Source organism: Clostridium sp. LS3, from assembly GCF_055330225.1.
In genome coordinates this window covers 867,572-982,914 of record NZ_CM143921.1, presented here as the reverse complement: position 1 = coordinate 982,914, position 115,343 = coordinate 867,572, and the positions used below count along the sequence as shown (strand labels likewise).

Here is a 115,343-nt window from a genome sequence, read left to right as displayed (position 1 = left end):
CAGATCTTACAATAACATCTAGCCTCTCTGAATTATCTACAGTATAAATAGTTGATACTGATGCATTGTTAGTTGTATCTACAGCTATTTTTGGTAAATCTTCATTAGATTTTAACTTCATTGTATAATTATATCTATCTGAAGCAAAGCTTTCTAAATCTTTTCCATTAATCTTTATGCTATTTGCAACGAAATCTGGATTTTGCACTACTCTCTGTTCAAAGGATTGCATCTCTCTTATTGCTAAACCTTTACCAGTCTTCGCTTTCATCTTTATTCTTAAAGCCTTTGTCTTTACCGTTTCAAAAGTATAATAATTTTTATCTGTTGGTGATGTAATTTCAGGGTTAGAAACTAAATTAGATACTGTTACCCAATTACTATCATCATTAAATGGGTTTTCTGGCTCCATTAATACCTGTCCTGGTTTATTTGGTAGAACAACCTTATCTCCAACATAATATTGTATTTCAAAGCTTTCTGGAAGGCTGCATCCATGATCTTCAAAGAAATTAATTTCTAGATTATTTATATATTTATCTTCTGGTACATCTGTTCCGAAGATAACGCCAACCCAATCATCACTTCTTCTTGAAGGCTCTGCCCAGTTAGTCCATCTCTTACCATCTAACATTTCATCATTTACAGATTTAATGCTATCAAATGGTTCATGTGTATATGAAGCTATTGCCATTGCCAAATCGAAACCTACTCTTGTTCCTGCAAAGTTAATACCTTTTACAGTTACATCAGTTACTCTGATACTTGCATTTACAATTTTATCTGTTCCTTCTACTGTTCCATTTACAACAAAAGTTCCAACTTTACTTAATAACTCTTTATCATAATCTTTCCAAGTAACAGGAAGATCAACTATTGTTCCATCTGTATAGTAAGCCTTTACCGTTTGCGGAAGCTTTGGTTCCACCTTTACATTAGTTGCAAGTGAAACATTTTGTACTGCTGATAATCCCTTAACAACCACTTTAGCCTTAGCTTTTAATGCTTGTCCTTCAACAGTTCCTTCTACTTCAAATACCCCGTACTTATTATAAAAATCTTCCTTTATATTGTCCCAAGTAACCTTTACCTCTCTAGGTAACCCAATATCATATATTGCTTTTACCTTTTCTGGTAATATTGGTGCAACTCCCTTATTTGTTTCTACATTTACTTTTTCATATGAAATAATAGTCTTTTTAGCTGGATTCTTTCCAATATTTATTTCTATATCTTCAGTACTAACAGTCTTACCTTTATAAGTTATTTCAGCATTTAGAATTACTGTTCCTTCTGTATAAGCATATAACTTACCATTGTCTATTTTCGCTTCCCCAGAATCCTTAGAAGATATATTATATTTAGCTTGTATTTGATCTTTTCCAATTGAAGAATCATCTTCTAATGTTCCCTCTATTATAATATCAACAATATCATCCTCAATTATATTCTTCTTAGATAATTCTATTGTTGCTGAAGTTAATTGTGGATCACCTTCTGAAAAATTAACTATATAATTATTAGTTCTTCCATCTTCTGCTGTAACCATAACAGTAGCGTTGCTATAAACATTTAATGCTGGAACTACAAATATACTTGCAGTATCCTTAGCAGTAGCTGTAACTACTGGTACCTTTGAAGCATATGGTAGATTAATTGCATACTGGTTGGTGTTCTCATTAAACCCTTCAATACTAGCATCATTTACTTTAATATCACTTAATAACGCTGTAGCATTACTCTCTACTACATTAGAGTAAATGTAAAATTCAGTAATACCGACTGCCTTATTAGCTAAAGTATCCTCTTTTAATAAAGTTCTTATTTTAGTTGTATCTACTTCATCAAAAGTAATTTCTTCTGTGCCTTCTGATGAAAATCCTGTTGTCTTACTTTGATTAGAAACTCCAAGCCATTCATTACCATTCCAATATTCAACTAAAATCTCACTTGGAATAGCAACTCCACCATCAGTATATAATGAAATTCCTATTTTACTTATAGAGTATTCTTTATCAAACTCTATACCAACATATTCATCATAATTTTGTCCAGGTTTTCCCCAGTTTGTCCATCTATTTTTAGGGTCACTAACCTTAGAAACTATACCATCATTTATATTATTAACACTATCATATAGACTAAATCCATCAAATGCTCTTGGATATGCCTTACCTTCATTTAATGCTATATTTACTTCTTTAAAATTATCAGATACAACTACAATAGCTTTAGCCTTTAAACTTTCTACTCCTGTAACTGTACCTTCTATTGTAACAGTTTTAGCTGAATCAACATCCTCTGCTGTTAACTCGCTCTCCCAAGTTACTGGATATTTCTCTATACTTCCATCATTACTTACCACTGACACTTCTGTTGGAAGTTTATCTTGCTTTCCAACAGGTAATAACATTCTAGAATCTAATATACCAATAATATCTTTAACTATTACTTTAATACTTACTGGAATATTACTATCTACTACAGTTCCATTAACTTTAAATATTCCATGAGCTTTTAAAGCATCCTCTGGAACTGGATCCCACATAACATCTACTTCTTTTTTGCTTCCATCTGAATAAATTCCTGTTACTTTCTCTGGAAGTTTTAGTTCCCCATTAATAGGTACTGTAACATCACTTACATTATATCCAAGAATCTTATTTTCACTTAATTCTTCTTTTGGTACAGTGTATACTGTTGTGTTATCAGAAGAAATTCCCGGACTTGTTGCTGTTAATGTAAATGAACCAGCATTTTTTGTTGATTGAACAATAACTAAAGCCTTACCATTAAAGGCTTTTCTCTTATTATCTTTATATCTCTCAGCAGTTGCAGCATTACCATTGTCAACACCAACAATTTTACCATTACCTTTAACGTCAAAATTTATTAAGTTATCGGCATTTGGAACTAAAGTTCCATTTTCATCAACTACATCAACTGTAATAAATGATAAATCATATCCATCTGCGGTTATAACTTGTCTATCTGCGCTTAAATCAATCTTTTTAGCATCATTAGCAGTCTTAACTACATCTCTTGCAATTTCTTTACCATTTTCATCCTTTGCAACAGCAGTTAACTTACCTGGTTTATAAGAAACTCTAAATTCTAAGTAAAGCTTACCATCCTTAGTCTCTTTATAAGTTCCATTGTAACCTGCATTAGTAACTTCATATTCCTCAGAATCTACTAACGTTCCTAACTCATTACTAGTTACATCTTCATTAAGGTATAAATCAACAGAATTAGCATTAGTATATGCATGTACTAATATCTTATCTCCATCAACCTTTATACTATCATCATTCTCCCAATTCCAGTGTGGTAATAAATGAACCATTGGCTTATCTGTCCATTGACTTTGGTAGAAATAGAATATATCTTTCTCAAATCCAGCTGTATCTATAGCACCAAAGTATGAAGATTTCGATGGGAATTTATTGTAATAAGGAGTTGGTTCTCCTATATAATCGAATCCTGTCCATATATATTCTCCTAATATATATTCTCTATCTCTATTCATCTTCCATGATTCTTGTGCTCTTCTACCCCAAGCAACACGATCATTATCATAAGAAGATTGTTGTAAATCTGGATGATTATCACCTATACCAACCGTTTCTGGATGTGCATATATTCCTCTACTTCTTATAGCTGAAGAAGTCTCTGATCCATACATTATCCAGTCTTCGTATTTTTCTTTATATTTATCATAATTATGTTCAGAATAATTAAAGCCTACAACATCTATAATATCAGCTACATTTTCATGAGGTCCTCCATCCCCCATAAATGCAATTTCTCCCATAGTTGTAGGTCTTGTAGTATCAATTTCCTTAACCCACTTCTGAAGATTTTTTGCTACTTCCAGCCCCTTTGCTTCACTTGTTTCCCATATCTCATTTCCTAATGACCACATCATTATACTTGGAGCATTCTTTCCTCTGTTAATCATTTGTTTAATATCATGCTCTGCCCAAGTCATATCTCCATAGATTGATTTTTGCTCGAAAAACCTTGCATAATCATATGGATTCTTTCCGCCATACCAAGTATCAAAAGCTTCTTCTATAAGAAGAATTCCCTCTTCATTACAAATATCTATTAAATGTTGTGAAGCAGGATTATGAGTAACTCTTATAGAATTTACTCCCATCTCTTTTAACTTTTTAACCTGTCTTCTTATTGATGTCTTATTATCAACAGCTCCTAAAGAACCTTGGTCATGGTGCATACATACACCTTCGAGCTTCATTTGCTCCCCATTTAAGAAAAAACCATCATTAGATGTCGTATCAAACCATCTCATACCAAAATCTGTTTCATACTCATCTACTGTTTGATTGTCAATAATTACAGTAGTGGCTACCTTATATAAATATGGATTTTCAGTTCCCCAAAGTATTGGATTATCAACAGTTACATCTGCATTGAATTTCTTAGTAGCACCTGCACTAACTACTTCAGTAGTTACATTTTCCGCTACGTTATTTCCTTCAGCATCTACTATAACTGATTTAACGCTTACTTCTTTGTCTGTAGATTCCTCATTCATAATATCTGTTTTAATATTAACTTTAGCTTCATCTTTTTTGTATTCGTTTTCTAAATCTGGTGTAGTTACATAAGTACCATATTCTGCAACATGAATATTTTCAGTAACTATAAGATTAACATCTCTATATATACCACTACCAGAATACCATCTACTACTTGGCTGCTGATTCGTTGCTTTTACAGATATAACGTTTTCAGTAACGCCATCACATATTAAATCATCTGTTATGTCAAATGTAAATGGAGTATATCCATAAGGATTATTCCCTATTTGTTTACCGTTTACATAAACATAACTATCCATGTATACTCCACCAAAGTTAATGCTTATTTTCTTTCCTTCCATTTCTTTAGGAAGCACAAAGCTCTTTCTATACCAACCAATTCCACCATCTAAAAATCCACCATTATAACGTCCTGGAGAATCTTTATTAAAATCTAACTCAATACTCCAATCATGAGGCAACGTTAAATTTCTCCACTGACTATCGTCAAAATCTTTTTCTTTAGCTCCTGCTATATCACCTAAATTAAATTTCCAATCATCATTAAATAATATAGTTCTTTGTGATTCATTATTTATAGTCCTAACTATTGCACTATTATCCCTCGCTATAGTATCTGCCAATGCTGTTATTCCTGAAGAAGTCGTAATTACTACTGTAGCTATAACTAAGCTTAATATCTTTTTAAACTTCATACTTTATCTCCCCTCATCATTTTAACCATCTTTTGTCAATACCCTTTAACTAAACGTTTTATTCTTACCTCCTTAAATCTTCTATAAGATATTTTACATATTAAACTTTAAACTATCTTACAAAATATCATCATAATTGACTTAGCTTACATATTTAATTGTAGAACCTTAATAAATTGACTTCTATACGAAAAACTTAACAAATGTATGAAAATTCTTAACTTTAATGTAAAAATCTAAATTTATATTAGAAAATTATCCTTATTAATTTATCAGTTTAAAAACTTTTTTCTCTTTGCTTAAGCTAAAAAAAGCCATCTATTTAGTACAAAAGTACTTTAGATGACTTTTTAAGGCTATAATAATATTAAATTTAATAACATTTGTTAGTGCGACAGCCCTATATTTAAATTTATTTTTTCATTTTAAACATTATTCTCTTTTTCAATTCTTTTCAGATCCCCATATATTACTGTCTTTATAATAATTTATCCCCTTATTTTTCATTCTCTCTCCTTGTTTCTCTAATCTAGTCTTATATTCATTCCAATCTCTAGATTCTTTAGGTGTCCAACCTATTTCAGAATAACCTAATAACCTTGGATATATCATATAATCCATAGCTTTTGTATCAGAAATTGTTTCTGTCCATAATGGTGCTTCTATACCTAAAACTAATTCCTTAGGAGCATAATCAGTAGGATCCCATTTATATGCAGTTTCTACTGGAATATAACCTGCCCATGTTTCTCCATATGGTGTGCTCTCGTTATATTTCATATCTAAATAAGCTTTGTGTGCAATTGAAATAATCATTTTCATGTTTTTTGCTCTAGCTGCCTCATTTGAATCTTTCCAATTTTGTAATACTACACTTGAATCTATTTCTGGAGATGTATCAATTGGGTCCCAACCTATTGGAGTCTTTCCATATTTCTGAACTATTTTAGATACTCTCCCTACAAAATAATCATAATCTTCTTTTTTAGTACTATCTGCTTCGTCCCCTCCTATATGAAAATATTTTGAAGGTGATATCTCAGAAATTTCCCTAATTACATCATCAATAAATTCATATGTCTTTTCATCATGAGTCATGAAAGAACTAAATCCTACGCTTGTGCCTGTATATAAAGGTTTCTTTTTACCATCTGGATTTAAAAATCCATAAGAAGCCAGTGCTGCATTAGTATGCCCTGGCATATCAATTTCAGGGATTATTTCTACATATCGTTCAGCTGCATATTTAACTAAATCTTTAAACTCTTCTTGTGTATAATATCCTCCAGGTCCACCACCTACTTGTGTACTTCCACCTATAGCAGTTAAGTCTGGCCATTTTTTTATTTCTATACGCCACCCTTGATCATCAGTAAGATGTAAATGAACCCTATTTATTTTGTATTGAGCAGCAAGATCTATTTGACGTTTAATTTCATCTACAGTAAAAAAGTGCCTAGCTACATCAATCATTAATCCTCTATGCTCATATTCAGGTTTATCATCTATTATTGAAACTGGAACACTCCATTCTATATTAGTTACTTTAGTTTCTTTATCAATTTCTGGCGGAAATAACTGTCTTAATGTTTGAACTCCTCTTGAAATCCCTTCTGGCTTGTATGCAATAATCTTAACCATTTCTGGAGTAGTTACAATTTTATAACCCTCATTTCCATCTTCTTCTTCTCCTCCTATAGTAGTTAAATAAATACTACCAGGTGTAGGATTATCACCTTTAATAATATTTAACTGAAATCCTGTTGAAGCTTTTAATTTTCCTTTTATAAACTCTGCAATTTTAACAATTTCTTCTGTTTCCTCTTCAGTATTTCCTTTCACATAAATTGAAGAATCTTTTTTAAGTATAAATTTCCCTTCTCCACTTTCATAGCTTATAGGTTTAGGAATAATAATATTATTATTCCTACTTTCTCCTAAAAAAGTTGGTTCTGCTTGACTAGTCTCCTTAGACATAGCTTTGAAAGAAACTACTCCTAGTACTAGAAATACCATCATTATAGATATGATAGATATGAATTTCCAATATGTATTAGATTTACTTTTCATTAATTAATCCTCCTTACATATATAAAATATTTATTTTATTAAATACTTTATATGGTAACTGCTTTGAAGCATTCATTATTATTTTATAACCTAAATCCGATAGCATATACTATAAATTGTTGATAAAATTAAAATACTTATAAATATAGAAATATACTAATAAATAAAGGTTTATCTAAAAGATAAACCTTTATTTATTATTTCATATTAAATTTTATCTTATACCTCAATTATAGATTTTGTCGGGGAATGCTCTGAATCCTTTCTATTTTATATCACTTCGCAAAAATTTCTTCTCCTCTTCTAATAAATCTAAACCAAGTGTTCCGCCTGGATTCATAATATTATCAGGGTCAAAATGATTTTTTAAAGCACGGAAAATGCTATACTCCTTTCTACCTAATGAGCCCTCTAACCAAGGCCCAAACATTTTACCAATACCATGATGATGGCTCATTGAAGCTCCTGCTTTTTGAATTGCATCAAGAATACCTGCATGATATGCTTTATATTCTTGTGGGTCACTCATCTTTGCTATAAAGATAAAGTATAAATTTGCTCCCTGAGGATAAACATGAGACATATGTGTCATACATATTGTATTAGGTCTACTCTTACAGTAAGCTCTTACATCACGATGAACTTGAGACATATTACTCCAATTTACGCTACACTCCATAGTATCAGTAACAATTCCAAAATCCTGCATAGTATCACGCATATATGGATCATTAAAACGTCCCTTTTCCCATGATTTTGTAACTATCCCTGTTAGATTCATCCCTTCATATTTCTTTGCAACCTTCTTTGCAATCCTCGCACAATTTTTGCTAAATCCCTTTTCACCATTGGTAAATCCAAGGAATAAACACATTTCCCCTTCTTTGAAGCCTTTAATATTAAATAATCGTCTTAATGGACTTTCATCTACTCCATACAACCTTAGCATAATCTTAGTCTCTTCTGGATCAGATAAACGAAATACTGATGGAAATCCAGCTTCACTTTGCATTATTTCTCTTGCAGCTTTTTGTGCTGTTTCCCAATCTTTAAACATAAATGAAAATCTCTTAATTGTCTCTGGAGTATGACGAAATACTTTTAGTGTTACATGAGTTAAAACTCCAAAAGCCCCTTCTCCACCCATCATAATTTGTCCAATATCAGGTCCAGTAGCCTTTCTTGGATAGGAATCTGTTTTAATATTGCCTATTGGCGTTGCATATTCTTGACCCATTACAATATCACTTATACATCCATAATAGGTACTGTTTTGTCCAGCTCCTCTAGTGACAACCCATCCTCCTACAGATGAATATTCAAAACTTTGTGGGAAATGACCACAAGTATAAGCTCTTTCTGCTTTAAAAAGCTTAACAGCATTATTTAATGTTTCTTCTAATTTTGGGCCACTCATCCCTGCTTCAACCGTAATTGTTTGATCTATCTCATTAAATGATATAACCTTATTAAATCTTAATCTCATATCAAGAGAAATTCCACCTCTTGTACATTCAACTCCTCTTGTAACACTTGAGCCACCACCATAAACATAAACAGGTATTTTTTCCTCTGTACAATAAGCAACAATCTTTTCAATTTGCTCTTTTGTATCAGGATAAATAACTACCTCTGGAATATTCTCTATAATCTTATTACGAAGACGTAAAATATCATACATAGTTTTTCCATAAGCTACTGATAGCCTAGAATAATCATCTGTACGTACAAAGTCTTCACCTACTATGTCTTTAAATCTATCAATTTGTACCTTACTTAATTTACAAGGAATATCATATTTAACTTCATCAAAGCCCAAATCTTCTTTGTATTCCTTAAAGAATTCATCATCTAATCCAAAGGTTTCTTTAATCATCTTATATAAGCTCTCTTTTGGGGCTTTAATCTGTGATGGTTCCCCCCACTTGAAAATAGAACGGTAAGATTTTTTACTAAATTTTTCATTAACCCACTTTGGTTCAAAATCTTTATATGGATGTGACATAATTTTCCTCCTCTTATTAAGTAGTAATAATTAATTTTCTTTATATCTTTTCATATTTACTAGCTACTTAAACTAAATATTTATTTAAGTAATATTCTTTTTATATAAAGGTAAAAGCTTTGGAAATATCTTTTTATAAACTTCATTAAATAATTTTTCATATAATTTGTGCTCTTTCATATCAGGTATAAATTCATCTTTAATATGAACCATAGCTTCTACTGCTTCATCTATATTTGAGAAAACACCTTTTGAAATAAAAGCAACTATAGAACTTCCAAGTCCACTCGCTTCATGAGTTTGAATGCGACAAACAGGAATCCCAAACATATTAGCTGTTATTTGACATATTTTATCACTTCTAGATCCTCCTCCAGCAACAAAAACCTTATCAACTTTAAGCTTTCCTCTTCTTTCAATAGTTCTCATTCCATCTAATAATGCAAAGTTTATCCCTTCAATTATAGCCCTGTATATATGTGTTCTTGTATGAATATCAGAAAAACCTATAATTGCTCCTCTTGCCTTTGGCATTACCACGCCTGGAGTAAAATATGGCTGGAATATAAGACCATTACAACCTGGCGGAATTTCTTTTAACCTTTCGTTTAACAACTCTTCAGGATCAATACCTTTTTCTTTTGCTTGCTCTACCTCTTTTGCTGCAAACTCTTTTTTAAACCAAGATATAAGCCAATATCCACGATAAATCTGCACTTCTGGATTATAGTGATTTTTTAGCACTGCAGGATAAGCAGGAATAAAAGGTAACGGCTCCATATATCTATCAGTAGTAAGTTGTATAGTTGCAGTAGTTCCAAAGCTAATAGCTGCTTTATTAGGTGTTGAGCATGAAAGTCCAAGTGTTTCGCATCCTTTATCTGACCCTGTAGCTATTAAAGAAAGATGTGTTCCAATTCCAGTCATTTCACTAGCCTCTAAAGAAATTTCACCAATAATTTCTCCTGGTTCAACTAAGTCGCATAGCTTTTCCTTCTCTACATCAAATATACATCTCTTAATATTATTTGCTCCCATCCATCCTCTTGATTTGCTATCAAAAGGTATATGGCCAATCATATTAGCGCAGGAATCAATAAATTTCCCTGTAAGCTTATAATTTAAATATCCCGATAATAATAAGTATTTATATGTTTTATCCCATATTTCTGGTTCATAAGTTTTTATCCAGTTACAAGCAGATACTTTCCTTTGTAGCTCAACAGCTTCCCCCATTCCAATTAAATTGAATAAAAGTTTTGTTGTCATCTTTATTGGTTCCATATCTACTGTTTCTCTTTTATCTAACCACAAAATTAAATCTCTTAAAGATTCTCCATCTTTATCTACACAAATATAACTCCCTCTAATTGTTGTACATGTTACTGCAATTATATCCTCCCATAGTTCACCACATTGATTTTTCAACTCTAAACTTACCTCACAAAGAGATTCCCAATAGAAATTTGCACTTTGTTCTGCCCAGCCTGGTTCTTTTGCATAATAGGGCTGTGCATATTTCTTTTGTGACTTCATAACAATATTCCCATTGGCGTCTACCAGCATAGCTCTTGCACTTTGAGTCCCCATATCAAAGGTTAATACCAAAGGTGTAGACATAATATTACTCCCTTCATTTATTAATACTATTTGTTGCAATTACATTACAGCCACTCTCTAAAATGTTTTCAAGAATAACATCTCCACAGTTAACTTCATAATCTATAACTATTTTATTTAATACTTTCATAGCATCAAATACTTTTTCCTTTGGAATTTCTCCATCAGTGCGTACTGGTAAAAGTGGCATTTCCTTAAAAATAGTTTTTACTGTAGTTGTCAAGGTACGTACTGGGTTTATTATTTCACTTTTTGCAAACTCTTCCCCACGTTTGCAATTATTTCCCGTTACACTTATATTTTCTCCTTGCATTTCTACGGAGAGCTTACAGCCCATTGGACAAACAATACATATCATATCCATTTATTTATGCACCTCTCTTAATGAAAGCTGAATATTACTATTTTCATGTATTTCGACTTTATTAAAATTTACTACTATACGTTCCATCTCAGGAGGACGTAAACTTCTATATTTCTTACTAAAAATCTCTTTATTATCAACTGTTAGAGTTAAAATAGTTTCACCTCTCTCTTTATTTGAACGAAAAAATATAACTGTCTTATCAGAAACTTTATTAATATCAATTCTTTGTGGTATGGTATATAAAAAGCTATTATCTGAATTAATTTTAGCCATAACACGATTACTTTTAGAATAATTTGCTGCAGCCTTTCCTGCCGATTCTCCACTTTCTGATACATAATCTACAAGGTCATTTACATGCATAGCGTTACCACAGATAAAAATCCCATCTTCCATTGTCATATAGTTTTGATCAGCTATAGGTCCTTTTGTTCTTGTATCTAAAGAAATATTTAATCCCTCAGCTAGCTCATTTTCTGGAATAAGTCCAACTGACAAAATTAAGCTATCACATTCTACTATTTTTTCAGTTCCTTTTATAGGATTCATGTTTTCATCTACCTTTGCAATTTCCACAGAGGTTAATCTTTCTTCCCCAAATACCCTTGTTACTGTATGACTTGTATAAAGTGGAATATTAAAATCATCTAAACACTGTGAAATATTACGCATAAGTCCGCTTGGTGTAGGTTTAGCTTCATATACGCCTAGAACCTCTGCCCCCTCAAGAGTTAATCTACGAGCCATAATCAGTCCAATATCACCGCTTCCAAGAATAATACAACGTTCAGTAGGTAACTGTCCTAAAATATTTGTGTAATACTGTGCAGTTCCTGCTGTAAAAATACCAGAAGGCCTTGTACCATGAATTCCAATCTGTTTTGCTGTACGTTCACGACAACCAGTGCTTAATACAAGACTTTTTGCTATAATCTTACGAACTCCACTTCTGCTTACTAAAGTAAGATGAATTAAATCCTTCTCTTTCTTAATATTAATTACAAAGGTTAATAATTCCACTTGTACATTACTTTTTTTAACTTTTTCTATAAATTTTTGTGCATACTCAGGTCCAGCCATTTTCTTCTTAAACTTTACGAGTCCAAATCCATCATGAATACATTGTTTTAATATTCCACCAAAGCGACTTTCACGTTCTATTAATATTACCTTTGCACCTTCACTCTCTGCTGAAAGTGCAGCTGCAAGTCCTGCTGGTCCTCCACCAATAACTGCAACATCAAATCTTTCAACATCATTCATTTTCTATCTCCTCCTTTGTGCTACGATAAACAATATTACTTTCTTGGCCATTTTTAAAAACATCTTTTAATTCTACTCCCTTTTCTTCAGCAATAACTTGTACTACTAATGGACTACAAAAACCACCTTGACAACGTCCCATCCCTGGTCTTACACGTCTCTTTACTCCATCTAAAGTGTCACAAGGCACAGACCTACGTAATGACTCTATTATTTCTCCCTTACTTATTTCTTCACAGCGACAAATAATCACGCCATAATCAGGATTATCATTTATTAGCTTATTTCGTTCATCTATATCAAGTTCGGAGGTTCTTACTATCCTCTTACGATAAGGATTAAAATTCTTATTTTTTTCAATATTATTATTCTTTGAAAGTAAATCAACTGTCATTTTGGCTACATCTACAGCAATTGCAGGTGCTGCAGTTAAACCAGGCGATTGTATCCCTGCGGCATGTACAATATTTTTAGTAAAGTGTCCTTTTTCTATTATGAAATCCTCTTCATATGTAGCCGCTCTAACACCAGTAAAATAGGTTATGATATCAGATCTACTTAATAATGGAGAAATTTCCTTTTGCCTTTCAAATACTCTTTTAATACTTTCTAAATCAGTTGAAAAATCTTCTTTATTATGAGTTTCTATAGCATCTGGTCCCACTAATAAATTACCATCTATGGTGCTTACTACTCCTCCACCTTTAGATTTTGCTTTCTGTGTATCTACTGTTCCCATTAAAGAAGCAATAGTATTTACTTGAAAAGCTACTTTTTTATCTAAGATAGAATTTGTCCCCTTTCTAGGATGTATTGAAAAAAAGTGGTCCACTGCCATTTTTGCAATATCCTCGCTAAATACACCTGCTGCATTTATTACAATCTTAGGATAAACTGTGCCACGATTTGTAGTTATACTTTTTATAACTCCATCCTCGACCTTCATATTAAGTACAGCAGTATCAAGGCTTAATTTCACTCCATTATCAACTGCATTTTCAGCATAAGCAATAGTCAACCCATAAGGACAAACAATTCCTGCACTTTTAAAGAAAAGTCCACAACTGATATTCTTATTTAAATTAGGCTCTCTTTTTATTAATTCCTCTTTACTCACATAACTACAAGACACATCCATTCTCCTCCAGTGCCTTGGAGCTAAAGGTAATATATATTTCATAAACTTACTTGTAAACCCTAAATATTGTCCAGTTCTTTTAAAAGGTACATCTAACTCTTTACAGATTTCGTCGTACATTTTATTTCCCCATGCATTATACTTCTGTTTTACTTGTCCAATTTTCAAATCTATCCCTGGGTGTATCATTCCATCATTTCTACTTGAAGCATGAAGTGCAACATCATGCTCTTTATCAACTAATAAAATACTTAAATTCCATTTACTTAATTCTCTAGCAATAGCACACCCAACAATTCCAGCTCCAATTATAATAGCATCAAATTTTTTTCCTTCAAGAACATTATCCTTTAATAAAGGGATTTTCATAGGCATAGCCTTAATATTACTACAAGTAATATTGTTAACAACATGCCTTCCACTTTTTCTATCAGCACATATACGACCTGCATTTACAACATCATCCCAGCTATTTAAATTGCCACTTAATGTTATAATATTATCTTTTTCTGTTACGCTAATACTATTCCCAAACTGCTTGTATAATTTTTTCTTAAGCTTGTTTAGTGACTGCATTATCTCATCTCCTTTGTCAGTCAACCGACTGACTTAATTCATTAATCTAAATATATTCATTTATTTTTGGAAATATGTTACAATTATATATAATTCTTAATATAAAGTTAGTTAGGAGATATTTTATGGCTTCACCACTTAATTCGAATATTAAAGAAAAAATTGTTAAAAATACAATTTTACTTTTACACAATACGTCCTTTGATGATATTACTCTTGCTAAAATTGCAAAGGAATCAAATATAAGCAAAGGAACTTTGTATTATTACTACAATAATAAAGAAGACATACTATTTGATATTATTGATAGATACGTTTCTAAACTTGCTGATGATTTACTAGTTTGGGTTGAAAATGAAGAAAAAGATACTAGTGCTCCAAGACTTTTTAAATATGTTTTAGAAAGAGGCGCTGAAAAAGAATATGGAAATTTAAGACTTTATTTAATTGGGGCCTGCGTTTCTGAAAATACATCTTTACGAGAAAAATATGTTGAAAGATATCTTTATTTTAAAAGAAATCTAACTAAAAAGATTAATGAAAGACTCCCTAACTTTGATGGAGAATATTTAGCTTGGCTATTACTTACTACTATGGATGGGATATTAATACAAAATCAACTTAATAATCCTGAGTTTAATAGTGAGGAGTTTATAAAAAAGACTGTTTCATTTATGCTTAAATAAAATATAAATACTTACATCTAGAAATGATAGGTATCCTAAAGAACTTCTTTTAGCTAAAAATGAATTTTTTAATGAGTTTATATCTATAAAATTAAAAGCCCACGATTTAAAAATCGTGGGCTTTTTATGGTGGAGATGACGGGTGTCGAACCCGTGTCCGAAAGCAGACCAGCTTGACTTTCTACGAGCGTAGTTTGTGACTAAAATTTCGGTCCTTAGTTCGCTCACAAACAAACTCCTAATTCCCTAGCTTCATAAATACCCCTTTAGCTCAAAGCTTTGCTAAACTTCGTTTCCCACTTTATGACACCAGCGACCCGAGACGTGGGCATCCCGGACTGATGAGCGGCTATATTAAGCTGCTAATGCAAAATTGTCTTCTGCGTTTATCTTTAATGCATACTTTATTATCGAGGTGACATGCTTGCCTCGGCTCGCTTATCAAACCCATCTTACCCCCGTCGAAGCCAAAACATCCCCAGGTTAAAATTAGTTTAACGCGAATATTCAATTTTCATTCCGTGTAGTAATTATATATTATAAAAAATTTTCTGTCAACCGAGCTGGATTATGTAGTTTCTCCATTAATTAGCTATATTTTCTACAGCTTGAATTTTTAATTTTTAGATGAAATTTTTATAAAAATTTAAATGAGACTGAATCAAATTGAATTATTAAATTCAACCTTCATACAGTCTCAATATTATGCTAATTATTATTTTTTGAAGGCTTTTTATCTTCTGATTTATTTTTATTTTCATTAGATTTATTGTTGTTTACTTCTGGCTTATTTTCTTTACCTTGCTCTTTATTTTCATTATTAGCATTTTGATTTATCTTTTCATTTGAATTAGAAGAATTTTCATTTGTTTTATTTTCTTCTTTCTTTTCTATAGCTTTTTCTTTTGCTTCATTACTATTTTCTTTTACATCTTGAGAATTATCTTCTTTTTTCTTTTCTTCTTTTTCTTGAGAATTATTTTCTTCATTATTCATGACTCTTTGCTCTTTTATTTTCTTCATTATATCTTTAACAGGAGCATTAGCATATTCATCTAAAGTTACATCTGGAGATACTGCTTGAAGCTTTTGAATTAAGTTTACTTTTCCTGGGGATATGCCTAATCTTTCTGCTTCTTCAAATCTCTCTTTGTTTATGTTTTCTTTTATTACCTCAGTATTTTCTATTTCTTCTTCTTTTAATCCTTCTTCTACTCCAGCTTCTGCTTTATCTAGTACTTCATCACTTGTTGATGCAAGCATAACAGAATTCTCATCATCCTTACCTATATATCCATTTTGAGTTGCCGATTCTACTAATAGTTTTATAGCATCTTTAACATTTTTATTTTTAACTTTTAAATCTTTACTAATAGCTTCTCCATCTGAATTTAGTGACTCTACATCTAAAACTTTGTTATATCTGTTTGTAGTAATTTTTATACTAGGATTAATATCAAGAGTTAGATAATCTGTTGGAGTAGCATAAGAATATCCAAATCCACCCATACCTAATAATAAAGCTAATGATGTTGCAAATACAATTCCCTTTTTCATACTTATTCCTTTACCTTTTTCATATTCATCTCCAATTTTGAGATTCATTTTATTCTTAATTTTTTTAAATTTTCCTTTATTATCAAGAGTAACAATATAGTTATCACTTGCTTCTACTACTAAAGCTTTCCTCACTTTACACCTCCAAAGTTATGTATTCTTTTATATAGTGATAATCACCTAAAAGAATTATTATCACTGCTATTATATACTTTCGCGATCTTTCTATAGTTTTTCGGGGTACCCCTACATTTTCTTCAATTATTACTATTGGAAGTTTCTTATTTTTTATTATTTCCTCTATAACTTTTTCACTCTTCATTATGTAATTAAGTATTTTGTTGTATTTAATACGAGTAGATTTCCACTTTGGAGAAGCTTTAACTAAATCTTTAAATGTTATATTATATTTTATTAATTCTTTAGTAAAATCTTCAATTTCAAGTTTTCTTAAATAGCTTATATCCTCTAATTGATGATTTTCTATAGATCTACTATTTATAAACTTGTCCCTATTATCTCCTTCATATTTTATTACTTTTTCTCTTAATATTTTTTTATTTTTTCTATAATAATCAATTAATCTAACCTTAATAACTCTCTGTGAATATGATAAAAAATTTCCCTTATCTATGTTATATCCTTTTATTGCTTCATAAAATGCCATCAGTGCAATACTGTACTCATCATCATTAGTTGTATCAATATATCTTTTTAGGGACTTGTTGCAATAAGCTATAATAAAAGGCTTATACTCCTCAATAAAATCATTTATTTTCTTTTCGTCATTTTTTAGTTCCATTACCTTTTCATTAATATCACTTAGCATAACTCACCTCTCTACAATACTATTCGTAAGAGCGAATATAAAATTTAAGGTACTATAACAAATATTTTCTATAATTTTATCATTATAGATAAGCTTTTTATAATGGTAAGTAAAGGATAGGAAATTTTATAATATAAAAGAAAAAAGGAGTAAATAAATTTTAAAAATTCACTTACTCCTTTATAAATTTTTAGATTTTTCTTTAATAGCTATACTAGTAGATTTGTTAAAAGTCTCAAATCAATTTAAGCATAATTCACTATCATACATTTTATTTTTTTATGTGAATATTATCTATCTTCGTCAGCTGGATACTCAATTCCTATTTGCTTTCTAGCTTCTTCTATAACTTCAATAACATCTTTAGAAACCTTTAATGAATTAATCTTTGACTCTTTCTCATTATTTCTAATTAAATTTGCAAACTCCTCTACCTCGTAGCACATATTAGCTTCTTTATGTTCTAACGATAAATTTTCTTCTCTACCATCTCTATAAACTATTTTTATATTTTCAAAACTGTTTATCTTATCTATTATAATGCTTCCCTCTTCCCCTTGGATTTCTGACGGAAGATATGAATTGCTTATCTTTGAATATATAACTACTCCTTCCATGTCATCATACCCGAAGACTATACTTCCTTCTCCATCTACTCCTGTTTTAAGCATTATTCCATTTGCTTTTATTGCTTTTGGCTTACCAAAAAGATTTACCATTGGAGCTATGCAATATACACCTATATCCATAAGAGCGCCATTTGATAATTCTCTTTTAAAGGCATTTAAAATTTCACCTGCTTTATACTTATCATATCTTGATGAATATTGACAAAAGCTTGCAAAATATTTTCTAACCTTACCTATTTTATGTAAGTTATCTTTTATAACTCTAAAATTAGGAAGTAATGTTGTTTTCATAGCTTCCATTAAAACAACATCATTTTCTTTTGCTGCATTTATCATTTCATTTACCTCTTTAGTATTTGACGCAAATGCCTTTTCACATAATACATGCTTTTTATTATTTAAAAATAGTATTGCTTGTTTTGCATGCATTGCATTAGGTGAAGCTATATAAACTGCATCTAATAAATCACTCTTAGCCATTTCCTCTAAGTTTGTAAATACATTTTCTATATTGAATTTTTCTGCAAACTCCTTTGCTTTTTCCTCTGTTCTTGAGTAAACTGCTGATATTTTTACACCTTCGACTTCTCTGGCTCCAGCTATAAGCCATTCAGTTATAAAGTTTGTTCCTATAACTCCAATATTAATCATAATTATCCCTCCAACTCATTTGCTCCATTTTAATTTTATATTTTAATTATATCCTATATATTTATCATTTTCTATTAAAGAAAATTTGTATTTATTAACTTTATTAAGACTTTTATATAAATTAATTTTCTTATTTATATAAACTAATAATATTTATATTTTTAATGCACATACTACTATTATTAAATTTTTGTTTTTATAAAAATATAAGAAGAAATATTGTATTTTGAATACCATAAATTTCTTCAGGAGGTTTTTTCATGAAAAATATCTTTAAGGATTTAGAGAGAAAAAAAATATTATTAGTAGGAAGTTATTTTTTAATTCCCACTCTTCTTATATCTAATTTTATCTTTTTTATTTCTAAAACTTCAAACTCATATTTTGTTCCTTCATGTTTATTTAGCGAAGGATATGAAACTGAGCCAATTGCAAATGTTGGTACTTTTATAACTGATATTGATAAAAATGTAGAAGCATCTATTATCTTATTTTTAAACAATTTATATAACACTCGTAATGAATCTTTTGCTACTGGTAATGTTGAAGAACTTTATAAATTTTATGATACTTCTCAAACCTTTAGTAGTTACTCTTTAAAGCATGAGTTTAAAAGAATTGCTTATTTAAGAGATTGGGCAAATGAAAGAAATATTAGCTTTAAAAGTATTGAGTCTATTCCTCAAATTAAAAATTTAAAAATAAAAGATAATACATATAAGTTAACTTCAAGCGAAGAATATAAATTTGATTATGTATATAATGCCACACCAGAAAAAATTAATAACTTCGGAATTTCTTTAATTCACACATTAGAATTACAAAGTTTTGGAAACTCCTATATAATAACTAAAGATTATTATCAAGATTGCTTTGAAGGTGGCTTAGAAAATTATGATTTTAATTTAACTGAAAAGATTATTCCTTTAACTAAGTTTAAATCATACAACTTGAATTTTAATATTGATAATAGTACAAAAGGAAGTGACCTTTATAATAGAGAAGCTGCTGTAAATTATGCTAATAAGTATTCTGGCATTTCTTTTTTAACTAATTTAAATAATAAATATAACTCAAATTACTATACTTACGAAGCTGGATGTGGTAACTGTACTAATTTTGTATCTCAATGTTTAGGTGATTATGATGAAGGTGGTAAAATGCCTCAGGATAAAAACTGGTCTTATAAATATAATAACTCAAAGGGTGTACTGGCAAGCAAATCTTGGGTTAATGCTGAGAAGCTTTTAGATCATCTTTTATCTACTAATAAAGCATTTGTATCTTTTTCTGGTTCCTTTGAGAATGTATTAAACACTATGAATAATTCCAATAATAGAATTAAACTTGGTGACTTAGTAATATATAAAAATGGTGATTATATTGAACATAGTGCTATAATAACAGGCTTTGATAATTCTGGTTATCCTTTAATAAATTCTAATTCAATTGACAAGTATAAAGTTCCTTTTGATTTAGGCTGGAGCAACAAAAATTCTAAATTTTATATAATATCTTTAAAATAATAAATTTATATATAAGAAATTATAGGTAAAACAAAATAGGTTATATCCAAATTTTTAATTAAGATATAACCTATTTTATTTGTTTTCTAATGAATAACTTAGATTTACTTAAGTAAATCTTGTAAAGTATATCTTGAAAATTCATTAAGGAATGCTTTTAAAGATTCGTTCATTATTCCCTTTAGTTTGCATCCAGAGTCCATGAATGGGCAACAGTCTTCTTTATTAAAACAATTAGCAATATTTAGATTATCCTCAGTAATATGTACAACCTCTCCTAAATTTATATCTTCCGGATCTAACCCTAGCTTTAACCCACCAGCTCTTCCCTTAATAGATATTATTAAATCTGTTTTAGCGAGTTTATGTATTATTTTCTTTAAGTGATGTTCTGAAATCTCTAATTTTTTTGCTAACTCTTCTACAGTACAAAGTTTATCTCTATTTTCTGCTAAGTATACCAAGGCTCTGAATGAGTAATCAGTAAATTTTGATAAGTACATGGAAATCACTCTCTTTCGTTTAATAATTCTCGTTAATCTTTAAATTTATTGATAACTTTTTGACAAATTATATTAAATAATTACTAACTATATAAAAATTCATTAATTAAATTATACTATAATTTTATACTAAATTTATAAAAAAAATATTAAATATTAACGTTTTTTTTAATAAATTCGATAATTTTTTAATACTTAATCATTAAATTGCAGGAAAATATATGAAAAAGAGTTATTTCTAACGAATTAAGCTTACGCTTAATGAATTGCATGTTAGAAATAACTCCCTTAATCACTATTTTTTACTTAAGTATTCATCTATGGCTTCAGAAGCTTTTTTACCAGCTCCCATAGCTAAAATAACAGTTGCTGCTCCTGTAACAGCATCTCCTCCTGCATAAACACCTTCTTTTGTTGTAAGCCCATTTTCGTCTGCTACTATACATTTCCACTTATTAGTTTCAAGTCCCTTTGTAGTTGATGAAATAAGTGGATTAGGAGAGGTTCCAAGAGACATTATAACTGTATCAACATCCATAACATATTCTGAACCTTCTTTAACTACAGGCTTTCTTCTTCCTGATTCGTCAGGTTCTCCAAGTTCCATTTCAACACATTTCATGCCCTTTACCCAGCCATTTTCATCTACTAAAATTTCTGTTGGATTGGTTAAAACATCGAAAATAACTCCTTCTTCTTTAGCATGATGTACTTCCTCGGCTCTTGCTGGAAGCTCAGATTCACTTCTCCTATAAACAATATGACTTTCAGAACCTAACCTTAAAGCAGTTCTTGCGGCATCCATAGCAACATTTCCTCCACCTACTACAGCAACTCTTTTTCCTATTTTAACAGGTGTATGATATTCTTCTTTAAATGCCTTCATTAAATTTACTCTTGTTAAGAATTCATTTGCAGATAAAACTCCATTTGCATTTTCTCCTGGTATTCCCATAAACTTAGGAAGTCCTGCTCCTGATCCTATAAATACTGCATCAAACTTCTCATCTTCCATTAATTCATCTATAGTTATAGTTCTACCTATTATAACGTTAGTTTCTATCTTTACTCCTAATTTTTTTATGTTTTCAATTTCAGCTTTAACCACATCTTCCTTAGGTAATCTAAACTCTGGAATTCCATAAACTAAAACTCCACCTGGCTCATGTAAAGCTTCAAAGATAGTCACATCATAACCCCTTTTAGCTAGATCTCCTGCACAAGTTAACCCTGCAGGACCGCTTCCTATAACTGCTACTTTCTTATCTTTTAAAGGTTCCGTTACTGCTAATTCTACATTATGCTTTCTTGACCAGTCTGCAATAAATCTTTCTAATTTACCTATTGAAACTGGTTCACCTTTAATTCCTAATACGCACTTTCCTTCGCATTGACTTTCTTGCGGACATACTCTACCACAAACTGCTGGTAATGCACTATATTTTGCTACTTCTTTAGCAGCTAATTCAAATTTTCCATCCTTCATATACGCTATAAATCCTGGAATATCAATAGATACTGGACATCCATCTACACACTTTGGGTTTTTACAAGTTAAACATCTATTTGCTTCTTTTACAGCTTCTTCATCTAGATATCCTAAACAAACTTCTTCAAAGTTTTTTGCTCTTATATCTGGAGCTTGTTCTGAAACAGGTACTCTTTTCATTCTATCTTGCATATTCATAACTATTCTACCTTGCATCCACAACCGCCGTGATTATGAGTGTCCCCTTCTTCTATTTTCAACTGAGATCTACCTTCTTCAGTTTTGTACATAGCCTGTCTTCTCATTGATTCATCAAAATCAACTAAATGTCCATCAAATTCAGGTCCATCTACACAAGCAAATTTTACTTTTCCACCTACTGTAACTCTACATGCCCCGCACATCCCTGTTCCATCAACCATTATTGGATTTAAGCTTACTGTAGTTGGGATATTTAGTTCTTTAGTAAGCATAGCCATAAACTTCATCATTATCATAGGTCCTATTACTATTGCATGATCATATTTATTACCTTTTTCTTCAACTAAATATTTTAAGCAATCTGTTACTCTACCATTAAAACCATATGTTCCATCGTCTGTTGCTATATATAAATTACCTGCAACACTTTTCATTTCATCTTCTAATATTAATAAATCCTTAGTTCTACTTCCGACTATTACATCACAAGCTATACCATTTTCATGCATCCATTTAACTTGTGGATATACTGGAGCTGCCCCTACGCCTCCTGCTATAAATATTATTTTCTTATTTTTAAGCTCTTCTAAATCCTCATGTATAAATTCACTAGGCTGTCCTAAAGGTCCAACAAAATCTAAAACATAATCTCCTTCTTTAAAATTAGCTAATTCCTTTGTTCCTCTTCCTACAGCTTGAAATACTATAGTAACAGTCCCCTCACTCTTATTATAGTCTGCTATAGTTAGTGGTATTCTTTCACCCTTATCATCATTTTTTATAATTATAAATTGACCTGGCTTAGCTGATTTGGCAACTCTTGGCGCTTCTATATCCATAAGGTATATATTGTCTGTAAGTTCTCTTTTTTTGACTATCTTATACATACTTGTCCCCCCAACTATTTTCTATGTAATTTAATCTTACCATTTTTTAAATATTCATACAATTCTTAACTTTAATTTTGTTTTATCTTTGCATTTTTAGGTTAATCCCAAAACAAGGTTATCTTAAAAAGAAAATGAATTCAGTTCAAGATAACCTTAAAATCAATCTATTAATTTTAAAATTTAAAGCATTTTAGAAATTAACTTTAGTTCCATAATATGTGCATTCAAATAGTTTTTCCATTGTTGCATCATCAATTTCTCTTGGATTAGATCCTGTACATGCATCTAAAACTGCATTGTGAGAAATAAATTTAAGATTCGCTTTAAAGTCTTCTTCTGTTACTCCATATTCTTTAACTGTGTGCGGAATATTTAATTCTGTATTTAAATCATTTATCATTTCTATTAATGAATCTGTTAATTCTGTATTAGTTTCACCCTTTAATTTTAATGCTCTAGCTATATCTGCATATCTATCTTCACAGTTAACTCTATTGTATTGAATTACATATGGTAAGAATATAGCATTTGCACATCCATGAGGAATATGGAATACAGCTCCTGTTTTATGGGCCATAGAGTGAACTATTCCAAGTAAAGCATTTGAGAATGCCATTCCTGCTAAACATTGTGCTTCATGCATTAAGTTTCTAGCTTCTTTATCTCCATTATATGATTTAAATAAATTTTCTTTAACCATCTCAATAGCTTTCATAGCTAATGGGTCTGAGAAGTTTGATCTTAATGATGCAGTGTATGCTTCTATAGCATGAGTTAATGCATCCATTCCAGTATGTGCTACAAGCTTAGGTGGCATAGTTTGTGCAAGTTCTGGGTCTACTATAGCAATATCTGGAGTTATATTAAAATCTGCTAGAGGATATTTAATTTTTGCTTTATAGTCTGTTATTACTGAAAATGCTGTTACTTCTGTAGCTGTACCACTTGTTGATGGAATTGCTACAAATTTAGCTTTTTGTCTAAGTTCTGGTAATCCAAATGGAACAACTGCTTGTTCAAATGTAAAGTCTGGATATTCGTAGAAAATCCACATTGCTTTTGCTGCATCTATTGGTGATCCACCACCCATTGCAACTATCCAATCAGGCTCAAATCTTCTCATAGCCTCTGCACCACTCATAACAGTTTCAACAGATGGATCTGGTTCTACTCCTTCAAAAAGTTCAACTTCCATTCCTGCTTCTTTTAAATAGCTTTCTACCTTATCTAAGAATCCAAAACGTTTCATTGACCCTCCGCCAACTACAACCATTGCTTTCTTACCTTTTAATGTTTTTAATACTTCTAATGATCCTTCTCCATGATATAAGTCTCTTGGTAATGTGAAACGAGCCATAATAAAACCTCCTAAAGTTTATATATAATTTATTTCTTACTAAGTTACATTAATTTAAATAGCAAGACTCATGCCAATTGGTTATTTCTTTAACAACATTGTTAAATTATTGACTTTACCGCATTTTATATAATTCCAAAAATAAATATGTCCTAAAATAAAACAGTTTAATGAAAATTATTGTTTTATTTTAGGACACTGTCTTATTATGTTACAATTAAGTTAATCTATATCTAGATTGTATTTTTTTATCTTAAGGTACAAAGTATTTCTGCTTATTCCTAAAGCCTTTGCTGTCTTTGTCATATTATATTTATTATGCTCTATAGCATTTCTTATTGCTATCTTTTCAATTTCTTCTAAGTTAAAGCATTCTTCTTTAGCTTCTTCTATAATTATGTCTTTATTTTTTATATTTAAAATTTCATTTCTCTTTTCTTCACATTCATCTATTATATCTGCAGATAATTCTCCATTTAAGTTTACTATATTTTCTATACAATTTTCTAATTGTCTTATATTCCCTGGCCAATTATATGCTAATAGCCTATTAAATAAATCCTTGCTTATATCTGGTATATCTTTTTCTAATTTTATTGATTTCATACTAAAAAAATATTCTATAAGCTTTCTTATATCACCTTTTCGTTCTCTAAGTGGAGGTAATTTTATAGGAATAACACATAATCTATAATATAAATCTTCTCTAAATGTTCCTTTTTTAACTTCCCTTTTTAAGTCCTTATTTGTTGCAGCTATTACTCTCATATCTACTGGAATTTCTCTGCTTCCTCCAAGCCTAGTTACTCTCCCCTCTTGAAGGACTCTTAATAATTTAACTTGCATATCAAGTGGCATTTCTCCTATTTCATCTAAAAATAGTGTTCCACCATTAGCAATTTCAATTTTTCCTATTCGGCCTCCCTTTTTACCTCCAGTAAAGGTCCCATCCTCATATCCAAAAAGCTCACTCTCAATAATATTAGCTGGTATAGCACCGCAGTTTATTGCTATAAACTTATTATTTTTTCTTAAGCTATAATTATGAATTGATTGCGCTAGGACTTCCTTACCTGTTCCACTTTCTCCTTGTATCAATACTGTAGAAGGGCTATTCGCTATGATCTTACAGTTAGTTATAACATTTTTAATAGCATCACTTTCTCCTATAATATCGTTAAATGTAAAAAAAGCACCTGTAAAATTATTTTCTTTATTTTTTTCTTTAACTTTTGTTAAAGTAACTACAATCCCTATTATCTTTTCATTATGTTTAATGCCTTTAAGTATAACTTCTGTTTTATATCTACTTGCATGACTTAATTTTATTTCTTTAGTTATTATTTCATTATTATTTGATATTCTGTCTACTATGTTTTGAAAGTTTGGTATAATGTAATTTATATCTTCATTTATTAAATTATGGTTTTTTTTATCTAAAATACTAAGGCCTAATTCATTTATATTTATAATTTTCCCATATATATCAACAATCATTATTCCTTTATCAACATTTTCTATAACAGTTTTCATATAATTGTAGGTTTGGTTTAATATATAGTTAGTTTTTATTCTGTATAATTCATTTTCTATAGCTTTAACTCCAAAAATAACTAACCCTAAAGTATGAGGATGCTTCATGTTGCTTTTTCCTGTTAAATTTAAAGTTCCTATTATTTCTCCTTTACTATTATGAATAGGTGCTGCAGAACAAGTTAAGCTTTGAAATATTGTTATATAATGCTCTTTTGCAGTTATTTGAAGGCATGTATTTTCCTTTATAGCTGTTCCCATTGCATTTGTTCCTATATTTTTTTCATCCATATAGGCACCAACTTTTAAATTTAACTTTTCTAATTCCCCTTTTATTTCATTAGCTCCTCTTATATAAAGAATACATCCATTATTATCTGTTAATATTATTATAAAATCCTTATCCTCTACAGATTCAACCACCATATCTATATACGGCTTAGATATTTCTATTAGTTCTTTATTTAAATCTAATACCTTTGTAAGTTCTTCTCCATATAATATAGTTTTAGAGTGATTGCTATTTTTTTCAACTCCATAGATTTCACTTCTTTTATGAGATTTCTTAATTAATAAATTTTTATTATACATGACCACTTACCTCTTAATACTTTTTCATACTAATATTTTTCTGTATAATATAAGTTTACTATTAGATTGATAATTTTTCTACAAAATACTAAGACTATAATCTTAAATTATTAAAAAATTAAGATTATAGTCCCTTTTAAACTTTATTTCTTTATTAATATCTTGTAGAGTTTTTTAACTGTCTTTCTATATCTCTCTTATGAGCCTTTTCAAGCATTGAATCTCTCTTATCATAATTCTTTTTACCTCTGCATAAACCAAGGGCAACCTTTACCTTACCCTCTTTCAAATATAATGATAAAGGTATTAAAGTGAATCCTTGCTGTGATACAAGACCTGCAAATCTTGATATTTGTTCTTTATGAAGTAAAAGCTTTCTTTCTCTTAAAGGATCAACATTAAATATATTTCCTTGCTCATAAGGACTTATATGCATACCTTTTATAGTAATTTCACCATTTTCTACATCTGCATAAGACTCTTTTAAATTACATTTTCCCGCTCTTATTGATTTAACTTCTGTACCAACCAAAGCTATTCCAGCTTCTATAGCTTCTTCTACAAAATAATCATGTCTAGCTTTTCTATTTTCAGCTAATGTATTACTATTTTTCTTCCTTACCATTTCTAACTCACCACACGTTTCTATCCTTCTATTACTATCTATAGTATAACATAGTAATTACACTATATACCACAATTAAAAATATCTTTTATTATTGTTATTTGATTTTTATTACGGAACTTAAATTTGTATTTTCAAAATAACCTTTAAGTTATAACTTTTTTATAGGTACACATATTTCACAATATCCTTTATTAACCATATCATTAGAATATCTCTCAATAGTTGGCTTGTTATCAATTTTATATCCTGCATTTTCTAAATTAATGAATATTTCTTTCCATGCTTTTTTAATATCTTTTTCTGTATGTTTAATTTTATAAACTGCATATTCTCCAGCATTAAGTTCAGCTTCATTAATTGAATCATCTATTTGATAATCATTAGAAATAACTATACATGCATCATAGCGACAATCTTTTGGAGCTGTTATTTGGGGATTATCTTGAGGAATACCATATATTATTGCTTCTTCATCAAATAAATTTTTTTCTTCTGCCCATTTTTTTAAATTCGCCATTACTTGAATGTTAGAAGCTCCATAGGGACCAACTCCCCTTACATATGCAACCCTACATTTTTTTATTTTTTCAATTCTAATATCCATATATTTCTCTCCTTTTACATTGATATCTATAACAACTCAAAAATATCATATTATAAAAAAATAATCACTATCTTTTTTAAAATATTATAAATCAATCAAATTATATATTAATTTATAAATTATTTTTAAAATTTCGATCAATTTATTAAATACAATTTAGTATTTCAGAGCCTAAAAAAAGTCGCCAAGGCGAGCTTGCCGAGCCGTCGATTTTTTTTAGCGCATGTGCATTTCTGAAGCTTGCCTGAGGAAAATCTTGCACGCGCAATTTATTCTATTTTTTTTACTCTATAGTGCTAACTTTAATAACTTATATACTATAAACAATTTATCCACAAATTTTAAAAATATAATTTAATATAGAGTAAAAAAATGCTATTTGAGTTTACTCAAATAGCATTTTATCATTATAAGTCATATAAGTTATTTTCTTCATTTTCTATACTATCATCATTTTCTTGAGATAATTCATTTCTTATTTCATCTTTAGCTTCTTGAATTTTTTCACTAAGTTTTTCACTTGGAACAATTTCTTCTTTAGTTTGTTCTTCTTCAATTAAGTCAAAATAAACTTCCCTGTTATCTATATCAACTCTAGTACATTTAACTTTAACTTCATCACCTAATCTATATACCTTTTTAGTTCTTTCACCAATTAAGCATAGATGTGCTTCATCATAAATGTAGTAATCATCATCTAACGCTGTTATATGAATTAATCCTTCTATTGTATTTGGTAGTTCTGCAAATAATCCAAAGGATGTAACTGAAGATATTATAGCTGTAAACTCTTCTCCAATTCTTTCTTGCATATACTCTGCTTTCTTTAAATCATCAACTTCTCTTTCTGCTTCTTGTGCTAATCTTTCCATTTCTGATGATTGCTTTGATGCTACTTCTACTATATTTGTAAGTCTTCCTGTTCTCTTTTCATCTATTTTTCCATTTAATTGTTCTTTTATAATTCTATGAATTTGAAGGTCTGGGTATCTTCTTATTGGTGATGTAAAGTGACAATAGTATTTTGCTGCAAGTCCAAAGTGTCCTACACATTCTGGAGAATATTTAGCTTGCATCATTGAACGTAACAATAAAGTACTTACTACTGTTTCTTCTTTTTTTCCTTCTACCTTTTCTAATATATCTTGAAGAGCTCTTGGATGAGCTTCTTGTCCCCATCTTACAACATACCCCAGATTATGAACAAATTCCTTAAACTTCTCTAGCTTTTCTTCATCTGGCTCTTCATGTATTCTATATACAAATGGTAAATTAGTCCAGAACATATGCTCAGCTATTGTTTCATTACATACAAGCATAAACTCTTCTATTATTCTATTTGCAATAGCTCTTTCATAAGGTTTAATATCAATTGGTTTTCCTAAATCATTTAATATTATTTTTGATTCTTCAAAATTAAAGTCTATTGCTCCTCTTTTCATTCTCTTTTCACGAAGAATACTACATAGTTCTTCCATAGCCTTAAAATCATCTACTAAATAATCATATCTTTTTATAAGCTCTTCATTATTATTTTCCAATATTTTAGTTACATCTGTATATGTCATTCTTTCACTAGTTTTTATAACTGTTTCTTCTATTTCATGTTGAATTACTTTTCCGCTTTTATCTATAACCATAAAGCAGCTTAAAGCTAATCTATCTACTTTGGGATTTAAAGAACAAATACCATTAGATAACTTTTTAGGTAACATTGGTATAACTCTATCTATTAAATATACTGATGTAGCTCTTTTTAAAGCTTCTTTGTCTAAAGGATTCTTCTCTCTTACATAATGCGATACGTCTGCAATATGAACTCCTAATCTAAATTTACCATTGTCTAATCTTTCTATTGAAACTGCATCATCTAAATCTTTAGCATCTTCACCATCTATTGTTACCATTCTTAAATTTCTAAGATCTTTTCTTCTTGCATATTCTTTTTCTTCTATTTCCTCTTCTATATTTTCAGCATAATTTAGAACCTTCTCTGGAAACTCCTCTGGTAATCCATATTTTTTGATTATTGTAAGTATGTCTAATCCCTTATCTCCTTTTCTACCTAATACCTCTTTGACTACACCCTCTGGACTTCTTCTTTTGTCTGCCCATTTAACTATTTCACAAATTACTACATCTCCATCGTTAGCTCCATTTCTATCTTTCTTAGATATAAATATATCTTGATTTAATCTAGTATCCTCTGGAACTACAAAGCCGAAGTTTCTGCTATCTTCATATACTCCTATAACCTTGGTATTAGATCTTTCTAAAACTTCTCTAACTTCCCCTTCTCTTTTTTTACCATTTAAATCTTCTCTTGTTATTTGAACTAAAACCTTATCTCCGTTCATTGCTCCATTCATAGATGAGCTAGGAATAAATACATCCTTTTCTCCTTCTGTTTCAGGAAGTAAAAATCCAAATCCTTTTTGGTGAACTTGCAACTTACCAGTAATTAACCCAAGTCTTTCAGGTACACCAAACTTATCCTTTTTAGTTCTAACAATCAAGCCTTCTCTTTCCATTGATTTTAAAACCTTTTTAAAAGACTTATATTCGTCAGGATTTATATCAAATACAGATACTAGCTCTTGTATATCCATTGGTCTGTATGCTTCTTCTCTCATAAAGCTTAATAATGTTTGTTTAATTCCCATATATAAATTTTCCTCCATATATTCTATATTTCATTCTATTTTATTTTATCCAATTTACCTTTATATTACACCAATAACAGTATAAAATTATAAGTTTGAATCAGTAATGGGCAATTAACAATGGACAGCTTAGGATAGAAATGATTCTTTCCTTAATTGTGCATTTTCATTGTCAATTGCCCATTATTATAAATTTCTTTAAAAATTTTATTATAATTTTCAATTTTTTATTATAAATTGTTATTATTTAAGACAGTAATCTGCAAGTAAAGCTTGTAATTCGTAAATATTTAAACTACTATTAAATTGTTTTTCTATTGGAAGAGCTGTTCCAGAAATCCATATTTTTAATTCAGCATCTAAATCAAAATGTCCAGCTGTTTCTATACTAAAATGTGTTATTGATTTATAAGGAATAGAATGATATTCTGTTTTCTTTCCTGTCATTCCTTGTTTGTCAACTAAAATTAATCTCTTATTAGTAAAAATGAATAGGTCTCTTACTAATTTGTAAGCCTTTTCTATTTTTTCTGATGGGGATAATATTTTTCCATATTCTTTAGCCAATTCATCTACGTTTACTTCTGAAGCGTTGCCCATTAAAGAGTTAAAAATGCCCATAAATTCACTCTCCTATTTATAATATAAAAGAGCTACCATAATAAAAGCAGCTCTCTTTATAACATTATATTAAATTTAATGCTATTGTATTCACAACAAATAAAGTCATAGCTATAATTGTTACCTTTAACAACATAGCTTCTTTAGTTCTTGCTTTGTTCTTTGAAAAGAAAGTTTCTGTCTTACTTCCTTGGATTAATCCACTTAATGCATCTGTTTTACTTGGTTGTAATAATACTGATATTATAATTACTAGTCCTAATATTAATTCTAACACTAATAAAAAGTTGTTCATTGCTATACCTCCCATGATATCTGAAACCGGTCGTATTTATATAAATTTATATTAACATATTGAATACTATATTACAAGTATGTAGCTACAAAATAATACCATTACATAAAAAAGTGGACATATGTAAGTTTACTTATTCCGTCGCTGTGCTCCAAGTCAACGTAAACTTACATATGCCCACTTACAAACTGAAGATAAGGAAAGTATAAAACAAATCTACTTTTTTTACATTGAATTAATAAAAACCTTATATAATCACATTTTAAAAACTTTAAAATTTTATACTTTCCTGAATATTAAAAATAAGGATAAGATTTATAACCTTATCCTTATTTAATTCAAACTATTTTTTAACGTTAAAGAATGCTTTTCTTCCTCTGTATTCAGCTACATCATCTAATTCTTCTTCAATTCTTATTAATTGGTTGTACTTAGCAACTCTTTCTGATCTTGCTGGAGCACCAGTCTTGATTTGACCAGCATTTACAGCAACAACTAAATCAGCAATTGTAGTGTCTTCTGTTTCTCCTGATCTATGTGAAATAACCGCTGTATAACCTGCTCTATTAGCCATTTCTATAGCATTTAAAGTTTCAGTTAAAGTACCAATTTGGTTTAACTTGATTAGGATTGAGTTACCAACTCCCATGTCAATTCCTCTTTCTAATCTTTCAGTGTTAGTAACAAATAAGTCATCACCAACTAATTGAACTTTCTTTCCTAATCTTTCAGTTATTAGTTTCCAACCTTCCCAGTCTTCTTCAGCCATACCATCTTCAATTGATATAATTGGATATTTATTTACCCAGTTTTCTAAGAAGTCAACCATTTCAGCTGCAGTTAATGTCTTTCCTTCATGTTCTAATACATACTTTCCATCTTTGTAGTACTCTGATGAAGCAGCATCTATTGCTATGAACATATCTTCTCCAGCTTTGTATCCAGCGTTAGTTATAGCTTCTATAATAACTTCGATAGCTTCTTCATTTGACTTAAGGTTTGGAGCAAATCCGCCTTCATCACCGATTGCAGTTGAATACCCTTTATCATGTAATGTTTTCTTTAATGTATGATAAACTTCAGCACACATTTGTAATGCGTCGCTAAATGTTTTTGCTCCAACTGGCATAACCATGAATTCTTGTAAATCAACTGAGTTATCAGCATGTGATCCACCATTAATTATATTCATCATAGGAACTGGTAAAACTTTCGCATTTACTCCACCTACATATTGATATAATGGTAACTCTAATGATTTAGCAGCTGCATTAGCAACAGCAAGTGAAACACCTAATATAGCGTTAGCACCTAATTTTGCTTTGTTTGGAGTTCCATCTAATTCAATAAGTAATTTATCTATATATGGTTGATCATATACGTTGCATCCAATTAATTCTTCTGCAATTGTATCATTTACATTTTGAACTGCTTTTAAAACACCTTTTCCTAAATACTTGCTCTTATCTCCATCTCTTAATTCAACTGCTTCATACATACCAGTTGATGCTCCTGATGGAACAGCTGCTCTACCTACAGTACCATCTTCTAAATATACTTCAACTTCTACTGTTGGGAAACATCTTGAATCAAGGATTTGTCTAGCTACAACGTCTACTATTTCACAATAATTTTTCATTATTTTTCCTCCTTTATTTGAATGTAATTTGCTCTCTTTTCTATATCTGTACCTTTATTATTATTTCATTCAGAAATAATATTATTCATTAAAGTACTGTATTATAGAGTTTAACGAAACAAATAACATTTTTTACTAAATAATAATTATTATTATATTTATATTATCATTATACCACTTTCACCATATTTTTCAATATATTTTTCCTTATATGTACTCATAATTAATTTTTTTCAAGTCAAACATATCAAGAAAAAATATAATGTATCAATTTTTTATATTCATGTATTGATATAACAAATTAATTCTTGACACTCTATTTAATATAATATAATATGAAGTTAACTTCACATGAAGTAAACTTCATATCATACTGTTAGGAGTGATTTGTTTGAAAAATAAATTTACAGAACTTTACTTATTCTCATTACTTATTCTTACGATGGGTTTTTTTGAGATAATTTTTAATTATTCTAAAACTAATAATATGAAAGAATTTTATTTTGGTATTATAAAATTATTAATAGGAGTAGGTTTTTTAGTTTTTTCTATAACTTCTCACATTAAATTTAATACTAATAAAAAACAGTTGGAAAGAGAGATGTCAAAAGAGTACGATGAGAGAGATGATTTAATAGACGGAAAGGCTTCACACTTTACTATGAAAATTTTAATGATTGTGATTATCCTTATGATGTTTCTTTCAAAGTGGATTATACTTTCAATGAATACTGCTTTATTTATAATTATAATATTTTGCATGATTACTAACATATTAGCTAAAAAATATTATAATTACTTCCTTTAATTAGGAGAAGGTTATGAAAAATAGAATAAAAGAATTACGTTTAGAACATGGGATAACACAACAAGAATTAGCTAATAAAGTATGTGTATCTTCAAGAACAATTATCTCTTTAGAAAAGCAACAATATAATCCATCTGTTTTACTAGCATATAAAATAGCTTCAGTGTTTAACCTAACAATTGAAGAAACTTTTATATTTGAAGATGATGACTAATTATAAAATAGTAAAATGTAAATAATAAAATAATATAACAATAAATGGAGGAAAATATTATGGAAATTGGAAAAATACTATTTATACTTTTTGGAGTAGTCTTGACATTATGGGGTATATATAGAATGAAAAATGATGATGCATTCATAGGAAAAACTCAAACGAAAAAGAACATTTTTAATTTTTTCTTATTAGGGGAAGCTTCTGGAATAGGGCAATTGTTAGGTGGTATTATATGCATAATCTTAGTAATTGTATCCTTTATAATTAAATAATTCTTAAAATAAAAGGAGTTAACTGTATCTTAAAGTTTAACTCCTTTTATTTATAAATTTTACTAAATTTCTAATTCACTATTTTGAGAATATTGATCAAATTTCTTTTCCCATTCTTCTGCCTTTTCAGAATCTATTTGTCTTATATCCTCCATAAAACTTTCTAATACACCTATTTTATAAAGACCTTTCATAAGATGTCTTGGGTAGTTAACTTTTCTTTTATAACATTGTTTTGGATCTATAACCATTACTTTATTATCATCTGTTATATATATATCTCTACACCTAGCATCTATTTTAGTAAATTTAAGTCTTTTAAATTCTTCTATCAAATTATATAAACCTTCTGCAATTTCATAATTAAAGCCTTTTTTCTTTATATAATGGTCTAATCTATGTCCTTCTACCTTATCTCTAACTATATAAAAATTTCCTGTACTATAAACTCTAGGAAAATATTTCGATCTACTTACTTTCTTCAGTATATCGCCTTCTTCTTTGCAGCACTTCACCTCTTGAAATATCTTTATAGCCTTATTACCAGGTAATTCATAAACTATACCATTATGACCTTCTCCAAGAAAAACAGCTCCTTTAAAAAGCTCTTCTGTTTCAGCATCAAAATCTGCTGAATAAGCATAAGTCCTAGCCATAATAACCCCTCTCTTATAATCCTATATTATTATAGTATTATAAAGAGTTTTTTATTAGAACTAATATAATATGTAATCAGATTATATTAATCTGCTTTAAGATTAGTTGATTCAGCCCAATTTATACTACACTTAAAAATTTCAGATTCTTGTATTTGATCGCTTTCTTCTATCATTTCAATTAATAACTTAGTAGCGTATTTACCTTCTTCGTAGGTTGGCTGATATATAGTTGTTACTGAAGGTGTAGCATATAAAGTCCAGTCCCAATCGTCAAAACCCATTATCCCAACTTTATTTGGAACATCCCAGCCTTTAATATTAATAGCTCTGAAAACTTTTTGTAAGGTTTTCCCATTCGTTGCAAAAACCAAAGTTTTTTTATTGTTATCAACTTTGCTTGATAATATATCTGCTATCGCTTCACATGTTGTATCTTCCTCAATAACTTCTATATGATTTTTTCTTTTTAGTTTATCTACAGCATCTTTGAAACCATTTTTTCTTTCTAGTCTTGCGATAAGTAAGTTTGGATCTTCTGTTACTAAAATAAAATCATCATATCCCTTTTGAGCTAGACTAATTATTGCCTCATAAGTTATATCATAATTATTAGTTTTTACCCACTTCCCTTTATAATCTGACTTTACACTATCTAGAAAAACAAGATTTTTCCCTTTTTCTCCAATTAATTTTGATAATTCATCAAAATTAACACTAGGTTGAACTATAAAACCATCTACTCCCATATCTAACATTCTTTTTATATATTTCTCTTCATGAGAATACCTTAAACTACTACTACCAACAATAATTTGATAACCTTTTTTTCTAGCAACATCATCAATCCCCTTAACTATATTATTACTAAATGGATTAGTGATATCCGCAACAACAACACCTATTAAATTAGATTTTTTTGATTTTAAACTTCTAGCCATAATATTAGGGCTATAGTTTGTTTCTTCTATAACTTGTTCAATTCTCCTTCTCGTATCAGGAGACATCTTTTCAAATTTTCCATTTAAATAAAATGATATTGTAGTCTTAGATGTGTTAGCTTTTTTAGCAATATCGTTTATTGTTAGTTTGCCGTTTTTATTCCCCACCTATATTCCTCCTTAAAAATTTTCATAATTCAACTTTATTTATCCCTTTAGAAAAATTGTTTTATGTCTACCATTTATCTTATGAATAACTACTCCCTTCCCATACACAGGAATATCTTCATAAAAATAAACTTTTCCTCCCTTATAAGTTTCTTTATTAAATATAATAACTATATAGCTTTCATTATATCCCACTTCTATTTCTTTAACTATTGCTACATCATCACTAATCTTATTTTTATTATTAAATTGTCTTATCTCTGCATCCTTTACTACTATTTCTCTATTATTTTCTTCTCCTACAATGACATCATAATTAATCAATTTATCTATAAAATTAGTTTCAGTAACTAACTTATTACTATTATTAATTTCATTATATTTTTTAGAAATTATGCTTTTCTTAATACTGTACTTATCAATATTATAATTATATACATTAATAATTGTATCATCATTTTTACATTTAATATAGCTATCTTTCTCTTGAATAATAACATTATTATCAAAATTATAATAATTTTTACATACATGGTTTCCCTTGCATCTTATATCATTTACTATAACCCATATATTTTTTGATATAATCATAACTTTCCTTATCACAGTATAAGGTGTACCATCTTTTAATTCAGCTAAATAAGGTAATTCAGCATATGCCACTTCTTCTTTTTCTCTAAAGTAATTTTTTAGTACATCAGCATATAAATCATATCCCCATGATTTATTAGGAATAGCAAAAGGCATATCATCTATAACAGAAACATTATGTGCTTTAGCTGATTTTAAATACTCTCTAATTGGATCTTCTTCTACATAAGTGTACCTTCCTGCATCTATCATAAAAGGCTTGCCCTTATAATAAATTGAAAAATGGCCTAAGTCTGAATGACCATGTCCGCTCCCTAATGTTCCATTTTGAATATAAGTAAAGCTAGCATCATTTTCAAAACTACTTCTTATATAAATATTACCTGAATCTTCAAAGGATTTATTTAAATTAGTAATTCCTTTCTCTGCTAAATTTAAATATTTTCTATTATAATCATATCCTAAAAGAAAAATACTACTTAAATCCATTTTTTCAAAGGCATTTTTCTTTAGCTCCCCATCATTAAATATAGTAGCTGCTTTTACTAATACATCTCTAATATTAGTTCTATCACTATCCCCTTGAGCTTCTTGATGGCTATTAGGACCTCCACAATACATTAAATACTTTGCCATAGAATGTACTTTATTTTTAAATTCTTCCTTTAAGTCAAATTTGAATACTTCACTCATATAAATTACTTTAATACAACAATTAAGTACTTCTACATGATACATAACTGATTGCTCCCAGTGTGAACCATCATCAAATACTTGAATATCAATTTGCTTATATAACTCATCTAGTGCCCAATCAAATAAATCATTGCTAATAAAATTATCAAGACAGAAATATGAAATTACTATAGAAGTAGTTTGAAGCACTCCCCAATTGCTTAGTATATATTTATCTATATAAGAATCTTTTAAATAATTAAGTTGTTCCACAATACTTAAAACTATTTTTAGTATTTCATCATCATTTATTTTATCTTCGTTTATTAAATGTATTAATGTGTACATCCAACTTAAACACCTTATACCTGTATCTATTGTTCTTGTAGTTTTTCCTTCTTTAATCTCATTATTATCTATCCAATTCATAATTAGATCTTTACATTTGTTTATGTATATATCATTATTTTCAACATAATAGGCAACTATTAATTTATGAATGTATTCATGTCTATTTAACATAAATGTCCATTCTTCATCTCCATTAGGAGTATAATTCCAATCCAGTTTTCTATTTACATATGGTGTTTTACATTGCTCCATATCCCAAGCTTCATCAAAGATAAAGGAATTATTCAGTAATAAATTAGCGCCTTTTAAGGTTTCCTTGTAACTATCTTTACATTGATTTTTTATATAATTAACTACATTTTCCTTTTCATATAATACCATATATTTTTTTACTTTTATTTTTAATTTTTCTACATTATTACTATCCATTTCAATCTATTCCCCCTTACATAATAATAGAAAATAAGGATTTGAGCATAACCCAAATCCCTATTCTACTTTTTTGATCCTATAGATCATGCTTTTTATTTTATTTTATTTAAAATTTAATTTGGAGTTCAAATTAAATTTTATAGCTTATCTATTTACACTACCTAAGTTCTTATTATTCATAAGATCTAGTACTTCACTTTCAGTTGAAATACCTACATCCCCAATTTGAGTTTGTTTTAATACAGCTGTAGCCACACCAAACTCTATTACTTCATTAAGATCTGCGCATTTATCACTACACATTTTCTTGATTATTCCTGCAGCGAAGGCATCTCCACCACCAATTCTTGATATCATACTAAAATCATATTTTGATGATCTATATAAATTTTCTCCATCAAACAACATTCCCATTAATGTGTGATAATTATACGGAGTTCCTGTGCGTAATGTAGTTACTACGTTCTTTACTCCTAGTTCATCCGTCATATACTTAAAGTTTTCAATGAAAATTTCATCTGAAATCTCTTCACTCGCAGCATCAAAAACACTATAACTACTTGTATCTTTATTTAACCATCCAAAACATAAGTAACTATCCTTTACTATAGGCTTTACAATATCTACAAACTCTTTATAGCTTTTAAATAATGTAGCTCTATAATTTAAGTCTATACTAATCTTAATATCTCTCTTTTTAGCTTCATCTATTAATTTAGTAACAGCATTAATAACTTTATCACCTAACGTAAAAGTTATTCCTGAAATATGTATAACTTCTACATCTTTTAAAACACTATCAACATCTATGTCTTCATATTCTAATTCTGTAATAGCAGAATTCTTTCTATCATAAATAACTTTTGCTCTTCTTGCAGAGCATCCTTCTTCATAATAATATAGACCTAATCTATTACCTTTTGTAACAATATGATTGCAATCTACATCATTAGCTTTAAGAAAAGCTTTTGCAGCATTTCCAATTTCATTTCCAGGTAAAGCTGTTAATATTCTGGTTTTTACTCCTAGGTTACTTAGTCCAACAGCTACGTTAGCTTCTGCACCACCAAAATATAAATTAAAGCTATTAGTTTGAATTATTTTCAAATTATTAGGAGGCGTTAATCTTAATAATACTTCACCTAATACTAAAATATTTTTCATTTTTTCCTCCACTAATTTTTTATTTCATCAATACGCTCTATATATTTTCTTGTTTCCTTTTCAATAATTACTGGATCCTTTAAATTTACTATAGAACTTCCTATACTAATTATATCGCATCCATTAGAAACCCATTCAGACATATTATCATAGCTTATTCCACCTGAAACCATAATTCCAATTCCTTTTATAGGTGCTTTTATATCCTTTATTATTGAAGGTTTAAAAGCTGATCCTGGGAATAGCTTAACTATATCTGAACCATATTCTCTTGCCTCAACCACTTCTCTAACACTAAAGCATCCTGGTATATATGGTATCCCATATCTATTACATATTATAGATGTTTCTCTATTAAAGCTTGGACTTACTATAAATTTAGCTCCAGCAAGGATTGCTATTCTTGCTGTTTCTGAATCTAATACTGTTCCAGCACCTATGATTGCATCCTCTTTATTATTCTTAGATAATTCTGCAATTACCTCATTTGCATTTGGGATTGTAAATGTTACTTCTACAACATTACATCCACCTTTTATTGCTGCATTAGCAATAGATACTCCTTCTTCTTTTGTATCAGTTCTAAGCACTAATACAAATGCATCTTTTATTAATCCATTTAAAATTTTAACTTTATTTATCATCTTACTAACCATCCACCATCAACAGCCAAGACATGTCCATTGACATAGTCTGAAGCCTTACTTGCTAAAAATACTACTGTTCCCATTAAGTCAGAAACTTCTCCCCATCTATTTGCTGGGATTCTATCTAAAATTTCTTTATTTCTATTTTCATCAGCCCTAATCGGTGCTGTATTAGCCGTCTTAATATATCCTGGTGCTATAGCATTTATTTGAACGTTATGTTCTGCTAACTCATTAGCAAATGCTTTAGTTATTCCTGCTACTCCATGTTTACTTGCAGTATAAGGTGGTACGAATTTTCCACCTTGGAAGGATAACATTGATGCGATATTTATTATTTTACCACTCTTTTGCTCTACCATTACTTTGGCTACTTTTTGTGATAGATAATAAACAGCATTTAAATTAATATTCATAACTGCATCCCAATCTTCTGACTTATACTCTAATAGAGGTGATCTTCTTATTGTTCCTGCATTATTTACTAAAATATCGATTTTACCATATTCTTTTAAACAAGATTCTACAACCTCATTTCTAAACTCACCATTTGTTAAGTCGCCTTTTATAAATACTATCTTTCTTCCTAAAGCTTCAACATTCTTTTTAACTTCTTGAATATTATCATCAAATGTAGTTACAAATAAATTTGCTCCAGCAGTAGCTAAAGCTTCTGCATAAGCCATACCTATACCAGTATTTCCACCTGTTACAATAGCTACCTTTCCATCTAAATCAAAAAAATCTAACGAAAAGTTATTGCTTAGACTCATATTGCCCAACTCCTTACTATTTTAAAGTTCCCATTATGCTTGCTTTATCTATTTCAATCTCTACATTATTATCTACTTCTAATTTTACTATGTTACCATGGATACCTTTTATAGTCCCATAAATTCCTGATATAGTAACTACTTTATCTTTTACTTTTATGGTATTAAGATATTCGTCTCTTAAAGTTTCTTGCTTTTTTATTTTCTTCTTATTTATTATTGGTGTAATTAAGGAAATCATAACTGGATAAGCTGCAAAAAAAACTATCAACGCTAATAATTTATCGCTCATTATTAATCCATTAAATCCTTTCTACACATAACAGATGCCATATCGCTAACCCCTGAAACAGCTGCATCAATTATTTTTCTAGTATCATCTCCTGATGGAATAACTATAGTATTCATTACTATTTCAAGAATACAAGCTACTGAAACTCCACCTACTACATATTGATTTTCTGAAGCTTCATTTAATAATATTTCTCTAGACGTTATTTGGAATGGAGCCCCACCTGTTATATCTGCAAAAATTATTAAATCATTATTTTTTTCTACATAGTCTTTTATCATAATTTTAAAATCTTCATGATTTAATTCTTCATTTAAATTTATTGCATCAACGCCTTCATCTACACCTGTTAAAAGCTTAATTGCAGATTTAATTCCTGTTGCATATTCTCCGTGTCCTACTACTAAAATTTTCATTACTCATCCTCCTGTTGTGATTCCTACTAATTCTAAAAATAATGATCCAAGTATTCTAGGAATAATGGATCATCATTTTTATAATTCTAAACTTTATTACGCTAATACTTTAAGTACAGATCCTAAAACACCTATAACTATTGTTAAACCAACTAATTGATAAGTTGTCCATTTACGTTTCTTTATTAAGTAAAATACAAGTATTGTATATAAAGCTGGTAATAATGCTGGCGCTATCTTATCTAACATTTCTTGAATAGATACTACTTTTTCTTTACCATCTGGCATTGCAGCTACATATTTGTAAGCAATGTTTATCTTTGTAAATGATACAGCAAGTCCTGATATAACTGTTACACCTATCATACTAGCAACAGATGATATTTGAGCCATTTTCTCACTTAATGTATCTATAATGCTTGTACCTAATTTGTATCCATAGTAACCTGTTAATAACTTAATAGTTAATAGTATTGCATTCATTGCAACAAAGAATAGTATTGGTCCTGCAATCATTCCATCCTGTGCTAAACCAGCTGCAATTGTTGAGAATAAAGGTGCTAAACAGAATTGTGAAAGTGAATCTCCAATTCCTGCTAAAGGTCCCATTAGAGCAAGCTTTATAGATCTAGCTTCTTTTGGAGTTCTTCCTGAATCAAGCATTACTAAATGCAGACTTGTTATAAATGGTAAGAAGTGTGGATTAGAGTTGAAGAATTCAACGTTTTCACTTAAAGCTTCCTTTAATCCTTCTTCATTATTTTTATATATTTTCTTTAAAGCTGGATATAAAACATTTGCATATCCTAAACCTTGGTAATTTCCGTAGTTAAATCCATTTTGTAAGTAAAAAGCTCTTAGAGAAGCTCTCATATAATCGCTTTGTTTTAAAACTCTTTTAGATTCCATCTTCAAATACTACCTCCTCATCGTCGTTGTTGCCAGAACCATTACTGTGTCCTTTTCTGAAGTATTCAAGAAGTGCAACTGTAGCACCTGCGAAAGCTACTCCCATAACTGGTAAGTTTAAGTATCCTATACATACGTATCCTAATAATACAAACGGTATTAATTCAACCTTAGCCATAACTGATAATATCATTGCAAATCCTATTGCTGGTAACATCTTACCTGCTACTGATAAACCATTTATTAACCAAGCTGGTATCATTTCTACAACAGCTTGTAATCCTGATGTACTAAATGCTCCTGCAAATCCAATGATAAATCCTACTATTGCAAGTATCCAAATTGTAGCATTAGCAGAAAATCTAAATTTCTTAAAGTTTCCTTGTTCTATTCCTTTGTTAGCAAATTGAGTTAATCCTGTTGCGAAAGTATAAGTTGCTGTTATTAAAAATTGGAATGCAACTGCGAATGGGAATGATAGAGCAAGTGCTGTACCTGGATCCATTCCTTGATCTTTCATTGTTATTGCCATTAATGTACCTATTATTCCTGGTCCCATTGGGTTTGGTGGCACTGTTCCACCTGCACCAACACCAAATCCCATGAAAGCTATTTCTGATACTGCTCCCATAGCTAATGCTGTTGGAATATCTCCTAAAATAATTCCTACTCCGAAAGATAAAATAATACAACGATTTGAATAAATTCCAAGTAACATACCTGATAGACAGAATGCAGTCCAAAGTCCAATCAAAGTACATTGAAGTAATGTAATTTCCATATTTATACCTCCATTTTTATTTATTTATTTATATACTTTACTAGAGTAAAGCATAGTTCACTTTGAAAATATTAGTCTAAGAATTTTGTAATATCTACTTGTAGTGCACCATCGTCACCTCTTGGTGTTGTCTTAGTGTTGAATTTTATACCATGTTTAACTGATAATTCTTTTAGTGCAGCCTTATCTTCTTTTCCTAAGAATATTGAACGAGTTACTTGTTGTTTACCTTCACAGTTGTGAATATTTCCAATGTTTATTTCTTTAACTGGCACTCCACCTGCGATAAGTTTTAATGCATCTGCTGGTGTCTTACATATTATAAATATTTTTTGTTGTGGTGATGCTTTATGAATAACGTCACATGTTTTTTGCACTGAGAAAAATCTCATAGCAATTGATTTTGATACTACTGTCTTCATTAAAGTTTGTTGAATTTTATCTTCGCTAGCTTCATCATTAGCAACTATTACAGTATTAACGCCTAATGCATTTAACCACATTTGTCCTTGTCCGTGTACTAGTCTTTCATCAATTCTCATCATTTCAATATTTACGCTCATTTTAATTTCTCCTTCTCTTACCAATATAAATTCCAGTCTTTATAAAATCTTATTAACGCTTCTAAGTAGTAGTAATCTCCCCATATGTTTCCTTCATCTACACCTTTTCCTGAATGCCATGAGTAAACTCCATGTAGTAATACTGATTTTCCTTCTTGAACATCAGAATTAGTATAGTTTTCTATTAGTGATCTTAAAATATTATGCATTGCATATTTATATACTTCTTTATCACTATCTACTTCTGGAAGATATTTTCCCATTTCGTGCATTCCACAAACAGCTATTGCTGCTGCTGAAGAATCTTTTGAATGATTGTCTCCATCTCCAAATATTAAATCCCAATAACAAACGTTATCATTTGGTAATCTATTTAAGAAGTAGTTTGTCATTCCCTTATATAAATTGAAGCTGTGTGGGTTTTTAGCATTTCTATAGTTTAGTGGAATACCATATATTCCCCACGCTTGTCCTCTAGCCCAAGCTGAATCATTGCTATATCCTTGTCTTGTAACTCCTTTAACCGGTTTACCATCCTCCGGATTCATATAGAATGTATGGAATGCTGATGCATCATCTCTTATAACATTATTACAAGAAGTTACAAAATGTTTATCTGCCATTTCTCTGTACTTATTATCACCTGTTGTTTCAGATGCCCAGTAAAGTAAAGGTATATTTAATAAACAGTCTATTATGAATCTATAGTGGTCTTTACTTCCAAGGTCTCCCCAAGCTTGAATAAACTCACCTTTTTCTTGGTATCTTGAGATTAACTTATCTGCTGCCTTTATAGATGCTTCTTTAGCTACTTCTGATCCAGTTAATTTATATCCACTAACTGTTGAAAGTGAATAAAGAAATCCTAAATCGTGGTGATCTATTTCTATATTATTATCAACTCTATTTTTAAATGATAATACATTTTTCTCTGCTAATTTTCTATATTTGTCTTCACCAGTATGTTCATAAGCTAACCATAGTAAACCTGTCCAAAAACCATCTGTCCACTCTATATTTTCTATAATTCCATATTTATTATCTTTAGTTGCTGATGATGGAAATTTTTCTTTAAAGTATTCCATGTTCGCATCAATTTGTTTTATAACATTTTCTATTGCTTTTTCTACTTCTACTTTTGTTAGAAGCTTTGTATTAAGAAACTCTTCTCTCTTCTTAATTTCTTCAACATTTATTTTTTTTATCATGACTTCCCCCGTAATAATTATCTTAGTTTGAATATCACTATTTTATACCTATAACTGAAAGTTAAACCTACATTTAGTAAACCGGTTTTATATAGTCGAAAATTATCCCCTTCTTATAGCTATCAACAAATCTAATCTCATAATTCCAACTTTTTTCTTCAACTAAACAGTATTTTATTTCATATCTTTTGGAATTAATCGGATGATTAACATTTTTGTTATTAATAATCTCCTCCTTAAATCAAACTATTTAACGAATTTAGTAAACTGGTTTACTTGCTTTATATTTTTATTATACATACTAATGAAAAGGTTGTCAACATTTTTTTCTGAATATTTTTTTAGATTTTCTAAGTATTTTTTATAGTTAATTTTCTTATTTATATGTTTAAAGAGACTCTTCTTGCAGAATAGTCTCTTTAAAACAATTTATATTATTTTTTAAATTATATTAAAGAATAATATAAATTTAAAAGCTTAATTCGTACCAAAAATAACTGTTTCCGGTTTTACAGTATCCCCATAAGCCGGTACTAAAGTTTTATCAAATGCTTCTTTAAAGAATCCTTCTTTAATAAGGTTATCTACCTCATTGTTAATCCATTGTAATAACTCTTCATTTCCCTTTTTAACAGCCGGTGCAATTGTATCTTCTTCTCCTAGAGTTGAAATATACGTTGTAAACCCATTATTTTCTCTAGCCCAAGCAAATAATAAAGTATTGTCATGTGCTAAAGCAGCTCCTCTTCCGTCTTTTAATGCCGCAAAAGCCTCAGTATTGTGTTCAAATTTAACTAATTCAATATCAGGATAATTCTTTGTAAAGTAATTTTCTGCTGTTGTTCCTTTATTTACTATTAGTTTCTTACCATTTAAATCATCTACTGATTTTATTGGACTTCCATCAGATGAAACCACACCTAAAGCAACTTTCATATAAGGACTCGCAAAATCTACTTTTTCTTTTCTTTCAGGTGTTACAGTAAAATTAGCTAGTATTATATCCACCTTATTTGACTGTAAATATTCTACTCTATTTGCCGCTTCAACTAATACAAATTCAACTTTACTTTCATCTCCTAATAAATCCTTAGCTATCCTTTTTCCTAAATAAACATCATATCCTTGATTTACTCCTTTTTCATCAACGAATCCAAATGGTGGTTTATCACTAAATACCCCAATTCTTACTTTACCAGCTTTCTTAATTTCATCTATTGCTGATTTACTTTCACCTTTTTTTGATCCACATCCAACTAATGCTCCTACTGCTATTACTAGTATTAAAATCAATGACAATATTTTTTTCATTTTATTTACCCCTTCCTTTTTATTATTTAGCACCGTTATACATTTTCATCTAAAACAGCTATTATTTATACAAATCAAATGAAGCTAAAAAACTTTTTGCTCTTTCTGTTTTTGGATTTGAAAAAAATTCTTCTGGAGAAGATATTTCTATGATATTACCTTCCTCCATAAAAACAATCTTATCTGCTATATTTTTTGCAAATTCTAATTCATGAGTAACTATAACCATAGTCATTCCATTTTGTGCCAATTCTAGTAAAACCCTCAAAACTTCTCTAACCATTTCCGGGTCTAACGCAGCTGTAACTTCATCAAAAAGCATTATTTCTGGATTCATACACAATGCTCTTACAATTGCTATCCTTTGTTTTTGACCACCTGATAACTCTCTAGGATAAGCATACTTTCTGTTAAATAGTCCAACTCTATTTAACAGCTCATCTGCTTGTTTAATTACTTCTTCTTTCTCTCTTTTTTGAGCTTTAGTCGGTCCAAGTAAAATATTATTTATAACATTCATATGAGGAAATAATTCATAACTTTGAAAGACCATTCCTATAGTTCCTCTTACCTTTTCAAATTCTACCTCCTTCCCTAAAACTCCATAATTCTTTAAAATTATTTCTCCTTCATCTATATTTTCTAAGCCATTTAAACATCTTAAAAATGTGCTTTTACCACAACCTGAAGGTCCTAGAATAACTACTACTTCCCCCTTTTTAATTTCTAAGTCAACTCCCTTTAGAGCATTAATTTCTCCGTAGTTCTTCTTTATATTATTAACTTTAAGTAATATTTCTTCACTCATAAAATCCCTCCTAGTTTAACTTTTTCTCTAATGCCTTTGCTCCTAAGGAGATTGGGAAACATATTAGAAAATAAATTATAAGCATTAATCCATAAATCCAAAATGAAGCTAATGGCTCTGTTAAAACTGTTCTTTCTATGATTTGCTGGCCAACTTTAACTAAATCTACCGCTCCAATCAAAGTCATTAAAGTAGTAGTTTTTATCATTCTTGTACTTAAATTTATAATCCCAGGAAGAACTCGTCTTATACTTATTGGAATTATAATATATCTGTAAGTCTTTATTTTATTTAAAGACAAAGCCATTGCTGATTCATAATATATTTTAGGAATAGATGTAATTGCACCTCTTACCAAATCACCTATTTCTGCTGTACCCCATAATGTAAAAACTATATATCCAACATATATTGAATCTAAATGAATATTTAAAAGAGTTGGTACTCCAAAGTAAAATATGAAAAGCCATACCATTAAGGGTATTATCCTTATACTTTCAAGATATATGGTTGAAATAATTTTTACTACTTTTCTTTTACTAATCATAACTATTCCAAATATAATTCCTAATATAGTAGATAAAATAACTGATACAAAAGCAACATTTAATGTTACAAGTAATCCTTCTAAAAGCCTATTCATGTTATCCCAGTTAAAAATTAAATTACTGACCAAACTCTCCATATCTTAACCTCCTCTCTAAAACTCTACTAATTATTGAAATAGGAAGTAATATTATAAGATAGAATATTACAACTAATAATAAAGCCTCATTTGTTTTATAATACATTCCTATAACATCCTTTGTAACAAACATAAGCTCTGCAACTGCTATTGATCCAATAATAGATGTTTCTTTAATTAAGAATATACAATTAGCAGCTATAGATGGAATTGATACAGAAAAACTTATAGGGAAAATAATATGCCTTAATATTTGTTTTTTACTTAATCCTATTGCTTGACCACTTTCTATTTGAGCTTTTGATACTGCATCTACTCCACCTCTAAATGATTCTGCCATATAAGCTCCGCCTAAGAATGATAGACCTATAACTCCACAAGTAAAACCACTTATCTTTATTCCAAATTTAGTTAATCCATAATAAAGAAAAAATACTTGTATCAATAGTGGTGTATTTCTTGAAAATTCTATATATATCTTAGATACAACATTTATAAATTTTAAATTAAAATATCTTGCTACTTCTATTAATAATCCAATTAAAATAGATAATATAATAGATATAATAGCTAGTTCGAATGTTATAAATGCAGCTTCTAAAAAATTAGGTAAGCTACTAATGATAAAGTTTAAATCAAGCTCCATAAAATCCCTCCAATTCTGAAAGTAATTAATTTTAAGTAATAAAAAAACTCCCTCTCTTAACTTAAATAAGAGACGAAGTTATCCTCCGCGGTTCCACTCTAATTGAACATAGTTCCACCTTAATAAATTACGCTATAAACGGCGTTCCGTTAAAATGCTACTATATATTTCACATTTTATACTCCGAAGTGCACTTCATATAATATAACGCTAAAGGCTTTCACCATTTCCTTCTCTCTGCAAACACTATTATTATACTACTCTCTTCATCATTGCATTTATTCCTACTATTCCGATATGTTTATTTCAATTATACTCTTTAGTTTTTACTTGTCAATACTTTATTCAATTTACTTTTTATACATAATTATACATTAAACTATTCCAAATGCTTTAAATATGTGAGTCTTATACGATGAAAATTTTATAAAAAAATAAAAGCTGTGATAAACATAGCTTTTATTTTTTAATATTATTATCTCTTATCTCCTTTAAATACCAATGCTAAAGTTCCCGGACCTCCATGAGTTCCAATTACTGCTCCTATAGAATTAATTAATATATCCTTAACCTTAACTTCTTCAAGTATCATTTTTTTTACATCTTCAGCTTCACTTAAGCAATCTGCATGACATATAAAAATAACTTGTTCTTCTGGATTTATTGCTTTTTCTTTTAATTCTTGAACTAAATACTTTAATGCTTTTTTTCTTCCCTTTATTTTATCTCCTGGAATAACCTTTCCTTCATCATCTATTTTAAGGGTTGGTTTTATTCCAAGTAAAGTTCCCACAGTCGCTACCGTTCCTGAGATACGCCCACCTCTTTTTAAGTGATTTAAATCATCTACTACTATAGCATGGATAATTCTTCTCTTATTTTCTTCAACAAAGTTTACTATTTCTTCTATACTAGAACCATTTTTAATCATCTCACATGCATGATAAACTAATGAGCCCTCTCCTACTGATACACTTAAAGAATCAATAACATGTATAATTGCATTTGGATTTTCTTCCAATATCATTTGTCTTGCTATTGTTGAACTATTATAAGTCCCACTTAAACTAGAAGATAATCCTATATATATTATAGCGTCCTCTTGATCTACACACTTTTTAAACACCTCTAAAAAATCTCCAACATTCACCTGTGCTGTAGATGGCACTGCTCCTTCTTTAATCATTTTATAAAAATCTTCATGTTTTAACGTCTGTCCTAAATCATCTGGTATAAATTCTCCATTTATATTAACCGTTAATGGTACTACCTCTATGTCGTTTTTCTTTATATAATTTATAGATAAATCACATGCCGAATCTGTAATTAACTTTATACTCATACATTCAACTCCTATAAGTTCTTAATTTGTAATCATATTATACATATGTTTATTTCACTTGTCAAAACTCTTGACTATCAAACTAAATTAATATAAATATAATATTGCTATCTACAAGTCTTAACAATATTATATCTCATAATTATTAAAATGCATCTAATTATTCAATTCCATCCCACTCTTAGTCATAAAGTTTGTAGCATGTTGTCTCAAATTATCACTAAACATTAAATTCTGCTTTTCTATTTCAGTGTAAGGAACCCTAAATGGATGCTTATAATGCATATAATCTGCTATATTAGTTCCCGCTATATCACCTTGTTGAATATTTATTTTATAAAAAATATATCCTCTTTGATCTTTAGAGTTAGAAGGATAATTTATAGCCCCTGTTATTTTATAATCATGCCTTTCTTGTGCAAAAATATCAGTGCTTTCAACTATGCCTCCACTTAACCTAGGTATTGAAGATGAGTAGTTTTCACCTTTACTTTCATACAATAATCTCCCATTTATAAGTTCTAAAGGCCGTGAGTTACTAATTGCAATACCATCCTGCCAATAAGGTCCGTCTTCCCCAAAATTAAAATATTCAATTGCATATATTTCATTATCCTTAAGTTCTATAAAAATACTTGTTACCTTTAAATTATTTTCTAAATTAGAGTTAAACTCTAATTTATCATTAAAAATTTGAATATTTACTACATTCTTAAGCATAATAATATCCTTATCTAATATATCCTTAACAATTTTCATTGGAACCTCTTCATCTATTAGCATATTTCTCGTTCCAAATTCCTTAACAGGAGCTACTTCAGCAGAGTCTAGTCTAATATGATTAGAAAGTACACAACTAATTCCAACTATAAATATACAACTTATCATATATATGAAAATTAAATTTCTCTTGTTAAGTCTTATATTTTTATCTGAATTCATGCAATTAACATTTTCAATATCATAGCTTAATTTATATAATGATCTAAATATATAAAAATAATAAATAATTATTGGAATAGATATAAACCAAATTTGTCCTAATCCTGTTAAGGCAGAAATCATAACTATACCCTTCCAAATAATTAACCCTAAAATAGGGTCTTTTTTAGGTTGTAAATCTGCTTTATGAAAAACCTTCTGTATACCTTTTCTAAAGATAATAAGAAAAGTAATTTGAAAAACTGTTAATATAAATGCTAGTATAAAAGTATTTTTAGAATTAGCATTTAAAGGTGTACTTATATATATCAGATTTAATACATTAATTATCATATTTATTATAGAAAAAATCCAGGCTGCATTAAGAGCCTTATTTTCTTTTCTTAAGTTACGAAAACCAATATATAAAAGTATTGCTGCTAATGTTGGCAAAATATACTGTAACCATAAAAAATTAAAGGTCACTACAGTAAACATAAAGCCAATAGTAATATTTTTCATAGATTCATGCCAAAAGCTCTTTAAATACTTTTCATCTAAAATTATCGATTTATCATTGAACTGATTCTCATGAAATTTACTCATCCATATCCCCTTTACCATTAACATCAAACTATTCTATATTAACATCAATAGAATTTTAAATAATAAGCTATATATTAATTCATACTTACTTTAGTAAATTATATCATATTTTCCAATAAATTATTATTTTATCTGTAAATTATAAAATAAAAAGCGCAGCCTTTAGCTACGCATTTATTATGATTATTTATTTATTATTAATGATTTTCCAGTCATTTCTGTTGGTACATCAAGTCCCATTACATTTAGCATAGTTGGAGCTATATCAGCAAGCTTTCCTTCTTGTAAAGTTCTTCCTTCTGTATGATTTGATATCCATACAAATGGAACTGGATCTGTTGTATGTGCTGTAAATGGATTTCCTGTTGAGAAATCTATCATAGTTTCAGCATTACCGTGGTCAGCAGTTATAAATAAAGTTCCGTCCTTTTCTAAAACTTTATTTGCAATCTTTCCTAAACACTCATCTACAACTTCTATTGCTTTAACAGCTGCATCCATTACTCCTGTATGTCCAACCATATCTGGGTTAGCATAGTTTAATATAACCATGTCATACTTATCTTGATCTAATCTATTAATTAACTCTTCTGTTACTTCGTAAGCACTCATTTCAGGTTTTAAATCATAAGTTGCAACCTTAGGTGATGCTATAAGAGCTCTATCTTCACCTGGATTTTCTTTTTCTACTCCACCATTAAAGAAGAATGTAACGTGAGCATACTTTTCAGTTTCTGCAATTCTTAATTGGTTTAATCCCTTGCTTGATACATACTCTCCTAAAGTATTATTTATACCTTCTGCTCTATATGCAACATTAACACCTTCTAAAGTCTTGTCGTATTGAGTCATAGTTACAAACGTTAAGTTTAAAGTTTCTCTCTTGAATCCATTAAATTCTTTATCATTTATAGCTCTAGTTATTTCTCTAGCTCTATCTGGTCTAAAGTTAAAGAATATTACTGAGTCCTTATTCTTAATCATTCCATTTGAATCTATAACTGCTGGTAATACAAACTCATCTGTTTTATTATCATGGTATGATCTTTCAATAGCTTCTACAGCTGATGAGGCTACTTCCCCTCTTCCTAATACCATTGCATTATAAGCAAGTTCAACTCTCTCCCATCTGTTATCTCTATCCATTGCATAATATCTACCTGCAATAGTAGCTATCTTACCTACACCAATTTCTTTCATGTAGCTTTCAAGCTCTACTATAAATTCTTTTCCTGATGATGGTGGAACATCTCTTCCATCCATAAAGCAGTGAACATATACATTTTGTAACTCAGCCTCTTTAGCTAATTGTAATAATCCCTTTAAGTGATCTATGTGTGAATGAACTCCACCATCTGATAATAATCCCATTAAATGAAGTGCTGAATTATTTTCTTTTGCATTTTTAATTGCAAGATTTAACGCTTCATTTGTAAAGAATCCACCTTCATTAATCTCTTTAGTTATTCTTGTTAATTCTTGATATATAATTCTTCCTGCACCTATATTTAAATGACCAACTTCAGAGTTTCCCATTTGTCCATCAGGTAATCCAACATGTAATCCACTAGCTTGTAATTGAGTGTGTGGATATTTTTCTATTAGTCCATCAAAATTTGCTTTCTTTGCTGTTTCAACAGCATTTCCATCTGATTTTGGAGCAATTCCAAATCCATCTAATATCATTAACATTACAGGTTTCTTCGCCATAATTCCCTCCAAATTTTTATTAAAATCTATATTTGACAATATTCTAATATTATCTTTCTTTAAATCTAACTTTATTATACTATATTTGTACTTTATAAACAATAAAACACCTATTTCAGTAAACCTTTGCAAGAAAATAATTTCAATAAATTTTCAAACAATTCATAAAAAAGGAGAATTCAATACGAATTCTCCTTTTTTGTTAATCAGTATCAGAAGTTATTTTGATACTGATTCTTTATAGATATTTATTAAATATTTCTCTTTACAAAGTGTCCTTCTTTCATTATTATTTCCATTTTGTCAGCATCTACCTCATGTATATCTTCCAAAGGATTTCCTTGAAGAACAATTATATCCGCATACTTTCCTTCCTCAATAGTTCCTGTAACCTTATCTATTCTAAGCATTTCTGCTCCATTTTTTGTAGCAGCTAAAAGAACTTCTTCTTCAGTTAACCCAGCCTTATTTAATGCATACATTTCAGTAATTGCATATTTACCATATGGAGTTAATGAACTACAGAAAGAATCTGAGCCAACTGTAATACGAATACCTTTCTTATTAGCATTTAATAAATTACTTGTTATTCTATTTAATTCTTTTTCCGCCACTGTATTTCCTGGGAAATTATCATGTATTGGTCTATATGGTGGCTCGTACACAGTAAACCATTCAGTAAAGAATTGATATGTTGGACAAAATGTAATATCTTTTTCTTTCATTATATCTAAACATTCTTCATTTAACTCTTGTCCATGTATTATTGCACTTACTCCAGCCCTACAGGAATCTAATGCTCCTTGATAACCTTCAGCATGAGACCATACTGGTAGGCCAACCATATTACATTCATCAACTACAGCTTGTATTTCTTCCATTGAATAATGAGAATCTGCTTTTGCATCTAATCTCCATATTCCACCACCAGTTGACCATATTTTAATTGCATCTGGATTTTCTCTAATTCTATGACGAATAGCCTTTCTTAAATCCCAAGGTCCATCAACACGCTCTGCCCATGGATGTGAATCGTTATTATATTCCCATGGAAGATTGTGAGAATCTCCATGTCCTGCAGTTCTACAGAAACCTAGTCCAGTTGTTACAACACGTGGTCCTGGAATTATTCCCTTTTCTATCATATTACGAATGTGTATCCCTGATCTTGAAATTTCTCCTACAGAAGTTAATCCATGCTCTAAAGCCTCTTTCGCTTGAGCCACAGCTACTACTGTTTTTTGAATAGGATGCTCTAAAACCCATTCATTATCATTGTCTGATAAATTACCACTAAAATGAAGGTGCGAATCTATTAATCCTGGCATTATTGTTTTTCCACTAATATCCACCACTTCATATGAATCATCAAACTCTATTTTTTCCCCTGCATATTTTATTTTTTTATCTTCTACTAATATCAAAGAATCTTTAACTGGTTCTGCTCCTGTACAATCTATTAATAATCCTCCTAAAAAAGCTACTTTACTCATAAAAACCTCCACCCATCTATTATTCAATTATTTATTTCTTAAAACTCTTCTTTCTTACCAACATAAACGTTCTTCTTTCTTACAGCCATAAAAATCATTCCTACCAAAAGCCATATAATAACTATGCTCCATTCAACTAGATTTAAAGATGCTGGACTCATTGGAAGCACTAATAATGCAATTATTATTAGCGCAGCTAAACAAGCTGCATAAATACCAACCTTACCCCCTGGAACCTTATATGGTCTTTTCAAATTTGGTTCTGTCTTTCTCATTCTCAAGCATGCTACACTTGCCATAAAACAAGCAAAAATAAATGCTAATGAACTGACATTAGTTAATGGAACTAACATATTTTTACCTAAAAAAGGACCTATTATTGTTAAAATTGCCATTAATACGTTAGCTACTTTAGGTGTTCCAGTTTTCTCATCTATCTTTGCAAACTTACTTGGTAATTGTTCCTTTCTACCCATGGCAAGTAGTATTCTACTTGAAGCTGCAAAAAAAGAATTCATTGGTCCTAATGGCCCCATTACTGCAATAACCATCATTATCTTATAAAATACTCCCAGACCTATTACTGATAGTATTGTTAATGCTGGTATATTGTGAGTTATAAAATCCTGCCACTTTACAATGGATCCAAAGGAATAGATACAAATAACATAAAATACACCTGCTGCTAATAATGCTAAAGATATTACCTTACCAAATTTATTCCAATCTAATCCCTCAGAAGCCTCCTCTGCTTGTTGTGGTATTGTATCAAATCCGGCATAAAAAAATGGTGTCATTACAAGGACTGGTAATATCCCCATCCATATACTAGATCCTTCCCCAGCCCCTGATATTGTTCCATCATATATTGGTAAAATGTTTGATGGACCTCCTTTAAATAAGGAAATTCCCATAGCAATAAGCATTCCACCTAATAACAACTTTGCTAAAAATCCTTGTAGCTTAGCTGCTGATGAAGCACCTTTAAAATTAAGGTAAATAACATACCCTGCAAAAATTAATGAGATTAATAGTGGTGGAAGATATACTGTTGCCCCCATAATCTCATATAATGGAATAACATTTAATGATGGTATAAACTCTCCTATTAATGTTGAAATTGCAATAGCTTCCCAAGGACATAATATTGCATTTCCTAACACTAAAAACCATCCTGTAAAGTAAGATAATTTATCACCACAGGTTCTTGATACATATTCAACTATCCCACCTGAAATTGGTATAGCTGATGTTAATTCACCAAAAACAGCTCCTATAGGCAATAAAAAAATAGCTCCAATCATAAAAGCTATCATCGCTGGTACAGGACCACCACCTATTTTCATCCAATCACCAACAAGTAATACCCAGCCAGTTCCTATAATTGCTCCAAACCCTATAGTAAAAAAATTCCATAAGGATAAGGATTTTTTCATTCCAACATTCTCTCCCATTTGTTCCCCCAAAATTCTGTAATACATTTAATAATCTTAATACACAATTTCTTTTAGGAAGTATTATAAATACTAAGATTAATCATAAACACACCTTCTTTACTGTTATAAAGTTATGTCGTATTTATCATACAAGTACATTATACTCTTACTGAAATCGTTTTACAAATATTTTCCTTTTTCATTTTTTATCTATTTTTCCCTATATTTATCTATTTTCCCCTATAATAGATAAAATAATATATAAATTATCCTTATTCCAAATATTTCCCCTAAGTGAATATTTTCTCGTCAATTCTTATCATTTATAAACATTTTTTTCTTCATTTTCTCTAAAATATGCTATTTGAATTATTATTATCTTTCTTATTATTAAAAGTAAAATAGAAAAGTCGACAATGTGAGCTTGCTGAGCTGTCGACTTTTTTCGCGAATGTGCATTTAAATGACACTACAAATTTTATATTTGGTTAATGGAAGTTGCACTTTTCAGTGCCCGAAGCTTGCCTGATGAAAATTTTGCACGCGTACTTTATTCTGTTTTTTACTCTATAGGACTAACTTTAATAACTTATATTCTATAAATAATTTATACACAGATTTTAAGAATATAATTTCCTATAAAGTAAAAATAACCTTATAGGAAATTTATTATTTCCTACAAGGTTATTTATAAATTTTTCTTAGAAATTAACTATTTGTGAAAAATCAGATGCAACTAAGCTAGCTCCACCAACTAAAGCACCATCTATGTCTGACATAGCCATTTGGTCTTTAATTGTATTTGGCTTAACTGATCCACCGTATTGGATTCTTACTTTATCAGCAACTTCTTTTCCGAACATTTCTACAACAACATTTCTTATTGCCATTATTGTTTCATTAGCTTGTTCATTAGTAGCTGTTTTACCAGTTCCTATTGCCCAGATTGGTTCGTAAGCAATAACTACTTTTTCTGCTAATTCCTTTGATAATCCTTCTAAATCAGCTTTAATTTGAGCTCCAACAACTTCATTAGTTGTTCCATTTTCTCTTTGCTCTAAAGTTTCTCCACAGCAAAGTATTGGAGTTAAATTGTGTGCAAATGCAGCCTTAACTTTTTTGTTTAAAGCTTCATCAGTTTCATTAAAGTATTCTCTTCTTTCACTGTGTCCTAAAACAACATAGCTAACTCCCATAGCTTCTAGCATTCCTGGAGCAACTTCTCCTGTGAAAGCACCCTTTTCTTCAAAGTGCATGTTTTGAGCTGCAACTTTGATGTTTGATCCTTCTACTGCTTTTAATACAGCATCTAAACAAACAAAAGTTGGGCATACTACTACATCACATGTAGCATTCTTTACTAATGGTTTTAATTCTTCTATAACTTTTACAGCCTCTGCTGGAGTATAATGCATTTTCCAGTTTCCAGCTATTATTGCTTTTCTCATTTAAAATCACCTCATATAATTTGATATAAAATTGCAATATATATTGCAGATTTATTGTTTATAAATTTTTAAGAAACTCCTATTAACATAAGTTCATAGGAGTACTAAAAAAAATAAGTTTTAATATTTAAATCAAAAATTCAAATTCTTTAAAGCTTATTTGTTGTTTAAAGCTTCTATTCCTGGTAATGCTTTACCTTCTAAGAATTCTAGAGAAGCTCCACCACCTGTTGAGATATGAGTCATTTTATCTCCAAATCCTAAGATATTAACAGCAGCAGCTGAGTCTCCTCCACCAATAACTGTTGTAGCATCTGCATCTGCCATAGCTTTAGCAACTGCAATTGTTCCTTTGTTGAAGTTTTCGAATTCGAATACTCCCATTGGTCCGTTCCATATAACTGTTTTAGCATCTTTAATTGCATCAGCGTATATAGTTTCTGTTTTAGGTCCGATATCTAATCCCATACTTCCTGCTGGAATGTTTTGATCTTCTGTTATTACAGGTTCAACATCTTTGAATTCTGTAGCAACTCTGTGGTCAACTGGTAATAAGAACTTAACTCCTTTAGAAGCTGCCTTTTCTATCATTTCTTTAGCATATTCAATTCTATCAGCTTCTACTAATGATGACCCTACTTCATATCCTTGAGCTTTTAAGAATGTGTAAGCCATTCCTCCACCAATTATTAGTGTATCAACTTTTTCTAATAAGTTGTTTATAACAGCTATTTTATCTGAAACCTTAGCTCCACCTAATATAGCAACAAATGGTCTAACAGGATTATTTACAGCTTCTCCTAAGAATTTTAATTCTTTTTGAATTAAGTATCCACATACAGCTGTATCTAAGAATTCAGTAACTCCAACTGTTGAGCAGTGTGCTCTGTGAGCTGTACCAAAAGCATCATTTACAAATATATCAGCTAATGAAGCTAATTCTTTTGAGAATTCTTCGATATTCTTAGTTTCTTCTTTTCTGCATCTTGTATTTTCTAATAATACAACATCTCCATCTTTCATGTTTGCAACAGCATCTCTAGCATTTTCTCCTACAACTTCTTCATCTCTTGCAAATACAACTTCTTGATTTAGCATTTCGCTTAATCTTTTAGCAACTGGAGCTAATGATTTTGATGCATCTTTTCCTAAGTGTGAGCAAAGTATAACTCTTGCACCATTATCTATTAAATATTTAATTGTTGGTAATGCACCATTTAATCTATTTTCATCTGTTATAACACCATCTTTTAATGGCACATTGAAGTCACATCTTACTAAAACCTTTTTACCTTTAACAGCTATATCTTCTATAGTTTTCTTATTAAAGCTCATTGATTTCACCTCTTAAATTTATTTTTAATGAAACTCTTGTTCATTTCATTCATAATAGTAAGCATTAATAGTAAAAATCAAAGATTTTCAACCTCTGCTTAATTTAAAATTGGTCTGGCCTCATAGATTTTACTATAAAACCAGACCAACAATATGTTCTTTATAAGTATAAACTTAACTATTTAATTATCTAGTTACGAAGTACTTTAAAGTTCTGATTAATTGGTTAGTGTATGACATTTCATTGTCGTACCAAGAAGCAACTTTAACTAATTGTTCTCCGTTAACTTCCATAACCTTTGTTTGAGTAGCATCAAATAATGAACCAAAGCTGATTCCGATGATATCTCCTGATACTAATTCTTCTTCAGTATAACCGAATGATTCATTTGCAGCAGCTTTCATAGCTTCATTGATTTCTTGAGCTGTTACTTTCTTTTCTAAAGTACATACTAATTCAGTTAATGAACCAGTTATAACAGGAACTCTTTGAGCGCCTCCATCTAATTTTCCTTTTAATTCAGGAATAACTAATCCAATTGCTTTAGCAGCTCCAGTTGAGTTTGGAACTATGTTAGCAGCAGCAGCTCTAGCTCTTCTTAAATCACCCTTAGCATGAGGACCATCTAAAGTGTTTTGGTCATTAGTGTAAGCGTGAATAGTTGTCATAAATCCTTTTTGGATTACGAACTTGTCATTTAATACTTTAGCCATTGGAGCTAAACAGTTTGTAGTACATGAAGCACCTGAAATAACTGTTTCAGTACCATCTAATATTTCTTGGTTAGTGTTGAATACAACTGTTTTAATATCACCAGTTGCAGGAGCTGATATAACTACTTTCTTAGCTCCAGCTTGTAAGTGTAATCCAGCCTTTTCTTGAGAAGTGAAGAATCCAGTACATTCTAAAACTACATCAACATTTAATGCTGCCCATGGTAGGTCAGCTGGATTTCTTTCAGCTGTTACTTTTATTTCTTTTCCATTAACTACGAAAGCACCTTCTTTAACTTCGATTTCTCCGTTAAATCTACCTTGTGCTGAGTCATACTTGAATAAGTGAGCTAAAGTTTTAGCATCTGTTAAGTCATTGATTGCTACCACGTTGAATTCTGGGTTTTCAATCATTAATCTTAATGCTAATCTTCCTATTCTTCCAAAACCATTAATTGCTACATTTACCATTTGCAATTACCTCCTAAAAATAGTTATATTTAAAATTTTTAAAATTTTAAGCTTATTTAGTTTGTTCCTTGATAAATTCTACGATTTTTCTACCAGCTGCTTCATCCGTTACTAACACTGCATTATTGTTTCTCATCATAGTTGCAATAATAGCGTCAACTTTATTTTCCCCAGCTGCTACTGCAATATGTGTGTTAATTTTTCTTGCTTCATTAATATTTATTCCAATTGAAGTATTTTCTGAAACCACCTTAGAATCTTTGTTAAAGTAACATCCAAATGCCTCTCCTACAGCTCCAAGAAATTTAAGTTTATAAAGTTCTTCCTCTAAAACATCTCTCTTCTCAGCCATAACTAAAGCATCCCCTATTCCATATATTAAAATATCTGCTTTATGAATATTATCTATTACTTCTTTTATTTCTTTTTCCTTTAGTAAAGTATCTAAAAGTTCTAAACTAAGGTTTTCTGGAATATGAAGCAACTTATAAGCGCCATTTAGCTTTTGTGCTAAGGATGCTGCTAATGTACTTGCTTGTATTTCAACTTTTCTTCCCATACCTCCTCTTGCTGGAACTACGAGAATATTTGAAATATTATTTATCTTAGGTAATGCTTCTACAAACTCTTTAATAGTGTTGCCCCCGGTTATAGCTATTATATTATTATCTTTAATAATTGATTTTAGATAATTCGCTGTAGCTTTACCAAGTTCTTTTAAAATTATAGGGTTCATTTCTACATCACCAGGAACAATTATTACATCTCTTAAGCCAAGGAAGGCCTTTATGTTTTCTTCAATATCAGATAATCCTTTAATTTCATGTATAAAATCTTTAAGTTTATCTACTACCTCTTGTCCCTCTTCAGTTACTGTCATTCCTGGAGTGTTTATTTCTATTAGATTTTGTGATTTTAAAAAACTTATTTCAGTTCTTACTATTCTTTCTCCAAGATCTAACTGATTGGCTAAAACACGTCTTCCGATAGGCTGATTGTAATATATAGTCCTAAGTATGTTATATCTTTTCTCTAGGACTTCTACAAGTTCAGGAACTATTTTTTTCTGTAAAGACAATATTTCCTGCACTTCCAACCCTCCTTTGGTCTAAAAAAGTCCCACATATAATATATATGTCCCACATTTATTATTATAAAACACTTCTTTGAAATTTAAAAGTACTTTCTTTAAACTTTTCTAAAAGTTTTACAAATTTTTAGCATTCTGTATTCATATGTTCCATTAAAGTTCTTATTTTACACAAATGGTTCATAAGAGAGAGGCTGACCTTTAAATTCAACTTATTATAATATATAGCCAACCTCTCTATTACTATTTTTTCTTTATAATTTAATATTTATTCTATTCTTTTTCTTTTGCTTGATGATTTTATTTCCATCTCTTCTCTATATTTTGCCACCGTTCTTCTTGAGATATTCAAATTTCTTTTATTAAGTTCGTCACATATTATTTGATCTGATAAAGGTTTCTTTTTATTTTCAATATCTATCATTTCTTTTATTTGCTTTTTAATGTTAACTACAGCGACATCCTCACCGTCACCTTCTGACTTACTTAATCCTGTAGTAAATAAATCTTTAATTTTCACAGTACCAAGACTTGTTAATATATATTTATCTTTTATAGCTCTACTTACAGTAGATTCATGTATACCTAACTCTTCTGCCATTTCCTTAAGTGTCATTGGTTTTAAATATTTTTGACCTTTATCAAAATAATCTCTTTGCTTTTCTACTATCTTTTCTAATATTTTAAGCAAAGTACTTTTTCTTTGTTCTATGCTCTTTATTAAAAACATAGCACTACTTAACTTTTCTTTTACATAATTTTCTGTATTTTTATCTTCTTTATTATTTATAATATTTTTATATAAATTACTTATAGATAATCTTGGTATAACTCCATCATTCATTATAACAAAGTATTGTCCATCTATTTTTCTAATAGCTGCATCAGGAATTATAAATTTAACTTCATCTCCTGTGTAGAATCCTCTGGAAGGCTTAGGTTCAAGTCCCTTTATTATGTCTCCTAAATCTTGAGCTTCTTTTGGAGTTATTTTCAAATTCTTGGCTATAATATTAAATTTATTATCTGCAATTAAATCTAAATACTCATCTATTATAATTTCTAAATTATCATCTAAAATTCCCATCTTAATTAGCTGTATTTTTAAGCATTCTTTTAAATCTCTAGCTCCTATTCCATCTGGTTCCAAATCCTGAAGTATTTCTAATGATTCTTCTCCTAAAACAATTGAAATATTTAACTCCTTACATATGGATTCTAAGGACATGTCCAAATATCCTCTACTATCTATATTTTCTATCATATAAGATACTATGGCCTTTTTATATTCGTCTTCATCACTTTCTAACAACTGCTCGTGCAAATATTCTGTAAGAGATTCCTTTTCACATATGAAATTAAAAGGCGATACATCATCTTCTTTATTATATTCTCCATAACTTTGAGATCCATAATTATCAAATTCTAAGTATTTTATCATTTCTTTGTAATTAATTTTGTCCTGATACTCCTTGTCTTCTTGGACAAAATCAAAATCACCTTCTAGTATTGGATTTTCTACAAATTCATTTTCTATATACTCTCTTAAATCATAAGTTGACATTTGTAAGAGTTTTATAGATAACTGCATTTGCTGAGTCATTATTAACTTTTGTTCTTGCGTGAGATTCAAATTAAAATCTAATTTCATACAGTACACCTTCATTCAAAAAAACTATAACTTTTACTTAATATACTAGTATTAAAGATAAATCTTTAATACTAGTATAAACCTTAAGTAAACGTTATATCAAGTCATTATTGAACTTTAAATTCAAGCACCTCTTCTTTTATCTTAGGAATCTCTATCTTTTCTTTAATTACTTGACTTTTATATGTATTTATTAAATCTATGGTTTTTATGTCAATTAAAGCATCATTTATTATAACTTCTAAAGTATTTTCCTTTAAGCCTTCATTTATTTTATTAACTTTACCGCTCTTAAATAATCCCTTCTTTACATCTGATACACTTTCATATAGCACCTTATCAAAATTTACCTTTAATGAGCCTAATATATTTTCTCTATAATCACTATATACTTCTCTTGCATCCATTCCAATATTAATAACATACTTACCTTTTTCCTTTGCTGCTTTAAAAACACCTTCAGAAGCTCTACCAGCATCTGTTAGTATTACTTCACAACCATTACCATAAAGTTTTAAAGCTTCATTATATGCTATATTTATTTTAGTGCAATCTTCAACATACTTAACATTTTCACTTGATAATAGCTTGGATAATGCAGATGGGTTAGTTATTTTAACTCCTGCCATATATCCTGATAACAATTGTTTATTTGGTTCACTGTCTTTTATTGCAATATAACCTACTTCTTTATTTGTGCTCTTTCTCCCTGCCAATACTCCTGCTAAAAATCCACCTTCTTCATACCTAAAGCTTATATTTTGAACATTACTTTCTCTAATTCTATTTGATGTTGCTATAAACTTCTTATCTCTATAGTTAGTTGCAGCTTCATTTACTACATTATTAAAATCATCTCCAACTACAATTATTAAATCATTGCTCTTTGTAGCTTTTATAAATTCTTTTTGAAAGTTTTGTTCATTACTCTCATCTATTTCTATAGTAGTTATCTTAACTCCAAGTTCTGTAGCAGCCTTGTTTACGCCTTCTAGCCCCAATTCATTTAATCCCTTATCTTCTAAACATCCTTTATTTATAACATAAGCAACTTTAACTTTTTCCAAATTTATTATTGAGCTATTAAGAGCCTGACATCCTGACATTGAAAATATAATATATATAGTAAATGATAGTAATAATATCTTTTTCTTATACACTGTAACCACCTTCCTTTTTATTTTAGCTTACCCCAATAAATATATAAAAATTCGGGTTGTCTTTCTTTAAAACAAAAAAGATAAGGAATTTTTCCTTATCTTTATATAAACATTATTTTAAAATAATTTATTATTGCACTAATTAAAATTTTATTCGAATTAAAACTTTAAGCATTACTTTTAAAATACTAGTTATTTTAAATATTACTTACTTAAAAAGAATAATCCACTTACTCTTGTACCTGAGTGTATTCCAACAGCACATCCAGGTTTTGTTTCTATATATTTTATATTATTTTCTTCTAAATATTTTTTCAGCTCACTTTTCATTTCTGGACTTTCTATTTCTATTAAAATTACAGGTTCGCTTTTATCTGGATTGCTTGTTTCATAATCAGAAATTATCTTTTTTAAAGCTTTTTTATTTCCTCTTACTTTATCTTTTGATGTCATCATTCCATCTTCGAATCCAATTATCACTTTTAACCCTAAAGCAGTTCCTATTGCACCTGCTGTCTTTGAAATCCTTCCACCTCTAACTAGATTTTCAAGAGATTCAAAACATAATGAAGCATTCATTTTAGGTATTATTTTTAAAAGTTCTTCTTTTATTTCTTCTGCTTTTAAACCTTTATCTCTAAGCTCACAAGCCTTTAATACAAAAAATCCTTGAGCAGATGTTATAACTTGTGTATCAACTATTACTATATCTTCTGTTTCTAACATGTCTCTTGCAATACAAGCCGAATTATATGTTCCACTCATGTTAGATGACATAAGTATTGCTAACACTTTATATCCTTCATCTAAGCTTTTTTTAAAGTATTCTTCAAACCTGATTGGAGTTATTTGTGCTGTTGTTGGAAAAACTTTATCTTTTTGTATTTTTTCTTGCATTTCTTCTAAGTTAATTTCTTCTCTATCAATGTAGCTTTCTTCGCCAAAATTAATTAAAACAGGTATTACTTCTATATTATTTTCTTTTATTAATTCTTCTGGAAGATCTAAACAGCTATCTGTTAATATTTTTATTTTTTCCACTTTTATTCCCCCTAAAGTTACTTCATTCCAGGAAAACCAATTTGTCTTAATGCTTCATAAGCTATGATAGCAACTGTATTTGAAAGATTTAAACTTCTAGTGCTAGTTTTAATCATAGGAACCCTTATTCCTTCATGATTATTATGTACTCTTTCTGGTACGCCTGAGGATTCTCTTCCAAACATTATAAAATCTCCTTCTTTAAAAGAAGCTTCATCATAATGTACCCCTCCATGCGTTGTAGCTAAAAATATTCTCTCATTTCCGTATTTTTTCATAAAGTCTTCATAACTCTCATGAATTTCAAGCTTTAACTCGCTCCAATAATCTAATCCAGCACGCTTTACTTGCTTATCATCTATTGTAAATCCCATTGGTTTGATTAAATGCAATGTTGAATTTGTTAAAACACAAGTTCTTGCAATATTCCCTGTATTTTGTGGTATTTCTGGTTGGTATAAAACTATATTTAAATTCAATTTTTCTTACCTCCGATTAAAAAAGTAAGATGCATTCATCTTACTTTAGTAAAACTATATAAAAAATGATACTATAGGAAACTACATTAGTCAAAGTTATTTAGTATTTATTAACAAAATATTTTCTTATCTAAAGTTCAAAAAATTTATTTATAGCTTTTGCAACTCCATTTTCTAAATTTGTATCAGTTATGTACTCAGCTATTTTTTTTACAGGTTCTATAGCATTTCCCATAGCTATGCCAACACCTGCATATTCAATCATAGATAAGTCATTTTCGTTATCACCAATACATATAATTTCTTCTCTTTTAAATCCATAATAATCAGCTAAAACTTTTACTGCATTTCCTTTTGAAACCCCTTTATTATTTATCTCTACACTTCTTCTTCCTGCTCCAAAATACACTATATAATCAAATTCATTTAGGCTATTTTTAAGTTTGCTAATTTTTTCTGGGTTTAATGAAAATGCTATACATTTTGTAATCTTGCCATTATTCTCTCTAAAAAAACTCTTCCATTTCTCTATATTATTTATAACGTAATAATTTATTTTTAAGCTATCATCACCTACTTGTTTTGTCATATATAACTTAGTTGCTAATTGAGTTAAATTATTACTGCAATATATACTATCTAAAGTATAGAAATGAAAATACATTTTCATCTTATATAACATATCAACTAATTTAATACATTCTTCAGTCTGTATTGGATTTTCATATATAACCTTATTTGTATATTTTTCTCTAACTATAGCTCCATTTGCCGCAATGACAGGTGATTCGACTCCTAAAAGATTAGAATAGTATTCTGCATTATTATAAATTCTACCTGTAGTTACTACTACTTCTACTCCTTTATCATGAATTTCTTTTATTGCTTTTTTACTTTCTTCAGATACTTTTTTTCCCTTACCAAGTAAAGTTCCATCCATATCAATACAAACCATTTTGTAATCCATAAAAAACTCCTTTACTTACCTTTTATATTACTATAATATCATTACACTAAATCTTCAACAATAAATTTAACATATTGATAACATTTATTATGCCTATTTAACCTAAAAAAATATTTAATTATTTATAAAAAAATAGAATAGCCAATTTCTTTGTGCCATTCTATTTTCTCTATATATTATTGTTGTGGTTTTTGTGTTTCAGTAGGACTTTGCTTTGGTACTTCTTTCTTTTTTGTTCCTTTTTTTATAACAGTATCAGTTGTTAAATAAATATCTGTTGCTATAAAGTCTCTTGAAATCTCAGCTCCATTTTTATATGTTATTTGATAAGAACTCGCCTTATATCCAGGCATTCCATTAACAACAACTTTTTCAGTACCTTCATCCATAGTAGAATCATTTTCATATTTTACTTCAGGATTATACTTTTCGTGAACTTCATTTACTAATTCGTAAGTTTTTCCTTCCATAGCTTCAACATTACCATATATATTAAATGATACTGATCCTCCCCCTACATATCCTTGTATATATATTGGAAAATCATATGAATTTTTAAATTTGTAATCTACAAATCCATAAGCAACTGTTGCATCTAATCCTGGTTCTGAATATGAAACCGTTAAGGAATGATTTGCTCTTTCTGTAGATCTTAAGTTTGCTCTCATTGCCGTTCTATACAAAGCAGTTGATACTTGACAGATTCCTCCGCCATAATCAGGAACTATCTTATTTCCTACATAAGTGTTAGCCTTTTCATATCCTTTATCTGGTGTAGTGTCTCCGATTAAAGCATTATAACTAAATTCTTCTCCTGGCATAACAATAGTTCCATTAACTGTTTCTGCTGCAATTTGCATATTCCTTACTCTTCCATCACCTGTATCCCTATAGCTATTGCTATACCCACTTATTTTGCCAGTTATTTTCTTAAGATCATCTTCTTTTACTTTTGCCTCTTCTTCTTTTAATTCAAAAGTTAATTCAACAATATTAGTTGGATCTCCATTAATATTTTCAACTAATTTAGTATGAAGCTCTTCTTCATCTATTTTCTTTCCTGAAACTTCTGGAGTAATCACTATGTTGCCTGAACTTATTTCTATTTTAGCATTCTTAGGATTTATATTAACTTCAGACTTAACCTTATCTTCAAAAGTTTTTAGAATTTCTTCATCATATGAAATCTTAGCATCTATATTATTAATCTTTTTCTTTCTAATAAGTGAATTTTTAGAAAACATACCTTCACTTTTTCCATAATTAAAAGCCTCTTCTGCAATAGCTTCGGTATCATATTTAGGTTGTATTTCCTTATAAGATAATTCTACTTTTTTGTCTCCAACTATAACATCTAGTTTCTTGTCCATTATTAGACCTGATAATTTTTCATTTAATAAGCTTATAGCTTCTTCTTTATTTAAACCGCTTAAATCAACACCATAAACACTAATTCCAGGATAGATTTTATTTTCCCATGAAGCTACTCTATTATTAGCTGAAAAAGCATATCCTATAATTCCTATTATCATTACTATTATTATAATTCCTGCAAACATTAATGTATTTTTATTTTTGACAAATAATGCTTTTTTATTATTTTTTTCCTTTTTCTCCAATTTCACCACTCCTTCCTAATTAATCTTAATAAAACTATGAAAATTGAACTTTAATTTATAAATACAATAATAATATATCATTAATATTGTATTGTATTCTATAGTTAAATTTAAAATATTTATATAAATAAAATCTTTGACTTAAATTAACTACTTAATAAGAAAGTGGACATTTTATTATTAAATAAGCTATAAAATAAAAAAGCCTATAATATTAAAACTAACTTAACATTACAGGCTTATAATATTTTTATTTTTTAATTTCAAATATCCCTATACCGTAACCTTACTCCTAACTTGAGAGGTCTCTCCATCATAATCAAAAGCTTCTATACTTATGGTAACTGGTGATGTCGTTTTAACTGGTAATTCTGATAGTCTTATTTGAAAACTAGTATCACCTTTATCTACAGTCCCAATCCAATATCCATTTTCAAAGATATTATAACCTAGTAAATCTACATCAGTATTCTTCATCCAAGAAACCTTTAATAATCCTCCCTCTTTAATGGCATTTAATCCTCTTACTTGCCTAGGCTGAATAAGTAGATCTACACTATCAGGCCCCCAGTTTGCATCAACAGGGTTTCCAACTCCATTAACAATTTGTCTATCACTAAATTGCCAAATTCTCCATCTAGTCCATCCGCCTAAATTTGGTGGATAATCTGGATTAATTTCCACATGTGTATACATAGCTATCCATAAAGGCATAGTTTTAAGTGGTTGAGTTCCATTAGGTAGTTTGAAATCATTATAAAGCTCTATAAAGAATGCTCCTGTATATAGCATAAGTCTTCTTCTAGTTTTTTTTTCGAATCTTTTCCTAAATCTTTCTATCCAATCTATCAATGCTTTTGTGCTTATTTTATTGTCTATTGGTGCTTCAACATCTAATACTGGAAATAAATCTCCATAGTTCTTTTGACCAAAACCTTCTTGCAATATGTTTATGAAATCATCACATTGAGAATCTGCAGTAGTCAAATCATATGAAGGTAAAGCATAATGATATGCTCCTACTGGTATTCCGTAATTTCTAGCTGCTTTAGCAAACTCTAAAAATTTCTTATCAACTCTAAAGCTTCCTCCTCCTGAACCTGATGCTCTTACATAAAGAAAATCTATAGTTTTTGCTAAAGTTTGAAAATCAACACTTTGTGTATATTCATTTATGTCTATTCCAAATCTACTATTAGGATTTTTATTTTGCATTTCTCCTCCAAGAAAAAAATAATCTCTATATTAATTTATTAATTTCTTTCTTAAAGGTTACTTTTATTTACTATCTAATTGATTTTAACTTTATAAAGAAGCTTACATCATTACCAACACACTCAGCCCATATACTACCATTATGAAGTTCAACTATATTCTTAGATATAGCAAGTCCTAATCCACTACCCTTTGTGTTAGAATTTCTTGCTTCGTCAACTCTATAAAATCTATCAAATAGCCTTTCAACCTTTTCCTTAGGAATATTTTCTCCCTTATTTCTTATTACTATATTTACAAAACCACTATTTTCATATGCAGATACTATAACATTTCCTGGTTTAAAAGAGTATTTAATTGTATTTGAAAATAAGTTCTCAAAAACTCTTACCATCTTTCCTGCGTCAATTTCTACAATACTTTTTTCCTCTACAAATTTTTTTACTACCTCAATTTGATTTTCTTCAAATATAGGAATATATTCTTCTATAATTTGAGATAGAAACTCTACTATATTAACTTTGGTTTTTTCTAAAGCTATTCCTTTGTTATTAAGCTTTGTATACTCAAACAAATCCTCTATTAGCTCTTTAAGCTGATTTGACTTATTAAAAGCTATATTTAGATATTCCTTCATCATGTTTTCATCTTCATATTTTCCATCTTTCACTAAACCTATATATCCCATTACAGATGTTAATGGAGTTCTTAAATCATGTGAAACATTTGTTATAAGTTCACCTTTAGTCTTTTCTGCTCTTCTTTCACTTTCAATACTAGTTTCTATTTCTTCTGCCATATTATTTATATTTTCAGCTAGTTTCTTTATTTCATCTTTTCCCCTTTCTTCTATTCTGTATGATAAATCTCCATTTGATATAACTCGTAATCCTGATGCGATTTCTTCTATGTACTTCATTTTCTTATTTGTTATTATTATGAATATAGATATAAACATAATAACTGATAATACAAGGGCTAAAAATGAATTTTCCTCTACATAGTAATCATTCGAAATATATGGAGTAGGTATCTTTGAATATATAAGATAAGCTCTATCTCCTCCTATAGTAACAGGGTAAAGAAACACCCTTTCACTTCCATCATCTTTTACAGAATTACTTTTGTCTATAACTGCATATATATCTACCTTTTCTTCAAATTCCCCATTTACTTTAAATAATATTTTACCATCTAAATCTGTTATATATATTTTTGTTTTTTCACCATTATAACGTTGTAATATATTATTTATGTGTTTAGTATCATCTAATCCTTCTACTTTTTCGCCATAGTCACCACTTAATTCTCTAACTATGGAGTTTGCTTCTGCTTGAACTTCTCCAATATCATACTCAAGCCTTGTTATTGTTTTATTTTTAGATAGCATATTGTTTGCAAATCCATAAAACATAAAAGAAGATATAAAACATATTGCAAAAACAACCATAAGCTCAAATCTTATACTTTTTTCTATTCTTCTGTAAATCCATTCTAATAATTCTTTAATTTTAATTCCTATTCTAGAGTTGTAGAATTTATAAAAAATTTTTACTATAAGATTTCTTATTCCTCTTATTAAACTTACTCTTTCTTTTTTAACTTTCTCTTTTTTCTCTTCTTTCTTTCTACCTATCAATTTTATATCCTACCCCCCATACAGTTTTTATAAATTTTGGCTTTCTAGGATCCTCCTCAATCTTTTCCCTTACCTTTCTTATATGAACCATAACTGTATTATCGGATTGCATAAAATCTTGCTTCCATACACTGTTATATATATTTTCTATACTAAATACCTTCCCCCTATTTTCTCCAAGTAAAACTAATATATCAAATTCAGTAGGTGTAAGCTTTATTTCTTCCCCTTCTTTAAAAACCTCATGAGTTTCTAAGTTTATGCTTATATCATCAATTTCTAAAATATTTTCCTCTTCAAACTTTAACTCTTCTTTCACTATAGTTTTATTAAATCTTTTATATCTTCTTAGTTGTGATTTAACTCTAGCAACTAATTCTAGTGGGTTAAATGGTTTTGTTAAGTAATCATCTGCTCCTGTATTCAAACCAAGTATCTTATCCATATCCTCAGATTTAGCTGAAAGCATAATTATAGGCATTTCTCTTTCCTCTCTTATTTTTAAGCAAACCTCTATCCCATTTACCTTCGGCATCATTATATCTAGAATTATTAAATCCACATCATTGTTTCCAAGCATATTTAATGCTTCCTCACCATTTTCTGCTTTTATTGTGTCATATCCTTCACCCTTTAAATATATATCTATTAAATCTCTAATTTCCTTTTCATCATCAACTATTAAAATTCTTTCTTTACTCAAAAAAATCCACTCCTCTCTACTTCTAAAATTAGTTTAACATAAAAGAAGAATTCTTTTAATTTTTTACTCTAACTATTTATCTATATTGTAGTTAAAATATCTTAATATTAAACTTTATTATTCCTTAAAAAAACCTTAATTATATAATAAATAGTATTTTGCTTATTCCGTATCTTAGCTTAAAGTTACCTAAATATGATATTTCCCTGTCTTTCACTCAAGAAAGTGGACATATGTAAGTTTACTTATTCCGCCGCTGCGCTCCAAGTCAATGCAAACTTACATATATCCACTTACAAACTTGAAGGTAAGGAAAGCATAAAATAACTCTACTTTTTAACATTGAATTACTAAAATCCTTATATAATCACATTTTTAAAACTTTTATACTTTACTAACAAAAAATACTGCACTTTTAATAATGCAGTATTTCTATTAACTATTTATTTTTCAGTTTAATTAACCAGTATATAAATTAATAATTCTATATCTATTTTCTCCTACCTTTTCTATATCAGCAAAATGAAATTTATTTCTTATCCAATTATCTTCTTCTATTACTCCATTTCCAGCATACCATCCCTCATATTCATTAGGAGCCTGAACATCATAGGATATATCTACAGTAAATATATTGTTTCCATCAGTCGATAATTTAACATCATTAATCTTACTATCTATAACTAATACCTTAGGCTCTTCATCAATATCATTATCTAAAGGAAACATCCAATTTGTAGTATGCATTTTTATATATTCTTCATATAACTTTCTTCCAATTAAAGTTTTATCACTTGAGTCAATTTCAATTTCTGGATAAACTTTATTAATGTCAACATAAGTGTTTCGCAATCTCTTAACTCTTATAAAATCATCTCTAGATATGCGAGTTGAAAATTCTTTATTATTACTATCAATTTTTGAAATCCAATTAACATTAAGCTCATCTTCATCAAACTTTCTCATTTTATATATTAAATCATCTCTTTTAATTTCAACTTCACATATATTTTTATTAGTTTCTATATATCTAGTATCTATTTTATAAGAATCTTCTCCTATAAGTATTTCCTTTGGAGTTTGATAATAATCCCAGTTTGCTGGATATCTAAGGATTATACTACTATCTGAAATTACTAATTGATCTTTAATTTGCTTTATTAATGGTTCGCCTAAAAGTGATTGTAATCCTTCTTTGATTTCTGTTGAATCTCCATCATATAAACAAACAAGATTGACCTTTAAATATACATTATTAATAGAAAGTAGCTTTAATCTATCTATTATTATATATTCATCTGCATAGCTTATTTCCCTTAATGAATCTTCATTAATAAGATTTGCTTCACTTAATGAAGCTTTAGCATCATTATATTCATACACTAATACATCTTCATCATTTATTTTTAGATTATAAATATCAGCACTATATCCATTCTCCTTTGCTGCAGAAGTCCTTTTATCTATTTCTTCTATCTTTAAATTATTATTTATTAATCCTTTAATTAAGCTAGTATAATTTAGTTTTTCATCCATTTTATCGAATATATCTGTTTCATCACAATTTAAGCTATCATATAACCTTCTTAACTTTTCAATTTCATCTTTACTTACTTTATATTGAATTCCATTTACATCAATACATTCTCCTATAAAGCTAATATCGTAATTTTCTTCCCCTAAAATTGATATATTAATTTCCCACCCTTTATAAAGTTCTTGCTTTTTTTCTTTTACTTTTATTGAATTTACATGTTTTATTATCTTATCAATATCATTTTTATTATCTATAACTTTTTGTTTAGGTGATGATGGCATTACCTTGATAGAAATACTAGTAACTTTTTTATTATCAATTTGAGTTATACCCTTACTGTTAACTTTATAAGCTATCCCAATTCCTACTAAAATTAAAACTGTGATTATAACTATTCCAAACAATAAATCTTTAAATCTGAAGCCTTTAAGATAATTCATTTTATTTTTCCTCCAATGCATAACGCATATTTAAAGCATCTTTTAACTCCCTTATCTCTTCTTTTGTTAAATTATTTGATTTAATAAAGCTAAGTAACATGCTATTCAATGAACCATTAAAAACTTTATTTAAAAAAGATTCCATTTCTTCTTTTATACATTCTTCTTCAGATACAAGTGGAAAATAAAAATATTCTTTTCCTACTTTTTTAAATCCTATAGCCTCTTTATTTAATAACCTACTTATAAGGCTTTTTATTGTAGTATTTTTCCAATTTTGCTTATCTTTAAGATTATCAATTACTTCACTTGAAGTCACTTCTTCTAATCTCCAAATTATTTTCATAACTTCCCATTCTGCATCAGATATTCTAGGTAACTTACTCATAAATATCAACCCCCATTGACTACATTCGTAATTTATATATTGAGTTTACGCTTGTAATTAATCGTTGTCAATATATTCCTGTTAACATTTTCACATTTTTCTAATTATTTTTATTTAAAACATAAGGGAAGCTCGATTTCATAGCCTCCCTTATATATTGAAAATTATATTAAATTAAAGAATACCAAAAGCTAAAATTAAAGTTCCAAAAACTATTGATACCATTGACATAAGCTTAATTAATATATTTATTGATGGTCCTGTAGTATCTTTAAATGGATCTCCTACTGTATCACCAACTACAGCCGCCTTATGACAATCTGATCCCTTTCCACCTAAAACTCCTGACTCTATATACTTTTTAGCATTGTCCCAGGCTCCACCTGAATTTGACATCATAATTGCAACTGCAAAACCGGTTACTGTAGAACCTGCAAGTAACCCTGCTACACCATTAGGTCCTAATAATAATCCAACAACAAGTGGTGTTACTATCGCTATTATAGCTATGGTTATAAGTTCTCTTTGAGCTGATTTTGTACAAATATCAACACAAGCAGCATAATCTGGCTCTGATTTTCCTTCCATAAGACCTGGAATCTCCTTAAATTGTCTTCTTACTTCTACAACAATTTTAGAGGCAGCTCGTCCAACTGCATCCATTGTCTTTGAAGAAAATAAAAATGTTACCATTCCTCCAATAAATAGCCCTATAAGTACCTGTGGATTTAATATCGATAAATTAAATTCGAATTTATAAGCTCCACTCTTCACTATATTTTCAATTGAGTCCTTATAAGCTGCAATAAATGCAAGAGCAGTTAACGCTGCTGATCCTATGGCAAAACCCTTACCAGTTGCTGCTGTTGTATTTCCTAGGGAATCTAATGCATCTGTTCTTTTTCTAACTTCTGGATCCTGATTTGACATTTCTGCTATTCCGCCTGCATTATCTGCAATTGGTCCATAAGCATCAGTAGCTAAAGTTATTCCTAAAGTTGATAACATACCTACTGCTGAAATAGCTATACCATACAAACCTAAATTAAAATCATTTGCTCCTCCTGACAAATTGAAGCTTATTAAAACTGATAAAGAAACAATAATTACTGGAATTGCAGTAGATACCATTCCTAAGGATAATCCTCCAATTATTGTAGTTGCTGGACCAGTTTTAGTCATATCAGCTAATTTTTTTGTTGGATTATAGTTGTCTGAAGTATAATATTCTGTAAAAAATCCTATTAATATTCCTGCAATTAGTCCTGATAATATACTAAAATAAATTCCTATACTCTCAGTTCCTAATACAACCTTTACTATAAAAAATGATCCTACAGCTACAATTATTGATGATATATATACACCTCTTCTTAAAGCCTTTAAAAGATTTTTTTGAGTTGCATCTTCTTTTGCTTTAACAAAGAATGTAGAAAATATAGATGCCAATATTCCTAACGTTGCAACTAATAAAGGAACTGCTACCCCCTTTGTAGATAAACCTGCTGCTACTGCTAAAGCACAAGATGAAACTAAAGCTCCCACATAAGATTCATATAAATCTGCTCCCATTCCGGCAACATCCCCAACATTGTCGCCTACATTATCTGCTATAACTGCTGGATTTCTTGGATCATCCTCTGGAATACCAACTTCAACCTTACCAACCAAGTCGGCTCCTACATCTGCAGCTTTAGTAAATATTCCTCCACCAACTCTTGCAAATAAAGCCATAGAAGACGCCCCAATACCAAAAGTTAATATATTGGAAGTAATTTGAATTATACGTTCTGCCTCTATTAAATCTCTATAATACCAATCTAAAAATAAATATCCTAATCCTATATAAAGTAATCCTAATGAAACAACTACAATTCCTATTACAGATCCACTTTTAAAAGAAACCTTTAAAGCTCCATTTAAACTCTTTTTAGCTGCTGTTGTTGTTCTTCCATTTGCATTTGTTGCAACTTTCATTCCAATAAATCCACTAAGACCTGATAAGAATCCTCCAATAATAAAAGAAAAAGGTACAAATATTGAAACATATCCTAAGGTACTTAATATAAAAAATATAACAAACATTAAAATAAAGAATATTGCTACTCCTTTATATTGTCTAGTTAAATATGCGTTTGCCCCTTTTTTAATGTTTTCTGAAATGCCCTTTATCTTCTCGTCTCCTTCATCTTGTTTTAATATAAAGTAACCTTGATAAACTGCAAATAGTAGTCCTAAAATAGATCCAATTAAAACTAAGAAAATGAAATTCATAATAATTCCTCCTATTATACAAATATATAGACCTCACTTTATTATACGTTTCATTTTTTTGGAAAATACTTTGATTAATAATTAAATTTTCATAATTTACTTATATAAAAAATAGGTATGATTTTATTATTTTAAAATCACACCTATCTAAATATTAATATAAACTTTTACTATATATTTTATTTTTTTAATGAATATTCTATTATCATATCTATAAATTCAGTATAGCTTATTCCTTTTTCAGCTGCACTTTGTGGGAAAAGACTTGTTGCTGTCATTCCTGGTAAAGTGTTTACTTCTAATACATATGGAACATTATCTTCTGTAATTATCATATCAATTCTAGCATATACAGAACATTTTAATGCTTTATATGTGTCTAGTGCCATCTTTTCTACTTCTTTATGAAGATTTTTTTCTAAATTTATTGCATAATGTTCAGCTCCATTTGCAGAATACTTTTGTTCATAATCATAGAAATCAGTTTTTGCTTTTATTGCAAGAACTGGGAACATTTCATTTTCAAAAACTGGACAAGTTATTTCATCACCTTTAATAAATTCTTCTATCATAACCTCTTTGTCCCATTTCAGTCCTTCTAAAACTGCATTTTCAACATCTTCTTTTTTTGTTATCTTAAATGTTGCAACACTAGATCCACCATTAGTAGGTTTTATAAAAACTGGATATCCAATTTCTTCTATTTTATTATAATCAATTTCTTCTACTGATTTAACATTTAACCACCTTGCAGTTCTTACTCCATTAGCCTTTAATACTGTTTTAGTTAAATCTTTATCCATACATAATGAACTGCTTAATGTATCACATCCTGAATATGGAATACCTAATGTTTGTAATACTGCCTGAACAGTACCATCTTCACCAAATTTACCATGTAGTGCAAGTAAAGCAAAATCTAAACCTTTTACCTTTTCTATAACATCTTCTTTTTTATCTATAACAACAGGAACCACTTCATACTTTTCCTTATTTATATGTTGCATCATAGAGTTTCCACTATTTAATGATACTTCTCTTTCTGAAGATATTCCCCCCATTAAAACTCCAACTTTCATTTCAAGACCTCCAATTAAATTTAAATCTAGTTTATTATATAAAATAACTGACTAGATTGTAAGTATCAGTTTATATAAATTTAATCATATCAGCTAGAAATTTTTAATTTAGTCTCTTTTAAAGGAAAATGTTGATATGATGGTTACTTCATCACTAATTTGCTACGTTAAGAATTTCTATTATTTACTACATAAATAATGAAATTCTAAAAACTTGCTCATATGTGATTTGTAACTATCATATCAACAAAAATATCTAACAAATCCTAATTTAAAATAAACTTTATAATCTTTTATTTCTTTTTTATTTCTTTTTTATTTCCTTTTTCTTAATTTCCTTATAATACTTACATTGTTTTGTTAATCTACATTGCTCACATTTTGGATTTCTAGCTATACAGCATCTTCTTCCATGAAATATTAAAAGATGATGAGCTAAACTCCATTCTTTTTTAGGAAGTTCTTTTTGAAGTTGCTTTTCTACTTCTAATACATTATCAGAATCTGCAAGACCTAATCTATTTGAAACTCTAAATACATGGGTATCAACAGCTATAGACGGTACTCCAAAAGCATTTGATAAAACTACATTTGCAGTTTTTCTTCCTGCTCCTGCTAATGATGTTATCTCTTCCATTGTGTTTGGAACTTCTCCACCAAATTTTTCTTTAAGCTGATTACACATCATTATTAAATTCTTTGCTTTACTTCTGTAAAGTCCAATTTGTTTTATTCTTTCTTCTAGCTCTTCTACATCTAATTTTAGAAATGCATCTAAATCTGGATAATCTCTAAATAAGGTTTCTGTTACTTCATTTACCTTTTTATCTGTAGTTTGTGCTGATAGTATAGTTGCAACTAAAAGTTGAAATGCAGATTTGTGATTTAATTCGCATTTTGCATCTGGATATTCTTCTTTTAGTATCTCTAATATAGTTTTTGTTCTTTGCTTCATAAAATCACCTATTTATATATTCCTCTATATTTTTCAGGTAGTAAATTAGCAATTGACTTCATTATGTATAACATAGATCTTTCATCAAAAGCATGCTTATCTTCATCCGTTTCCTTTAAAGGTAGTTCTATAGGTTCTCCAAATTTAATATTTACGTCTGCATAATTAAACTTTTCTCCACCCATATCTCCATCTTTATTTATAGGTAAAAGTATTTCTGTTCCATACATACCAATTGGTATTATTTGTGCTTTTGTAAGTCTTGCTATTAATAGTATTCCCTTTTTACCTTCAATCATAGATCCAACTCTACTTCTTGTTCCTTCTGGGAAAATAACTAGATTTTCTCCACCTTTAACAAGCTTAACTATCTTTGTAATAGCCTCTTTATCTGCAGAATTTGGTTTAATTCCTACATTTTTTATCATTGCAGTCCCTAGTCTAGTTACAGGATCATTGGAAAGTTTTACTCCTGCAACAAAGGTTGGATCATACTCTTTTCTAAGAATTTTATCTAATATTAATCCATCTGCATTACTTAAATGATTGCATATGAATATTTTAGGTCCCTTTGCTTTTTCTATATTTTCAAATCCCTCTATTTTAATATTTGCATATTTTTTAAAATACTTATTTATAATACTCTTTGTTATCTTTACTACTAATGACTCTGGCAAAACATTTATTACCTTTACTAATGTTGGTGATAGCATTATTCTCCCTCACTTCCTATTATTATATGTAATATTATATTTTATTAATATTTAAAAGTCTATTAACATAATCTTTTAAATAAGGAGAATCTGTTTTTATTGCACTAATATCTCCATTATTATCTTTCATTTTAATTAAAGCATTCCTTTTTAACACATTTCTTCCTCTCCAACCACAAGAAGTATTTAAAAAGGTCTCTTTAAACTCTCTAGTATTTATGTTAGCTAACTCTATAGTATTTTCTCTATTCATAAATTCAAATGGATAAAACTCATTTATATTGGAAAATCCTATATTATTGTTATATGGACAACTTGTTTGACAACTGTCACATCCAAAGACTCTTCCCTTTAATAATTTTACATGTTTATCTTCTAAATCTTTTTTTTGAGTAAAATATGAAACACATATATTGCTATTTTTTCTATATGCATTTATAGCTTTACTTGGACAGCTTTTATAACATAATTGACACTCTCCACATTCTTTAAATAAAGAAATTTCATTGAAACTTCTTTCCTCATCACAATTTATTTCTAAGTCTGTTATTATTTCTCCTAAAAATACATATGATCCATACTTTTCTGTAATTATTAAATTATTTTTACCAATGAACCCCACTCTTGCCAAATAAGCAATATATCTTTCAGGTAAAAAATTATTATCCACAAATGAAATAGCTTTTCCCCCAATATTTTCAATATATTCACATATCTTGCTTAAGTATGATTTTACTACTTTATGATAATCCATACCTCTTGTATATACTGAAAATCCATTATCAAAATAATCTACATCATGAAGATAAGGGAAAGCTATTGATATAATAGTTTTCCCTTCATTCATATAATTTAAAGGATTAATTCTCTTTTCAATATCTTTTTCTTCAAACTCATTTTCTAGACCTTGTTTTCTTCTTTCATAAAAGAAATCCTTAAGTTCTGTAAATTCCCTACATTTTATAAAACCTAAGGTATCTAAACCTAATGAGTTACAATAGTTTATTATATTTTCTTTAATCATAATAACCTCTATATAATCATATTATTATATATTGTTTTTCTATTTCCATCTTCATCTATTACTTCAATTATATCATTAATATTCTTTATAATATTTCTTCCTGCGCATCCAACAACAGTAGCCTTTTCAGGAACTTCTTTTAAAACTACAGTGTTAGCTCCAACCCTAGATCCTTTTTTTAAAGTTATAGGTCCTAGAACTTTTGCTCCTGCACCGATTATAACATCATCTTCAACAGTTGGATGTCTTTTTCCTTTTTCTTTTCCTGTTCCTCCAAGAGTAACTCCATGATATATAGTAACATTATCTCCGATTTCACTTGTTTCTCCTATTACTACTCCCATACCATGATCTATAAATAGTCCTTTTCCAATTTTAGCTCCCGGATGAATTTCTATTCCAGTTATGAATCTAGCCATTTGCGATAATAGCCTTGCACAAAAAAAACACTTATGATTATATAAAAAATGTGCTATTCTATATGCTATAATAGCGTGAATACAAGGATATAACAAAAGTACTTCGAATTTACTTCTTGCAGCTGGGTCACTTTTATATATATTATTTATATCGTATCTTAATTTTTCAAACACAGCTATTCCCCCTTTGTTAAAATTACTTATAGCTAATATTAATCATAAATTCCCATTGATATATACTTTTCTCCACCATCTGGTGCTATTGCTAAAACCTTTTTGCCCTTACCTAATTTCTTCGCTTCTTCTAAAGCTGCAAATATAGCTGCTCCTGATGATATACCTAGTAATATTCCTTCTTTAACCGCAATTTCTTTAGTTAACCTAAAAGCATCTTCATCTGAAACCTTCTTAACTTCATCTATACATTCTGGATTATATATTTCTGGTATAAATCCTGAACCTAATCCCTGTATATTATGAGCTCCTGCTTTTCCACCACTTAATACTGGTGACTTAATTGGTTCTACTGCTATTATTTTTATTCCTTTTATATTATCTTTAAGTTTTCTTCCTACTCCTGTTATGGTCCCACCTGTTCCTACGCCAGCAACGAATACATCTAAGTCATTTATTTCAGAACATATTTCTTCGGCGGTAGTTTCATAATGCTTTTCTGGATTTGCTAAATTTTCAAATTGTTGTGGCATAAAGTAATTATCTTGTTTAGCTAGCTCTTTTCCCTTTTCTATAGCTCCATTCATACCTTCTGCTCCATCAGTTAATATAAGCTCTGCTCCATATGCCTTTATTAAGTCTCTTCTTTCCTTACTCATACTGTCTGGCATAACTATTATAACCTTATATCCTTTTAGTCTACCTATCATTGCTAAAGCTATTCCAGTATTTCCACTTGTTGGTTCTACTATTATTGAGCCTTCTTTCAAAAGACCTTCTTTTTCTGCTTTTTCAATCATTCCTAATGCTGCTCTATCCTTAATGCTTCCACCTGGATTATATTTTTCTAACTTAACATAAACATCTGCGCTATTTTCATCTATTAGGTTATTTAATTTTAAAATTGGCGTTTTTCCTATTAGCTCTAATACTCCATTATATATCATCTTTTCCTCCTACTAACTTAGTTAAACTTAAAATACAAAAAACTTCGTCTCTAAACAATATAGAGACGAAGTTAACTCCGTGGTTCCACTCTAATTAGATTAATAATTTAATCTCACTCATTAATGCAAATTAATGCATTATCATTATAACGGATGATACCGGAAAGTCCTACTATAATTCAAACTTCAACTCCAAAGTGCACTTCATATAAATTATAGGTAAAAAGCTCTCAGCATGCTTTCCTCTCTGTAACCCGACTCTATACTACTTCTCTTTTTCACAGTTTTTAATTCTGAGTACTTTAGTAAGTTTTATATTTTCATTATATGCTTAAGCATTTAATTGTCAACCCACTTAATTTTTTCTATTTTATCTTTTTCTTCCAAAGTGGATATAATATTTCATCTATTAAATCATGAGAATTTACAGCACCTATTAATTTATCATCTTCATCAATTACAGGTATTGATAATAAATCATATTTAGCTGCAAGTTCAATTGCCTCGTCTACATTTGCATCATGTCGTATAACATTTATATTCTCACTCATTATATCCCTAACCTTAACATTAGGTTTATTTAAAATTAAATCTGCTGGGTTAATAGAACCTAATATTCTATCTTCTTCATCAGTAATATAAATTCTATATAATTCCTCTTCTTCTGGTTCTTCCATTTCCCTTAATATATCAATTATTTCACCTATTGTTATATCTAAATTAAATGAAATAAAATCTGTACTCATTATACTACCAACAGCTTCATCCTCATAGCTTAAAAGCTCTTTTACTTCTTCAGCATCTTCTCTTTCTAGGTTTACAAGTATTTTTTCTCTTTCTTCATCATCTAAATCATCTAATATATCTGCAATTTCATCATTAGGCATATTTTCTAGAAGTTCAGCTGCCTTTGTTTCACTTAAATCTTTTATTATGCTACCCTTATATTCTGGTTCTATTTCTTCTAAAGTATCTGCTGCTAAATCTTCATCTAATGACTCAAAAATTTGTTTTCTTGAACTAGCATCTAAGTTTTCTAATATATCAGCTAAGTCTGCTGGATGAAGTGTTGAAAGTTTTTTATATGGTACCGATATTTGCAAATTGTTATTTACCATTTCTAAGGACTCAACATCATCCCACATTAAAACTCTATCTTCATAATCTTTTTTAAGAATCTTATATATAAAGCTTCCAAGCTTTGTACAGTTCATTCTTCTAAATCTTGCAAGAGGACCTGTTTCAACAGCTATTACCTTGTATTCTCCAGCAATTTCAGCTATTCTTAGGTCATCAACTCTAACTACTTGCCTTCCATTTATATCTACTATCTTTTTATCTAGTAAGTGTTCTGACAAAAGATAAGAATATGTTCTTGGAAGTATTTCTTTACTTCCCCTTGTAACTATTTTTATCTTATTATCTTGTTGATAAAAAGCAATACTTCTAAATTCATAGTGAAAAGTATATCCATCTCTTTTCACCTTATACCCAATTACCCTTGGATAGCCATCTTCAGTAGTTACATAAATATCTTTAAGTTCTCCTATACTTTCGTCAAACTCATCGTATATTTTTCTTCCTAAGATATTTGTGTATAGAAATACTGATAGTCTCTTCATATCTTTTCCTCCTCACCTTTAGAGGAGTTAGACAATAAATATAATAAAACCTAATTTATAATGAAGTCTATCTCCTCTAAAGTTCCAATATTCAATTTTGATAAGTTACTACTCTGAGGGACACCCTCCATTTTAAATTCACCCCTTATTTATTTAGAATAAATAATTTTTAATTTTATTATACATAACGTCTCCAATACTATATTATATTAAATCCTGCTAAAAAGGCAACCTATTTTCTTTAAATGAGAAATGTATTTAGTGTGGATAGTAATTTTTTGATCCGTCGCTTCTCTCAAAGTCGCCATAAAGTTACTATCCACACTTAAACTACTATAAAGAATAAATTATAAAAAGTGAGAGTTAAAAATTAACTCTCACTTTTTATTTAAATAATTATTTAAATGTGCATATTGCTTTTAATAAACAACCTAATATTAATACTTCTCCAATTATTGGATATGGATATATATTTATTCCACCTAAAAGCAAAATATACTCTATTATATATAGCATTAAGCTTATTAAAAGTATCCTCATCCCAACTTTATTACTAAATGGTTTATCTAAATTAATTAATATAAATACTGATAAAGAAGCTATTATAATTAAATATATTAAAATTGGTATCATTCCATCTTTTAATGAAATAACAAATCCAAAATTATTAGTTATACTTATGCTAATTTTATATGTATATACTAATGCAACATATAATAAAGCTAAAATTATCATAAAAATATAATTTCTATTAAACTTCTGCTTTTCATTTCTTAAGAAAATATATAAAGCTGATAGTATTATTAATGGTACACTAAAATAGTTAAAAAATACGTAGTACTTTAAAAAGTATATTATCCCTTGCTTTTCTATAAATACCCCAAGTAGTAGTACAATATATCTTAATATTAGTGGCATTAATGATATACTTACAAATAATTTTATCTTTTTAGGTGATAAATCTAAATTCCTTTTTTCTAAATATAATATAAATGTAATTGTAAATAGCAAAAGACATAAATAGCTAAATTCTAACAACTAATCCCCCACCCTTTTATATTCCTGCTATTTATAATTATTAATAAATTTCTTATTTTATTCTAACTTTATATTATTTTACTCCTAAAATTTTTAGTCCACCTTTTATGCATTTTATATGAAGTGGAAAATCTGGCCCTTTTTCTCCATCTATATCAGTAACTATATTCTCATTACATTCTACATATAGATTATTTGTTTTAAAATAAATAACATTATCTGAATCTAGATGTTCGCCTCTTAACATTTTAACAAATAGAGGGATTAATTCTATTATAGGAATAGCTTTAAATATAATTACATCAAGCTGTCCATCTGTTGCATCTGCTCTTGTAGCTAACTTAAAATTACCAGCCGTTTGACCATTAAAAACTAGCATAAAGTACATTTTTCCTTCATATGTCATTTCTTCTGATCTAATACTTATGTCAAGTTTTCTAAAGTTAGGAAGCTCTTCTAATCCTTTTAAATAATATGCCAGCTTACCTATAGTATTTTTTAAGTTAACATCTGTTTTTTGTGATACATCTGTAAACAATCCTGTACTTGCTACATTAACAAAATACTTATCATTTATACTTCCTAAATCTACAGAAGTTACTTCTGATGATAATATTTGTTTACATGCCTTTCCGATATCAGATGGCATACCTAAAAATTTCCCAAAATCATTTGCAGTTCCCACTGGTAATATTCCTATTGGTATTGAAATTCCCGACTTAGCCATTGCATTAACTACATTATCTATTGTTCCATCTCCACCAGCTATTAGAATATAATAATAGTTATTATCTTTAAAGTCATTAAAAGCATTTATAACATCCTCGTCTTTATCTATTCTATACGGTACTATAGTGTACCCTGCATTCTGATGTATTTTTATAACCTTGTCTAGTTTATCTAATATTAGATTTTCTCCCGAGTATGGGTTATAAATAAATTTTACTTTTTTCACAGTACCCCTCCTAGGCTAATTTTGTATTATATTCCAATTATAAAAATTATATAATTCCATACAATAAATATAATGATTCATATATTTATATATAGTATATTACTATATTTTACATATAAATCAAATTAATTATTAATTATAATTCTTAATTTTACCTTAATAATTAATTTAACCTTTAAATATCTTATATTTATTATAAATATGTGATATAATATTGCATTGACAACAGAGATTAGAAAATAAATAATATTAATGGTTTAAACCAGGAGTGATTTTATGAAAAAGAGTTGTATTCCAAATGTTTTTACATTTATTAATTTATCATGTGGCATAATATCTATTTTATACACTTTTGATCAAAATTATTTATTCGCTTGCTTCTTTATATTAATAGCAGGCCTTGTAGATAGATATGATGGAAGAGTGGCTAGATGGCTAAATGTTTCTAGTGAACTTGGAAAGGAATTAGATTCATTAGCTGATTTAGTATCCTTTGGAGTTGCACCATCTATACTTATCTTCTTAATGTATGATTTAGCAAAGGTAGGACCAGCTGGAATAATAGGTTTTGCCGTTTTATTAGCCTTCCCTATATGTGGAGCCTATAGATTAGCTAGATATAATACATCTTCATTTGATGGAGTATTTACAGGAGTTCCTATAACTATTGCCGGAAGTTTCATGGCTATATTTGTATTTTTTACAGTAAATTATAAATTGACTCCATGGATTCCAATAATACTTCTAGCACTTGGTTCATATCTTATGGTAAGTACATTTAAATTAAAAAAACTTTAGTCACAAATATGATAAAAGCAAAAAGCTATTTCAATAAAAATAAAGCTATTTCAATAAAAAATTGGAATAGCTTTATTTTTTATTCTTCACCTTCTCTTTCTGAATTATCAAAATCTAAATCAAAATCTATCTCTGTTAATATATTATGTTTATTTGTCTTTTCCTCAATAAATTGTTTTTTAATTTTACAATATTTTGTATAAGAAGTACTACACTCCTCTATTGTCTTTATAATTTCATCTATTATATCACCTAAATCATCTGCCCTTTCAACAGCTTCTTTAACTTGGCTTTTTTTAGCCTCTGATATATTATTTAATTCGTTTGCGCCTCCAATTAATAGCCTATATGAATTAACCATAGAACTAAGTAAGTTAGTTAAGTTATTGATTTCGTTATATTGTCCTCTAATTAAATCTTTATACCCCAATCAATCACCTCTTCCCTCTTCATCCCCTTTATAAATTCATCATCTGCTATATTAAAAACATTATCACTATATTTAAATTCTTCTTCTACATCTTTATGCTTCTTACATTCGTCATCATTATTACTATAATTTAATTTTCTCATATAATGCTCTAATACATCTTTTGTATCATTAACTACTTCCTCTGCCTTATTTTCAATGTGCTCACAATCTATTTTTTTGCAATCTAATGAATTTAAATGTTTATCATAAACACCATGAATTTCTCCAACATAATGATTTATTATTCTTTCTATATCAGGTTTAGATAATGGCTTTCTAGTATTGTAAATTAAATTTATATATTCATTATAAATATTTCTAAACTTCTTTACATGAAAGTTTAATTGATTTATTATTTCTTCTTCATTACTATCAAAAGCTCTATATTCCTTTAGCTCCTCAGTATATCGCATAAATTCCTTTATATACCTTAAAATAAAATCTTCTATAATTTCATTTTCTATATTTTTTAAGTTATCCTCTACAATTTCCTCTGTTTCTTCAGTATCCTTTTTATCTGCAATATAATCTATATCAGCTAACCTTTTTCTACTATTTTTAAATATTTCTTCTTCATTTGTAGTTTCTTCTGTATCATATTCCATTGTATTTGATTCAAAATTATATCTAAACTCTTCACTAAACAATACAGGTACAAAGAACTCTTTTGGTATTGATATAAACATAACCTGCCTCCTTAAGAATTTGTAACCTTACAGTATGGTTTGAAGTATGCTCTTGGATATTTACATAGTGGGCAAACTAATGGTGCTTCTTTTCCCTCATGGATATATCCACAATTCATACATATCCATAATGATTCTTCAGAGCTCTTAAACATAGTACCATCTTCAATTTTATCGTATAATGCTTTAAATCTTTCTGCATGCTTTTCTTCTGTTTCAGCTAACTCTTTGTAAAAATCAGCTATTTCCATAAACCCTTCTGCTCTTGCATCTTCTTCAAACCCTTTGTATATAATTTTATATTCCTCTGTTTCACCTAAAATACAGTCTAATAAGTTATCTTTAGTACATCCTATTAAATTTAAAAATGTTCCATAAGATTCTCTAGCATGAGCAAATTCATTATGTGCTGTTTCATCAAATATTTCTGCTACCCATTGGTATCCATCTAATCTTGCTCTTTCAGCATATAAATTATATTTATTTCTTGCTCTAGATTCCCCTGCAAAGGTCTTATAAAGATTTTGTTCAGTTTTACTTCCCTTAAAGTCCATTTCTATCTCCTAAAAATTTATACACTTATAATTTATGCAACCTCATATTTAAGTGTGCCCTTAAGTAATAAATTGAGAATATAAGAGCTACGATAAATAGACATGTTCCATAAGCTAAATAGCTACGCAAAGAAGTACTAGGCTCCGAAAAACTACTATGCCAAGAGTTTTGCTTAAATTCGCTACACTCAAACAAACCAACAACTCTAAGGTCTAGTAGTTCTTCCTTCACCAAGTACTTCTAACTGCTCACTATATGCTTACTACACATATTCTATTTATCTTCGCCTTTATTTTAAATATAACTATTAGCTAATTAATAGAAACTTTCCTATCTTCATCACAAGATATTTCTATTTCTTTTCCTTCTTTTGTCTTTGTTATAAGCCTTACCTTATGTCCCCATAGATCTTGAAGATATTTTAAGGTTTCCTTAGCATATGACATTTCAAGCTCACGGCCATCAAAAAAGTGTTCTAGTGTTAAAGTTAAATCTCTTCTATTTAAATCAGTTACCCTTATATATGGAATAGATGCAATACCACAGGTATCTGCTAGATGATCTCTTATTTTCTTCCACCCAATTTCATCTGATATCTCTTCAATTACATAATCGAAGCTCTTTTTAACATATTGAAATAAATTAAGTTCTTCACAAAGATCTCTTGTTAAGTATCGTCTTAAGAAAGAACTATCTCTTTCTGTTTTTCTAACTTCAAATATTTTTTCTATACCAAATCTTTTTTCAATATCTTGAAATATTTTAAATCCTATATAATACGGGTTTAGACCACCAACCATAGGTGCTACTACATCATTATGCCTTTTTAAAAATTCAAAATGTAATCCATCATTTAAATTTAGCTCTTTTAATATATTATAGTGCCAAAAGCTTGCCCAACCTTCATTCATTATTTTTGTTTCTATTTGAGGTAAAAAATATTGTGTTTCTCTTCTTACTATTCTTAATATATTTTTTTCCCATTCTTCTAAAGTAGTATATCTTATTAAAAATCCTAAAACATCATCACAAGGTTCTACTGGTATTTTAGATACATCTGGAAAAGGAATTTCTTCATTAGAATCTAATATTCCTCTATTTTCTTTTTTTGAATAATATTCAGCAATTTTACTTTCTTTTATTTCCTCACTATTTAATTCTTTAACTCCAACCACTCTAGGTATTTGAAATTTAATTGCATGTGCTGCATCTAATATTTTTTCAACCTTCTCATAGCCTATACTTGGATCATTTATATATCCTCTAATTATCTCTGCATCTAATTTAAACATTTCTAAAGCACCTTTTGCATTAGTTCCCTCTACAAACATTCTATTATTTGCAAAGAAATCATTATGTCCATAAACATGTGCCATAGTTAATATTTGTAAAAGCAAGGTGTTTTCTCTCATTAAATATGCAAGACAAGGGTTTGAATTTATAACCATTTCATAAGGTAATCCAGTCATATTTAATGAGTATAATGTTTTATTTTTATCATAAGCTTTCCCATAGCTCCAATGAGGATATTTAGATGGCATACCAACATAAGCTTCATATCCTAGCATCTCATTAAACCCTATTACTTCAAACTCTTGTGGATAAAATTTAAGTCCCATCTCTCTTGCCTTTTCTTCTATAATTTCATTCCACTCTTCTAGAGTACTAACATTGTATTCCATAATTATTCCTCCTTTAGCTCTTTAGACAACATTATCTTTAATGCATCCCATAAATCCTTTTTTTCCTTCACAATTACAGAAATAAAGTTCTTGTATTTTATTTCTTTATTAAATCTATAGTACATTGTTGTTGAATAAGTGGATGGTAATAATTCTGCATATCCAAACATATTGCTTATTTCACATAATTCTTTTACAGATTTCATAGCTCTTTCGTTATCTTCACTCCAGTTATCCCCATCACTAGCGTATATAGGGTAAATGTTCCACATTTCTGGTGAATACTTTTCTTTAATTAAATCTAATGCCAAATTAAGTCCGCTTGATATATAAGTTCCACCTGACTCTGCTTTATGAAAAAATTCATATTCATTTACTTTTTTTGCAACAGTGGTATGAGACACAAACTCAAAAGCTATATTGTTATATTTTCTTTTTATAAATCTAGATAAAACAAAAAATAATGATCTTGCTAAATACTTTTTACTGCTATCCATAGATCCAGATACGTCCATAATAAATATCATTACAGCATTACTTTCTTTTTTAGGCTTTTTCTTAACTTTATAATATCTAAGATCTTCTTCTCTAAATGGAAATCTAGTTATATTTGCTTTTAATCCACTTTCTAGTAAAGCTCTTTTCTTCCCTTGCTTTCTAGAGATCTTTGCAATAACAGTCTTTTTCTTTGCAAGTCTTGGGTTTATTCCATATCTTTGATATCCACGCTTTTTACCTGAGCTTTCAGTTACTATTTCAGAATATCTTTTCCTATCTAAATTAGGTAATTCTAAATCTTCTATAATATAGTCCATAAGCTCTTCCATAGTTATTTCAGTTTCATAGATATCATCTCCTGGTGAATTTCCTGCTCCTTTATTCCCTACTTTTCCATTTGGACTTCCATCTGAAATTTTATCTCCTCTTCTTTCCTCTCCAGCTCCAGTAGCAACCCCTTTATTATTCCTTCCAAATACAAATTGATATTCCTTTATTCCTCTTATTGGGATTTTAAATTTCTTGTTTTTACTTTCACCAATAATACTTTCCTCTGAAAGAATATCCCCTAAATTTTCCTTTATAGACTTTTCAACTAATTGTCTATGCCTTCTTCTATCCTCTATGGATCTGTCATGCTCTAATGGGTTATCTGCACTATCTCTAAAGATTGCCATCTCTATCAATCCTTCCACAAGTTGTTTGCAGCATATTTTAATATCACATCACAGCAATAAGAGCAATATCCATTATTCTTCATTTCCTCAACCATAGAATAATATTTTTCAGCTTGATCCTTATCTCTAACTCTAGATTTAGTTATTATTCTTGAAAGATCCTTAACAGATGCCATAAGTTTCTTTTCAATAGCCTCCTTTAAAGGTTCATAGGAAGTATAATCTATCTTGCTTCCATTTCTAACTAAATAGAACATATAGGAAGTAACATCTGCTCTAAAGCCCTTACAAGAACTTTCTGAAACTCCAATTTGTTCTTCTATACTTCTCATAAATTCTTCATCTGGGCTTAATTCCTCACCAGTTGATAAATCCTTTATTTTACTCTTATTTACAAAAGCTTCAGAGTTATCTATATAATTATCAAATAAACTCTCAGCTTGTTCTCTAAATGAATGAATAAATGCCTTTGTAATTTCTTTTTCCAATATCTTGTTATATTCTTTTCTTATAGTATCTTGTACAAATCCTAAATACTTCTTTTTATCCTCTGCTCCTATATCCATTTCTTTAACTGATTTTATTATACTTTCCATTATACTTAATGGGTTTATACAATTATATTCAGAGCTAGAAAGAGCATTATCTATTGCCTTAATTATAAATCTAGTACTAATTCCCTTCATACCTTCATATGATCCTGCTTCTTCTCTTAACTCATTTATATCAATTCTCTTAGTACTTCCTTTTTCAACTATTTCTTCTCCATTGTAAATCTTAAGTTTTGTTATCGGATCTACCTTTGCAGAGGATGATAGTCTTGAAAGTATTGCAAACATAGCTGCTACTTGCATTGTATGCGGAGCTATATGAGCATTAAAATTACTCCTTTTTAAAATTTTCTCATATATTTTCACTTCTTCGTCAAGTTCTAAACAATATGGCACCTCTATTTTCACAATTCTATCTAATATAGCCTCATTTGTATGATCTGACTTAAATTTATTCCACTCAGCTTCATTTGAATGAGCTACTATAAGACCATCAAAATAAATCATAGATCCCTTACCAGGTGAAGGTATAGATTTTTCTTGTGTTGCTGTAATTATTGTATGAAGATATTCAACATCATTCTTAAATACTTCAATAAATTCAACTAGTCCTCTATTACCTACATTAAATGCACCATTTAAAGAAAAAATTCTTGGGTCATCTTCTGGATACATATCCATTTTGGAAATATCTATTGAACCTGTTAATATTGAAGTATCTTGATTATTTGGATCTACTGGAGGAACAACACCTACTCCCTTTCTTGATCTAATGGAGAATCCCTTAGTTTCCACTGGGAATTTTTCATATTCACCATTAAATTCATTAACCAACTTATACTTACATACAGGACATAAATCTCCTTCTATTTCAACGCCTAATAATTCTTTAAATTTTGGTCTTAAATGCTTAGGTATTAAATGTAGTGGTTCTTCATGCATTGGACACCCTTTTAATGAATATATTGGAGGACATTCTACTAAAGCTTTTTTTAGAGATTCAACTAATGATGACTTTCCTGCACCAACTGGACCAACTAAATATAATACTTGCCTAGCCTCTTCTCCCTTCATTGAAGCTGAATGCAAGTAGTTTACTAGCTTCATTATTACCTTATCAATTCCAAAAAAATCATCTTTAAAAAAACCATATCTTCTTATTGGATCATTTCCATATATTTTCTTTACCTTAGGGTTTTCTTCTCCCTTTAGTACTTCTATCCCTTTACTAACAACCATATCATAAATTCTCTTATGTGAAAGCTTGGCTACCTCTGGCTTTTCTTTTACTATCTCTAAATAATCAAGAAATGTTCCTTCAAATTTTTCTTTGTTTCTGCTTTCTCTATCACTTTTTATAAATTCTTCAAAGTTCATTTACTCCCCCCCTTTTTACTAAAATATATTCCTATACCTACTTTATATATGACAAAATCTTTTAGATAGAATTTTTTATGTGGAGTTAATAATTAAACTATTATATAAATATAAATTTTAACTTTATATATAAACTAAAAAAATATTATATTTGTCAGGTTTATGAATAAAATCTTATATAATTTAGCAAAATAAAGAATAATATATTTAAATAAATAAAAAGTTCTTATACTGTATAAAAAATGTTCATTTAATATTTATCAAACTTGATATATTAATAACAATTATTAATTAGTAACTTTTATTGACAAATTTGCTATAATATATTATAGTTATATTAATAATAAGAGAATATTAAAATTAATAAGAATTAAATAAAAAAATATAAAGGGGTGTTTTACATGGATGGAATAGCATGCATGCTAAGTAAAAAATGTAGAAGAGAAAAATCAGAAGAGATAGTTCAAAACATGAATAATGAGCAAAAAACTTATGAAGAAATTTATGATGCTGAAAAAGAAAGTAAATAGAGATTAAAATTAATCCTCCCTCACTACACAAAATAATATATTGTCTTAAGAAACCAAAACATTGCATTAGTAATTGAGACAGCTGAAGTAAAAAAGTAGAGAATCTTGTGATTCTCTACTTTTTAGCTTAAATAATTTTATAGAATGTCTTACTATTTTTCCTTATTAAATTTCTACTCTATTACATATGGATTTGATGAATTATCTAAGCTTTCACCACCACCAGTACTCATAGCATTTCCAAGAAAAGTTCCTTTAATTTTATATTTATAATAGTTAATATTATATGAAACATACATTTTATTTGTATCAAACACTTTTTTATCCAAGTGTATTCCTTTAGTAACTTCAAATGCATATTCTCTTTCTTCTCCAGGATATATAGCCACATCAAAATTTTTAATTTTTATACTATTATCATCCGCTATTTTCTTAAAGTCATTATCATAGCCTTTAAATATTGGATTACTAAGTGAACTAACTGTGGAATCATTAACTAAATTAGGTAAAATTCCAAATCTTATAGTTGCCTCATTTACATTAGCAATATACTTAGAATTATTTTTTATACTTATTTTTATCTTCAATATATTTTCATCTTCTTCAAAACCTACATATTTTACTATAGGATTTGAACTATTAAAAGCTTCATCACTACCTTGATGGAATAATAACTTATCTCCTAGGATAAACTTAAAACCTAAGATAAATATAAAAACTGATATAAAAATTCCTATACTAACCTTTATAAATTTCTTATTCACTTTCTTATCCCCCTTAAGCTATATCTTTCTTTTTATAAATCTTTAATGAAATATACATAGATACTATAAATATAAATAATGCTATAAGACATGTAATAATAAAATATACACTTACTGACATAGTTTTAAAGTCATAACTCTTTAAGCTAAATATATTATAGATATAAATACCTATTTTTCTTGAAAACCTTAACAGAAGTGTTTCTCTTCCATTATTAATAAAATTAGAAATATTATCACTTGTATAAACTAAATATCCTATAAATATAATAGTAAAAGAACTAATAACTCTTCCTACCTTATAACCATATTTAAATATAACGGGAATTATTATTGAAAAGCTAAGTAATATAGTTATCATACCAACAAATATATCTTGAAAAACCGTTATCCTTACAGAATTTAATATATTTATTCCAAATAATATATACATAAGTATTGTTGAAAATAAAAATACAATTAATATAAGAATATATTTTGAATAAACTATATCTTCTCTTTTTGTTGGAAGGCTTAAAATAAAACTTTCACTATTGTTTAAACTATCATAATAAAAGCTATTCATTATAACTATATAAGTTAATATTATAGGCAATAAGCTTGGAAATACATAACCTGATGAAATAGGTAATAAGATTGGTAATGTATAAGAAAAAGCTGTTAATAAAAATAATCCAATTATAAATGTAATAATAGCAGCCTTTAAGGATTTCACTTTTAACCCTACTATTAAATCTTTTTTTATAAGCTTAAACATTATTTTTCCCCCTTTACATAGTGATAAATTATATCCTCTAAACTTGGAATAGATATATTTTCATTATCTAAACTTTTTTTATTAATAAACAAGCCTTCATAATAGTACTTTGATTCCTTTATAGAAATAAAGTTCAAATTACTATTTTCAATTTCTTCCTTAGATCCTCTAAATAATCTATATCTATCCTTTATATATTCCATATCCTCTGATAAAACTAATTTCCCTTTATTAATGAAGGTTATATAATCTGCTATTCCATCTAAATCTGAAGTTATATGAGTAGAAATAATAATACTTCTATTTCCATCTTCTATTGCTTCTTGTAAGAGTCTTAAAATTTCCTTTCTAATTATGGGATCTAAGCCTGCTGTAGGTTCATCTAATATTAGTAATTTCGCATCGTGAGATAACGCATTTGCTATCATAACCTTAATTGCTTCTCCTTTAGAAAGATTTCTTATATATGATTTTTCATTAATATCAAACTTTTCTATATAAGAATCAAAAATTTCTGAGTTGAATTTTGAATACATCTTACTAACAATATTTTTAAAATCTCTAACTTTTAAGTGACTATAGAAATTTAAATTATCATAAACAAAACCTATATTATCTTTTACATACACCTCATCTTCAAAAATATCTTTATCAAATATTTTAATTTCGCCACTATCAGCCTTAATTAAACCAAGAAGCATTCTTATTAATGTTGTCTTCCCTGATCCATTAGGTCCAACTAATCCCATTATATATCCCTCTTTTAATTCAAAAGAAATATCCTCTAATTTAAATCTTCCTCTAGTCTTATTTACATTCTCAACCCTAACCATACTTACTCTCCTTCATATAGCAAATCTATAATTTTATAAATATCTTCTTTTTTTAGCTTTATAGCTCTTGCTGTTTGTATAATATCCTCTAATTTCTCTTCTATTTCTTTAAGTTTCTCTTCATATACAAGCTCCTTATTAAAATAAGAAACATAGCACCCCTTTCCCCCAACTGTTTCAATAAATCCTTGATTCTCAAGCTCTTCATAAGCTCTTTTAGTCGTTATAACGCTTATGTTTAAATCCTTAGCTAGTGACCTTATAGAAGGCAATTTTTCATTTGGCTCTAATCCTCCACTTATGATTTCCTCTCTTATTGAATTTACTATCTGTTCATATATAGGAAGCTTAGATGAATTACTAATTATTATTCTCATTTTTCACCTCTCATAACTGTATTTTCCGTATATGTATACTATATACAGTATATACATATAAAGTCAATTTATTTTTTACATTTTTTCCTAATTTTTTTTATAATTAATATCTAAGCTATATATTTTTAAAATCTATATTCTTTTGCATATTTATATAATAGGTAACTTTTATCTTCTAAAATTATTAAACCAAGTAAAATCAAAGATTTACAAAAGGGGGCACATTTCGCGACACCCTTTTAAGATTAGACAGAACATTATAGCACCTACAATTAGTTCCTATTAACGCTTACAAAGGGGCTCACGTTTCATGAGCCCCTTTAAAATTAGATATAATAACTTGCTCTAAACAAATTATTTTCTTCATTTTTATTTTTTCTCCATCCTGATATTTTTCTCTACCATCCCCATAGCTTTATAAAATTCTATAGAAGTCTCATTAAAACTCCAAACTCCCAGTTCTAAAGTTTCTGCACCTTTACTCTTTACTAAGTCATATAAGTAATTAAAAAGGATTCTTCCTAATCCCTGTCTTCTGTAATTTTCCTTTATACAAATTTCATCTATATAAGCAAAGAACTTATCATTTAATAAATACATATTTTTAAGTTCTACATATCTTGTTATGGTGTAACCTACTATCTTTTTATTTTGTATAATTACTATAATCTCAATACTTTTATCATTTATTAATTCTTTAAAATATGACTTATACATGGTCTTAGTAACTTCTTTATATATATCAGGTCTATTTTTAACATGAAATATGTGTAGTTCTTTTGAAATGTTACTTATATATTTATAATCTTCTAATTTAGCATTCCTTATTTCTACCCCAAGTTCATCACCTCATAATATTTGTATTAGAAAGCTTAATAGATTGTTACATAGTTAAATCTATAGATTTAAGTAACAAATTTTATCATAATTTCTTATAATGATTATAAAATAATATATTAGGAGTTTATCAATGAATTTTAATGATGATGATTCAATTCTATATCCAGATGATTCTAGATTAAGACCTCCTCCACTTGGAAATTTAATTCCTGGCTTCCCAAGTTCTGGTCCTGGTTCCGGTCCTGCTAAAAGTTCTCCTTCCCAAGGATCTCAAGGTTCTCCATCTATGGGAAGCAATTTAAATGTAGGCCCACCACCAAACTTTACTCCATCTAAGACTAGTGCTGACGTAAAACACCTTAGCTCCGGTGGCCCTCAAACTAAAGCTGTAAGTCCTGGTTCTATTAGTTTTTGTTTGTTTAAATTCACATATATTTGGGAAACTAGTGGAAGAGAATACTGGTCATTTTTACTAAATGTAGATAGAAGAACTGTGTCTGGGTTACGTTGGTTTAGAGGAACTTGGGTGTTCTTTGGGCTAGACTTGAGAAGAATAGATTCATTTGTATGTTATAGAAGTGAATCAAATTGTGAATCAGGTTGTGAGTCAAATTCTAAATCTAAAAATAAAACCAAATCATTAAAAAGCCTAAGAAAGGAATATTCCCCTACAGGTATAAAAAATATTTACACAAGGTTATTAACTTCTGTAGAAGTTCCTGAAATAAAAGATGATTTTGTAGTTAATTATTTAGGAGAAGTTGATGGTAACGAACTAACTGCTAAAATACCTTGTAAACAAAGAAGATCAACTAATTATAGGATAGTTCTTGAATTAACATACCCAGAAGAATTTAATAAACAATTGATAGATAAAATAAATCTATGTGCAATTGAAGCTTCAAATGAAGCATCAAGATATCTAGATGAATTTAGAGATAGTAAAGACTTTTTAACTCCTTTAGAAGTATTTAATTCTTCTACTAAGCAAATAGGTAAATCATTAAAAGTATTTTCTACAGAATTTACTGATAGAATTAAAAAATTAAAAATTCCTAGAGAAGTAACTAAAGAAATAAAATATACTATTATTGAAGAAAAAATAGAGGAACCTTGGAGAATACTATAACTGTATGATAAAAAATATATTAAAGTTGAATATAAAAATTAAAGGGATAGAAGTTAATTTCTATCCCTTTACTCTTCTCTTTAATACATCATCAATATTAAACAACTTCTTTTCTTTCATTATAGATAGTTATTCCAAGAGTTAATACTAAACCTCCCCATAAAACAACTGCTCCTAATGCAAAAAATGATAATGATACTCCTGTCATAATTAAAGCCCCCCTTAAATTTATTTTTAATTTAAATTCTCTATATTTTTATTTCTCCATTTCTTTTTAGAAATTATTAAAGAAACTATTATTCCAAATCCTATTACACTCCAACCATAAGCAAATAATGCTGAAAGTGGATATCCTCCGTAAGGAGTTTTTATTTCTGTTAATATGCTTTGAACTAACATATATAATAATATAGATGGTGTAACAAACTTAACACAAACATTCCACCACTTACCTATCTTAAAATAGGAAATTTCATTTGTATGATTTCTTACTTTATCTGGAGTTGATATCCAACCTATTAATACAACTTCAAATAATCCTACTACAACAATTCCATAATTATTTATAAAATTGTCTACTATATCAAGCAAATATAATCCCGCTCCAGTTGAATATATACTTCCAATTAAAAATCCTATTAAACAAATTGAGGCAACAACTTTATTTCTTGCCCACCCAAACTTATCTATAAACGGTGCAGAAACTGCTTCTATTAAAGAAACTGTTGATGTTATTCCTGCAAATACTAAGCAAACAAAGAATAATACACCTAAAATAGTTCCTAAAGTTCCCATTTCTCCAAACACAGCTGGGAAAACTACAAAAGCAAGCCCTACCCCACTTGAAACAACTTCATTCATAGGAACACCTTTCATATTAGCCATAAATCCTAATATTGAAAATACTGCAATTGCTGATAAAAATTCAAATCCACAATTTGCAAAAGCTGTCATAAATGCACTATTGTTTATGTCAGTTTTTTCAGGTAAATAACTAGAATAAGTCATCATTATTCCCATTGCTAAGCTTAAAGAGAAAAATACTTGTCCATAAGCTGCTATCCAAACTTTTGGATCCATAACTTTTGACCAATCTGGAGTAAATAATGTATTTAATCCTAATGATGCTCCCTCTAGATTTACTGCTCTAATTGCTATTACAATCATTATTATAACAAGCATAGGTAAAAGTATTTTATTAGCTTTTTCAATTCCACCTTTTATTCCTTTATAGCAAATAAACCAATTTATAAACCATATTAATCCGATTCCAATTAATATTGGTAAAATGTATCCACCAAAATTAAAAGGTGAATCTGTAAGCTTTAAGAAATCAACGTGGAAAAACTTATTTGTATCATTGCCCCAACCTTTATTAAAACTATACCTTAAATAATTTACAGCCCAACTTAAAATCATTGAATAATAAGTAAGAATTATAAATGCATTTATAGTTGGCCACCATCCAAGCCATTCCCACTTTCTTTTTACTTTTGCAATTGCAAGTGGAGTTGAGCCCTTATATTTATGTCCAAGTCCATATTCTAGTATTAATAATGGAATACCTGCTGTAAATATAGCAAAGAAATAAGGTATTAAAAATGCCCCGCCCCCATTTGTATATGCTATATAAGGAAATCTCCATATATTACCTAGACCTACTGCTGACCCAATTGCCGCTACAATAAATCCTAGTTTCGATCCCCACTGTTCTCTGTTTTCTTCCATAAAATCGCCCCCTCTGAAATCTTTATTTTTATTGCTTATTAACATTAAATATATGATATATTAAAATATTAATAAAATCAATATTTTCTTAATAAAATATTATATATTTTTACATAAATATTTTATATAGTTAATAATTTTAATACTTTTTTATCATTTTATCAAAATATCATTTTGAAAGTATATAAAAAATAAGCATCTATCAATATTAGATGCTTATTTCTAATTATTTTATATTTTTTTACATTTTTATTAATTACTTATATGATTTTCTATAATAAATTCTTTATGCAGCTTCCATGTATTCTCTTCCCACTTATATATACTTACATTATCAAAATAACAATTGAAGTTAAATGGAAGCTTATTTACATACTCCCATACCTTATCATATATTTCTGGAACCTTCTTTGATGTTAAAGTAACATGAAAAACCTTATCTTTTCCATCTTTCTTATTAAATTCAATATAATCAAAATTATTTAATAGGTCTATTAGGTTGTTATGAAGAATTTTTCCTTTTCTAGACATATCAACATCCATATAAATAACTCTATTATCAAAATGATTATATCTATTCATTGAAAACTCTGCCTTTTCTTGATTTTTACAAAATTCACTTATAGCTTCTTCTAAATCTGTTATACTTTTATCGTACTCAAAAGGTGCTTTTATAGTAAAGTGTGCAGGAAGTTTTGATGATTTTGCCTTAAACTTTTGAAAAATATCCTTTCTCATTTCGTTATTAAAATCACCAGCTTCTCCCTTTACTACACAAACTATAACATATCTCATAAAGATTTCTCTCCTTTCATAAAGCTCTTTGTTTTACTATATAATTAATGTTTTCGCTTAGATCAACGCTTTTTCTCTACAGGTAAACATTCAATTCTATAACCAATTTCCTTGTTAGCCATTCTATATCCCTCATTTACCATTTCTTCTCTACTCATTTCATTTCCTAATAAAGCATCTATAGTTATTTGTGATCTACCTGGAAAGTATTTATCAAGTACTCTTTCATCAATGTAATCTTGATTTTTTATAGAATAATCATCCAAAATATGCATTACATTAAATCCAGCTTCTTTTAATGACCTTCCAACTAATATGCTTCTATGGCATCTTATTGGATCTTGCATTGCTCCAAGTAATGCAATTTTATATCCCTTGTTACAACCATCTTCTAGCCTTTCAACACCTTTTATAAAGTCTTCTTCATATATAACTTTTTCAAAGTCTGAATATCCTTCATTGTTATAAGAAACTTTATTTATTCTTTTTGCTGCAAGCTCTTTAGCCATATAAATATATATAAATCCTGCTTTAGTTAAGGTATATTTTATAGTTTCTTTGTCAAATTGAACATTATATTTAGAATAAGGTGTTCCTCTAATATCCACAACGCAATTAATATCATAATATCTTAGCATATCTATTAACTTTTCAACTGTATAGTTTGAATGTCCTATTGTATATATATCCATAGCTTATTTTTACTAACTAAATAGTTTTAGTAACTCCTCTTCTGTTATTGTATTTAATCTTTCTCCACTTAATATATTTCCATCTATTATTTTGCTAATTAATTCTTTCTTTTCTTCTTGAAGCTTTATAATCTTTTCTTCAATAGTATCTTTAGATATAAGTTTTATTACTTCAACTACATTTTTTTGACCAAGCCTATGAGCTCTATCTGTCGCTTGATCTTGAACTGCTGGATTCCACCAAGGATCAAAATGAACAACAACACTAGCTGAAGTTAAATTTAATCCAACTCCACCAGCTTTTAAAGAAATTAAGAATATATTTTTATCTCTATTATTAAATTCATTAACTAAATTTATTCTTTCTTTTGCTTTAATACTTCCATCTAGATATAAAAAGCTAATATTATCCTCTTCTAATTTATTTCCTATCTTTTTCAATACAGATGTAAATTGTGAAAATATAATTATTTTTTTATTTGAGTCTATAGTTTCTTTTACAATTTCCTTAACTGCTTTTATCTTTGCACTTTCTTCTTTAAAATCATCAATTAATAAAGATGGATCTAAACAAAGCTGACGTAATTTTGTAAGATAAGATAATATAACAATTTTATTATCTTTAATTTTTTTATTTTCCTTAAGCTTCTTTTTAACTTCTTTCATATATGAATTATAAATTTGTTTTTGACTAAATGTCATTGGTATTAAATATTCTTTTTCTATTTTATCTGGTAATTCATCTAATACATCTTCTTTTAATCGTCTTAGTATAAATGGAGAAATTAGTTCTTTAAGTTCTTTTAAACTTTCATCATCTCCATTTAAAAATCTATTTTTGAACCTTTCTTCATTATATAAATATCCAGACATTATAAAATCAAATATTGACCATAATTCTAGCAAATTATTTTCTATTGGTGTTCCTGTTAGAGCCAATTTACAGTTAGCTTTTATTGATTTAACTAACTCTGTAATTTTAGATTTTTTATTTTTAATATTTTGTGCTTCATCAATTATACAAAAATCAAATTTTTTCTCTTTGTACCATTCATAATCACTTCTTAAAGTTCCATAAGTTGTTAGTAAAACATCATATTTTTTATAATCATCTTTAACTTTATTTCTTTCATTAACACTTCCATGAATTATTCCTATTTTCAAACTATCTGCAAATTTTTCAAATTCACTTTTCCAATTGTATACAACAGAAGTTGGAGTTATAATTAAACTCTTTTTATTTTTGTTTGAAAGTAATAAAGTTATTGTTTGAATAGTTTTACCAAGTCCCATATCATCAGCTAATATTCCTCCAAAGCCTAGGTTCTCTATTGTCCTTAGCCAATTGTATCCCTTAATTTGATAAGTTCTAAGATTTGCATTTAAATCCTTTGGAAGCTCATAATTTTTTTCTTTATTCTTTAAATTATTTATTAATTCATTTATTTTTTCTTCTCCAGTTATAAATGGAATTGTTCTATTTTTTATTTTATTTTCTAAATGTAATAAGTTAAATTTATCCACATATATTTCTTTTTTATACACATCATTAAATAAATTTAGTTCTTCTATTGTTTTGAAAAACTCAACTACTTCCATGTCATTTAAATCTAAAAAATTATTTTCTTTAGTTTTATAAAAGGATTTTCCCTTTTTTATTTGTTCCATTATATCTACTATTTCGTTATAGTTTACTCCATCTATCTTATAATTAAACTTATAATAATCCTCTATTTCTTCAATTTCACTTAATATATTATTAGATTTTATAAGCTTTATTTCAGCAAATTCATTAGATAAAGTAACTATTCCAATTTTATTCAACTTATTTATACCTTCACTAAGTAATATGTATTTATCTTCATCATTTCCTATAAATATAAATTTATCTTTATGTTTTATAAACTTATATCTTTCAAGTTCCATTTCTATTTTTTCTTTAGCTCTAGTATCCTTTAACCCATTTAAGGCATTTGCATAATTTATATCAATACTACAATATATATTTTCATTTTCTTTTTCTATATAAAATCTTGGAGTATTAACTTTATTTATTTCATTTTTTACAGTTTCATCTATAATTATATCCTTTGAAATTTCACCTACTATAAATAATAATTTCTTTAAGTTACTTTCTGTATTTTTATAAATCAAACTATCTTTTTGAGCTAGCTTATCATATATTGCTCTATAATATTTTAATTGTTTTTCTGTAGGTAAATATATTTTCTTATCATATATCCAAACTTCTTTTTTATTATCAATAGGTATTGTACTCTTCTTTTGAGGCTTTAATATCAAAGCTTCACCTTTTTTCTTTAATGTAAAGATTAAAGGCATATCCTCTTTGTGAATTATTGAATTATAGTTCATATAGTCATATGTTAAAACTATATTTTTATTATTATCTATTAACTCTAAAAAACTTCTAAGTTCATCTCTATATAATATAAAGTTTCTACTATCTATAATTCTATTTTTACTTTCTTTAAATCTCGCCTTTAAAAAATCTATTATTAAAGTATCATTTTCATTAAACTTATTATTTTTATCAAATAAAAACTTACCTAATACTTCTACTACAATTGTATTTTCTTCTCCTGCTCTAAGCTCTAAATGATATTCTTCATTTTTATTTACTTTAACTTGCTTTATCTTTATATCTAATTTTAATATTTTCTTATTAATGTCATTTTTTTCTTCACTAATATTTTCTTGTTCTCTATTATTTAATATTGCATAATAAAATTTATACATAGTAGCTACTAAATGACTACAAATATAATTTTTCATTTGCTTACTATTTTCTTCAAATTGATTACAGCTACATTTAGTATCAATTATTTTATTATTAGAATCAAACTTTAAATGAGTACTATATTCATCTTTATTTTCTAAAACTCTTCCATATATATGATAAGTATCATTTATTTTTTTACTTATAACTTTAGAAATTAATTCTTTTTTTAACAACTCTATTCCATTTCTTTTTGAGATGCTAGAGCTTAAATTTAAAATATAATTCATCATAACTTTTAAATTCATATGTATCACCTCTTCTCAAAATAATATTTATATCTGTACTTATCTTATATACTACTAAATATTATAAACATAAAAAAACCTATAGGGTAGATTTTTTATATCTACTCTATAGGTATATTACATTTATGTATTTTTATTATTCACTAGTTAATACATAAAGGTATCTTTATTATAAAATTTGTTAACTCTCTACTACTTACTACATTAATACTTCCATTATGCTTATCAAGTATCTCTTTTACTATATATAAACCGAATCCGTTATCACCATTTTTATTTTTTTTAGTAGAAAATCCTTGTTCAAAAATTCTATCAATAATCTTTTTATCAATTTGAGGTCCGTTATTCTGTACACTTATTACAACATGATTATAGTTATAATAACTTTTAATCATTAATAATCCACTTCCCTTTAATGCTTCAACAGAATTTCTTACTATATTAGAAATAACCCTTTGTGCTTCAATCTCACTTATATTTGTATCTTCTAATTTAGCTTTTTCATCTATTAGAACGTCTACATCTTTTAAATCAATAGCATTAACTATTTGAGATATAATAGAATCTTCACTACTTAAAACTTTAACTTGTGTTGAAATATTATTCCCGGATATTATACCTTTTAATAACTCTCCGAGTTTTTCATAATTCCCCATAAGATATGCACCATATAAATATGAAATCTGAGAGCCATGGTCATGCTTTATTTTTTTTAGTTCATTAATTTTCTTTTCTAACTCTTTATTCAAACTATTTATCTCTTTAGATTTCTTTTCTATGCTTGCAAAGTACCAAGTAACGAAAATAATAAATGCACCTAATAATAAAAATATTGTTTCTTCAAATATTGGATTATCCTTACCATTAATAATAAATGATAAAGATATTATAAAATCAAGTATTATTGTTATTATTATAAAAGTAATTATAGATGAAATTCTTGATTTAATACTTAAATATACTTTATACATAAATTTCATATTCCTTAAAACAAAATATGAAATAATATATGAAGACCAATAGGTAATTAATATCATTAGTGAATTCATATTCTTGATATTAATATTTATACTATTGATAGCAAAGTTAAGTATAATATTACTAATAATTGAATTCATACAAATTATAAAATATATCATGCTAAATCCAATAGTTGCTGATAATTTATCTTTATAATAGGGAAAAACTGCTAAAATTAATGATACTATATGCATTATTATGATTGATAAGCTATAATTTCCCATAAAAGATGTAAGCAATATTGTTGCTAATGATATCACTACTATCAATACAATTAATTGTATTGTATCTTTTTTATATTTTTTATCAACACAATAATTTATTGTACTAATAATCATAATAGTTTGAAGAAAACTATTTATAATATCATATATCCCAGTGTACATATATTAAACCTCTCTATCTAGTCTTTTTAATTGCTTCTGGCATATCTTCTACACCTATACCTGCTAAAGATGTTGGTCCTACATTTACTAAAAATGCAGCTAAAAATAATACAAAAGTTCCTAAATACTTCTTTCTTTTCATTTAATTCACCTTCTTATTTTTATATTTATTAAACATTAATATAGCTTGTACTAAAATTATTCAAACTATTATTTGTGAAAACCAACTAATTTTTCTATCTAGTTTTTTTAATTGCTTCTGGCATATCTTCTACACCTATACCTGCTAAAGATGCTGGTCCTGCATTTACTAAAACTGCTGCTAAAAATAATACAAAAGCTCCTAAATACTTCTTTCTTTTCATTTAATTCACCTCCTTATTTTTATATTTATTAAACATTAATATAGCTTGTACTAAAATTGTCCAAACTATTATTTGTGAAAACCAACTAATTTTGAACATAATAATTGAAAGTAGAGTTAGTATTAAAACATTTATAACACCTATTTTTCTATTTTTTCTAATAAGATCTTCTCTTGTAATAGGCATTCTACTGTCTATTATCGGTGCCTTATTATAAATAGAAAATATACTTACTAGGTTTAATATAATGCAACTTATTAAATTTAATTTATTATTTTCAAATAGAACTATTATTAATACTACTATCATTAACGTAGCAATAAAACATTTTATTTGTGTATCTTCATGATATCCACCAATGAAAGGCTTTGTAATACACATAATAAAAGTTATAGTTACACTTTCTTTAAAATATCCTAATAAAGAAAATATAAAAATTATTAATGAAAATTTTACAACTTCATATACAAAAATCTTTAACGCATACTTAGCTTGCTCTATTTGCTCATTACTATAATTATTATATTCTCCTAAATTCTCAACCCATCTATATATTAACTTTTCTACCATTTTAATTACCTTTTACCTTATTTTTACTATGTAACTTATATTATACAGTATATCTATATCTTATTCTACATTTTTCACTTATAATTTTAAAAACTAGAACTTTTTTTAGTAATTCTATTCCATTTCTTTTAAATATACTATAGATTAAATTTAATATAGAATTCTATATTCGCATTATGCTCACCTTTCTTTTCCAAAACTCCTATATCATTTGGAAGGTTGTTGCATAACTGCAGGGTTCCTTGTTTGTATCCATAACTCTCCTGGCCCTTCAAATTTACAAACTAATCCTTCTCCACCAGCTATAGAACTAAATACTCCTGACATAAACTCAACACTATATTTCATTCTACTATCCCAAAGCACCATATGATTGCTATCTACCACATAATTTTCGCCAATACCAAGTTCTTTTTTTATAATAGCTCCATAAGAACTAATTACTAAAGTACCTCTTCCTGATGCCTGCATTTGAATTAAACCTTCCCCTGAGAACATTCCAGCAATACCACCTGATTTAGTACTTACATCAATTCCAGATGTTGATGCTAAGAATGTCGATCTCCCTAACCTATAACTTATACTTCCATCCATTTCTATTAATTTTATATCTCCTAAAAATTGAGGAGCCAATATAAGCTCTCCATCTTCTTTTGCCTTGAACTTTTGTATAAATAAACCTTCTCCTGAAAACATTCTTCCTAATGTTTTTCCAATTCCTCCACTTTTAGCTTTAACATCAAATACAGGACTCATTGAAACCATAGCACCAGATTCAACTATGAACTCTTCTCCTTTAACTGCATTTATCTTTATAACTTTATTGCTATCACTACACAGTAATTCAAATTTATTTTCCATAAATATTCTCCTTTATATAAAAATTTTTAAGCTTTTTATTATTTATCAATTACAATATGAAACATAGCTTTAACATACAAGGCTAACAATATAATACTTTTAAAATATTACTCTCTCCCCATATATTACATTATATATATTATCGCCTTCAATCTATGTAAAATAACGTCTTTTTTGCGAATATTTTATTCGACATATTTTTATTTATTAATATTTTTACTCTTTAGAAGATAACTTTAATAACTAAACATCTTACAATAGTTATACACAATAAATATAGAAATATAATTTCCTAAAGAGTAAAAAGCCTATAGAGTAGATTTTCCCTCTACTCTATAGGCTTTTTCTATTTATGTATATATAAACTAATTAATATGTAATGGTAATTTTATAATAAACTCTGTTAACTCTTTACTACTTAATATATCAATATCTCCATTATACTTATCAACGATTTCTTTTACTATGTATAAACCAAAACCATTATCCCCATTTTTATTTTCTTTAGTAGAAAATCCTTGTTGAAAGATTCTATTGATAATATTTTTATCAATTTCTGGTCCATTATTCTGTACACTTATTACAATATTATTATAACTATAATAACTTTTAATCATTAATAATCCTTTTCCATCTAATGCCTCAACAGAGTTTTTTACTATGTTAGAAATAACTCTTTGTAGCTCCATTTCACTTACATTTGTATGTTCTAATTCTGCTTTTTCGTCTATTAAAACATCTACATCTTTTAAATCAATAGAATTAACTATCTGAGATATAATGGAATATTCACTACTTAGAACTTTAACATTTGTTGAAATATTATTACCAGCTATTATACCTTTTAATAACTCTCCAAGCTTTTCATAATTCCCCATAAGATGTGCTCCATATAAATATGAAATCTGTGAACCATGATCGTGCTTTATTTTTTTTAGTTCATTAATCTTCTTTTCTAATTCTTTGTTTAAACTATTTATCTCTTTAGATTTTTTATCTATGCTTGCAAAATACAAAGTAACGAAAATAATAAATGCACCTAATAATAAAAATATTGTTTCTTCAAATATTGGATTATCCTTACCATTAATAATAAATGATAAAGATATTATAAAATCAAATATTATTGTTATTATTATAAAAGTAATTATAGATGAAATTCTTGATTTAATCATTAAATATACTTTATACATAAATTTCATATTCCTTAAAACAAAATATGAAATAATATATGAAGACAAATATATAGTTAATATCATTAGTAAATTCATATTGTTGCTATTAACATTTATAACATTGGTAAGAAATCTAAGTATAATATTACTAATAATTGAATGCATACAAATTATAAAATATATTATGCTAAATCCAATAGTTGCTGATAATTTATCTTTGTAATAAGGGGAAATTGCTAAAATTAATGATACTATATGCATTATTATGATTGATAAACTATAATTTCCCATAAAAGAGGTAATCAGTATTGTTGCTAAGGATATCACTACTATCAATACAATTAATTGTATTGCATCTTTTTTATATTTTTTATCAACACAATAATTTATTGTAATAATAATCATAATAGTTTGAAGAAAACTATTTATAATGTCATATATCCCAGTGTACATATCTCAAACCTCTCTATCTAGTTTTTTTAATTAATTAAGTTTTTTAATTTAACTAATTACAATGGGTATTATACAATATACATATGTATTTTTCTACATTTTATTTTATATTTTTCTAGATTTTTCTATATTCTTCTACATTTTTATTCATACGTTTTCCTATTTATGTGATTAAAATTAATAATTTTAAAATAATACTTATAATTACGGTAAATACTACAAAACTCATTCTTAGCATTTTATAATAAATATACACTATGGATGTATCATATTGAATTTAACATTCAATTTGATACATACTCATTAATATTAGTTAACATTTATTATATTAAGAACTTCATCTCCGTACCTTTCAAATTTCTTTTCTCCCATACCTCTTATATTAAGTAATTCTTCTTTATCCTTTGGGATTTTATTAGCTAGTTCTATAAGAGTTGAATCTGAAAATATTATATAAGGCTTTATTCCTAATATGTTTGCTTTCTCTTTTCTCCATAATCTTAATTTATTAAATAAATCTTTATTTAGTATCTTTTCTTCTATATCTTCACTTAACTTACAAATTACTTTTTCTTGAGATTTTAATACTTTTATTGATCTGGGATTTAATCTTAGCATTGAATATGTACCGTCTTTTAAGTTAACATATCCTAAGTCTATTAATGTTTTAATTAAATCTCTAATAAATTTACTACTATAATCCTTCATTATTCCATAAGTTGATAGTTTATCTAGCTGATTTTGAATTATCTTAGGTCCTTTAAAACCTCTTAAAATATCAACTAATACTGAAATTCCATACTGCTCTCTTGTTCTATATACACATGATAAAATCATTTGTGCTTCTATAGTAAAATCTCTAAGCTCTTCATTAGTTAAGCAATTACTACAATTATTACAATAAGGTTTTACATTTTCATCTCCGAAATAATTTAATATAAAGCTCCTATAGCAATTGCCATATTCACAAAAATCCACCATATTTTGAAGTTTTCTAATTTCAACTTCTTTTCTATTATTTCCTACCGTAGTATATATTAAATATTCTAATGTTCTTATATCTTCTCTATTATATAAAAGACGGCATTCCGTTTTTTCACCATCTCTTCCCCCTCTACCAATTTCCTGATAGTAACTTTCTAAATTTTTGCATAGAGTAAAATGTATTATATACCTTACATTAGATTTATCTATTCCCATACCAAAAGCATTAGTTGCAATCATTACATTAAAATTATCTTTTAAAAACTCATCTTGATAATAGTTTTTTTCATCATCCTTTAAACCACCATGATATTTAGCTACAGATAAGCCTCTTTCTTTTAAATAGTAATATAAAGCATCAACTTCTTTTCTAGTTGCACAGTAGACTATTCCTGAAGCTTCTTCATGATCTTTAATATAGTCTTTTACAAATTCTGCTTTATCTTCTTCCTTATGTACTGATATAGCTAGATTTTCTCTATCAAAACTACCTAAATATGTATATGGGTTAATAAGCTCTAAAAGATTCAAAATATCTTTTCTTACTTCTGTAGTTGCTGTAGCAGTAAATGCAGTAACTACAGGTCTAACATTTAAGCTTTTTATAAAAGGAGATATAAACCTATAGCTCTTTCTAAAATCATGTCCCCACATAGAAACACAATGGGCTTCGTCTATGGCAATTTGACTTATCCAAAGCTTTCTAAGCATTTTATTAAAATATTCGCTTTCTAATCTTTCTGGCGCTATATATAAAAGCTTAACTTCACCATCATAACATCTTTTTAAAATTTCATTTATTTCATCTAAGCTTTGAGTACTATTTATATACTCTGCTTTTATTCCTATATCATTTATAGAGTCTACTTGGTCCTTCATTAAAGATATTAAAGGAGATATAACTAAAGTAATTCCATTAAGAATTAAAGCTGGTATTTGGTAACAAATTGACTTTCCACCACCAGTAGGCATTATACAAAAGCTATCTCTTCCCCTTAAAATATTAGATATTATTTCACTTTGCCCTTCTCTAAAGGAGTTATATCCAAAATACTTTTCTAACACTTCTATTGCTTTATTCATAACGTTATCCACTCCTTTCTCTTTAAAATTCTACCATATTTTTAAATTATTAAAACATTTCATATAAAAAATTATATGATTACGTTTTCAAAACTCTGAACTTTTATACTTTCCTCTAGCAATAAATAAGTAAGATTCCTATACTAATAGAAACCTTACTTATTTAAAATTATAATTAACGTTTACATAATTATGCTTATTGATTTAATATTTCAATTATCTTCTTGTTTTGTTCCTTTGTTAAATTAAGTTTCTTTGTTATATTTAATAACTTTTCAAATAATTCATCTTCACTTATTAAATTTCTTAAATAGCCAGTTATAGTATTACTTATTTTTAAAACTATCTGAAGAACTTCTATTCTTTCCTCATTTTTAAGTTTATTCTGTTCTATAGATCTATATAATATATAGCCATATACTGAGCATAATTCAACATAGTCTATTATTTCTTCTGATGATATTTTATTTATCATACATTCAATTTGTACTGGTGAGTACTTTTGGTATATATCATTATTTATATTAAAATGTAAAGCTGCATTAATAAATTCATCCTTTAATTCATCCTTTAATTCATTTGTTACTTTTTCATTTAAGTAATTTAAAACTAGCTTATATATTATAACATCCATTACTACAGTCCCCCTAAATAATTCCTATACTTATAATTTATCATAATATTTATAATTTTGAAATTATATTCTTTAAAATTTTGAATATATTTTATATTTATAAAAAAGGTTACCTTCTTTAATGAAAGTATCTTTTCATTATCTATGAATAATTACTATAATATTCTATTTAATAGTATATTTTCTCATTAGCTTACTCCTCTCCATAAACCTCTTCCACCTCTTTTAAATATGGTATTGAAGGTTGTGCTCCTTTTCTTTGAACTGCTATTGATGAAACTTTATTACCAAAGGTTACTGCTTTTATAAGATTTTCTTTATTCAAATTTCTTATATCTAATTTAGAACTCAAACCTCCTATAAAGCTATCTCCTGCTGCCGTTGTATCTATTGCATTAACCTTAAATGCTGGTACTACTTCACAGAAATCTTTTCCTATTACTGCTGCACCTCTTGCCCCTAAAGTGATAATTACAAATTTCACTCCTTTATCTTGGAAAGTTTTCGCTGCTTTCTTTACATCTTCTAAACTTTCAACTTTAACCCCAGTTAAGACTTCTGCTTCTGTTTCATTTGGAACTATAATATCTGTTACTTTTAAAAGTTCATCATCCATCGTTTTTGCTGGTGCTGGATTCAATATTGTTACTTTTCCAAATTCTTTAAATTTCTTAAATGCCTTTAATGTAATTTCTTCAGGAGTTTCAAATTGAGATATAAGTATATCACTTTCTTCTAAAGCTCTTATAGATTTATCAATTTCCCCTTCATTCATTGTCATATTTGATCCTGGTGCAACAACTATTGAATTGTTTCCATTTTCGTTAACCATTATAATTGCCATTCCTGTTGCTTCTTTGTCATCTTCATATATGAAATTTACATTTATATTATCTTCTTTTAGTTTGCTTTTTAATATTAATCCATTATCATCTTTACCTATTTTAGATATCATGAATACTTTTGAACCACTTCTTCTTGCTGCTACAGCTTGATTAGCTCCTTTTCCTCCTGATATCTTTTCAAAAGATTTTGATAAAATAGTTTCACCTACTTGAGGTATATCCTTAACCTTTAAAACTAAATCCATATTCATGCTTCCAAGTACACATATCTTATTCATAAATCTCTCTCCTAAATGATTTATTATTTACTGAAGCGGTTTAGTGAATCGCTTAACTAAATAATAAATCATTCGTAAACGTTTTGTAATGGTTTTTTTAATATTTTTAAATTTTTTTTAAAATATTTTAATATTTTCCTTTACTTTTGTTAATAATAGTACTATACTTAACATACTGACTGAGGTTAGTGCATTGATATCGCGGGATGGAGCAGTTGGCAGCTCGTCGGGCTCATAACCCGAAGGTCGTAGGTTCAAGTCCTGCTCCCGCAACCAATATTTAAAGATAGTGTATAACTAGAAATAGTTCTACACTATCTTTTTTTAATTTCTTTTCTATATATTGACATAAAAAAAATACAATGATACTATATTATTAAACACTGTTCAATAATTAAACGATGTTTAATAAATTAGGAGTTAATTATGATTATAGAAAAAAGAAGAGATCGTGAAATAGAAGAAATGAGAGAGCTTATTCTTTCAGCTGCAAATGAAATTATAGCTTTAGAAGGATTTGAAAAATTATCTATTAGAAAAATAGCTAAGAAAATTGAATACTCACCTGCTATAATTTATCACTACTTTAACGATAAAGAAGAAATAATAAATAATTTAATGCTAAAAGGATATAAAAAAATAGTATCTGCTATATCTTCAGCCGAAACAAAATCTAATTCTGCTGAAGAAAAATTAATAGAAATGACTAAAAATTATATAAACATAGCCCTAAGTATGCCTGAAGAATTTATGGCTGCTCAGTTAAATACGTCAAAAGAAGCTTTAAAATACACATCCTATTTATTTAAAGGGGCCTCAAAAGAAAAAGCAGCTCTATCTTCACTATATAAATGCTTACAGGATATTTATAAAGATAAACTCATAGATGAAGAAACCCTAGAATTAACTGCTCAAATTATAGCAGTATCAACATTAGGACTTATAATAAAGCTATCTATAGAAAAAGATATGGAAGAAGAACAAAAACAAAAATTAATTGAGTTTTACTCAAAGGAAATAGTATTAAAAATAGCTCACAATAATAAATAGTTAGGAGAGAATCTATTTGAAGACATTTTTTAAAATATTAATGTCACTAATACTTTTATTTTTGCTTATTTTTGTAGGAGTAATTTTTTATTTATCTCGAGGTCTTAATGAAGGTATGAGCATTAGTTTAAATGGCATAGACATCTCTAAATTAGATGATGGCAAATACACTGGAGAATATGATCATGGAAGATGGACCAATAAGCTTGATATTACAGTTAAGAATAATAAAATTACTGAGATTTTAATTAAAGATGATGTTACTTTTTCAAAGCCAGGTGTAAGTGAGGAATTATTTAATAAAGTTATTGAAACCCAAAGCACTAAAATAGATGCTATATCTGGCGCAACAGTAACATCTAAAGCTTATCTTAAGTCTATAGAAAATGTATTAAATAAAAAATGAGGTGAATTAAATGAGTACTTTAATCCTTTATTCAAGCAAATACGGATGTACAGAAAGATGTGTAGAATTTATGTCTAAAGAACTTAAGGATAAACCAAATATAATTAACTTAAAAAACTCAGGAGATATTGATATTTCAAAGTACGATAAAGTCATTATTGGCGGATCAATATATATGGGTAGAATACAAAAAGAAGTAACAGAATTCTGTTCAAATAATTTGAAAGAATTAAAAGAAAAGCAAATTGGTTTATTCATTTGTGGAATGCAAGAAGGAGATGCAATAAATAATGAACTCATTGAAAATTTCCCGCCAGAATTAATTAATATAGCAATATCAAAGATCTATTTTGGAGGAGAATTCAATTTTGACAAAATGAACTTCTTTGAAAAATTTATAGTTAAGAAAATAGCCAAAACATCCTCCAGCAAATCAAATATACTAAATGATAATATTCATAAATTTGCCCAAGCAATGAATTCTATTTAATCATTATAAAGAAGGAGATATAATATTACGGCAACTTGGATCTTGCGAGGTCGCAAGTAATATTATATCTTCCCACTAACTTATCTTACAAAAGAATAATCAACTTTTGCTAATCTATTTAATTTATCTGCATTTATATTTTCTATTTCATCTAATAAGTATTCCTTTAACCATACTTTATTTTCTGGTTTTAAGTTCTTTTGTATAACTATTTTTTCACTTACTGCTATAGTCATAATAGCAACTAAGACGGCTCTAAATATTTGTTCATTATTACTTGCAGCTGCAACCCCCACAGAAATTAATCCACATAATATTGATTGAATTCCTAATATATTACTAAACTTATCTGGATATCCATCTACATGAAATTCACTAAATCCATCTGTTAAATAATAATCTTCTGACTGAACTACCACTATTGTATTATATCTTCTAGAAAAACTTCTTAATTCTACTCTAATTTCTATATCCTCCATAAGTTTAGTCTCATCAAAATTCTTGTTTTTTAATTTATCATTACTATGGAATAATACGTTAAAATCCTCTAACTTTCCCTTTACAACATTTATATTGTATCTACTTATAAATCTTAATGCTACTTCTCTTCTGAAAAATGAGAAACTTATTCCCATTATATCTAAGACTACAGGTATCCTCTTTCTTCTTGCTACTCTAAGTGATTTTTCAATAGCATCTACTTTTGAACTATTTAAGTCTTCTAGGTTTATTAACAGACTCTCACATTCAGAAGTTATATCTGAAGCTTCTTCAATAGAATTTGAAATTAAAGGATTACCATTATAGCATAAAATACCTTGTGCTAAATCTCTTGCTGTGACTA

The 115,343-nt window shown here is 28.4% G+C and carries 104 protein-coding genes, 1 tRNA gene, 1 other RNA gene and 2 other annotated features (2 of these 108 running past the window's edge); of the genes, 12 read left to right on the top strand and 94 right to left on the bottom strand.

Annotation, left to right across the window (positions count from 1 at the left end; all coding sequences use genetic code 11):
• The 7 genes from ACZJV1_RS04540 to ACZJV1_RS04510 all read right to left on the bottom strand — a co-directional run.
• Positions 1-5,263, bottom strand: the 5' portion of a protein-coding gene (locus ACZJV1_RS04540; protein ID WP_463651570.1) for an Ig-like domain-containing protein. Its footprint begins 1,130 nt before the window's first position; only the first 5,263 of its 6,393 coding nucleotides appear in the window; it begins with the start codon at positions 5,261-5,263; the stop codon falls past the left edge of the window.
• 444 nt (positions 5,264-5,707) lie between these two features.
• On the bottom strand, positions 5,708-7,333 hold the full coding sequence (locus tag ACZJV1_RS04535; protein WP_463651569.1) for a family 20 glycosylhydrolase: 1,626 nt from the start codon (positions 7,331-7,333) through the stop codon (positions 5,708-5,710).
• 265 nt (positions 7,334-7,598) lie between these two features.
• A complete protein-coding gene (locus ACZJV1_RS04530) occupies positions 7,599-9,338 on the bottom strand; it encodes an FAD-binding oxidoreductase (RefSeq protein ID WP_463651568.1) in 1,740 nt (579 codons plus the stop codon).
• An 84-nt stretch (positions 9,339-9,422) separates the two neighbouring features.
• Complete coding sequence (locus ACZJV1_RS04525; RefSeq protein WP_463651567.1) at positions 9,423-10,958, bottom strand: FGGY-family carbohydrate kinase; 1,536 nt, start codon at positions 10,956-10,958, stop codon at positions 9,423-9,425.
• Between the two features lie 13 nt (positions 10,959-10,971).
• Positions 10,972-11,322, bottom strand: a complete 351-nt coding sequence (locus ACZJV1_RS04520; protein ID WP_463651566.1) for a DUF1667 domain-containing protein — start codon at positions 11,320-11,322, stop codon at positions 10,972-10,974.
• Positions 11,323-12,588: an NAD(P)/FAD-dependent oxidoreductase gene (locus ACZJV1_RS04515; protein ID WP_463651565.1), complete on the bottom strand. Its 1,266-nt coding sequence runs from the start codon at positions 12,586-12,588 to the stop codon at positions 11,323-11,325. It lies immediately after the preceding gene.
• A complete protein-coding gene (locus ACZJV1_RS04510; RefSeq protein ID WP_463651564.1) occupies positions 12,581-14,302 on the bottom strand; it encodes an FAD-dependent oxidoreductase in 1,722 nt (573 codons plus the stop codon). The genes ACZJV1_RS04515 and ACZJV1_RS04510 overlap by 8 nt, the downstream gene beginning before the upstream one ends.
• A gap of 125 nt (positions 14,303-14,427) precedes the next feature.
• Between ACZJV1_RS04510 and ACZJV1_RS04505 the strand changes: the two genes are divergently transcribed.
• Positions 14,428-14,988: a TetR/AcrR family transcriptional regulator gene (locus ACZJV1_RS04505; RefSeq protein ID WP_460286370.1), complete on the top strand. Its 561-nt coding sequence runs from the start codon at positions 14,428-14,430 to the stop codon at positions 14,986-14,988.
• Positions 14,989-15,115: 127 nt separating this feature from the next.
• Here ACZJV1_RS04505 and ssrA read toward each other — a convergent pair.
• The 4 genes from ssrA to ACZJV1_RS04485 all read right to left on the bottom strand — a co-directional run bounded on the left by ssrA (position 15,116) and on the right by ACZJV1_RS04485 (position 18,654).
• Positions 15,116-15,468: a transfer-messenger RNA gene (ssrA, locus tag ACZJV1_RS04500) on the bottom strand.
• Positions 15,469-15,696: 228 nt separating this feature from the next.
• Complete coding sequence (locus tag ACZJV1_RS04495; protein ID WP_463651563.1) at positions 15,697-16,680, bottom strand: anti-sigma-I factor RsgI family protein; 984 nt, start codon at positions 16,678-16,680, stop codon at positions 15,697-15,699.
• A gap of 1 nt (position 16,681) precedes the next feature.
• Positions 16,682-17,374, bottom strand: coding sequence for an RNA polymerase sigma-I factor (gene sigI / locus ACZJV1_RS04490; RefSeq protein ID WP_463651562.1), 693 nt, complete (start codon positions 17,372-17,374; stop codon positions 16,682-16,684).
• Between the two features lie 290 nt (positions 17,375-17,664).
• Complete coding sequence (locus tag ACZJV1_RS04485; RefSeq protein ID WP_463651561.1) at positions 17,665-18,654, bottom strand: Gfo/Idh/MocA family protein; 990 nt, start codon at positions 18,652-18,654, stop codon at positions 17,665-17,667.
• A 260-nt stretch (positions 18,655-18,914) separates the two neighbouring features.
• Here ACZJV1_RS04485 and ACZJV1_RS04480 point away from each other — a divergent pair, with 260 nt between their 5' ends.
• Positions 18,915-20,180, top strand: coding sequence for an amidase domain-containing protein (locus tag ACZJV1_RS04480; protein ID WP_463651560.1), 1,266 nt, complete (start codon positions 18,915-18,917; stop codon positions 20,178-20,180).
• A 104-nt stretch (positions 20,181-20,284) separates the two neighbouring features.
• On the opposite strand, the gene ACZJV1_RS04475 is transcribed toward ACZJV1_RS04480, so the two are convergent.
• From ACZJV1_RS04475 to eno, 11 genes are all read right to left on the bottom strand, one after another.
• Positions 20,285-20,683, bottom strand: coding sequence for an RrF2 family transcriptional regulator (locus ACZJV1_RS04475; RefSeq protein ID WP_411170052.1), 399 nt, complete (start codon positions 20,681-20,683; stop codon positions 20,285-20,287).
• Positions 20,684-20,978: 295 nt separating this feature from the next.
• Complete coding sequence (gltA, locus tag ACZJV1_RS04470) at positions 20,979-22,370, bottom strand: NADPH-dependent glutamate synthase (protein ID WP_463651559.1); 1,392 nt, start codon at positions 22,368-22,370, stop codon at positions 20,979-20,981.
• 2 nt (positions 22,371-22,372) lie between these two features.
• On the bottom strand, positions 22,373-23,260 hold the full coding sequence (locus ACZJV1_RS04465; protein WP_411170051.1) for a sulfide/dihydroorotate dehydrogenase-like FAD/NAD-binding protein: 888 nt from the start codon (positions 23,258-23,260) through the stop codon (positions 22,373-22,375).
• 193 nt (positions 23,261-23,453) lie between these two features.
• Positions 23,454-24,620 (bottom strand): iron-containing alcohol dehydrogenase, encoded by a 1,167-nt coding sequence (locus tag ACZJV1_RS04460; RefSeq protein ID WP_463651558.1) that lies wholly within the window; start codon positions 24,618-24,620, stop codon positions 23,454-23,456.
• A gap of 222 nt (positions 24,621-24,842) precedes the next feature.
• Positions 24,843-26,744 (bottom strand): sigma-54-dependent Fis family transcriptional regulator, encoded by a 1,902-nt coding sequence (locus ACZJV1_RS04455; RefSeq protein WP_463651557.1) that lies wholly within the window; start codon positions 26,742-26,744, stop codon positions 24,843-24,845.
• A 154-nt stretch (positions 26,745-26,898) separates the two neighbouring features.
• Positions 26,899-27,369, bottom strand: a complete 471-nt coding sequence (gene smpB / locus ACZJV1_RS04450) for an SsrA-binding protein SmpB (RefSeq protein ID WP_411170048.1) — start codon at positions 27,367-27,369, stop codon at positions 26,899-26,901.
• Positions 27,370-27,520: 151 nt separating this feature from the next.
• Positions 27,521-27,976: an AraC family transcriptional regulator gene (locus tag ACZJV1_RS04445; RefSeq protein WP_463651556.1), complete on the bottom strand. Its 456-nt coding sequence runs from the start codon at positions 27,974-27,976 to the stop codon at positions 27,521-27,523.
• 407 nt (positions 27,977-28,383) lie between these two features.
• Entirely contained in the window at positions 28,384-30,639 is a 2,256-nt protein-coding gene (rnr, locus tag ACZJV1_RS04440; RefSeq protein ID WP_463651555.1) for a ribonuclease R, read from the bottom strand.
• Positions 30,640-30,882: 243 nt separating this feature from the next.
• Entirely contained in the window at positions 30,883-31,260 is a 378-nt protein-coding gene (locus ACZJV1_RS04435) for a PH domain-containing protein (RefSeq protein ID WP_460286356.1), read from the bottom strand.
• A gap of 64 nt (positions 31,261-31,324) precedes the next feature.
• Positions 31,325-31,555: a preprotein translocase subunit SecG gene (secG, locus tag ACZJV1_RS04430; protein WP_460286355.1), complete on the bottom strand. Its 231-nt coding sequence runs from the start codon at positions 31,553-31,555 to the stop codon at positions 31,325-31,327.
• 343 nt (positions 31,556-31,898) lie between these two features.
• Positions 31,899-33,194: a phosphopyruvate hydratase gene (gene eno, locus ACZJV1_RS04425; RefSeq protein WP_411170043.1), complete on the bottom strand. Its 1,296-nt coding sequence runs from the start codon at positions 33,192-33,194 to the stop codon at positions 31,899-31,901.
• 391 nt (positions 33,195-33,585) lie between these two features.
• Here eno and ACZJV1_RS04420 point away from each other — a divergent pair, with 391 nt between their 5' ends.
• Genes ACZJV1_RS04420 through ACZJV1_RS04410 form a run of 3 tightly spaced genes read left to right on the top strand, consistent with a single transcriptional unit; the run spans position 33,586 to position 34,491 of the window.
• Complete coding sequence (locus ACZJV1_RS04420; RefSeq protein WP_460286354.1) at positions 33,586-34,002, top strand: hypothetical protein; 417 nt, start codon at positions 33,586-33,588, stop codon at positions 34,000-34,002.
• Between the two features lie 13 nt (positions 34,003-34,015).
• Positions 34,016-34,216 carry a helix-turn-helix transcriptional regulator gene (locus ACZJV1_RS04415; RefSeq protein ID WP_460286353.1) on the top strand — a complete coding sequence of 67 codons (201 nt, stop codon included), beginning with the start codon at positions 34,016-34,018 and terminating at the stop codon, positions 34,214-34,216.
• Positions 34,217-34,275: 59 nt separating this feature from the next.
• Entirely contained in the window at positions 34,276-34,491 is a 216-nt protein-coding gene (locus ACZJV1_RS04410) for a hypothetical protein (RefSeq protein ID WP_460286352.1), read from the top strand.
• Positions 34,492-34,553: 62 nt separating this feature from the next.
• Here ACZJV1_RS04410 and ACZJV1_RS04405 read toward each other — a convergent pair whose 3' ends face one another.
• The 46 genes from ACZJV1_RS04405 to ACZJV1_RS04180 form a co-directional block, all read right to left on the bottom strand.
• The gene (locus tag ACZJV1_RS04405; RefSeq protein WP_460286351.1) at positions 34,554-35,147 is read right to left on the bottom strand and encodes a protein kinase; all 594 of its coding nucleotides are present in this window, start codon (positions 35,145-35,147) and stop codon (positions 34,554-34,556) included.
• Positions 35,148-35,233: 86 nt separating this feature from the next.
• Entirely contained in the window at positions 35,234-36,256 is a 1,023-nt protein-coding gene (locus ACZJV1_RS04400) for a LacI family DNA-binding transcriptional regulator (protein ID WP_463651554.1), read from the bottom strand.
• A gap of 39 nt (positions 36,257-36,295) precedes the next feature.
• Entirely contained in the window at positions 36,296-38,302 is a 2,007-nt protein-coding gene (locus tag ACZJV1_RS04395; RefSeq protein WP_463651553.1) for a heparinase II/III family protein, read from the bottom strand.
• A 147-nt stretch (positions 38,303-38,449) separates the two neighbouring features.
• Entirely contained in the window at positions 38,450-39,469 is a 1,020-nt protein-coding gene (locus tag ACZJV1_RS04390; protein WP_460286348.1) for a sugar kinase, read from the bottom strand.
• 11 nt (positions 39,470-39,480) lie between these two features.
• Positions 39,481-40,113, bottom strand: a complete 633-nt coding sequence (locus tag ACZJV1_RS04385) for a bifunctional 2-keto-4-hydroxyglutarate aldolase/2-keto-3-deoxy-6-phosphogluconate aldolase (protein ID WP_460286347.1) — start codon at positions 40,111-40,113, stop codon at positions 39,481-39,483.
• Positions 40,110-40,889: a 2-dehydro-3-deoxy-D-gluconate 5-dehydrogenase KduD gene (kduD, locus tag ACZJV1_RS04380; RefSeq protein WP_411170036.1), complete on the bottom strand. Its 780-nt coding sequence runs from the start codon at positions 40,887-40,889 to the stop codon at positions 40,110-40,112. Before kduD ends, ACZJV1_RS04385 begins: the two co-directional genes overlap by 4 nt.
• A gap of 16 nt (positions 40,890-40,905) precedes the next feature.
• Complete coding sequence (locus tag ACZJV1_RS04375) at positions 40,906-41,181, bottom strand: preprotein translocase subunit YajC (RefSeq protein ID WP_411170035.1); 276 nt, start codon at positions 41,179-41,181, stop codon at positions 40,906-40,908.
• Between the two features lie 2 nt (positions 41,182-41,183).
• Positions 41,184-41,597 (bottom strand): PTS sugar transporter subunit IIA, encoded by a 414-nt coding sequence (locus ACZJV1_RS04370; protein ID WP_460286346.1) that lies wholly within the window; start codon positions 41,595-41,597, stop codon positions 41,184-41,186.
• 96 nt (positions 41,598-41,693) lie between these two features.
• Entirely contained in the window at positions 41,694-42,506 is an 813-nt protein-coding gene (locus ACZJV1_RS04365) for a PTS system mannose/fructose/sorbose family transporter subunit IID (protein ID WP_411170033.1), read from the bottom strand.
• Positions 42,496-43,287 carry a PTS mannose/fructose/sorbose/N-acetylgalactosamine transporter subunit IIC gene (locus ACZJV1_RS04360; protein WP_460286345.1) on the bottom strand — a complete coding sequence of 264 codons (792 nt, stop codon included), beginning with the start codon at positions 43,285-43,287 and terminating at the stop codon, positions 42,496-42,498. The genes ACZJV1_RS04365 and ACZJV1_RS04360 overlap by 11 nt, the downstream gene beginning before the upstream one ends.
• A 71-nt stretch (positions 43,288-43,358) precedes the next feature.
• The gene (locus ACZJV1_RS04355) at positions 43,359-43,850 is read right to left on the bottom strand and encodes a PTS sugar transporter subunit IIB (RefSeq protein WP_411170031.1); all 492 of its coding nucleotides are present in this window, start codon (positions 43,848-43,850) and stop codon (positions 43,359-43,361) included.
• Positions 43,851-43,867: 17 nt separating this feature from the next.
• On the bottom strand, positions 43,868-45,058 hold the full coding sequence (locus tag ACZJV1_RS04350) for a glycoside hydrolase family 88 protein (protein WP_463651552.1): 1,191 nt from the start codon (positions 45,056-45,058) through the stop codon (positions 43,868-43,870).
• 477 nt (positions 45,059-45,535) lie between these two features.
• On the bottom strand, positions 45,536-46,369 hold the full coding sequence (locus tag ACZJV1_RS04345) for a cysteine ABC transporter substrate-binding protein (RefSeq protein WP_463651551.1): 834 nt from the start codon (positions 46,367-46,369) through the stop codon (positions 45,536-45,538).
• Between the two features lie 61 nt (positions 46,370-46,430).
• Complete coding sequence (locus tag ACZJV1_RS04340) at positions 46,431-47,177, bottom strand: amino acid ABC transporter ATP-binding protein (RefSeq protein ID WP_411170028.1); 747 nt, start codon at positions 47,175-47,177, stop codon at positions 46,431-46,433.
• Between the two features lie 10 nt (positions 47,178-47,187).
• The gene (locus tag ACZJV1_RS04335; RefSeq protein WP_463651550.1) at positions 47,188-47,862 is read right to left on the bottom strand and encodes an amino acid ABC transporter permease; all 675 of its coding nucleotides are present in this window, start codon (positions 47,860-47,862) and stop codon (positions 47,188-47,190) included.
• The gene (locus ACZJV1_RS04330; RefSeq protein WP_463651549.1) at positions 47,843-48,508 is read right to left on the bottom strand and encodes an amino acid ABC transporter permease; all 666 of its coding nucleotides are present in this window, start codon (positions 48,506-48,508) and stop codon (positions 47,843-47,845) included. Before ACZJV1_RS04330 ends, ACZJV1_RS04335 begins: the two co-directional genes overlap by 20 nt.
• 65 nt (positions 48,509-48,573) lie before the next feature.
• Positions 48,574-48,790, bottom strand: a binding site (T-box leader).
• A 193-nt stretch (positions 48,791-48,983) separates the two neighbouring features.
• A complete protein-coding gene (locus ACZJV1_RS04325) occupies positions 48,984-49,850 on the bottom strand; it encodes a DegV family protein (RefSeq protein ID WP_463651548.1) in 867 nt (288 codons plus the stop codon).
• Positions 49,851-50,006: 156 nt separating this feature from the next.
• On the bottom strand, positions 50,007-51,377 hold the full coding sequence (locus ACZJV1_RS04320) for a hypothetical protein (RefSeq protein ID WP_463651547.1): 1,371 nt from the start codon (positions 51,375-51,377) through the stop codon (positions 50,007-50,009).
• A 183-nt stretch (positions 51,378-51,560) separates the two neighbouring features.
• Positions 51,561-53,087 (bottom strand): 2,3-bisphosphoglycerate-independent phosphoglycerate mutase, encoded by a 1,527-nt coding sequence (gpmI, locus tag ACZJV1_RS04315; RefSeq protein ID WP_463651546.1) that lies wholly within the window; start codon positions 53,085-53,087, stop codon positions 51,561-51,563.
• Between the two features lie 251 nt (positions 53,088-53,338).
• Positions 53,339-54,580: a metal-dependent hydrolase family protein gene (locus ACZJV1_RS04310; RefSeq protein WP_463651545.1), complete on the bottom strand. Its 1,242-nt coding sequence runs from the start codon at positions 54,578-54,580 to the stop codon at positions 53,339-53,341.
• Positions 54,581-54,618: 38 nt separating this feature from the next.
• Positions 54,619-56,034 carry an APC family permease gene (locus tag ACZJV1_RS04305; RefSeq protein ID WP_463651544.1) on the bottom strand — a complete coding sequence of 472 codons (1,416 nt, stop codon included), beginning with the start codon at positions 56,032-56,034 and terminating at the stop codon, positions 54,619-54,621.
• A 683-nt stretch (positions 56,035-56,717) separates the two neighbouring features.
• Positions 56,718-57,464, bottom strand: a complete 747-nt coding sequence (gene tpiA, locus ACZJV1_RS04300; protein WP_463651543.1) for a triose-phosphate isomerase — start codon at positions 57,462-57,464, stop codon at positions 56,718-56,720.
• A 156-nt stretch (positions 57,465-57,620) separates the two neighbouring features.
• Positions 57,621-58,799 carry a phosphoglycerate kinase gene (locus ACZJV1_RS04295; protein WP_463651542.1) on the bottom strand — a complete coding sequence of 393 codons (1,179 nt, stop codon included), beginning with the start codon at positions 58,797-58,799 and terminating at the stop codon, positions 57,621-57,623.
• Between the two features lie 186 nt (positions 58,800-58,985).
• Positions 58,986-59,984 carry a type I glyceraldehyde-3-phosphate dehydrogenase gene (gene gap / locus ACZJV1_RS04290; RefSeq protein WP_411170019.1) on the bottom strand — a complete coding sequence of 333 codons (999 nt, stop codon included), beginning with the start codon at positions 59,982-59,984 and terminating at the stop codon, positions 58,986-58,988.
• A 52-nt stretch (positions 59,985-60,036) separates the two neighbouring features.
• Positions 60,037-61,074: a sugar-binding transcriptional regulator gene (locus tag ACZJV1_RS04285; protein WP_411170018.1), complete on the bottom strand. Its 1,038-nt coding sequence runs from the start codon at positions 61,072-61,074 to the stop codon at positions 60,037-60,039.
• 268 nt (positions 61,075-61,342) lie between these two features.
• Positions 61,343-62,725 (bottom strand): RNA polymerase factor sigma-54, encoded by a 1,383-nt coding sequence (gene rpoN / locus ACZJV1_RS04280; RefSeq protein WP_463651541.1) that lies wholly within the window; start codon positions 62,723-62,725, stop codon positions 61,343-61,345.
• A gap of 107 nt (positions 62,726-62,832) precedes the next feature.
• Positions 62,833-63,885 (bottom strand): BMP family lipoprotein, encoded by a 1,053-nt coding sequence (locus ACZJV1_RS04275; RefSeq protein WP_463651540.1) that lies wholly within the window; start codon positions 63,883-63,885, stop codon positions 62,833-62,835.
• Positions 63,886-64,089: 204 nt separating this feature from the next.
• Positions 64,090-64,926: a DegV family protein gene (locus ACZJV1_RS04270; protein ID WP_463651539.1), complete on the bottom strand. Its 837-nt coding sequence runs from the start codon at positions 64,924-64,926 to the stop codon at positions 64,090-64,092.
• Between the two features lie 17 nt (positions 64,927-64,943).
• Positions 64,944-65,405: a tRNA (cytidine(34)-2'-O)-methyltransferase gene (locus ACZJV1_RS04265; RefSeq protein ID WP_463651538.1), complete on the bottom strand. Its 462-nt coding sequence runs from the start codon at positions 65,403-65,405 to the stop codon at positions 64,944-64,946.
• Positions 65,406-65,535: 130 nt separating this feature from the next.
• Entirely contained in the window at positions 65,536-66,372 is an 837-nt protein-coding gene (locus ACZJV1_RS04260; protein WP_463651537.1) for a Cof-type HAD-IIB family hydrolase, read from the bottom strand.
• A gap of 176 nt (positions 66,373-66,548) precedes the next feature.
• The gene (locus ACZJV1_RS04255; RefSeq protein ID WP_463651536.1) at positions 66,549-67,991 is read right to left on the bottom strand and encodes a VanW family protein; all 1,443 of its coding nucleotides are present in this window, start codon (positions 67,989-67,991) and stop codon (positions 66,549-66,551) included.
• 273 nt (positions 67,992-68,264) lie between these two features.
• Positions 68,265-69,206, bottom strand: coding sequence for a glycoside hydrolase family 25 protein (locus tag ACZJV1_RS04250; RefSeq protein WP_460286328.1), 942 nt, complete (start codon positions 69,204-69,206; stop codon positions 68,265-68,267).
• Between the two features lie 70 nt (positions 69,207-69,276).
• Positions 69,277-70,845: a sensor histidine kinase gene (locus tag ACZJV1_RS04245; protein ID WP_463651535.1), complete on the bottom strand. Its 1,569-nt coding sequence runs from the start codon at positions 70,843-70,845 to the stop codon at positions 69,277-69,279.
• On the bottom strand, positions 70,835-71,548 hold the full coding sequence (locus ACZJV1_RS04240) for a response regulator transcription factor (RefSeq protein ID WP_460286326.1): 714 nt from the start codon (positions 71,546-71,548) through the stop codon (positions 70,835-70,837). The genes ACZJV1_RS04245 and ACZJV1_RS04240 overlap by 11 nt, the downstream gene beginning before the upstream one ends.
• Positions 71,549-72,007: 459 nt before the next feature.
• Complete coding sequence (locus ACZJV1_RS04235; protein WP_463651534.1) at positions 72,008-73,525, bottom strand: hypothetical protein; 1,518 nt, start codon at positions 73,523-73,525, stop codon at positions 72,008-72,010.
• 1 nt (position 73,526) lies between these two features.
• The gene (locus ACZJV1_RS04230) at positions 73,527-73,913 is read right to left on the bottom strand and encodes a BlaI/MecI/CopY family transcriptional regulator (protein ID WP_463651533.1); all 387 of its coding nucleotides are present in this window, start codon (positions 73,911-73,913) and stop codon (positions 73,527-73,529) included.
• Between the two features lie 174 nt (positions 73,914-74,087).
• Entirely contained in the window at positions 74,088-76,187 is a 2,100-nt protein-coding gene (locus ACZJV1_RS04225) for a sodium-translocating pyrophosphatase (protein ID WP_463651532.1), read from the bottom strand.
• A gap of 179 nt (positions 76,188-76,366) precedes the next feature.
• On the bottom strand, positions 76,367-77,266 hold the full coding sequence (locus ACZJV1_RS04220; RefSeq protein WP_411170005.1) for a D-alanine--D-alanine ligase: 900 nt from the start codon (positions 77,264-77,266) through the stop codon (positions 76,367-76,369).
• Positions 77,267-77,570: 304 nt separating this feature from the next.
• The gene (gene nth / locus ACZJV1_RS04215; protein WP_463651531.1) at positions 77,571-78,221 is read right to left on the bottom strand and encodes an endonuclease III; all 651 of its coding nucleotides are present in this window, start codon (positions 78,219-78,221) and stop codon (positions 77,571-77,573) included.
• Between the two features lie 8 nt (positions 78,222-78,229).
• Entirely contained in the window at positions 78,230-78,934 is a 705-nt protein-coding gene (locus ACZJV1_RS04210) for a lysophospholipid acyltransferase family protein (protein WP_463651530.1), read from the bottom strand.
• 34 nt (positions 78,935-78,968) lie between these two features.
• Positions 78,969-79,958 carry a tRNA epoxyqueuosine(34) reductase QueG gene (gene queG / locus ACZJV1_RS04205; RefSeq protein ID WP_463651529.1) on the bottom strand — a complete coding sequence of 330 codons (990 nt, stop codon included), beginning with the start codon at positions 79,956-79,958 and terminating at the stop codon, positions 78,969-78,971.
• 8 nt (positions 79,959-79,966) lie between these two features.
• Positions 79,967-80,551 carry a serine O-acetyltransferase EpsC gene (gene epsC / locus ACZJV1_RS04200; RefSeq protein ID WP_460286318.1) on the bottom strand — a complete coding sequence of 195 codons (585 nt, stop codon included), beginning with the start codon at positions 80,549-80,551 and terminating at the stop codon, positions 79,967-79,969.
• A 38-nt stretch (positions 80,552-80,589) separates the two neighbouring features.
• Complete coding sequence (gene cysK, locus ACZJV1_RS04195) at positions 80,590-81,498, bottom strand: cysteine synthase A (RefSeq protein ID WP_463651528.1); 909 nt, start codon at positions 81,496-81,498, stop codon at positions 80,590-80,592.
• A gap of 58 nt (positions 81,499-81,556) precedes the next feature.
• Positions 81,557-81,789, bottom strand: a binding site (T-box leader).
• Positions 81,790-81,863: 74 nt separating this feature from the next.
• A complete protein-coding gene (locus ACZJV1_RS04190) occupies positions 81,864-83,120 on the bottom strand; it encodes a magnesium transporter MgtE N-terminal domain-containing protein (RefSeq protein WP_463651527.1) in 1,257 nt (418 codons plus the stop codon).
• A 396-nt stretch (positions 83,121-83,516) separates the two neighbouring features.
• Positions 83,517-84,158 carry a hypothetical protein gene (locus ACZJV1_RS04185; RefSeq protein WP_460286315.1) on the bottom strand — a complete coding sequence of 214 codons (642 nt, stop codon included), beginning with the start codon at positions 84,156-84,158 and terminating at the stop codon, positions 83,517-83,519.
• Positions 84,159-84,231: 73 nt separating this feature from the next.
• The gene (locus ACZJV1_RS04180) at positions 84,232-85,113 is read right to left on the bottom strand and encodes a YegS/Rv2252/BmrU family lipid kinase (RefSeq protein WP_411169997.1); all 882 of its coding nucleotides are present in this window, start codon (positions 85,111-85,113) and stop codon (positions 84,232-84,234) included.
• Positions 85,114-85,389: 276 nt separating this feature from the next.
• On the opposite strand from ACZJV1_RS04180, the gene pssA reads away from it, so the two are divergent.
• Positions 85,390-85,911 (top strand): CDP-diacylglycerol--serine O-phosphatidyltransferase, encoded by a 522-nt coding sequence (pssA, locus tag ACZJV1_RS04175; RefSeq protein WP_411169996.1) that lies wholly within the window; start codon positions 85,390-85,392, stop codon positions 85,909-85,911.
• 79 nt (positions 85,912-85,990) lie between these two features.
• Here pssA and ACZJV1_RS04170 read toward each other — a convergent pair whose 3' ends face one another.
• From ACZJV1_RS04170 to ACZJV1_RS04145, 6 genes are all read right to left on the bottom strand, one after another.
• Complete coding sequence (locus tag ACZJV1_RS04170) at positions 85,991-86,341, bottom strand: hypothetical protein (protein ID WP_460286314.1); 351 nt, start codon at positions 86,339-86,341, stop codon at positions 85,991-85,993.
• Positions 86,323-87,069, bottom strand: a complete 747-nt coding sequence (locus ACZJV1_RS04165) for a hypothetical protein (protein WP_460286313.1) — start codon at positions 87,067-87,069, stop codon at positions 86,323-86,325. Before ACZJV1_RS04165 ends, ACZJV1_RS04170 begins: the two co-directional genes overlap by 19 nt.
• 11 nt (positions 87,070-87,080) lie before the next feature.
• Positions 87,081-87,623: a rubrerythrin family protein gene (locus ACZJV1_RS04160; RefSeq protein ID WP_460286312.1), complete on the bottom strand. Its 543-nt coding sequence runs from the start codon at positions 87,621-87,623 to the stop codon at positions 87,081-87,083.
• 312 nt (positions 87,624-87,935) lie between these two features.
• Complete coding sequence (locus ACZJV1_RS04155; protein ID WP_460286311.1) at positions 87,936-89,306, bottom strand: SpoVR family protein; 1,371 nt, start codon at positions 89,304-89,306, stop codon at positions 87,936-87,938.
• Positions 89,307-89,308: 2 nt separating this feature from the next.
• A complete protein-coding gene (yhbH, locus tag ACZJV1_RS04150; protein ID WP_460286310.1) occupies positions 89,309-90,481 on the bottom strand; it encodes a sporulation protein YhbH in 1,173 nt (390 codons plus the stop codon).
• Between the two features lie 5 nt (positions 90,482-90,486).
• Positions 90,487-92,409 (bottom strand): serine protein kinase, encoded by a 1,923-nt coding sequence (locus tag ACZJV1_RS04145; RefSeq protein ID WP_463651526.1) that lies wholly within the window; start codon positions 92,407-92,409, stop codon positions 90,487-90,489.
• A gap of 401 nt (positions 92,410-92,810) precedes the next feature.
• Between ACZJV1_RS04145 and ACZJV1_RS04140 the strand changes: the two genes are divergently transcribed.
• Complete coding sequence (locus ACZJV1_RS04140; protein ID WP_411169990.1) at positions 92,811-92,939, top strand: hypothetical protein; 129 nt, start codon at positions 92,811-92,813, stop codon at positions 92,937-92,939.
• Between the two features lie 173 nt (positions 92,940-93,112).
• Here ACZJV1_RS04140 and ACZJV1_RS04135 read toward each other — a convergent pair whose 3' ends face one another.
• The 5 genes from ACZJV1_RS04135 to ACZJV1_RS04115 form a co-directional block, all read right to left on the bottom strand.
• Entirely contained in the window at positions 93,113-93,703 is a 591-nt protein-coding gene (locus ACZJV1_RS04135; protein WP_463651525.1) for a hypothetical protein, read from the bottom strand.
• A gap of 13 nt (positions 93,704-93,716) precedes the next feature.
• A complete protein-coding gene (locus ACZJV1_RS04130; RefSeq protein WP_463651524.1) occupies positions 93,717-94,460 on the bottom strand; it encodes an ABC-2 transporter permease in 744 nt (247 codons plus the stop codon).
• The gene (locus tag ACZJV1_RS04125; protein ID WP_463651523.1) at positions 94,460-95,293 is read right to left on the bottom strand and encodes an ABC transporter ATP-binding protein; all 834 of its coding nucleotides are present in this window, start codon (positions 95,291-95,293) and stop codon (positions 94,460-94,462) included. Before ACZJV1_RS04125 ends, ACZJV1_RS04130 begins: the two co-directional genes overlap by 1 nt.
• A gap of 2 nt (positions 95,294-95,295) precedes the next feature.
• Complete coding sequence (locus ACZJV1_RS04120; protein WP_463651522.1) at positions 95,296-95,670, bottom strand: GntR family transcriptional regulator; 375 nt, start codon at positions 95,668-95,670, stop codon at positions 95,296-95,298.
• A gap of 369 nt (positions 95,671-96,039) precedes the next feature.
• Positions 96,040-96,498 (bottom strand): GNAT family N-acetyltransferase, encoded by a 459-nt coding sequence (locus ACZJV1_RS04115; protein WP_322379146.1) that lies wholly within the window; start codon positions 96,496-96,498, stop codon positions 96,040-96,042.
• A gap of 142 nt (positions 96,499-96,640) precedes the next feature.
• On the opposite strand from ACZJV1_RS04115, the gene ACZJV1_RS04110 reads away from it, so the two are divergent.
• Entirely contained in the window at positions 96,641-97,639 is a 999-nt protein-coding gene (locus ACZJV1_RS04110) for a hypothetical protein (protein ID WP_463651521.1), read from the top strand.
• 97 nt (positions 97,640-97,736) lie between these two features.
• Here ACZJV1_RS04110 and ACZJV1_RS04105 read toward each other — a convergent pair whose 3' ends face one another.
• From ACZJV1_RS04105 to rbsK, 14 genes are all read right to left on the bottom strand, one after another.
• Positions 97,737-97,847, bottom strand: coding sequence for a MetS family NSS transporter small subunit (locus ACZJV1_RS04105; RefSeq protein ID WP_460286307.1), 111 nt, complete (start codon positions 97,845-97,847; stop codon positions 97,737-97,739).
• Positions 97,848-97,873: 26 nt separating this feature from the next.
• On the bottom strand, positions 97,874-99,367 hold the full coding sequence (locus ACZJV1_RS04100) for a sodium-dependent transporter (protein WP_460286306.1): 1,494 nt from the start codon (positions 99,365-99,367) through the stop codon (positions 97,874-97,876).
• A gap of 252 nt (positions 99,368-99,619) precedes the next feature.
• Positions 99,620-100,162, bottom strand: coding sequence for a 2'-5' RNA ligase family protein (locus ACZJV1_RS04095; protein ID WP_460286305.1), 543 nt, complete (start codon positions 100,160-100,162; stop codon positions 99,620-99,622).
• Positions 100,163-100,224: 62 nt separating this feature from the next.
• On the bottom strand, positions 100,225-100,854 hold the full coding sequence (locus ACZJV1_RS04090) for a DUF488 domain-containing protein (RefSeq protein ID WP_411169983.1): 630 nt from the start codon (positions 100,852-100,854) through the stop codon (positions 100,225-100,227).
• 12 nt (positions 100,855-100,866) lie between these two features.
• Entirely contained in the window at positions 100,867-103,899 is a 3,033-nt protein-coding gene (locus ACZJV1_RS04085; protein ID WP_463651520.1) for a DEAD/DEAH box helicase, read from the bottom strand.
• A gap of 143 nt (positions 103,900-104,042) precedes the next feature.
• Positions 104,043-105,305, bottom strand: a complete 1,263-nt coding sequence (locus ACZJV1_RS04080) for a sensor histidine kinase (RefSeq protein WP_460286303.1) — start codon at positions 105,303-105,305, stop codon at positions 104,043-104,045.
• A 13-nt stretch (positions 105,306-105,318) separates the two neighbouring features.
• Positions 105,319-105,447, bottom strand: a complete 129-nt coding sequence (locus ACZJV1_RS04075; RefSeq protein ID WP_460286302.1) for a hypothetical protein — start codon at positions 105,445-105,447, stop codon at positions 105,319-105,321.
• A 94-nt stretch (positions 105,448-105,541) separates the two neighbouring features.
• A complete protein-coding gene (locus ACZJV1_RS04070) occupies positions 105,542-105,670 on the bottom strand; it encodes a hypothetical protein (protein ID WP_463651519.1) in 129 nt (42 codons plus the stop codon).
• On the bottom strand, positions 105,671-106,240 hold the full coding sequence (locus ACZJV1_RS04065) for an accessory gene regulator ArgB-like protein (protein WP_463651518.1): 570 nt from the start codon (positions 106,238-106,240) through the stop codon (positions 105,671-105,673).
• A 207-nt stretch (positions 106,241-106,447) separates the two neighbouring features.
• Positions 106,448-107,101 (bottom strand): TIGR00266 family protein, encoded by a 654-nt coding sequence (locus ACZJV1_RS04060; RefSeq protein WP_460286300.1) that lies wholly within the window; start codon positions 107,099-107,101, stop codon positions 106,448-106,450.
• A gap of 365 nt (positions 107,102-107,466) precedes the next feature.
• On the bottom strand, positions 107,467-108,729 hold the full coding sequence (locus tag ACZJV1_RS04055) for a sensor histidine kinase (protein WP_463651517.1): 1,263 nt from the start codon (positions 108,727-108,729) through the stop codon (positions 107,467-107,469).
• Positions 108,730-109,038: 309 nt separating this feature from the next.
• A complete protein-coding gene (gene recQ, locus ACZJV1_RS04050; RefSeq protein WP_460286298.1) occupies positions 109,039-110,796 on the bottom strand; it encodes a DNA helicase RecQ in 1,758 nt (585 codons plus the stop codon).
• A gap of 196 nt (positions 110,797-110,992) precedes the next feature.
• The gene (locus ACZJV1_RS04045; protein ID WP_411169975.1) at positions 110,993-111,430 is read right to left on the bottom strand and encodes a hypothetical protein; all 438 of its coding nucleotides are present in this window, start codon (positions 111,428-111,430) and stop codon (positions 110,993-110,995) included.
• Positions 111,431-111,623: 193 nt separating this feature from the next.
• Positions 111,624-112,553: a ribokinase gene (rbsK, locus tag ACZJV1_RS04040; protein WP_460286297.1), complete on the bottom strand. Its 930-nt coding sequence runs from the start codon at positions 112,551-112,553 to the stop codon at positions 111,624-111,626.
• Between the two features lie 200 nt (positions 112,554-112,753).
• Here rbsK and ACZJV1_RS04035 point away from each other — a divergent pair.
• The 4 genes from ACZJV1_RS04035 (at position 112,754) to ACZJV1_RS04020 (ending at position 114,499) form a co-directional block, all read left to right on the top strand.
• Positions 112,754-112,829 (top strand) — tRNA-Met (locus tag ACZJV1_RS04035).
• Positions 112,830-112,979: 150 nt separating this feature from the next.
• On the top strand, positions 112,980-113,603 hold the full coding sequence (locus tag ACZJV1_RS04030) for a TetR/AcrR family transcriptional regulator (RefSeq protein WP_460286296.1): 624 nt from the start codon (positions 112,980-112,982) through the stop codon (positions 113,601-113,603).
• 16 nt (positions 113,604-113,619) lie between these two features.
• Positions 113,620-114,009, top strand: coding sequence for an FMN-binding protein (locus ACZJV1_RS04025; protein ID WP_460286295.1), 390 nt, complete (start codon positions 113,620-113,622; stop codon positions 114,007-114,009).
• A 10-nt stretch (positions 114,010-114,019) separates the two neighbouring features.
• Positions 114,020-114,499, top strand: coding sequence for a flavodoxin domain-containing protein (locus ACZJV1_RS04020; RefSeq protein WP_460286294.1), 480 nt, complete (start codon positions 114,020-114,022; stop codon positions 114,497-114,499).
• Between the two features lie 80 nt (positions 114,500-114,579).
• On the opposite strand, the gene ACZJV1_RS04015 is transcribed toward ACZJV1_RS04020, so the two are convergent.
• A protein-coding gene (locus ACZJV1_RS04015; protein ID WP_460286293.1) for a hydroxyethylthiazole kinase crosses the window boundary here: on the bottom strand, positions 114,580-115,343 show its 3' portion. 82 nt of this gene lie beyond the right edge of the window; only the last 764 of its 846 coding nucleotides appear in the window; its start codon lies beyond the right edge, outside the window; the stop codon is at positions 114,580-114,582.

Bases quoted from the DNA above. Each gene is read 5' to 3' on its own strand.
- ACZJV1_RS04130 (WP_463651524.1), bottom strand. From the start codon at position 94,460: ATGTTTAAGCTTATAAAAAAAGATTTAATAGTAGGGTTAAAAGTGAAA.
- ACZJV1_RS04375 (WP_411170035.1), bottom strand. From the start codon at position 41,181: ATGAGCGATAAATTATTAGCGTTGATAGTTTTTTTTGCAGCTTATCCA.
- ACZJV1_RS04230 (WP_463651533.1), bottom strand. From the start codon at position 73,913: ATGAGTAAGTTACCTAGAATATCTGATGCAGAATGGGAAGTTATGAAA.
- eno (WP_411170043.1), bottom strand. From the start codon at position 33,194: ATGAAAAATTATTGTGAAATAGTAGACGTTGTAGCTAGACAAATCCTT.
- ACZJV1_RS04385 (WP_460286347.1), bottom strand. From the start codon at position 40,113: ATGATAAATAAAGTTAAAATTTTAAATGGATTAATAAAAGATGCATTT.
- ACZJV1_RS04390 (WP_460286348.1), bottom strand. From the start codon at position 39,469: ATGAAAAATATTTTAGTATTAGGTGAAGTATTATTAAGATTAACGCCT.
- ACZJV1_RS04085 (WP_463651520.1), bottom strand. From the start codon at position 103,899: ATGAATTTAAAAGTTATGATGAATTATATTTTAAATTTAAGCTCTAGC.
- ACZJV1_RS04520 (WP_463651566.1), bottom strand. From the start codon at position 11,322: ATGGATATGATATGTATTGTTTGTCCAATGGGCTGTAAGCTCTCCGTA.
- pssA (WP_411169996.1), top strand. From the start codon at position 85,390: ATGAAAAAGAGTTGTATTCCAAATGTTTTTACATTTATTAATTTATCA.
- ACZJV1_RS04460 (WP_463651558.1), bottom strand. From the start codon at position 24,620: ATGGCTCGTTTCACATTACCAAGAGACTTATATCATGGAGAAGGATCA.
- ACZJV1_RS04445 (WP_463651556.1), bottom strand. From the start codon at position 27,976: ATGGATATTAGAATTGAAAAAATAAAAAAATGTAGGGTTGCATATGTA.
- ACZJV1_RS04465 (WP_411170051.1), bottom strand. From the start codon at position 23,260: ATGTATAAGATAGTCAAAAAAAGAGAACTTACAGACAATATATACCTT.
- smpB (WP_411170048.1), bottom strand. From the start codon at position 27,369: ATGGTAAGGAAGAAAAATAGTAATACATTAGCTGAAAATAGAAAAGCT.
- cysK (WP_463651528.1), bottom strand. From the start codon at position 81,498: ATGATATATAATGGAGTATTAGAGCTAATAGGAAAAACGCCAATTTTA.
- ACZJV1_RS04225 (WP_463651532.1), bottom strand. From the start codon at position 76,187: ATGAATTTCATTTTCTTAGTTTTAATTGGATCTATTTTAGGACTACTA.
- ACZJV1_RS04060 (WP_460286300.1), bottom strand. From the start codon at position 107,101: ATGGAAAATAAATTTGAATTACTGTGTAGTGATAGCAATAAAGTTATA.
- ACZJV1_RS04415 (WP_460286353.1), top strand. From the start codon at position 34,016: ATGAAAAATAGAATAAAAGAATTACGTTTAGAACATGGGATAACACAA.
- ACZJV1_RS04260 (WP_463651537.1), bottom strand. From the start codon at position 66,372: ATGGATTACAAAATGGTTTGTATTGATATGGATGGAACTTTACTTGGT.
- ACZJV1_RS04360 (WP_460286345.1), bottom strand. From the start codon at position 43,287: ATGGAAATTACATTACTTCAATGTACTTTGATTGGACTTTGGACTGCA.
- ACZJV1_RS04295 (WP_463651542.1), bottom strand. From the start codon at position 58,799: ATGAGCTTTAATAAGAAAACTATAGAAGATATAGCTGTTAAAGGTAAA.
- ACZJV1_RS04065 (WP_463651518.1), bottom strand. From the start codon at position 106,240: ATGGTAGAAAAGTTAATATATAGATGGGTTGAGAATTTAGGAGAATAT.
- ACZJV1_RS04325 (WP_463651548.1), bottom strand. From the start codon at position 49,850: ATGAGTATAAAGTTAATTACAGATTCGGCATGTGATTTATCTATAAAT.
- ACZJV1_RS04330 (WP_463651549.1), bottom strand. From the start codon at position 48,508: ATGGAGCTTGATTTAAACTTTATCATTAGTAGCTTACCTAATTTTTTA.
- ACZJV1_RS04340 (WP_411170028.1), bottom strand. From the start codon at position 47,177: ATGAGTGAAGAAATATTACTTAAAGTTAATAATATAAAGAAGAACTAC.
- ACZJV1_RS04090 (WP_411169983.1), bottom strand. From the start codon at position 100,854: ATGGATATATATACAATAGGACATTCAAACTATACAGTTGAAAAGTTA.
- queG (WP_463651529.1), bottom strand. From the start codon at position 79,958: ATGATTAAAGAAAATATAATAAACTATTGTAACTCATTAGGTTTAGAT.
- ACZJV1_RS04350 (WP_463651552.1), bottom strand. From the start codon at position 45,058: ATGATAAAAAAAATAAATGTTGAAGAAATTAAGAAGAGAGAAGAGTTT.
- ACZJV1_RS04155 (WP_460286311.1), bottom strand. From the start codon at position 89,306: ATGGAATACAATGTTAGTACTCTAGAAGAGTGGAATGAAATTATAGAA.
- ACZJV1_RS04055 (WP_463651517.1), bottom strand. From the start codon at position 108,729: ATGTACACTGGGATATATGACATTATAAATAGTTTTCTTCAAACTATT.
- ACZJV1_RS04145 (WP_463651526.1), bottom strand. From the start codon at position 92,409: ATGAACTTTGAAGAATTTATAAAAAGTGATAGAGAAAGCAGAAACAAA.
- ACZJV1_RS04075 (WP_460286302.1), bottom strand. From the start codon at position 105,447: ATGAAAAGAAAGAAGTATTTAGGAACTTTTGTATTATTTTTAGCTGCA.
- ACZJV1_RS04045 (WP_411169975.1), bottom strand. From the start codon at position 111,430: ATGGATGTTATAATATATAAGCTAGTTTTAAATTACTTAAATGAAAAA.
- ACZJV1_RS04345 (WP_463651551.1), bottom strand. From the start codon at position 46,369: ATGAAAAAAATATTGTCATTGATTTTAATACTAGTAATAGCAGTAGGA.
- ACZJV1_RS04250 (WP_460286328.1), bottom strand. From the start codon at position 69,206: ATGCAAAATAAAAATCCTAATAGTAGATTTGGAATAGACATAAATGAA.
- ACZJV1_RS04305 (WP_463651544.1), bottom strand. From the start codon at position 56,034: ATGGGAGAGAATGTTGGAATGAAAAAATCCTTATCCTTATGGAATTTT.
- ACZJV1_RS04515 (WP_463651565.1), bottom strand. From the start codon at position 12,588: ATGAATGATGTTGAAAGATTTGATGTTGCAGTTATTGGTGGAGGACCA.
- ACZJV1_RS04310 (WP_463651545.1), bottom strand. From the start codon at position 54,580: ATGAGTAAAGTAGCTTTTTTAGGAGGATTATTAATAGATTGTACAGGA.
- ACZJV1_RS04405 (WP_460286351.1), bottom strand. From the start codon at position 35,147: ATGGCTAGGACTTATGCTTATTCAGCAGATTTTGATGCTGAAACAGAA.
- ACZJV1_RS04110 (WP_463651521.1), top strand. From the start codon at position 96,641: ATGAATTTTAATGATGATGATTCAATTCTATATCCAGATGATTCTAGA.
- ACZJV1_RS04125 (WP_463651523.1), bottom strand. From the start codon at position 95,293: ATGGTTAGGGTTGAGAATGTAAATAAGACTAGAGGAAGATTTAAATTA.
- ACZJV1_RS04530 (WP_463651568.1), bottom strand. From the start codon at position 9,338: ATGTCACATCCATATAAAGATTTTGAACCAAAGTGGGTTAATGAAAAA.
- ACZJV1_RS04080 (WP_460286303.1), bottom strand. From the start codon at position 105,305: ATGTACACTGGGATATATGATATTATAAATAGTTTTCTTCAAACTATT.
- tpiA (WP_463651543.1), bottom strand. From the start codon at position 57,464: ATGAGAAAAGCAATAATAGCTGGAAACTGGAAAATGCATTATACTCCA.
- ACZJV1_RS04480 (WP_463651560.1), top strand. From the start codon at position 18,915: ATGAAAAATATCTTTAAGGATTTAGAGAGAAAAAAAATATTATTAGTA.
- nth (WP_463651531.1), bottom strand. From the start codon at position 78,221: ATGAAGCAAAGAACAAAAACTATATTAGAGATACTAAAAGAAGAATAT.
- ACZJV1_RS04525 (WP_463651567.1), bottom strand. From the start codon at position 10,958: ATGTCTACACCTTTGGTATTAACCTTTGATATGGGGACTCAAAGTGCA.
- ACZJV1_RS04410 (WP_460286352.1), top strand. From the start codon at position 34,276: ATGGAAATTGGAAAAATACTATTTATACTTTTTGGAGTAGTCTTGACA.
- ACZJV1_RS04370 (WP_460286346.1), bottom strand. From the start codon at position 41,597: ATGAAAATTTTAGTAGTAGGACACGGAGAATATGCAACAGGAATTAAA.
- ACZJV1_RS04190 (WP_463651527.1), bottom strand. From the start codon at position 83,120: ATGAAGAGACTATCAGTATTTCTATACACAAATATCTTAGGAAGAAAA.
- ACZJV1_RS04165 (WP_460286313.1), bottom strand. From the start codon at position 87,069: ATGTTTATATCAATACCAAAAGAGTTCTTTGTACCTGTATTGTTTAGT.
- ACZJV1_RS04335 (WP_463651550.1), bottom strand. From the start codon at position 47,862: ATGGAGAGTTTGGTCAGTAATTTAATTTTTAACTGGGATAACATGAAT.
- ACZJV1_RS04395 (WP_463651553.1), bottom strand. From the start codon at position 38,302: ATGGATAGTAATAATGTAGAAAAATTAAAAATAAAAGTAAAAAAATAT.
- ACZJV1_RS04455 (WP_463651557.1), bottom strand. From the start codon at position 26,744: ATGTATAATAAAAATTTATTAATTAAGAAATCTCATAAAAGAAGTGAA.
- sigI (WP_463651562.1), bottom strand. From the start codon at position 17,374: ATGCTAAGTGATATTAATGAAAAGGTAATGGAACTAAAAAATGACGAA.
- yhbH (WP_460286310.1), bottom strand. From the start codon at position 90,481: ATGGCAATCTTTAGAGATAGTGCAGATAACCCATTAGAGCATGACAGA.
- ACZJV1_RS04235 (WP_463651534.1), bottom strand. From the start codon at position 73,525: ATGAATTATCTTAAAGGCTTCAGATTTAAAGATTTATTGTTTGGAATA.
- ACZJV1_RS04030 (WP_460286296.1), top strand. From the start codon at position 112,980: ATGATTATAGAAAAAAGAAGAGATCGTGAAATAGAAGAAATGAGAGAG.
- ACZJV1_RS04475 (WP_411170052.1), bottom strand. From the start codon at position 20,683: ATGTACTTATCAAAATTTACTGATTACTCATTCAGAGCCTTGGTATAC.
- ACZJV1_RS04105 (WP_460286307.1), bottom strand. From the start codon at position 97,847: ATGACAGGAGTATCATTATCATTTTTTGCATTAGGAGCAGTTGTTTTA.
- ACZJV1_RS04535 (WP_463651569.1), bottom strand. From the start codon at position 7,333: ATGAAAAGTAAATCTAATACATATTGGAAATTCATATCTATCATATCT.
- ACZJV1_RS04095 (WP_460286305.1), bottom strand. From the start codon at position 100,162: ATGAGATATGTTATAGTTTGTGTAGTAAAGGGAGAAGCTGGTGATTTT.
- secG (WP_460286355.1), bottom strand. From the start codon at position 31,555: ATGAACAACTTTTTATTAGTGTTAGAATTAATATTAGGACTAGTAATT.
- ACZJV1_RS04100 (WP_460286306.1), bottom strand. From the start codon at position 99,367: ATGGAAGAAAACAGAGAACAGTGGGGATCGAAACTAGGATTTATTGTA.
- gltA (WP_463651559.1), bottom strand. From the start codon at position 22,370: ATGAATATGCAAGATAGAATGAAAAGAGTACCTGTTTCAGAACAAGCT.
- rbsK (WP_460286297.1), bottom strand. From the start codon at position 112,553: ATGAATAAGATATGTGTACTTGGAAGCATGAATATGGATTTAGTTTTA.
- ACZJV1_RS04020 (WP_460286294.1), top strand. From the start codon at position 114,020: ATGAGTACTTTAATCCTTTATTCAAGCAAATACGGATGTACAGAAAGA.
- kduD (WP_411170036.1), bottom strand. From the start codon at position 40,889: ATGAGTCTAAGCAATAACTTTTCGTTAGATTTTTTTGATTTAGATGGA.
- ACZJV1_RS04485 (WP_463651561.1), bottom strand. From the start codon at position 18,654: ATGATTAATATTGGAGTTATAGGAACAAACTTTATAACTGAATGGCTT.
- rpoN (WP_463651541.1), bottom strand. From the start codon at position 62,725: ATGAAATTAGATTTTAATTTGAATCTCACGCAAGAACAAAAGTTAATA.
- ACZJV1_RS04120 (WP_463651522.1), bottom strand. From the start codon at position 95,670: ATGAGAATAATAATTAGTAATTCATCTAAGCTTCCTATATATGAACAG.
- ACZJV1_RS04220 (WP_411170005.1), bottom strand. From the start codon at position 77,266: ATGAAAGTTGGAGTTTTAATGGGGGGAATATCTTCAGAAAGAGAAGTA.
- ACZJV1_RS04140 (WP_411169990.1), top strand. From the start codon at position 92,811: ATGGATGGAATAGCATGCATGCTAAGTAAAAAATGTAGAAGAGAAAAA.
- ACZJV1_RS04070 (WP_463651519.1), bottom strand. From the start codon at position 105,670: ATGAAAAGAAAGAAGTATTTAGGAGCTTTTGTATTATTTTTAGCAGCA.
- gpmI (WP_463651546.1), bottom strand. From the start codon at position 53,087: ATGGCGAAGAAACCTGTAATGTTAATGATATTAGATGGATTTGGAATT.
- ACZJV1_RS04510 (WP_463651564.1), bottom strand. From the start codon at position 14,302: ATGCAGTCACTAAACAAGCTTAAGAAAAAATTATACAAGCAGTTTGGG.
- ACZJV1_RS04320 (WP_463651547.1), bottom strand. From the start codon at position 51,377: ATGAGTAAATTTCATGAGAATCAGTTCAATGATAAATCGATAATTTTA.
- ACZJV1_RS04355 (WP_411170031.1), bottom strand. From the start codon at position 43,850: ATGAGCGTAAATATTGAAATGATGAGAATTGATGAAAGACTAGTACAC.
- ACZJV1_RS04210 (WP_463651530.1), bottom strand. From the start codon at position 78,934: ATGCTATCACCAACATTAGTAAAGGTAATAAATGTTTTGCCAGAGTCA.
- ACZJV1_RS04365 (WP_411170033.1), bottom strand. From the start codon at position 42,506: ATGGAATCTAAAAGAGTTTTAAAACAAAGCGATTATATGAGAGCTTCT.
- ACZJV1_RS04160 (WP_460286312.1), bottom strand. From the start codon at position 87,623: ATGGACTTTAAGGGAAGTAAAACTGAACAAAATCTTTATAAGACCTTT.
- ACZJV1_RS04505 (WP_460286370.1), top strand. From the start codon at position 14,428: ATGGCTTCACCACTTAATTCGAATATTAAAGAAAAAATTGTTAAAAAT.
- ACZJV1_RS04435 (WP_460286356.1), bottom strand. From the start codon at position 31,260: ATGGGCATTTTTAACTCTTTAATGGGCAACGCTTCAGAAGTAAACGTA.
- rnr (WP_463651555.1), bottom strand. From the start codon at position 30,639: ATGGGAATTAAACAAACATTATTAAGCTTTATGAGAGAAGAAGCATAC.
- recQ (WP_460286298.1), bottom strand. From the start codon at position 110,796: ATGAATAAAGCAATAGAAGTGTTAGAAAAGTATTTTGGATATAACTCC.
- gap (WP_411170019.1), bottom strand. From the start codon at position 59,984: ATGGTAAATGTAGCAATTAATGGTTTTGGAAGAATAGGAAGATTAGCA.